The sequence below is a fragment of the Chondromyces crocatus genome (genome assembly GCF_001189295.1).
Classification (GTDB): Bacteria; Myxococcota_A; Polyangia; order Polyangiales; family Polyangiaceae; genus Chondromyces; species Chondromyces crocatus.
Window position 1 is genome coordinate 5,988,545 of sequence record NZ_CP012159.1, and the last position, 115,343, is coordinate 6,103,887.

A 115,343-nucleotide genomic window follows, 5' to 3' on the forward strand; every position below is an offset into this window, starting at 1 on the left:
CGAGGGCGAGCCCCGCGAGTTCGTCGGGGGCCACGCGACGGCCTCGATTCCACCAGGTCGGCTCGTAGCCCGCACGCCGAAGCCGCTCGACGATCTGGGCGCCGAGCTCTTGGTCATCCTCGATGAGCAACACGCGCTCTGCCATGCAGTCCTTCGGCGATAGCCTGCCACGGAAGGTCCTACGAAGATCTTAAGGGGAGGTCCTTCGAGGCCGCCGGGCCCCTCCTTCCCAGAGGGGGGGGCTTTCTAGACCCCCGCACGGCCGATCTTCTGCGCACTGCGTCGTAGCGTGGTAGCGTCCCGCCTCCAGCCGAACGCCACCTCGTCACCGTCGCGCCGCTCGCATCTCGGCGACCCCCTCCCGATGTCGACTGGACGCTCGCCACCGGGGGGAGCGTTCGGGTGACATTTCGAGCAACCGGGACGGCAGCTCACAAACGGTATCGTGAACGCGGGGCGCCGTATCCTTGCAGGGGCTGCGTCACTGGGCTAGGAAGAGGCGTCTCACGAACGTCACTCGGCCCTCGACACGATGCTTTCTATCTCTCCTCGGACAGGGAGAGAGACCCTGGCTCGCTCGGATGTCTGGACGACGCAACGTGTGTCCTCGTGGAATCGTCTACGCAGGACGTCGGCCCTTCGAGCCACAGCGGCTTCATCGGATGGCAGGCTGATAGCGCAACAGTGCGCAATAGAAGCTGCGAAAGCAACGTGTCATGGCAAATCGTCTTTACGTCGGCAATCTCTCGTACTCGACCCGTCAGGAGACCCTCGAAGCGGCCTTCGCCGCCGTGGGTGAGGTGCGTGAGGTGGCGATGCCGACCGACCGTGAGACCGGGCAACCGCGTGGTTTTGCGTTCGTCACCATGGGCTCGGCCCAGGCCGCTGCGACCGCCATCGAGCAGCTCAACGGGATGATGCTCGACGGGCGCTCGCTCCGCGTGAATGAGGCGCAGGAGCGGCAGCCCGGCGGTGGTGGCGGTGGTGGCGGCCGTAGCTTCGGCGGTGGTGGCGGTGGTGGCGGCCGTGGCTTCGGCGGCGGTGGCGGTGGCGGCGGCCGTGGCTTCGGCGGCGGTGGCGGTGGTGGCGGCCGTGGCCGCGACCGCTACTGATTCCACGTTGTCTGGATAGTCGCGGCACGGCGAGCCTCGCGCTCGCCGTGCTATTTCTTCCCCCCTCAAGCCCAGCGCGAAACTGCGCGGAAGCCGGTGCTCAGCATGCAGCGACAAGGTGCATCCAAGCGGCAGAAAGAGCGTGCGCGCCAGGAAAAGCAGCGCGAGAAAGACGCCGCTCGCAATGAACGACGCAAGGACAAGACGTTGAAATCTGTTCCAGGTGAGCCTGGCGAAGATCCGGATATTGCCGGGATCGTCCCGGGACCTCAGCCTCCGGCGGTCGAGTGAGCAACGGAGAGCGGCGAGACGTCGAGCCGAGCGTTCCGCCTCCACCAGCGGGAGAGAAGGTCGAGTCCCCGCGAGACGCCGAGCGACGTAAGTTCATCGAGGAACGCTCGCAGGCGCTCGGTCAGAGCTGGGCTCAGGGCTTTCGTCGTGAATTGCAGCAGCAGGGGCGGGCGGTCGCTGGTGGCTGGCCGGGAACGTTGCGTGAGGCGCGAACCTACGTGGAGCGCGCTCTGATGACCGAGCTGCGCAGCCGCAAGATGGCGATGATCAGCGGCGCTGAGCGCGAGACGGCCGCGAAGGTGGCCTACGCGAGCGCCAGGAGCGAGTGGCGCAAGCACGTCGAGCCCGAGCCCCCCTGAGGGCGCGGCGTCGTCACCAGGGGGTGCCGTCCTTGTGCACGTAAGCGAACCCGCCACCGGGTTGAGGCCGACACTCCATGTCGATGTCGCTGTAGACAGCATGGTCCTGCTCCTCGTCGGTCCCGACCTCGAGGTAGACAGCAGGACGATCCGAGCGGTTGACGAGCTGGTGCCCGTCGGGGCGACCCGCCGGGAATCCGGCCGCCATGCCTGCGCGCAGCACCTGCTCGCCTGCGTCGGTGACGAGGACCAGCTCGCCTTCCACGACGTAGACGAACTCCTCGTCGTGGGAATGCCAATGGCGCTGCGACGACGCCGCGCCAGGCGCGAGCTGGGTGAGGTTGACGCCGAACCGGGTGAGGCCGAGGGCTTTGCCGATGCGGCGTCTGGCGCGGCCAGCGACGGCCAGACGGAAGGGCTCGGGGTAGCCGGTGTTCGTCAGGGGTTCGACGGTGGCAGGGTCGAGGGCAGGCGGCCGGGGATCGGACATGGGTGGAGTTAAGTTCGATCATGAGGCTGACGGCAAGGGCGGGCGGAGCGGGGCGGGCTGATGGACAAGCGCGGACGGAGCTTTGCCATGGAGCACGGGCATCCTCTTGCGGCCCCCAGCAGGCCCTGGTGAGGGCGCCTCGGGACTTGACAGGGAGGGCGAGGTACAAGCGAATCGCGTCGTGCTCGTCGGTCTCCGTGTCTCCTTCGCCGCCGTCGTGCTCGTCGCGACCTTCGCCAACGCGCCCTTCCAGTGCGCCAGTGAGCCGGATCTGCGGCGTCGGCGCGTGGAGGACCCGAGCGAGGTGTTGTTCGCGCTCGCCGAGCGCTTCGAAGCGAAGGGCGAGCGCGACGCCCAGGTGGCGACGCTGCGCTACCTGATCGAGCGGTATCCATCGAGTCGGTTCGCAGGAATGGCGCGTCAGGATCTGGAGTCCCTGGGGGTGCCCCCGACCGAGACGAACACCACCGGCGAGAGGCCGCCCGAGTGATGCGGGCACCGCTCGTCACCCAGATCACTGCGACCTCGGTGGTCCCGGAGGTCGAGCTCGTCACACGTCTCCGGGCGCTCGGGGGGTGGTCGGAGGCGTGGCGTGCGCGGGTGGCGGTGCAGCTCCGAGATCCAGAGCTATCAGCAGCCGCACTGCTGGCCATGGGGCGACGGCTGCGAGCGATCACGGCGGAGCTGGGCATGGCGCTCCTGGTCAACGATCGGCTGGACGTGGCCCAGCTCCTCGGAGCCGAGGGTGTCCATCTGGGTCGGCGCTCGGTCGGCGTGGAGGAAGCACGACGATTCCTGGGTGGGAGCGCGTGGATCTCGGTGGCCTGTCACGATCTTGACGACATCTGGCGTGCGCTGGTTGAAGGCGCCGATGCCGTGACGCTCTCGCCAGTCTTCGCATCCCCAGGGAAAGGCGTGCCCCTCGGCCTCGAGGTACTCGGCGTGGCGCGGAGCACCATCGAGCAGGGACCGGTCAGCCCGGATGGCCTCAATGGCCTCGGTGGGCTCGACTCCACGCAAGCTCACGGGCAGCAGAGGCCTCGGACGGTGGCGTTGATCGCCCTGGGAGGCATCGAGGCGCGGAACGCTGCGTCGTGCCTCGCCGCAGGAGCCGACGGGGTTGCTGCCATCCGCGAGGCGCCAGCCAGGTTGCTTGCGGCGCTGGCCGAGGGAGAAGTCGGCGCGTGCCTGGCCGATGCCGGAGAAGCTCCAGGAGCACTGCGCCACGGGGTTGCCTCGCGGCGCAAGGAGTCGAAGGGACGATGAAGACCAACGCCGCGCGCCTGCTGGATGCGCTGGGCATCCGCTACGAGCTGCGCGAGTACGAGGTGGAGCCGGAGGACCTGCGCGCCGAGACGGTGGCGGCGAAGATCGGCATGCCGCCGGAGCAGGTCTGGAAGACGCTGGTGGCGCGCGGAGACCGGAACGGTGTCTGCTTCGCGGTCGTCCCGGCGACGGCGGCGCTGGATCTGAAGGGCCTGGCGAAGCTGAGCGGCGACCGGAAGGTGGACACGGTACCGCTCAAGGAGGTGCAACCCCTGACGGGCTATGTCCGTGGAGGGGTGACGGTACTGGGGGCGAAAAAGGCCTACCCGGTCTATGCCGACGAGACGATCGAGCTGTTCGACGTGGTCTCGATATCTGCAGGGGTGCGGGGGACTCAGATCCTTATCGCGCCAGGGGACTATCTGCGCGCCGTGAAGGCTCAAGTGGGATCCATCGCTGCGCTGCGATGAGCGCGGCGTCGCGCCGTGGAAGCCGAGGGGGATGCCTCAGCGAGAGCGGGATCGATGACGGCGGCGGAGCGCGGCGGTCGCCAGCGCCGCAGCAAGGATGGCGGGCGCGGGGTTCCCGATGCGCCTGCCGAGTGGCTCGGAGCCTGGCGGCTCGACGGAGTAGTCGCCGCAGGGGACATTCTCCACCTTGGCGGCGACGAGGTTGCTGGAGATGGGGGCCTGACTCGAAGCAGGTTCGAGGCGGAGGTCGTCCTCGAGGGCGCTTGGCGGGAGATCCGCCTCCAAGCGTGTGAGGACGAGATCGCCGGGACGGAGACCGATGAGAGCTCGGCCTACGTCCGAGAGATCGCCGCACGTGAAGGTGGCAGCGGTGACACTCCTCCCGTCCGAACAAGGGCCAGCCTCGCGCGTGCCATCGGGGCAGGTCTCGACCACGGTGAGGTTGGGGTAGGTCACGAGGCGCATGCCGAGATCGCAGTACCCGTACGGATCGCCGGTGTTGTTTTCGTGCTGGAGGACATAAGCCTCGGCGATGGTGGTGGCCGAGCTGGAGGTGTGATCGAACGTGACTCGGATCATTTCCCCGTGAGGGTCATGGTGCGGGGAGACGAGTGGAAACTGGGAGACATGACTCGTGAGGAAGCCACGCCTGTCTTCCCGGGAGAGCTCCTCCCGACGGAGGGTCTCGTAGTTCGAACTCTCTTCGGCGAAGTCCCACCTCAGCGCGTTCCCGTCCAGCGTCACCGAGGGGAAATTCTCCGGCGCGTAGCGTCCCTCCCCGAGGACGTAGAGCGTGAGCGGCACGGTCTCGCCGGCGCCGGCGGCCATCATGCCCAGCGGGACCAGGGGAGAGCCACCGGGGGCCACGACCCGGACCGGGGTCATCTGCGAGACGGATGCGCCAGGGCGCAGGCGCATGGCGATGAAGTCGAGGCCCTGAGCCGCGTAGGCGTCGAGTACGGGAATCACCGCGGAGGGGATCGCGTAGCCGTTGGTCGTGAGCCATGTCTGGATGGCCTCACCGCTGCCCGAACTCAGCGTGACCGTCTGGTAGTTCCCCACGGATCCTTCGTGGAGCACGGTGACGTCCGGCGTCCCTTGACCGAAGTTGCCACGACCGGAGAGGGCCCCACCATCGAGCGCGGCCGAGCCACAGCAGCCGCCGGACGAGGACCCTGAGCCGCTGTCGTCGTGACAGGTGACGAGCGGCGCAAGCACGCGGGGGGCCGTGAACGCCTCGAGGGCTTCGAACCAGGCATCGGTGGACGCCTCCAGGACCGCGCCAGGGCCCACGGGAAGCACCCAGGCGAAGTCGCTGGGGTCCCCCTCGTAGGCGATCTGACTCCAGAGCACGCTCTGCTCGGTGGAGAGCGAGAGCGCGATGCGCTGGGAGGTGACGGTGATGATCTCGGGGGGCTGCCCGGGGACTTCCCGAGGGAAGACGCCACCGCAGGCCTCCGCCACACGAGGGGCAGCCACGGCCATCGACGCGGCGGTCAGGGCACAAGCAAGGTGAAGGTATCGCATGAACCAGTGCTCCTTCGTGAACGGGGAGAATACCCTGCAAACTCCGATCCTCCACTGTCGTTCGTGGTCCGGATCGCTCCATCCAGGGCGTGCGTTCCAGGATGTGCCAGGGGAGGGGACACCCGTGCGACCGCGCTGTCATGGCGGGCGCCCCCTCGCTCGTTGCTGCCCCCTCCCTCGCTCGTTTCTCGACGCTAGGGGCGCCCCTTGCTACTAGCGCCCCATGTCCGGTGATCCTTCGACCCCTACCTCTGAGAGCGCCTCGGGCCTTTTCGACAAAGTCCCCACCGAGATCAACTTCCCGGCCGAGGAGTCGACGATTCTCGCCTTCTGGAAGCAAGAGAGGGTCTTCGAAAAGACGCTGAGCGCAGAGACCCGAGCGACCGGGCCGTCGCGCGGCACCTTCGTGTTCTACGAGGGGCCACCGACTGCGAACGGCATGCCTCACAACGGGCACGTGCTCACCCGGGCGGTGAAGGACGTCTTCCCCCGCTACAAGACCATGTGCGGCTACGACGTGCCGCGAAAAGCCGGGTGGGACACGCATGGGCTCCCCGTAGAAGTGGAGGTCGAGAAGGAGCTGCGCATCCACGGCAAGGCGGACATCGAGGCCTACGGGGTCAAGCCGTTCATCTCGCGCTGCATCGCCTCCGTGTTTCGTTACACCGAGGCCTGGGAGTCACTGACCGACAAGGTTGGCTTCTGGGTCGACCTCGACAAGGCCTACGTGACCTACCACAAGAGCTACGTCGAGAGCGTGTGGTGGGCCCTCGCGGAGCTGCACCGGAAGGGTCTCCTCTACCAGGGCGAGAAGGTGGTGTGGTGGTGGGCCCAGGGGGGCACGGCGCTTTCCAGCGCCGAGGTCGGCCAGGGGTACAAGACGGTCGACGACCCGAGCGTGTACGTGGCATTCCCGCTCGTGGACGAGCCTGGGACGGCGCTCGCCGTGTGGACCACGACGCCCTGGACCCTGTCGTCCAACATGTATGCAGCGGTGCGCGCCGACTTCACCTACGCGGTGGTGGATGCTGGCGAGGCCCTGCCGGGGGTGAAGCAGCTCATCGTGGCGTCCGGGCTGCGTGAGGCGCTGGAGAAGAAGCTCGGCCGGCCCTTGCCAGTACTGCGTGAGACGAGCGGAGCCGAGCTGATCGGGAAGAAATACAAGGCTCCCTTCGATCTGTTCGCTGCGAGTGCCGCGCCGTTCCCGGTCGTCCACAGCGTCATCGGCGCGGACTTCGTGACCCTCGATGCCGGAACCGGCATCGTCCACGTCGCGCCCGCCTTCGGTGAAGACGATCATTCTGCGCACCGGGCCCAGCTCAAGAAGGACCACACCCTGCCGCTTTTCAACGCGGTGAAGCCCGATGGCACGTTCATCGACGCGATGGGCAAGTATGCCGGCCGGTGGGTCAAGGCGTGCGACAAGGAGCTCTCCGCTGACCTCAAGGAGCGTGGTCTGCTCGTTCATGCCGAGACCTACCGGCACGAGTACCCCTTCTGCTGGCGCGCGGACGACGACCCACTCATCCAGTACGCGCGCCCCGCCTGGTACATCCGCACGACGGCGCTCATCGACCGCGCCATCGAGAACAACCAGACCGTCCAGTGGCTCCCGGAGCACATCAAGACAGGCCGCTTCGGTGATTTCCTCGCCAACAATGTGGACTGGGCGCTCAGCCGCGAGCGCTACTGGGGGACACCGCTCAACATCTGGATCTGCACGAAGGACCGCGAGCACCGCCACGCGCCCGCCTCGGTCTCGGAGATCGAGCAGCTCAACCCCCAGGCCTTCGCCCACTTCCATGCGGCGAAGCAGGCCGACCCTTCGCTGAACGACAACCTCATCGTCCACAAACCCTGGATCGACGAGGTGACCTTCCCGTGCCCAACCTGTGGCGCCGAGATGCGCCGCGTCCCCGACGTGATCGACGCCTGGTTCGACAGCGGCGCCATGCCCTTCGCCCAGTGGGGCTTCCCGCACGTCCAAGGCTCCAAGGAGCTGTTCGATCGCGCCTTCCCGGCGGACTTCATCAGCGAGGCGATCGATCAGACCCGCGGCTGGTTCTACTCGCTCCTCATGATCTCCACGCTCGTCTTCGACGAGGAGACGCAGGCCCGCCTCGGCCTCTCGCGCGTGCGGAGCTACCCCCATCCGTACCAGACCTGCGTCGTGCTCGGCCACGTGGGCGATCGCGAGGGCAAGAAAGAGAGCAAGTCCAAAGGCAACTACACGCCACCCGAGGTGATCCTCGACCGGGTGCGCATGGAGTTCGCGGCCGCGCGCGTGGGCGAGGTGAAGGGCGCACAGCCCAGAGATGGCGTGGCACTCATCGCCCGGGAAGACTTCGAGGGCCTGGATCTCGCCGGCGAATCTGCGCGGGTGGTGCTCTACCGGGCCGATCGCACCGGTGAGCCTGTCACGATGGAGCTGCGGCCTCAGAAGGGCATGCCCCGACGCATCGTCGCTCTTGCAGACGCCGATCTCACCCGGCTCGGCCTCACCCCCAGGGAGAACCCGCTATCGGTGATGCCGAACGACGTCCTCCGCCTCGCGTCCGAGCAGCGTGTCTTCATCGAAGACCCCTCGACCCCTGCGCCGGGGGCCGATGCTTTCCGCTGGTTCTTCTATGCCGCCTCGCCGTCGTGGACCAACACGCGTCACTCGCTGACCAACGTGCGCGGCTACCAGAAGGAGTTCGCGATCAAGCTCCGGAACGTCTACTCCTTCTTCACCATCTACGCGAACATCGACGGCTTCTCGCCGGCGGAGGGTAACCCCGACGCGAAGGGGACCACGCCGACCGACCTGGCGAAGAGCGCTGGCTACCGCCCCGCGAAGGAGCGCTCTCTGCTCGATCGCTGGATGCTCAGCGAACTCTCGCTCGCCACGCGCGAGGTGACGGGACACCTCGATGCCTACCACCTCTACGAAGCGGCGCAGCGCCTCGTGGATCTCGTGGACGCGCTCTCCAACTGGTACGTCCGGAGGAGCCGTTCTCGCTTCTGGGCCGCCGAAGGCATGGAAAGCGCCGCGGGAGCTGCCTCCCAGGCCACCGCGGAGCAGGACAAGCGCGACGCCTACTTCACCTTGTACGAGGTGCTCGTTGCCCTCGCCAAGCTGTCTGCCCCCTTCACCCCCTTCCAGGCCGAGGCGCTCTACCAGAACCTGGTACGCCGCCCCTGGCCGACCTCGCAGCCTGGGAGCGTGCACCTCTGCGCCTTCCCCCAGGCCGACGAGGCCGCCATCGATGAAGGGCTCGCCCAGGAGGTGCGCACCGTGCGTGACCTCGTCTCCCTGGGGCTCCAGGTCCGAACGGCCCACAAGCTCAAGGTGCGCCAGCCGCTGGGCAGGGCCGACATCGTCCTCAGCGACCAGAGCCTCACCGCGGCGCTGCAGAGGGAAGAGAACGCCTGGCTCATTCGTGACGAGCTGAACATGAAAGAGCTGCGGTTCCTCAAACCGGGAGAAGAAGGAGCGGAGGTTCGCTACGTGCTGAAGCCCAACTTCCGCGCGCTCGGCCCGAAGCTCGGCAAGAAGGTGCAGCTCGCCAAGCAGGCGCTGGCCAAAGCTGACGCCTCCGCGCTCCGGACGCAGCTCGCCCTGGAGGGCAAGGTGCCGCTCGATCTGGAAGGCGAGCGGATCGAGCTCGGACCCGAAGAAATCGAAGTCGCCGTGGAGGCCTCGGAGGGCTTCGCCGCCGCCGGCGGACGCGTGGGGGTGGTCGTCCTCCACACCGCGCTCACCGACGCACTGCGGGACGAGGGGCTGGGGCGTGAGCTTCTGTCGCGCGTACAAGGGCTCCGCAAGGAGCTGGACCTCGGGTTCACCGAGCGTATCCGGCTCGCGATCGATGGCAGCGAGCGCGTGAAGCGCGTGGCAGACGCCTGGCGCGAGACGCTCCAACAGGAGGCGCTCGCGATCGCTGTCGAGCTGAAGGCCGACGCGGTCATCGGCGAGCGGCGTGAGTTGACCGTCGACGGTGAGGCACTCATCCTGGTGCTTGGGCGGGTGTCGAACCCCTGACGAGCCTCGCTCCCGCGGGTCGGCCATGGTCAGCAAAGGACTGAACTCGGAAAAGCCCAAGGCCAGGAGCTTCCTGGCCCTCCCGGCCGACTACGCCGGCCTCCTCCGTGAGCTGAAGGGACGAATCCGGTCCACACAGGCGAAGGCCGCGGTCCTCGTCAACCGGGCCTTGATCGATCTCTATCTACACATCGGTCGCCGCCTGGCAGAGCAAGAGAGCAAAAAGGGCTGGGGTGAGAAGGTCGTCGAGAAGCTGGCCAGCGATCTTCGCGCTGCTTTCCCTTCCATCCGCGGGTTCTCTCGGAGCAACCTGTTCCACATGCGCCAGGTCTACCTGGCATGGGCAGACGCCGACGAGTCAGTCCAACAGCTTGTTGGACTGATCCCCTGGGGTCACCATCTGCTCCTCGTCGCTCGGGTGCAGAAGCCCGCAATCCGCATCTGGTATCTCCAGCAAGCCGTCGTCCATGGCTGGAGTCGAGCGGTGCTCACCTTCCAGATCGAGTCACGCCTCCACAAGCGACAGGGAAAGGCGCTGTCGAACTTCGAGCAAACCCTGCTCTCCCCTCAGTCCGAGCTTGCACAGCAGACGCTGAAGGACCCATACATCTTCGACTTCCTCTCGCTGGGACCAGACATCCAGGAGCGTCAGCTCGAGCAAGCGCTGGTCGTCCACGTCCAGCGTTTCCTCCTGGAACTCGGCGTCGGCTTCGCGTTCGTCGGGAGGCAGGTTCATCTCGCCGTGGGCGAGGAAGACTTCTACCTCGACCTCCTCTTCTACCACCTGAAGCTGCGCTGCTTCGTCGTCATCGAGCTGAAAGCCGTGCCTTTCAAGCCGGAGTTCGCGGGCAAGATGAACTTCTATCTCTCGGCAGTGGACGCGAAGCTGCGCCACGCTGACGATCGTCCGAGCATCGGGCTCCTCCTGTGCAAATCCAAGGAGAGGCTGGTGGTCGAGTACGCGCTCCGTGGCCTCGCCAAGCCCATTGGCGTTGCCGAGTGGGAGACGCGCATCGTCGAGTCTCTTCCGGATGAGCTGAAGGGGAGCCTCCCGACTGTGGAAGAGTTGGTCGAGGAGCTGGAGAGCCACGGCCCCCAGTCCAACACGCACACCCGCCCTGCATCTGCCACGAAGCTGGAGAAGGACAGCGCCCGCTCAGCCACGCGCTCCCGCCCTGCATCTACCGCGAAGCGCAAGGGGTGACCCTGATACCCCAAAAGACCCCTCCGTGACGTCCTGTCAGCGTGATGGTGCCCCCTCGTGCACGTCAGGAGGCCTTGTGCTCGGGCCACCTCGTGACCGTCACGATGCCTTCCTGAGCTGGGCCTCCGCTCGCTGAGTCCATTCATCATGGTGCGCCAGCAGGTCTTTCAGGTCGCCATAGACGGCCACACAGCCCGCCTCGAGGAGCCTCTCCTCGGACCAGCCTCCTGTCCGCACCCCGATCGCCGAGAGTCCCAGCTTGCCCGCCGCCTCGGCGTCGTAGGGCGTGTCGCCGACGACCATCACCTCGCGCAGATCCACGCTCCCCAGCTTGTCGAGCGCTGCCTCGAAGATGTCCGGGTGAGGCTTGCTTCGATCGGCGTCGTCGCTCGAGGTGGACGCCTCGATGAGATCCTCTACACCCGTCAGCTCGACGAGCGCGTCCAGCTCCCTCTCGTTCGCCGAAGACGCAAGCACGACCCTCCGCCCCTCGCTCGCCATCCGCTCGAACAGCGCGCGCACCCCCGGAAAGGGACGGACCCGAGGAAAGTACTTCTCCATGTACAGCTCGGAGCGCTGCTCTTCCAGCTCCTCCCCGAAGCGCTTCAGCTCCTCGGCGCTGAAGTAAGAGGGCAGGAGCTGATCCGCTCCCTTGCCGATGTCCCATCGGAGCCGCTCCGCGGGGACATCACGGCCGAAGCGAAGCATGGCCTCCCGCCAAGCCTCGGCATGGAGGTCCACAGAATCCACCAGGGTACCATCAATGTCGAACAGGACGGCGCTCACCATGTAGAATCACGTGCATCGCGATGAGTCCTCTCGCCATCGGGGAAAGCCCTGATCCAGGGCTCAGGATCACGTCCTCGGGCCAGGGCTCGCATTCGCCTCCCGAGGCGCAATACGGGAGACCCGTCCGACAGAACCCGCGCATGCTCGGCCGTGCCCGCTTCACCTGCACCCTCCTCGCCTCCCTGGTGCTCACCGCCCCCACCCGGGCCGAGCCCATGGCTGCCGCGCTCATCGCCGTCGACCGAGACGACGACGACGGCGATCGCAGACCCGACGCCGAGCAGCAGCTCGTACCCACCGCCCCGGAGCTCCTGGGGCTGAAGGTGCCAGCCGCTGCGCGCTCGACCCCCGTGGAGCTTCCTCCCAGCCTGCGCCTCCTGGTCGATGGGCGAGCCCTCACGCCTGGCGCGCGGGTGCCTCCTGGGGCCCAGCGGATCGAGCTGCAAGCCCTCCGGCCGGGGAGCCATGACCTGCGCCTCTTCGGCCAGTCCCTTCGCGTGAGCGCCGTGGAGGTCCGCGCCCTCGATGGCGCCGGAAAGGCCATCGACCTGGCGCGCTCGCACGCCTCCCTCCAGCGGACCCCCCCGGATCGACTCGGTGACGATCCCCTCGCCGATCTCGACGATCCGGACGCGCTGCGGTTCCTCGTCATCGGGACCGCCGACGACCTCCCCACCACGGTGGACGTCCTGTCCCTCGCGCCCTCGGGCGAGGTCATGGACCGCCTCGCCGACGTCGCGCTCGGCCACGTCTCCTGCCCCACGGACATCGTACCCACCCTGGTGTGTGGCTCCACGCGTCCAATCCGAGCGGTGGTCGACGACATCGACAGAAGCCACCCCGTCATCGCGGATCGTTCCCTCAAGACCCGGCTCGGGGGCGCACTGGTCGTCGCCGCACCAGGAGGGGGCAAGCTGCAGATGATCCGCGTCGGGGGCCCTCGCGCCTCGGCCGTCGGCCCCATCGAGCGTTACCGGGCGCGCCTGCGGGTCCACCTGGTGAGAGCGAGGGCGGGCGGACGACCCCCGGTCGGCGCCGACGACGCCGACGCCGCGAACCTCATCCGTGGCGAAGTGGAGCGGGCCAACATGCTGTGGGGGGCGTGCGGGATCAGCTTCGGATCCCCCGACGATCTCGACATCCGGGTGGTCGACCCTCCACGCGCCCACCTCCTCGCCCTCGGCTGTGACCACGGCCTCCCGGCCAGCGGCGGTGAGATTCGCTTCCGGGTCGACGGCCGTGAGATCTCCGTGCGCGTGAACGCAGGAATGAAGCCGGCCGCTGCTGCGCGGGTCGTGGCGGCCGCCGTGAACGCTGCCGGTTTCTCGGCGCGCGTCTCCGACAACGCGACCATCGCCGCGGCGGCCCATGGCGCGAGCGACGTCTTGATCCGCCGCGCTGGTGGCGCCCTCTCGCTCCTGGAACCCCCGGCGACCGGCCGCGTCTCCACCGATCGCACCCTGACCGCCTGCCTCGGCGCGGTCGACCTCGAGGACGGCCTGCAGCATTTCGGTGACATCGACGCCATCGCGGGGACCGTCGAAGAGCGTGCACTGATCAAGGCTCATGACGATGGCGATCCCTCGACGATCGACGTCTTCATCGTCCCGAGCTTCGCTGGCGGTGGTCGCATCGGCGAGTCCTTCATCCACGCCGACGGCGGAGCGATCCGGAACACCATCATCGAGGATCGCGCCGGCCTGCGCGCCGACCGCGCCTCCTTCACGCTGGCCCACGAGCTCGGGCACGTGCTCCTCGACGACCCCGGCCACCCGGACGATTTCGGCGCCGACACACCGACGCGGCTGATGGACGCCGATGCGGCGAACCCCTCCGCTTACGGTCCGCGCCGGCTCCTCATCTCCGAGTGCGAGCGCGCGGTGCGTCAAAGTGGCCCGTCCGCTCCCGTCCCGCTGCTCTTGCCCTGGCCGCTCGCGCCCCTCGGCCGCGAGCCCTGACCGAGCCAGGGGCTCGCTTCCTCGGTCAGCGAGTGCGTTCCCTGTGGTAGAGGGAGCCCCCCATGCAGATCTCCCAGAAGAGCGGCCTCTTCGGCGGCGTGGCCCTGACGGCAGGCGCCACCGTGCTGCTCGAGATCGTGCTGACCCGCCTCTATTCCGCGATCTACGGCCACCACCTCGCCTTCCTCGCCATCTCCCTGTCGCTCTTCGGCGTCGGCCTGGGTGGGGTCCTGCTTTACATCTTCCCGAGCCTCGCGCGCCCCCCGCGCCTGTTCGCGCGTCTCGCCGCGCTTGCGGCGCTCGCCTCGGCGGGCACCGTCGGCTCGCTGATCCTGCTCCTCTACCTCAAGCCCATCCAGGATCTCGAACCGCGGGCCCTCCTCCAGGTCGCGGTGATCTACCTCGCGACGTCGATCCCCTTCGTGCTCAGCGGGATCGTCATCGCCGCCGCCATTCGGCATGCCGCGCGCGACATGGCGCGTCTCTACCTCGTCGATCTGGTCGCGGCGGCCCTGGGCGGCGTGGCCGCGATCGCCGCCCTCCGCGTCGGCGCCCCCCGGGCTGCCCTCATCGTGGCCATCGTTTTCGCGCTCGGCAGCATCCTCTTCTGGCTGGGCACCCGCGCGCCTGCGGGAGCGATCTCGCCGACCGAGCGCCGCGGCTCGGGCTCGCTCGTGGCCACCTTCGCCCTCGGGAGCGTCGTCCTGCTCCTCGGCGATCTCGGCGCCCCCTGGCTCAAGCTGCCGAACCTCCGCTGGGTCTCGCTGGACCGCGTCGAACTCCAGGCCTGGAACGAACTCTCCCTCATCACGGTGGACCGCCCCCGCAAGGGCATGGCTTGGATGCGCCTCGACGGCAGCGCAGCCACCGCCATCCTCGACGCCAAGACCACACCGCAGCTCCACCCCGACGAGCTGGGCTACGTGCTCCACAAGGGCCAAGGCCCCTCGCTCATCATCGGCGCCGGCGGCGGACGGGACATCCGCGCCGCCCTCAGGGCTGGCCAGACGGACATCCACGCCGCCGAGATCAACCCCGCCATCGTCGACAAGGTGATGCGCGGCCGCTACGCCGAGTTCAGCGGAAACCTCTTCGACAAACCTGAGGTCCACGTCGTGGTGGCCGACGGCCGCAGCTATGCGCGACGCGCCCCGGTCCAGTTCCGCAACATCGTCATCTCCCTCGTGGACACCTGGGCCGCCTCCTCCGTCGGCGCGCTCTCGCTCTCCGAGAACAGCCTCTACACCGTCGAGGCCTTCCGTGACTTCCTCGACCACCTCACGCCCGAGGGCACGCTGGTCGTCAACCGCTGGGACGGGGAGTTCGATCGCCTCCTCAACCTCGGCCGAGCTGCCCTCCAGAGCGCCGGCATCGCCGAGCCCAAGGACCACCTCTTCGCCTGCAGCCACGATCGCTCGACCGCGCTTCTGATCAAGCGCACTCCGCTCACCCGGACCGAGATCCATGCGCTCCGCACCCACTGCCGCAAGAACAAGTTCCCCGAAGCCTTCGCGCCCGATCGTCCCGGCTCCGATCAGCGGCGCCTCCTCGCCACCCCGACCGAAGCGCGCAGCGTCGAGCGCGACGCCACCACCGACCTGACGCCTCCCACCGACGACCGCCCGTTCTTCTTCTACACCGTCCCGCTGCGAAAGCTCCCCGAGGTGCTGCGCGACGTGAAGCTGCTCAAGTCCGAGCAGAACGGCCTCCTCACCCTCGTCTCGCTCTTCGTCGTGAGCGCGCTCCTCGCTCTCCTGTTCCTCGTCGCCCCGCTCCTGGCCCGCCGCACCCCGGTCGTGCGTACCCCGGACCGCGGCCCCCGCCTGCGGGCCCTCCTCTTCTTCCTCAGCCTGGGTGCGGGCTTCGTCCTCGTCGAGATCGCCCTCGTGCAGCACTTCGTGCTGCTCCTCGGCCACCCCGTGTACGCCCTCTCCGCCGTCCTGGTGATCCTGCTTCTCTCGGCGGGCATCGGCAGCCTCCTCACCGCGCGCGTGCATGCCTTCCACGCGGCCTTCGCCGCCTCGTGGCGAGCCCAGCTCCTCGTCGTCCTGCTCACCGCGGCGGCCTTCGGCCTCGGACCCTTGCTGGGCTGGGGCCTCGATCTCTCGTTCGCCGCGCGCCTGGGCCTGACGGCGCTGGTCCTCACCCCCCTCGGCCTGCTGATGGGCTCCCAGGCTCCCCTCGGCGTGAAGCTGGTGCTCACCCGGGCGCCGGCCCTCTTGCCGTGGTGCTGGGGGCTCAACGGCGTCGCCAGCGTCGTCGGCATCGCGGCGGGCACGCTCATCGCCATGAATCTCGGCTACAGCGCCGTGCTCCTCCTGGGCGGGCTGACCTACCTCATCGCCTCCGCCGTCGTGCCTCCCCCGGGAGACGAACCGGAAGCCCAGGAAGCGTGAGCGCCGCGCTCAGTGGCCTTGGTGCACCTGGGAGAGGAAGCTCCGGACCGCCTCGATGTACTCCTCCGGCCTGGTCAGGAGCAGCGAGTGGCCTCCGGTGGGGAACGAGCGCAGCTCACACCCTGGATGCAGATCGACGAGATGCTGCGTGTGCGCCTCCGTGATGAGCGGATCATCGCTCGCCTTGAGCACCAGGAGGGGGCCTTGCCAGGCGGGTTGCCGCTGGAGATCCGGCAGCCGCCGCGCCAGGTCGATCATGGCCGCGAACATGTTCAGAGCGCCTTCGCGTCCCGTCCCGTCGCGCAACGTCGCCTCGATCTGCGCGATCCAGAACTCCCCATCGGCGCTGTCTTTCCACGTCGTCCGGAGAGACCCCAGCGTCGCCTCGCGGAACTGCTCCTCGTTCATCCCTTCGATCGACGCCCGCCGCTCCTCGAGCCGCGACATGTCCTCGGGGCTGTAGAGGCCGCTGCCCGAGACGACCATCGACTTCGTTCGCTGGGGATCACGCCGCGACAGGATCTCGGCGAGCATCCCTCCCGCGGACTGCCCGACCACGTTGACCCAGGAGATGCGCTCGGCGTTGAGGATTGCGAGCACCCCCTCGGCGAGCACGTCGAACGAGCCGACGGTATGGGGATAATCGACGACGATGGTCCGGTGGTCGGGCGCCAGCGCCGTCGCCAGATCGAGCCAGCCGAGGCCCAGGCGGGTCCCCCCGGTCAAGAGCAGCACAGCGTCCCCCGACCCCTTCCCGACGAAGTAGCGCCACCTGTGCGACCCCACAGCGCACTCCTTGCGCTCGTGGACACTCTCGAAGTGGCTTGCCCGCTCGTTGATCGGCTTCATGGAGTGGAGCCTACCCGGAGTTGATGGGGCTCACCTCGTCGTCGTCCGGGAGCCGACCGATTCCAGCAGGAGGCCCGGGTGAGCGCCCGCAGCGACACGTCCCGTCTGCGGCGAGCCAGCGCTGCGGACCCTATACGGGGAGACCCTTGCGCGCTGCGCCGAGCGTCGCGCCGAGCACGGCAGCGATGTTCCAGGCATCGTCGTGCCCCCGGTGATGGGTCCCCTCGAGCGGCAACCCGATCAGGCGCAGCGCCTCGTCGAGCCCCACCTCCCGCTGCAGACCGAGGCTCACTGCGAGCAGCGACTTCACGTTCAGGTGGCTCGGCCCGAACGGATAGCGGAGCCCGCGGGCGCTGCACTGCCGCTCGACCATGCGCCGATCGTAGTCCCCGTAGCTCGCCCAAAGCCGGTCCTCGCTCTTCAGCTCCTTGCGCAGGACAGCGCACGCCTCGGCGAACGAGCACCCGGTGTCGACCTGCGCCTGGGTGAGGGTGGTCAGCGACGTACAGAAGTCGCTCACCCTGGAACGCTCCGGCCGGACCAGGATCGAGCGCTTGTCACGGCGCTCCCATGTCGTCACGTCGACGAGACAGACGCCGATCTCGATGATCTCGCCCTCTTCGCCTCGGGGTGGTGCTCCCTGCCAGCACGTGGACTCGAGATCGACGACGAGGATGTGATCGAGACGCTTCGCCATCCGCAGCGCTCCTTCAGAGGCTACAGGCCGGACACTGAGACTGCACCCGATCGGTCGCGTTCTTCACCCGGGTGCGCGCGCCGAGGCAGCGGCCATCGACCTCACCGGCCAGACCGCACAGGTTGTTGGCAGCCCGGCTCATCGACGCCAGCGCATGACACGCGGACGTGCAAGCGTTGGCCTCGTGCCTCTCGTCGGCGCGCCGCTCGGAGAGCGGCTCGGGTCGATCCTCGCGGCTCTCTCCTGTCGTCTTGGGGGGCGGAGCAGGCGCTTGCTGCGGCGTCGGGAGCGCGGGGGCCTCGGCCGGGGCGGCGCCCGCCCCGGGTGGCGTGGCGAAGGCTCGATCCGCATTTCCGCCGATGATCTGGGCGAGCTGCCACTCCGCGCGATCGAGCTCGTTCAGCGCTTCTTCCGGACTGGAGGGGGTCACGGGGGCGGCGACCTCGGCGGCGGCGTACTTGGACGATGGGGCCCCGGCGTGCGGCCCGGCGCTGCTGCACCCGGAGAGCGCCGCCGTCACGCCGACGCCGGTCAGCGCCATCACCGCCAGGGTCCGCCCGGGGGCGCGAAGGGGAGATTTGCTCATGGGGCCTCTTGCTCCTGACTCCTGACGCGCGGGAAGGGGGATATGGCTCATCGGACGGACCTCGCGCACGATAACGGCGCGCTCCCCTCCGACCTTGCACTTTTCTGCCGCCGGCCATCGCCTCTGGCTGCCCAGGACCACGAGGCCGCCACAGGCGCGGTTCTGATTCCGCCGTCATGCCCTCCCGAGGACCCCGAGGCGGCCCGGCGCGGTGGGCGCCCGAGGCGGTCATCCAGGCAGGGATCGTGCTGGTCGATACGTGGTGAAGGGCCAGCCGGCGGCGGTGCGCTATGCTCGGGGAAATGATCTCGCTGAGAGCGTTGGGTGCTCTGACCCTGACCCTGGTGTTCGCGGCTGGCTGCCAGGAGCAGAGGTCGAGCCGATCGCAGTACCCCGGCTATTACGGGGGCCAGCAAGGCTACCCGCAGCAGGGTTACCCGCAGCAAGGCTACCCGCAGCAAGGCTACCCGCAGCAAGGGGGCCCGCAGCAACCTCAAGCAGGCTGGCCTGCCCCGCAGCCGTCCTCGGGGCCGCCGCCCACGGTGCCGCAGGTTCCTCCTGCGGGCTTGCCGGTCTCCAACGACCCGCTCAACGACATCAACTTCGACTGGATGCGCAACGAGGCCGGGTCGGTGATGGGCCACCTCGTCGGCGCGCTCTCCTCGGCCAACCAGGCCAAGGTGAATGGCATCCCCTTCTTCTCCGACGCAACCCCGGGCGAGGTGAACGCCTTCGCCGGCTGCGACGATCAGGGCCTGCCCTTCATGGCGGTCACCGACGGCCTGCTGGAGATGCAGGCGCAGATGGCCCAGCTCAAGGCCACCGACGAGGTGTTCGGTACCCGCAAGCTCGACGAGTACATGCGTCTGCTCGCGCAGAACCAGCGCCAGGGTCAGCCGCTGGTCAGACCCCCGGCGGGCTTCATCGATCCCACCCAGCACACCGACAGCCGCAAGGTGACGCGGCAGCACCAGATCTACGACGAGCAGCTCGCCTTCGTCCTCGGCCACGAACTGGCGCACCACTACCTCGGCCACACCGGCTGCGCCAACGGACAGGGCGGCAGCCGCGGCGTGAACCCCGCCGATCTCGGGCGCATGCTCCGCCGCGTGGCCCCCGTCTTCAACCAGCCCAACGAGATCGCTTGCGACGTGGCCGGCGTGAACAACCTGCTGTCCGCCGGCGCGAAGCAGCAGTCCTACCGCTGGACCGAGGGTGGCGCGCTGCTCACCCTCCAGTTCTTCGCCTCCCTCGACCAGCTGACCCCGGCGCACGTGGTGTTCGCCTTCGAACTGAGCCACCCGCACCCCTCCTTGCGGCTGCCCATCGTCCAGCAGACGGCGAACACCTGGAGACTGACGGGTGGCGCCTCGGGCGGCGGCTTCTCCTTCCCCAACATCTTCGGTCAGTAGCCGCGCCGCTGGCGGTCCGTCCGCGAAGCCCGTCAGCGATCGCGGCGCCGACGGTGATCGGTCACGGCACCGATCACAGCTCGTGCGGCATCAGATCGCGCGGGCTGCGGAACGTCTGGAGCGGCGAGTAGGCGAGCAGGTTGGAGACCCGTGACGTGTAGATGCAGGCGTACTCCTCCACCTGATCGCCAAAGCTCGACACCTCGTTGGCCTCCTTGAGCAGCGATCCCCAGTAGGGGTGGAAGTGCCGATCGATCTCCCGCTCGATGCGGCCGATGTCCACGTCGAGCGCGCGGAGCTGGCCTCGGATCCGCTCGACGGTACGCTTTGCTCGGGCGCGCTCTGCCTCCAGGAACGAGATGGCGTAGTCCACGCGCGGCGGTGAAGAGGCGCCGTTCGTCACGCGTGGCGACTCCTCGATCTGGCGGCTCAGATCCTTGATGCGCTGCTGGTAGAAGCGGAGCTGATCCTCCAGCTCTTCTCGGCGATTCTCCAGGAGCCCGCACTGCGCATGGTGATCACGGCACGCCTCGTGCGCGATCACCTCCGCCTCCATCTCCTGGATGATCATCGCCGTGCGCCAGGCGCTCTCCTTCTTCGAGCGGAGGATGTCGCCGTAGATGTGGTCGCCCACGTAGAGCACCCGATCGCCCGACACGTTGAGGAAACGCTCCACGTCGAGCAGGTTCCCCCCTTCGTAGATGGCCCCGCGCTCGAGCGGCGGAGCGGCGGGGCGGACGCTGTCGCCGTCGCGCACCATCAGCGGACGGCGCTCCTGGAAGAACGCCGGCTTCTGCGCTGCGACGATGATCACGTCGAAGTAGTGGCGGAAGCTCGGGTACTCGGGCATCGCGTCGCCGAGCAGGTACGTCATCATCCGCTCGGTGTATTCCCAGCGCGAGTTGGTCAGGAGAAACAGCTTCTTGCCCGCCGAGCGGAGCTTGTGGAGCGTCGACGCCAGGTTCGGATCGCGCTCGATGAAGCGCGGAAGATCGTTCATCACCGCGTCGACGATGGTCCCGTCGCGGTGCGCCTCGTCGATGCACTCGCGGATGTCGGCGAACAGCCGCGCATAGTCCACCTCGTCGCCGCGCGCTTCCAGTGCGTCGACGATGGCCGCGTACAGCGTCGCCTCGCTCAGCGCGTAGAGCGTGTCGATCCAGTGGTACCGGCCGGTGTTGGTCCGGATCTTCCGGTGCTGGTACAGGCTGCGGATCTCCTCCTTCGAGAGCTCGCGCAGGCCGTGGTAGCCCTTCTGCACCACCTTGAAGCGGTCCATCTTGAGGATGTGACCGTGGCGCTTGTCGATCAGCAGCCCGCGCATGGGGAAATGCATCGGGTAGCTGATGTGATGCAGCACGCTCTCCGGGTAGCCGCGCGCGACGAGCTTGCCCATGGTGCCCTGGATGGAGAGCGCGTCCATCTCGGTCTGGTTGTAGATCGCCAGGGTGTAGTCCATGTCGAACCCCACCCAGTCGATCTGACCGAGCCTCAGGTGGCGATTCACGAAGACCCGACGTGTCCGGGGAATCCGGGTGGGCTCAGCGGGTGGAGACACTCCCCCGAGCGGCAGGACCAGTTGCTCGAACGCCACGCTCACCTGCAGGCTACTGTAACCGACGCGGCATGGAAAGGTCCGCGGGCTGAAGCGGACTGTTCGAGGCAGGAAGTCGGTTGTCGGAGGGAGCCCCCGACGGTAACAGGGGAGCACTGTGTCCCTGGACTGTACTGTCGCCTCCTCTCCGAAGGAGCACGCCCCCGCGAACACGTCGACTTCCCGGAATCCGCACAGCCCGCGACCCGGCCTGGACGAGGCCGCTGGTCGTCGACCTCACGAGCGCCCCACGTCGTGGTGGCTCGCCATGCTGCGACGCCGTGCCGAGAGGATGTACGAGGAGAAGCTCGACCTGTCGACGCCGATCCCTTGGACCAGCGAGGAAGAGCGGAGCGCGGCCATCGCCTTCTTCAACGCGGCCTACCGCGCCGAAGAGTCGGGGCTGACCCAGGCCCACGCGCTCGCCGACGAGATCCGCGGCTGGGATCCCGAGCTGGCCGAGTGCCTTCGCCTCTACGGCAACGAGGAAGGATGGCACCGCGAGCTGCTCACCGAGTTCATCGCCTGGCTCGGGGGTGAGATCCGCCCCATGGGGCGCGTCACGGGCACCTTCTACGGCCTCTATGGGCGCGCCAAGCGCGTGGAGACCATCGTTCTCACCAACCTCATGTTCGAGACCATCGGCTCGACGACCTACCGCCTGGCGCTCCGGCGCGCGCGCCACCCGGCGATCCGTCAGATCCTCACCATCCTGACCCGTGACGAGTCGTTCCACGTCCCCTTGAACGTGCATTTCCTCCGTCACGCGCTGCGTCGCAGCCCCTGGTGGATGCGCCCCCGCCTGAAGGTCGTCTACAACACTCTCTTCGCGGCGCTGCTCGCCTCGGCCGCGGCGAGCCGAAGGCGCGCGCTCGCCTTCGACCAGATCCCCTTCCGCGAGCTGGCCGGCGCCTACGCCGAGCACCTCGGCCGCCTCTTCGTCCACGAGAAGGACCTCGACTTCCAGCCACCAGAGTCCCTCCTGCGCCTCTTCGGGCTGAGCCGCCGCGAGCTCGCCTCGTCCGAGCACCCCTCGGCGGTGAGCTTGCGCGCCGCCGAGGAGGCCGTCGATCGTGCTCGGGTCGAGGTGACGGCGCTGCCCGAGCGGAAGCGGTCGGCGAAGGCCCTCTGAGCATGGCCATCGTCCGCACCGAGGGCCTCCGCCGCACCTACGGCGATCTCCAGTCGGCGCGCCACGCCCTCGACGGCGTGACCTTGTCCATCGACGAGGGCGAGCTGGTGGCCGTCCTCGGGCCCAGCGGTTCGGGCAAGAGCACCCTGCTCGGCATCCTGGGCGGCCTCGATCGCGGCTACGAGGGCCGCGTCGAGCTGTTCGACCGGAACCTCGCCAAGCTCCGCGACGCCGACCTCTCGCACCTCCGCTGCCGCAAGATCGGCTTCGTCTTCCAGGCGTTTCACCTGCTCCCGCACCTCTCGGTGCTCGACAACGTGCTCACCCCCGCGCTCTTCGACCCCGAAGGCCCCGATCTCCGCGGACGCGCCCTCTCGCTCCTCGATCGCCTCGGCCTCGCCGATCGCGCGAGCGATCACCCGGGTCAGCTCTCCGGCGGGCAGCGGCAGCGCGTGGCCATCGCCCGCGCCTTGCTCCAGCGCCCGGCGCTCCTCCTCTGCGACGAGCCCACCGGCAACCTCGACGCCGAGACCGGCGCGCGCGCCATCGCCCTCTTCCGCGAGCTGCACGCGGAAGGCGGGCTGACCGTGCTCGCCGTCACCCACGAAGAGCGGCTGGCCCAGGTCGCCACCCGCGTCATCCGGCTGCGCGACGGCCGCATCGACGAGGCGGCACCATGAGCCGCGCCGCCTTCACCCCCGACGAGGCCATGGCATGAAGCTCGGCGCCCTCACCACCCTCGTCCGACGCGATCTCCGGCGCACCCGGGGGGCCCTCGCCACGAGCGGCTTCGGCATCGCCGCAGGCACGGCCGCGATGATCTTCTTCCTGGCCCTCGGCCTGGGCGTCCGCGCCGTGCTGCTCGGCCGCGTCTTTCCCATCGACCAGATCGAGCTGGAGCCACCCAAAGCGCAGGATCCCGGCCTGCTCGGCTTCATCCTCAAGGGGGGAGACCCGCCGGGCATCGACGCCGACCAGGTGAAGCGCCTCGGCGCCGTGCCTGGCGTCGTCGGCATCTACCCCAAGCTCAAGCTCGCATTTCCGTCGAGCGCACGCGGGGGCAAGGAGCTGCTCGGCCGCGAGGTCGGCACCAGCGAGCTGATCGGCGACGGCATCGACCCCGCGCTCCTCGCAGGCGACGGCGATCTCGAGAACCCCGCCGCCTTCGCCGATCCCCTAGCGCGCCCTGGCCGAGCTTGCGTCGACGACGCCGGCTGCACCGCGCCCCAGTACTGCGAGCTGGGGGCGGGCGCTGCGGCGGGCAGCGGTGCAGCGCCTGGAGGGGTCGCGGCAGGGGAGGGGACGGCCGGAGCTGCCGAGCCAGGAGCCGCGCCGCGCGGCCGGTGCAGCGATCCCGTCCCTGTGCTGGTGAGCCAGTACCTGCTCGAGATCTTCGACAAGACCCTCGCGCCTGCGCACAACCTGCCCCCCGTGGGCTCCACCATCGTGCGGCGCGCCGAGGGCGTCGTCTTCGACATGCGCCTCGGCGACTCCCTGCTCGGCCGCGCGCGTCAGGGGAACCCGCGGAACGTGAAGGTGAAGCTGGTCGGCGTCTCCCGACGCGCCATCGACCTCGGGGTGACTTTCCCCATCGAGGTCGTGCGCCGCTGGAACGCCGAGTTCGCTGGCGCAAAGGCCGCCGCCCGCTACTCCAGCGTCATCGTCCAGGTGGGAACGGGCGCCGACACCAGCGCGGTGATCGACGCCGGCGCGGCCATGCGCCTCCAGCCCCGCGACACCCGCGCCCGCGACGTGAGCGTGCTGATCAACGGCATCATCGCCCTCCTCTCGCTCGTCGCCGGGGTGATCCTCGTCGTTTCGGCCTCGAACATCGCCTACACCTTCCGCGTCCTGGTCACCGAGCGCCGCGCCGAGATCGCCCTCTACCGCGCGGTCGGCGCCACCGGCCTGGACATGCGGCTCTGGATGATGACCCTCGCCCTCGCCGTGGGCGTCGTCGGCGGCGCTGCTGGGCTCGTCGCCGCGCGGATCACGGCGTTCTTCGTCGACTGGGCAGCGGCCCACAAACTGCCGGACTTCCCCTTCAAGCCCTCCACCTTCTTCGACTTCCCCTGGTGGCTCGCGCTGGGAGGCGTCGCCTTCGGCGCGCTGTTCGCAGCGCTCGGCGCGTGGGGCCCAGCACGCCGAGCGGCGCGCGTGGAGCCGGCCTCGGCGCTCGCCGGCAGTTGAAGCGGTGATGGCAGACGTGGCGAGCACGAAGCGCATCCTCGGCCGTCTGCGTCACGTCCAGCGGGGTCGCTCAGGCCGTGCATGCTCCCTGGAACCCTTCAGTCTGATGACTTTTCCGTGATCCTTCGTTCGTGACTCGTCGGTCAGCTCACCGCACGGTTCGACCCTCTGGTAGCATCGCGTGCCGCAGGCGGGCGAGGGCGAGGTAGCCGTGGGCAGCGCACGCGACGAAGCTGGAGACGTGGCGGACGAGACAGGCCGGGCGACGGGTGAGGCATTCGGCGCCAACCCCCTCGAACCACGACGGGGTGGAGCCATCTACGCGCCGAGTCAGCGGCCTGCGGCGCCAGAGCCGCTCGGGGGCGTCGACCACGACCTGCGCACCCTGGCGGGCGGCGTCCTCCGGCTCGCAGAAGACCTGCTCGACACCCCCCTCGATGGCGCGCAGCGCGAGCTCGCCCAGCGCATCCAGGCGAGCGGCGACGCCATGATCGAGATGCTGGAGGACATCCGCGCCCTGAGCGAGCTGTCGCCCGGCGTGGCTTCGCCGACGCGCTTCGACTTCGACCTGCGCCGCGCCGTGGAAGAGGCGGGTGAAACGCTCGCAGCCGACGCCGAGCGCCGCGGCGTGGAGCTGGTGTTCGTCCTTCCGCCCGAGATTCCTGGTGGCGTCCGCGGCGACGCCGCTCGCCTGCGTCAGCTCCTCGCCAGGCTCGGCGTGTTCGCGGTGGCCTCGGCGGGCGCGACCAGGCGCCGCGACGGCGGGGAGGTCTCGCTGCGCGTCGAGCTCATCGGCGAGACGGCCGGCGGTGTCTCGACCCGCTTCACCATGAGCTATGTGCCAGGTCGCGATCGCGCGCGAGAGACTCCCGAGCGCCGCGGCGTGCGGACCCTCGACCCGTTCTCTCCCACGCTCGGCGGCGCTGGCCTCGGCCTCGCGCTGGTGAAGCGCCTCGTCGAGATCCTGGGCGGCGAGCTGCAGAGCGCGACCGACCCCGAGGGCCGCGGCGTGCTCTGGTTCGAGCTGGCCTTCGAGCGCCGCGGCCGCTCCACGACCCGCGGGCTCGTGCCTCGCGTGGACCTCGGTGGCAAGCGCGTGCTCCTCGTCGAGGACAGCGCCCCGGCGCGTGCCGCCGTGCGTGCGATGGTCGAGCTGCTCGCCACGGACCTCGAGGTTGCCGAGTCCGAGAGCGAAGCGACGCACGCCATGCGGGTCGCCTCCACGATGGGCACCCCCTTCGACGTGGTGCTGCTCGACGCCACCTTGCCGGGGGGCGGCACGGCCCGCGTCCGTTCCCTGGCCGCAGCGACCCGGACCCACGTCGTCTTGCTCGCCTATCCGGCCGCGGCTGCCAGCGCCGGAGAGACGGTCGTCGTCTCCAAGCCCGTGCGTGTGAGCCAGCTCCACACCGCCCTGCGCGCGATCTTGCTCCCCGCCGCGGAGGAGCGCGCCGCACCGCAGCGCTCCTCGCGCCCCCGTCCTCCCATGGGCTCCGCGCCGGACTCCTTCCATCCGCCGCCGCACCGCTCGGGCGCCTACGAGGCGGTGCGGCGCGACGAGCCCCGCACGCCCTCGGCGGGCCCGGCCGCCCCCTCGCACCCCCCGATCCCTGCGGAGTCGTCGCCACCCCCGCCGTCGGCGCTCCAGCGGCCCACCGGGCAGCCCGCGGCGGCACGCGCCCGGACCCTGGAGTCCGGCGCCGTGCCGCCCGCTGCAGCCAGCGATCGCGACGTGCTCGATCAGGTGATCGGGCTGGTCGTGCGGCGCGCCCCGTCCCTGGTTGCTCGCATGCATGCGGCCGCCAGCGAGGGGCGCATGGACACCCTCGGCGCCCTCGCGCAGGAGCTGCACGACGCCGCCTCGCGCCTCGCGCTGCTCCGGCTGATGGACCTCTGCACGCGCGTGGTCCGTCAGGCGCGTGCCGGGACGCCCGAGAGCGCGAGCGCCGCGGTGCGGGCCGTGGAGGACGAGGTCGAGCGCAGCCGAGCCTCCGTCGCTGGTGGGAGCGGCCCGCGCCGGGGCTGACGGTCTCCGGAGCCGCCAGCGGAGAACCTCGGCGAACGCGACGTCACGTGTCGACGACCCTCCGTCGCCCGCCTGCGGTCCGCGCGTCTCTCGGCTCGGCTCGGTCCGGGTCGGTGCTCTACTCTCTCCTCGTGGATGGCACCCGATGACCAAGGGGAGAAGATCGCCGCACGTCGCGAAGGTTCGTCTCGCGCTGGCTGCTGCCGCCCTCGTGGGGATCGCGGCGCTCTTGCGCACGTGCGCCTCTGCGCCACTTCCAGCGGGCCCGGCGCTCGCCGTCCAGCTCCCGCCCGCGACCCCTCCAGCCGGGATGACCCTCCACCGCCTGCCCACGGGCTTCGTTCATCGACGCGCGGCCTCTGCCTACCGTGGTGGCTCGTTCTTCGAAGAGCGCAACTCGGCGGTCATCGCGGCGCTCATCGCGCATCCGCGAGGCGACCTCCTGATCGACACCGGCTTCGGCCGCGACATCGACGCGCAGTTTCAGCGGCTGCCGCTCGCATTTCGTCTGGTGACCACCTACGAACGCGCGCTGCCCGCCGTCGAGCAGCTTCGCGCCGCTGGTTACGAACCCAACGAGCTCCGCATCCTCCTCACGCACGCGCACTGGGATCACACGAGCGGGCTCGCCGACTTTCCGACGACTCCGGTGCTCATCACGCGCGAAGAGCGACGCTTCGTCGACGAAGGAGGCGTGCGTACGGTGGTCGCGCGCAGCACCAGCGCGGTCCACTACGAGGAGTACGATTTCGAGGGCGGTCCGTACCTCGGCTACCCGAAGAGCCACGACCTGTACGGCGATGGAGCGATCGTCGTCGTGCCCGCTCCGGGTCATACGCCCGGCTCGGTGATCGTGTTCGTGTCGCTCCCTGCCGGCAAGCGCTACGCTTTCATCGGGGATCTCGCGTGGCAGCGCGAGGGCGTGGTCGAGCGGGAGGAGCGGCCGTGGATCTGGCGGCTCGCGGTCGACTCCGACGAGGCGAAAGTGCGAGATGGCCTCGTCCATCTCTCCGCCCTCAGCGCGCAGTTCCAGGAGATCACGATCGTCCCGGCGCACGACGCGCGCGGTTTCGCTGACCTTCCGCTGCTGCAGCCGTGACGGCGCGCGCCTGACGGGTCGCCGTCAGCTGCCCGCGGGGTCATCGCGGCCTCGATGGGGTCGCCGTCAGCTGCCCGCGGGGTCATCGCGGCCTCGATGGGGTCGCCGTCAGCTGCTCGCCGGGTCATCGCGGCCTCGATGAGGTCGCCGTCAGCTGCCCGCGGGGTCATCGCGGCCTCGATGAGGTCGCCGTCAGCTGCCCGCGGGGTCATCGCGGCCTCGATGAGGTCGCCGTCAGCTGCCCGCGGGGTCATCCAGGCCTCGATGAGGCCGCCGTCAGCTGCCCGCCGGGTCATCGCGGCCTCGATGAGGCCGCCGTCAGCTGCCCGCGGGGTCATCCAGGCCTCGATGACGCCTCCTGCTCCCGTCGGCGTGGCCCCCGGCGGCCCGACATGCCCCAGCGCACCTTCCCATGCCCTCGAGCTGGCGCTGCTGGCCCCCGTGCTGGCATGCCCCGAGGCTCTCGGACCCGCTCCAGGACAGCGCGCCTGCCCGGCCACGCCTCCGCCCTCCGAGCGTGGACCCCGGCGAGCTGCGCTCCCTCTCGTCCACCCTCACCGGAACTGCTTGCCAGTCGACGGGGAGTTCCCGGCATCCTGTCGCCCGTGAATCCGGGGGACGTCCTCGCAGAACGCTTCGTCATCGAGCGCCTCGCTGGCGCGGGCGGCATGGGCGCGGTCTACCGGGCGCGGGATCGGCTCGGAGACGGCCTCGTGGCCCTCAAGGTTCTCCTCGATCCCACCCGAGGGCCTGCGGCGCGCTTCTCCGCGGAGGCGCAGATCCTCGCCGGCCTTCGCCATCCGGGCATCGTGGGCTACGTGGCGCACGGGATCACGGCCGCGGGGCAGCCCTGGCTGGCGATGGAGTGGATCGAGGGCGAGGATCTGGCCGAGCGCCTCGAGCGCGCGCCGCTGTCGGTGCACGAGACCATCGCGCTCGGGCTCATGGCCACGGAGGCCCTGGAGACCGCGCACGCCCGGGGGGTCGTCCACCGTGACATCAAGCCCTCGAACTTCATCCTCGAGGGGGGTGATCCGCGGCGGCCCAGGCTCCTCGACTTCGGCATCGCGCGCATCGACGCAGGCCAGCGGGCGCTGACGCGCACGGGGGTCCTGATGGGCACGCCGGGATACCTGGCGCCCGAGCTCGCGCGGGGCGAGCTGGCCGACGCGCGCTCGGACCTGTTCTCGCTCGGCGCCGTGCTCTACGAGTGCCTCGCCGGTCGCGCCGCGTTCACGGGATCGCACGTGATGGCGTTGCTCGCGCGGCTTCTGTTCGAGGAGGTCCCGCCTCTGCGGGAGCTTCGCCGAGACGTGCCGCCCGCCCTCGAGGCGCTGGTGACGCAGCTCTTGATCAAGGACCGGGCCCAGCGGCCCGAGAGCGCGTCGCGGGTGCTGGAAGCGTTGCGGGGTCTGGTGGAGGCAGACGAGCTGCCGACACGCGCGATGGGTGAGCGCGCGAGCGGGGAGGCGTCCCGGCCTTCGCAGCGCGACGTCGACGCCCGGGTTTCGTCGGTGCCGTCCGTGCCCGGGGAGGGGCGCGCCCTCACCACCGGGGAGCGGCGGGTCCTGTCGGTGGTCGTCGCGTCGCCGGAGGCCGTGGCGTTCACGCTCGGCGAGACGCTGCCCGCGGAGGCGTTCGCGGCGCGTCGTCAGGCGCTGGAGCGCTCGGTCGCGCCCCTCGGCGCACGGGTGGAGGTGATCGCGAGCGGCGCGGCGGTGGTGATGCTCGAAGGCGAGGCCGGGCTGGAGGCGTCGGATCAAGCGGCGCGTGCAGCGCGGTGCGCGCTCGGCCTCCAGCCGGTGCTCGCGGAGTGGGGAGGTGGAGGGCGCATCGCGCTCGTGACGGGGCTCTCCGAGGTGGCCGGGCGCTTGCCGGTGGGGCCTCTCCTCGATCGGGCCGCGGCGCTGCTCTTGGTGGCAGGCCCGCGGGGCGCGGTGGTGCTGATCGACGAGACGACGAAGGGCCTGCTCGACGCGCGGTTCGAGGCGAGCCCCGCGCGTGCGTCGCTCCCGGCGTGGGAGCTGATGGGCGAGCGTGAAGGCCCGCGTGGGCCGCGCAAGCTCCTGGGCAGGCCGTCGCCGTGTGTGGGGCGTGATCGGGAGCTGCAAGGGATCACCGAGCAGTTCGAGGTGTGCGCGCGTGAGGGCGCGGCGCGGGCGGTGGTGGTGCTCGGGCCGCCAGGCATCGGCAAGTCCCGCTTGCGTGACGAGGTGATCCGGCGCGCCCGCGCAGCGCATCCCGAGGTGGAGGTGTGGATCGGGCGCGGGGTGGCGCTCGGTCGGGCCGCCGCGTTCGGCGTGGTCGGGTCGGCGCTCCGCAGCGCCACGGGCATGACGGGCGCGGAGCCGCTGTCGGCCCGTCAAGAGTGGCTGCGGGCGTGGGTGGAGCGGCACACCGGGGCGCCGGAGCCCGCTCGGGTCGCCGCGTTTCTGGGCGAGATCGCGGGTATCCCGTTCGCCGACGACGGGAACCCGGCGCTCCACGCGGCGCGCCAGAGCCCGCAGGCGATGGCCGAGCAGATCCGCCGCGCCTGGGAGGACGTGCTCGGCGCCGTGCTGTCGTCGCACCCGCTCTTGCTGGTGCTGGAGGATCTCCACTGGGGTGACGCGCCTTCGGTGCGACTGCTCGCGCAGGCGCTGAGCAAGCACCGTCGGCGGCCGCTGTTCGTGCTGGCGCTTTCGCGGCCCGAGCTTCACGAGCGCTTCCCGCGGCCGTTCGAGGAGGCGGAGGCACAGGTGATCGCGCTCGGCCCGCTGCCGCGACGGGCGGCGGAGGCGCTGTGCCGCGGCGCGCTCGGGGAGGGGGTGGCGAGCGAGAAGGTCTCGGAGATCGTGGAGCGTGCGGCCGGCAATGCCTTCTACCTGGAGGAGCTGATCCGGGCGGTGGCGGAGGGCCGCGGTGAGGCGCTGCCGGAGACGGTGCTGGCGATGGTGGACGCGCGCCTCGGCGCCCTCGACGTCGAGGAGCGGCGGGTCCTGCGCGCCGCGAGCGTGCTCGGACAGGTGTTCTGGGAGGGCGGGGTGAGGCGGCTGCTCGGCGAGGAGTTCTCGTCGGGGGGGGTGCTCGACGCGCTCTCGTCCCTCTGCCGCAAGGAGGTGATCGAGCGGCGGGACTGGAGTCGCTTGCCCGGGGAGCAAGAGCTGTCGTTCCGGCATGCGCTGCTGCGGGAGGGGGCGTACGCGAGCTTGACCGCAGAGGATCGCGCGCTCGGTCACCGGCTGGCCGCCGCGTGGCTGGAGGAGGTGGGCGAGGGGAACGCGGCGGTGCTCGCGGAGCACCTGGAGCGCGGTGGGGAGCTGGGGAGGGCGGCGCTGTATGCCCTGCGTGCGGGCGAGGCGTTGCTGCAAGGTGGTGACCTCGTGGGGGCTTCGGCAGCGGCGGAGCGAGGGGTCGCGTGCGGGGCGCAAGGGGAGCTTCTGGCCGAGCTGCGGCGGGTGCTGGCGGAGGTGGAGGGGTGGCGTGGTGACCCCGCTGCGTCGGATGTCCACGTCGACGAGGTGCTGCGGCTCGCGACGCCAGGATCGCGGGCGCACTGCGTCGCCCTCGCGGGCAAGGTGGCGAACGCACTGTTGCTGGGGCAGCCGGGCGCGATGTGGCCCTTGCTGTCCGGTCAGCTCCTGAAGGTGGAGCCTGCGGCGACCGCGATCGGGGCCTTTGCCTGGACGCTGGCCATCGCTTCGGAGGTGCTGTCCGTGCTGACGCAGCGGCAGCTCGCGGCGGCGCACCGGACGCGGCTCGACCGGCTCGCCGAGGCGCTCGGGGGCAGAAACCCGCTGGTGACGGGGTGGCAGCGCGCGGCGCATGGCAACGAGGCGCGCCTCTCCGTCCGTGATCCCTGGGCGGCGTTGCGGTTGCATCGGGAGGCTGCGGAGGCGTTCGCGACGGCCGGTGAGCGCCGCTACGAGGACCTGATGCGCGTGCGCATGGCCACGGATCTCGTCCACCTGGGCGCGCCGCACCAGGCCGAGGCGCTGCTGCGGCCGGTGCTCTTCGCGAACGGGGGCGGGTCGATCCAGGCGAAGATCGGTCGTCTCCACCTGGCGTTTGCGCTGGCCGAGCAGGGCCGGCTCGACGAGGGGGTGGAGGAAGCGCGGGCGCTGGCTGGGTCGCTGTCGGCGCGCAGTGACTGGCTCGTCCAGGGGAACGCCTGGCTCCTGGCGGCGCAGCTCTCGACGCGGCGCGGCGACGTGACGGCGGCCGAGGAGGCGGCGATGAAGGGGAGGGAGCTGACGCGGGCGAGCCCCATCGACGCGGCGTGGGCGGACGCGGTGCTGGCCGGGGTGCGGCTCGCGCAAGGGAGGGCAGAGGAGGCGGTGGCCCTCGCGCGGGCGGCGCTGCAGGGGTCGGAGACGCTGGAGGTGACGCACGTGCTGCTGCTCGGCGAGCGCGGGCTTCTGGCCGAGGCGCTCGCGGCCGCCGGGGATGTCGAGGGGGCGCGGGCGGTGATCGCCGAGGCGCGCGACGAGCTGCTGCGGCGGGCAGCGAGGATCGAGGATCCCGCGCTGCGTCGGAGCTTCGTCGAGGGAGTGAGCGCGCACGCAAGGATCGTGGCGCGCGCGCGGGCGTGGCTTGGCTGACGTGGCGGGCGATGGCGCGGGTGCCGCTCGCATCTCGACGTGCGCTGCTATGCTCCTTCACGATGAGGGTTGCCTTCGTGATCCTGGGCGTGCTCCTCGGCTGCGGCCCGCACCAGGGGGAGATCACGCCGCCGGACGTGCCGGACACCGATCATTGCCAGGCGGCGGAGCGTCGTCTCGAGGCGTTGCAATGCATGAATCCACGCGGTGAGCCGATGTGGGTGAACCGTCTGGGGGAGCGGTTCGCCGAGACGTGTCGGGTGACGCAGGACGAAGGGGGCGTGTTTCTCAACCCGCGGTGCATCGCCGGCGTGTCGGCGTGCTCGGAGGTGGACGCATGTGCGCAGCAGCCATGAGGGTCGGCGGTTGGCTCAAGGAGGAGCCGGACGCGCGTGATCGCAGCCTGGCCTCGGTGGAGGGGGTCCTGAAGCAGCGCTCGGGCTGGAGCGGCGTCTCGGCGGCGGGGCGGCACCAGATTCAGGAGCACACGCCCGTGTCGAGCCAGGGGTCGCTGAGCGCGTGCGTGGCGAACTCCTGGTGTGACGCGATGGAGATCCTGCGCGGGCTGGAGCGCCCGGACACGGTGAGGCAGCTCTCGCGGCTCTTTCTGTACTGGAATGCGCGCGCGCTGCACGAGGCGACCGGCATCGACAAGGGGACGTTCATCCGGGCGGCGGCGCAGCAGCTCCGGAAGCTGGGGATCTGCGAGGAGCAGTTCTGGCCCTACGAGGTGAGCCAGGTGCTGAAGGCGCCGCCGGCGAGCCTGTACTCGATGGCCGCCGAGAACCGGCTGACGGGCTTCTACCGGATCACCGCGGGGGGCGCGGAGCGGCTGCGCCAGATCGAGCTGGCCCTCCGGTCGAACCACCCCGTGATCTTCGGGACGATGGTGAGCAAGACCTTCCAGGCGTACCGAGGCGGGGGGCACGTGCAGTTCATCCCACCGAAAGAGGACTGGCTCGGCGCGCACGCCATGGTGCTCACCGGTGTGGACGTGGGCTACGGGCGTCGCTTCCTCGTGCGCAACTCGTGGGGGACGGTGTGGGGGGACGAGGGGCACGCGTGGCTCGACGACAGCTACCTCGCGTGGGAGCAGACGCAGGATCTCTGGGTGGGGACGCGGATGCCGGAGCTGGCGTGAGCCGTGGTCAGCGAACGCTGATGACTTCGTAGACCTTGGTCCCTTGCGGGGTGCGGACCTCGACGTCGTCACCTTCGGCGAGGCCGATGAGCGCAGCGCCGAGGGGGCTCGTGGGCGTGACGGCTTGCACCTCCACGCCATCGATCGTCACGCGCTCGCCACCTGCGGTCGGCACGATGAGACAGCGGATGAGGCTCCCGCGGCTCTTGAGCTCCACCAGCGCCGACAGCTCGATGCCATCGCCGGGCTTGAACTCGCGCAGCATGAGCGCGCCGAGCAGGCCGTGCGAGCGCTCGAGATCGCGTGCGCGGGTCGCCTGGCCGCGCGCGATGTACGACGCCTCGGTGGAGCGCATGTCTTTGTCGTTCTCGGGCTTGTTCTCCTCGTGCGACGCGGCCTCGGCGGCCTCGACCGCGAGGCGCGTCATGGTGGCGATCTCTTCTGCGATGCGCGCTCGGAGCGCGGCGATGACGGCGTGTTTGTCCAAGGTCTCCCCGCCTCCTCAACGAACGGGCGCTCGGTGAACCGAGCGCGAGGCTAATCACGAGCCGGGGACGGACGCCAGCTCGGCTCGGCCATGGCGGAAATGCGCTGTGGAAGAGCCTGGTCGGGTTTGTGCCTGTGAGCCCAGACGACCGGATCGGCTGCTTCGCCGCGACACGCCGCGATGCCTGGTCTGGCACGAACGGGGAGAAACGACATGAACCATCCGTGGATGCGCTCAGCGAGCGCGGGGGCCGTCGTGGCCGCCGCAGCGATCACCAACGCCGCATGTGTCACGTCCCACGTGCAGGCGGACCGCGCGCCGGAGACGGCGAGCAAGGCGAGCGCACACCGCGCACATGCCGAGGCGATCTCGGTGCCGGCCGGCTACCAGGTCGAGGCAGTGGCGACCGGGTTGACGGCGCCGGTGGCCGTGGCGTTCGACGACGCCGGACACGTCTATGTGCTGGAGGCGGGCGGTACGTACGAAGGAGCGAGTCCTCCTCGCTTGCTGGAGATCGGTGAGGCCGGCGCGCTGAAGGCGGTGGCGACGGGGACCCCGGTCTCGAAGAGCGGTCGAGGCGCGCCGGTGCGCGGGGGCGGGGGGGCTCCCTGGACTGGTGTCACCTGGTACGAGGGGGCGTTTTACGTCGCAGCGAGCGGCGCGCGAGAGGGCGGGGGACAGATCCTGCGCGTCACGCCCGAGGGGTCGATCACCCCGATCGTCGCCGAGCTGCCGACGCTCGGTGATCATCGCGCGAGCGGGCCGGTGATCGGTCCGGACGGGTTGCTCTACTTCGGGATCGGCTCGGCGACGAACGCCGGCGTGGTGGGCGCGGACAACGTGGAGCGCGGCTGGGTGCGCAGGTTCCCGTCGTTCCACGACGTGGCCTGCAAGAACCTGGTGCTGATGGGGGACAATTACCGGACGCCCAACACGCTCACGAGGAAGCCTGGCTCGGAGTCGATCACGGGGGGGCTGGTGGCGTTCGGGGAGCGCGTGGACTCTGGCGAGAAGATCGAGGGCAAGCTGCCCTGCACGGGCGCGATCCTGCGTGTGCCGCCGACGGGGGGGAGGCCGGAGCTGGTGGCGTGGGGGTTTCGCGATCCCTTCGGTCTGGCGTTCACGCCGGAAGGGAGGCTGGTCGCGACGGACACGGGGATGGAGCCGCGTGGGAGCCGGCCGGTGCAGAACGCGCCCGACGTGCTGTGGATGATCGAGGAGGGGCGCTGGTACGGCTTCCCCGATTTCGCTGCGGGTGAGCCGGTGTGGCATCCAGCCGGTGGCGCGCTGGATCGGCCACCCAGGCTGCTGGCGACGCACCCGGACACGCCCCCCATGCCGGCGGTGCGCTTCGGGCTGCGTTCCTCGCCGGGGCGCCTCGACTTCTCGCGCAGTGAGTCGTTTGGCTATGTGGGCGAGGCGTTCGTCGCACAGGCCGGTGATCCCGAGCTGAAGGCCGGCGTGCAGGTGGTGCGCGTGGCGCTGGATACCGGGGTGGTGACGCCGTTCGCGGTGAACCGGGCGGGGCCGTTGCCGGCATCCCAGGGGGAAGGCGGAGGGCTGGAGCGGCCGGTGGATGCGCGCTTCGATCCTCGAGGGGAGGCGCTCTACGTCGTCGACGTGGGCCTGCTGGAGGGCGCCGAGCACAAGCCGGTCAAGGGATCCGGGGTGCTCTGGCGCGTGACGCACACGAAGCCAGCGCGCGCGGCGCATGACAAGACGCCTGCGGTCCACGAGGCGCGGCGGCGCTGAGGCGGCGCTGGCGGCCCACGAGGTACAACGCCAGCTTCACGAGGTCGTCGAGCGCGTCGGTTACGCCCGACTAGCCGAGCAGCGTGCGGGCTGGGCGACCCGTCTCCAGCTTCACGAGGGTGGCGACCAGCTCCAGGGACTTCGGTAGCGAGTCCTGCACCTGAGGGAGCACCTGCTCCAGCACCTGGCGCGCCTCTTCCTGGCTCACACCCACCATCGATACGGCGAATCGGAGGGGGCCCGTCCGCCCCGCGGTGAGCGGGATGAGGCTGAGGAGCTGTGCTTCGATCTTCTCCACGGCCCCTTGAGCCGCCCTGCGCAGCGCCAGCATCTCGAGGATGGTGGGCCGCTCGTTCACCTGACGGTTGGCCCCGCGGAGCTGGAAGATGGCCACCTGCATGGGGGCCTCGGCCCAGTCGGCGTAGAGGCCGTCCTCGTCGATGGCCTTCATCAGGTGCTCACGCACGAACAGCTCGGTCAGACCGTCGCGCTTGGCGAGGTAGCGCTTCGCGCGCTGGTGGTGCGGTGAGTCGGGCTTGAACGAGACGAGCTTCAGGCGGCACTCGCCCACCTGGACGTCGCTCGCGTGGCGGATCGAGAGCTGCCGCCGCCGCTCGAAGGGGTAGTCGGCGTAGGTGCCGTTCGTGCTGCCCTGGTCCTCGATCACCCACGAGCCGGCTTGCCACCGGAGGATCGCGTGTACGGAGGACACGGTGGGCTCACCGAGGCGCAGTTCCTGATCACTCCGTCGGCCCATCGTGAGCTCCGGCCTCTCGAGCGGGATGAGGGCGCCGACGATCTCGGGGGCGTTCGTGGCGTACGTGATGAGCAGGGACTGGGCGCCCGGCGTGAAGTGCTGGCTGGAGGCGATACCCGGCGTGGGGCCCGGGTTCAGGTGCTCGCGGTAGAGGTTGAGCGGGATCGTCGACTGCTGCGGCGGGCTGAAGAACCGCATGTGACGCGCCTGGGGGCGCATCGCCGGGTCCTCGTTCATCGCGCGGAAGATCTGGCGGATCTCGTCGTGCGTGAGCATCGCCGGCACGTCGAACACGATCTGCTGGCGCATGCTGCGCACGCGCGGCTTGGAGCCAGGCTCGGGGACCCGGCAGGTCCACATCTCCCAGAGCGTGAGGGCGAGGGCGTAGACGTCGTCGTCCGGGCTCGAGCCGCCGTCGCGCAGGCGCTCGGGCGACATGTAGTGCGGCGTGCCGCCGTCAGGGGGAGAGCCAGGGCGCCGGGCCGCGGTACGGGCGCGCTCCTGGGCGAAGCCGAAGTCGAGGATGACGGCGCGGTCGTCGGAGACCATGACGTTGCCGGGCTTGAGATCGCCGTGGACCAGGTCTTCCCGGTGGATGGCGGCGAGGCCCGCGCAGATGTCGGTCGCGATCTTGCGGAACTCCTCGGCGTTGAACCCCGAGGACTGCTTCCTGCGCCGGATGACGTGGTGCAGCGTCTGCCCCGGGATGTACTCCATCACGATGATGGGGCCCCACAGGCTCGGCGCGAGGTCGAAGACGCGGCAGACGTTGGGGTGGCGCGCCTTCTGGGCGAGGATCACTTCCTGCCTCAGGGCCTCGTCGTCGCCTGGCATGCGCTGCGGCTCGGGGACGAGCTTGAGGGCCACCGGCTGCTGCGTGGAGCGATCGTAGGCGAGGAACACCTCGCCCATGCCTCCCTTGCCGATGTGCTTCTGGACCTCGTAGCGGTCATTGATGACCGTTCCGACGGCGATGGGGGGCAAAGGCTCCTTGGTCACGGGACACGCAGGGGAAGAGGGAATCTTCAGTGTACGGTCGCACTGTCAGCGTCGTCCATGTCCGAGCCGAGCGCAACGCTTCGTTCACGCCATGGTGACTTCTGTCCGGGATCGCTTGGGATCCACCCGGGAAATTCGAAGGTTTCGGGGCGAGGCGAGGTCCGAGCGGCGTCCAACGTCGTGCGCGCGCGGTGCGGAACGCAGTGCGGCGCCCGATGAAGTGCGGTGGGCAGCCGAGGCGTCACGGTGTGGCGCCTGATGAGGCGCGGTGGCGTCCCTGATGCGCCACCGTGCGGCACCTGATGGGTCACGGTGTGGCGGCGCTGGCGAGGTCGACTCGGACTGCGTCGAGGGCGATCACGTCACGCGCATCACCTCTTCGAGCGACGTGCTGCCCGCCTTCACCTTTGCGATGCCAGCGTCACGCAGCGGGGAGAGCCCCATGCGGTTCACCACCTCCCGCAGCTCGCGCTTGCCGGCGCGGGCCTTCACCAGCTCGCGCAGATCGTCGTTGGCCTCCAGCACCTCGAAGATGCCGATGCGTCCCCGGTAGCCGGTGCTGTGGCAGGCCGGGCATCCCTTGGCGCGGCGCAGCCTCGTGCCTTCCTCGATCAGCACCAGGCCGTCCTCGTCGATGAGATCCTCCTCCAGCGGGTACTCCTCTGCGCACTCGTTGCAGAGCACGCGCACCAGGCGCTGCGCGACCACCGCGAGGAGCGCGTTGGCGACGATCCACGACTCCGCGCCGAGATCGATGAGGCGCGCCACGGTCTCCACGGCGTCGGAGGTGTGCAGGGTCGAGAGCACGAGGTGACCAGTCAAGCTCGCCTGGAGGGCGATCTGCGCCGTCTCCGGGTCGCGCATCTCGCCCACCAGGATGACGTCCGGGTCTTGTCGGAGGATGGCGCGGAGGCCCGCAGCGAAGGTGAAGCCCTGGCGCGGGTTGGCCTGCCCTTGCGTGATCTCGGGCATCTCCACCTCGATGGGATCTTCGAGCGTGACCACGCTGAGCTCGGTGGTGTTCATGACCTTGAGCATCGCGTAGAGCGTCGACGTCTTTCCGGAGCCGGTCGGTCCGCAGACGAGGATCAAGCCCGAGGGCCGGTCCGCCAGCCGCTGGAGGCGCTCGAAGTCACCGTCGCCGAGGCCCAGCTTCTCCAGGGTGATGAGCTTCTGGCTGAGCAGCACGCGCAGCACGAGCTTCTCGCCGTGGACGCTCGGAAACGTGGAAGCGCGCAGGTGGATGGGCGGGTGCCCGGCGAGATCGAGGGAGAATTGCCCGTCCTGGGGGAGTCTCCGCTCGGTCATGTCCATGCGGGCGAGCACCTTGGCGCGGCTCACCAGCGCGGGGGCCAGCTCGATGGGGAGCGAGCCCTGCGCCGTCATCACACCGTCGATGCGGTAGCGCACCCGCACGCCTTCGCGCTTGGGTTCGAGGTGGATGTCGCTGGCGCCGATCGAGACGGCCCGGCGCACGAGGTGATCCAGGACGGCGACCGCATCGTAGTCCTCGGGCGCGGCGGACCCCATCGACATCACTTCTTCTCCACGGTGATCGTGCGGAGGGAGATCATGACCAGCTCCTTCGAGCCCGGGAACGTGGCCCAGACGCTCACTCCATATCGCCCTGCGCGGCCCTTGTCGTCCAGCGGGAGCTGGATCTCGAAGCGGTTGCCCGTGACCTCGACGGGCTTCGGGGTCTTGAAGCCGCGAGGAAAATACGTCGCGTAAGGGGCGGGGATGGGGTAGCCGCCCATCGCGAGCAGCTCCTTGGGGGTGCGGGGTTTGCCGGGGTCGACGCGCGACAGCCCGACGCCAGCGAACGTCGCGGGGGCGCGGACCTCGCCCGCGATGCGGATCGTGTCGCCGATCTTGGCGCGGGCGGGGAGGGGATCGTACCGGCCGTAGTCGTCGACGAACTCCTGCGCCATGCACGCAACCTCGTCGATGCCCTTCACCTTGGCGAGCCCGACGCCGAACGCGGTGTGCCGGGGCATGAGGATGTTGCGTCGGTGGCCGTCCGCGGGCGGGACTTCGTCCATGAACTGCTTCTGCACGCGCTCCAGGCTCTCGGGCGTGAAGCGCGGATCCGGATCCAGCTCGCGCGCCGTGGCGTCGCCGAAGCAGCCGGCGTTCTCCATGACGAGCCCCTGGCCGCCCGCGTCGGTGTAGCGGGTCTCGGGGACCGAGGCGTCGGAGCCGGTGTGCCCCGTGAAGCCGAGCTTCGCCATGTCGTTCGCGTGACGCTGGCCGGCCTTGGCGGCGGTCGGATCCCAGCGCACCGGCGGCAAGCCCTGCGCTGCGCGATCGCGGTTGACGATCTTCAGCACGTACTGCTCCGCATCGGCACGCCCGAGGAGCCCCTTGGGGCGTGCGGCTGCTTCTTTGCCCGCCGCGCCGTCGCGCTGCGGCGCGCTGACGGATCGATCGGGAGAGGAGGGGCCCTCCGGTCCGGCCACCTCGATCGCTGGGACGGTGGCTTCGTCGGGAGTGTTCGTGGGTCCCTGCCCTACCTCCGCATTCACAGGTCCCGATGAAGGCGCGCCACCACAGCCGAGCGCCGTCGAGAGCCCGAAGACGCCGGAGAGAAGCCAGAGCGTGCGGGGAAAAGCCATGGAGGAGACGGTAGCGCTTCGCTGCCCGGGGCGCACTGCGGGGCATCTCGGTGCGTCTTCGAGGCATCTCGGTGCGTTTTCGAAGGGTGAAGAAGATCAATGAGGACGATCCCTTCTCGAAGCACGCGGGCTGGGCTAGCCTGGGAAGCTGGAGATGGGTGACATCTTCGGCATCGTGGGCACCACGCAAGGGCCCTTTTCGGTGGAACAGGTAGTCGCCGAGGGCGGTTTCGGGGTTGTTTACCGGGCCTACCACGGCGCTTTCCGTGCCCCCGTGGCGCTCAAGTGCTTGAAGATCCCGGGAGAAATTCCTGGCGATCTGCGCGAGCGTTTTCTCGAACAGTTCCGCGAAGAAGGCGAAATGCTCTTCCGGCTGTCTGCTGCCATCCCGGCGGTGGTTCGGCCGTTGCACCAGGATGTGATCGCCACTTCCCCGGGTGTGTTCATCCCCTTCATCGCGCTGGAGTGGCTGGACGGGGAGACGCTGGACATGTTCATCGCGCGGCGCGCTCGTCACAAGGAGCGGCCGCTCGGTCCCGTGGAGGCCGCGACGTTGCTGACGCCGGTGGCGCGTGCGCTGGAAGCGGCGCACTCGTTCCCTGGGCCTGCGGGGCCCATCTGCGTGACGCACCGTGATCTGAAGCCGGCGAACATCTTTCTCGCCGACGTGCACGGCACCCAGGTCGTCAAGATCCTCGACTTCGGCATCGCTCGCGCGCGCGACGTCGCGTCGGTGATCGCGGGAGCGACGACCACGGGGGGGGCCTCGATGGCATTTTCTCCGCGCTACGGCTCGCCAGAGCAGTGGGCGCCGAAGCGGTTCGGCGCCACCGGTCCCTGGACCGACGTCTGGGGTCTGGCGCTGACGTACGTGGAGATGCTGGCAGGCCGGCCGATCCTCGAGGGCGATCCCATGGCGATCATGGGCACCGCACTCGACGAGCGCCGTCGCCCCACGCCGCGCAACGAGGGCATCGACGTGCCCGACGCGCTGGAGTTCGCCTTCCAGCGGGCGCTGGCCCTGGATCCGCGCGACCGTCAGAAAGACGCCGGCGCGTTCTGGGACGACGTGGAGCGTGCGCTTGGGTTGCCGCCGAGCCAGTCGCCCATCGGCAAGGGCACGGGCCGTTACCCGACGGTGCGCGCGTCCGGTCCAGGGGGCCCGGTCCCCTCCGGGCGGGGTCCGCGCTCGGGGGGCCCGGCGTCGATGGCATCAGCGGCCACCCCGCCGGGCTCGCGCTCCTATTCGGCCTCTCTCTCGCGGGAAGAGGCCGATCCGATGGAGCTCGATCTGCCGACCTCCATCGGTGACACGCTCGCCTCCGGGGCGCCGTCACGGCCACCGGAGCGACGGGGGCCGCCCTCGCCGAGGACCCCACCCGCGCCGGAGCGTCCGGCGCCGTCGGGACCGCAGCTTCGCCGGCCGATCGGATCGATGCCGGACCGGCCGCTCCCTGCGCCGGCCATCCCGGTGCCGATGTCGCTCGACATCAGCGGGGATGCAGGTCGCCCTCGCGCGCGCCCGCACCTCAGCACCACGACGATGGCGCCGCTGAACCGCGCGAGCACGAACGAAGATCTCAAGGAGATGTTCGCGTTGCCGCTGCGCATCGCCGGTGCCGGGATCGCGCTCAGCATCATCGACATCGCCGTGTCCAGCCTGCTGCTCGGCGGCGAGCGCATCGGTCTCGGACCGGTGAAGCTGCTCTGGGTCGCCGCCCTGATGATCGTGGTGGCGATCGGCATGGCTGGCTTCCGGCTGATGTCGTCGAGCCGGTAGCTCGGGCGAGGGGGGCCGCGCCGACATCCGACGCTGGTGACCCGACGGTCGCCGGGGTCGAGGCGGCGGGGGCGCGTGCCCCTGCCGTGTGAATGAGGGCCGAGAATTCCTCCTCGACGCATTCATCGTCTGTCGCATGTCACAACCGCGCCTGCTGCCTCGTCTCCTTCATGAAGCCCCCCTGGGGCCGGAGAGCCCCGCGGGGGCCGGAGGAGATTCGCCATGGCTGCAAGGACGCATGAAGGAAATCGGGCGCAAGCACAGCACGTCAGCCACTGCGTGGTGCTCGGAGGGGGGTACGCGGGCGTACTGGCTGCCATCCGGCTCGCGGGCAAGGCCAGGCGACGGCGGCTTCCGATCAAGGTGACGCTCGTCAACGCCTCCCCTCACTTCGTCGAGCGAGTCCGCCTCCACGAGGTCGCGGCAGGTCGGCAGCATGCGCCGCTCTCGATCGCGAAGTCGCTGGAGGGTACGGGCGTCGCGCTGCGCGTGGGCTGGGTTCGCCACGTCGATGCGGCGGCGAAGCGCCTGGAGATCGCTCACGCAGGCGGCGAGCAGAGCCAGCTCTCCTACGACGCCTTGCTGTTCGCGCCGGGGAGCGTCGCCGCGCCGAGCCGTGTGGCCGGGAGTGACGAGCATGCCTTCAATCCCGCCAACGCCGAGGGCGCAGAGCGGCTGCGGCAGCGGCTTTCAGCGGCGCGCTCCGGGGAGCGGGTGGTGGTGGTGGGTGGTGGGCTCACCGCGCTGGAGATCGCCACCGAGATCGCCGAGGCGCGCCCGGAGCTCTCCGTCTCGCTCGCCACGCGCGGCGAGTTCGGAGGTGACCTGTCGCCGCGGGGTCGCGCCTACCTCCAGAAGACCTTCGAGGAGCTTCGCATCGACGTGCACGCCAGGGTCAGCGCGCGCGAGGTGCTGGCGGATCGGCTCGTGCTCGCCCCCGAAGCGTCGAGCGCTCCGCTCACCTCGCTTCCTGCCGACATCGTCATCCTCGCCACCGGCTTCCGTCCTTCGGCGCTGGCGGAGATCTCCGGTCTGGAGATCTGCCCGGACGGGCGTCTCGTGGTGGACGACACGCTGCGGTCTCCGGCGCATCCCGCGATCTGGGGCGCTGGCGATGCCGTGGCGGTGGTCGGGGAGGACGGCTCCTTCCTCCGCATGAGCTGCGCGACGGCCATGCCGCAAGGCGTCCACGCCGCCGACGCGATGATCGCCACGCTCGCCGGGGAGCCTGCGCCGCAGTTCGGATTCTCGTACGTCGTCCGGTGCATGAGCCTGGGGCGTCGGCGCGGGCTCATCCAGGTCGTCGACCGACACGACCGCCCGCAGGATCGCGTCTTCACGGGAGGTTTCGCGGCGTGGATCAAGGAGCAGGTCTGCGCCTACACCCTCCTTTCCCTGCGCGCCGAGCGGGCCTTGAGCGGCGTCTACCGCTGGCCAGGCCAGCAGCGCGCGTCGAGCGCGTCCGCGCCCTCCGTAGGGCGAGGCAAGCGCGGTGTCGGCGGGCTCGACGCGGTCGCCGTGCGATGATGGGCGCGATGGGCATGGAGGTCGAACGCTTCACCGAGCACCGGCGCACCCTCTTCGGCATCGCGTACCGCATGCTCGGCAGCGCCACCGAGGCCGACGACATCGTGCAGGAGGCTTACCTTCGTGCCCGATCGGCGCACGAGATTCCGGCTGCGCCCGGCCCGTGGCTCGCGACCATCGTCACCCGCCTCTGTCTCGACGTCCTCAAGTCCGCGCGCGCCCGGCGGGAGACCTACGTCGGGACATGGCTGCCCGAGCCCGTGCTCACCGGGGAGGTCGTCGATCTCGGCGCCCGCGTCTCACCTCTCCTCGGAGGCGCGGACGTGGACGCCCTGGAACCCGGTGCCCGCCTCGACGCCGCCGAGTCCGTCTCCATGGCCTTGCTGGTGCTGCTCGAGACACTGTCTCCGCTGGAGCGCGCGGCGTTCGTCCTCCGGGACGTGTTCGACTGGGAGTTCGATGCGATCGCGGCGGCACTGGAGCGTACGCCCTCCACCTGCCGGCAGCTCGTCCACCGCGCGCGGCAGCACATCGCCAGCGGACAACCACGCTTCCGCGCCACGGAGGCCGAGCGTCAGCGGCTGCTCGGTGCCTTCGTGCAGGCGCTCTCGGAAGGCGACGCGTCGAAGCTCGCCTCGCTCTTCGCGGACGACGTGGTGGCTTCCTCCGATGGCGGAGGCAAGGTGAAGGCCGCGCGGCGTGACGTCATCGGTCCGGATCGCGTGAGCCGTCTCCTCATCGGCCTCGGCCGACTGGGGGCGCAGGCCGGCATGCTCTTCGAGTTCTGCTCGGTCAACGGTGGCCCGGCATTGCTCCTGCGCGAACACGGCCGCCTGGTCGCGGTCCTCGGCATCGAGGTCTCTCCGGCGGGGGCCTCGCTGATCTGGATGCTGCGCAACCCCGACAAGCTCGGGCGCCTCGAAGCGACGCTCGCTGCAGAAGCGGGAGCCACACTGGACGGCAGCAGGGAGGTCGAGCGGGTGGGCCGCGGTGGCGAGCTACTGAACTGAAGGGAAGAGCTGCTCCGTCGAAGGGAGCTGTTCGACCGAAGTGATCTGCTCAGAACCCGGTGCCCAGACCGACGCCGTGAGGCCCAGGCAACCCGAGCTGCGCGCGCGCCTTCTCGTTCGGAGGGGGGCCCTCGGGCGCATCTGCAGGCGTCTCCATGGCGAGCAGGTCGAGGACGGAAGCGCGACCAGGGACCCAGCGCAGCAGGTCCGCAGCGCGCTCGGGGACGAGGTCGCGAGGAGCGACCCCTCTGGCGGCACTCGCCCGCGCGATCCGCAGGGCGAGGCCCGCCATCAGCCCTTCGAGCGCGTCCCGTGGCACGAACGGGTGGCCGAACGTACGCCAGGCGCTCGCCCCGAATGCCGTCTCCTCGACCTCGATCGGATGAGACTCCCGGAGTTTCGGCACCGCTCGCGACGCGTCGCCGAAGAGCGCCGCGATCGTCTCGACGGCCTCGCCCAGCGAAAGCGACGAGAGCATCCCCGCCGCCCGCCGGGCGTTGCTCGGCCCGCTCGTGGTCGGGGAGGTACTTGCGATGGGCCCGATCGCGCGCGCGACGGCGCGGATCCGGTCGAGCATGGGTGCCGTGCGCAGCTCGTCCCAGAACGCACGACCGCGCGCCACCGCCTCCTCGTACACGTCCCGCGTACGAACGCCCTTCAGATCCTGGAGCGGAAGCCACAGCGTGGTGCCCTCATCGAGATCGACGCGAGCGTACCGATCCCCGAGGCAGGAGAGGAACGAGTCCTCGGGGAGCGGCACCTGCCGGATCTCTCGCACCACCCCACGCGCTCCCTCCGCGTGGTACTGCGTCTCGACCCGCCCTCCGGACACGATTGCCACGGGAGCGACGGGCTCCGCGAGCGCTCGCGCGATCCAGACCGGCACCTCTCCGCTCGGGGCTTGCCACCAGAGAACGAGCGCGTGTTCGATCGCTTGCGTTACGTAGTCCGCGAGGGAGCGAGCCACCTGGCGCCCGTCATCGAGCGCGGCCGTCGTCGAGAACCAGAGCACGGCCGCATCGGCAGCGGCGCCCTCCGGCACGACGTACCAGGTTGCGCACTCGGGCACGGGCGCGTCGAGCAGCAGCGCGCGCATGCCAGCACCGAAGGCGGTCCCTCCGGCCTCGTCGTCGGCGAAGCGCGTGGCGGCACCGAGCGGCGGGATCTGGAGGCACCCCTCGCCAGGCGGCTCGATGAAGCGCCAGGCGATGTGAGCCCCGTTCATGGAGGCATAGAACGAGAGCAGCTCGCTCGGGATCTGCCCCTGCGCGGCGCGCAGCGCATCCTCGGGAGCCGGAGGCCGCAGCTCCGACACGACGACACGCACGTCGGTCCGGGCGGAGAAGGCCGCGAGGAACGTCTGGAGCTTCTCCGCCGTCGGATCCACGGCCCGCAGCCTACGTTGGCGGTCCCCGGCCGGACAACCCGGCCGGCATCAGAACCCCAGCAGCACCCCGATCCCGAACAGGGCGAAGAGGCATGCGGCGAAGATGCGCACCCACTTCATCGGAATGCGCTGCGTCAGGCGCTCTCCGAAGACGACCGCGAGCCCGTCGGCGAACAGCATGCCGAGCGTCGTCCCGATCGTCACCAGCACCGGCGCCTGGAAGCGCGCACCGAGCGCCACCGTCGCAAGCTGCGTCTTGTCACCCATCTCGGCGAGGAAGAACGCGACGAGCGTCGTCAGGAACGGGCCGAACCGATCGTTCTGCGGACCGTCCTCGTCCTTGTCCGGGATCAGGATCCAGATCGCGAATGCCCCGAAGATCGCAGCGAGCGCGTAGCGCAGCACATCGGCGGGCACCCGCGCCGACACCGCCCCGCCGACCCACGACGCCAGCCCGTGGTTCAGGATCGTGGCGACGAGGATCCCCGCCATGATCGTCCAGGGCCGCTTGTACCGGAGCGCCAGCACCAGCGCGAGGAGCTGGGTCTTGTCCCCCATCTCGGAGACAGCGACGAGCGCGAACGATTGAAGAAGTGCTTCCATGACGATCCCTCGAGATGTCGCGCAGCGGGGGATCGGACGGGAGAGACGAGACCCCACGGCGCAACGAGTGCGCGGTGATAGTCTCGTCGACACGGTCGCGACGCCCTGAGAGGGCCTCGTTGACCTTGCCGCGGCGCCGGGAACGGTGGTTCCAGCATGTCGACGCCGCGACCAGCAGAGGCTGGTTGACTACTCCCTAACGAACCCCTCTTACCACGCTCTCCATCGGCTGACCACCAGCCTCCCGGCCACCACCCGCCGCGCGGCGCTCTCCCTGATGCGCCTCCTGGGCCGCCAGCGCGCTCACGTTCACGATGCCGCGCGTGCTCACGCTGGGGACGAGCACGTGGAGCGGCCGCGCCGTACCCAGCAAGAGCGGCCCCACCGGCAACCCATCGGCGGCGACCTTGAGCAGGTTGAACGCGATGTTCGCGGCGTCGAGCGTGGGCATCACCAGCAGGTTCGCGGTCCCCGAGATCCGGCTGTCGGGCACGGCGCGCTTGCGGATCATCTCCGACAGGGCCGCGTCGGCGTGCATCTCGCCGTCGACCTCCAGCTCGGGCGCGCGCTCGCGCACCAGCGAGAGCGCCTGCCGCATCTTGCGCGGCTGCGGCGCGCTGCTCGCGCCGAACGACGAGTGGGACAGCAGTGCCGCCTTGGGGGGGATGCCGAACTCGCGTACGGCTTCCGCCGCGAGCAGCGTCATCTCGGCGATTTGCTCGGCGGTGGGGTCGATGTTCACGTGCGTGTCGCAGAAGAACAGCGTCCCCGCCTGGGTGATCAGCGCCGACAGCGCGTAGATGCGCTCCACGCCCGGGCGCAGCCGGATGATGGGCAGCACGTAGGACATGTGCTTGCTCCACTCGCCGCTACCCCCGCAGATCGCCGCGTCCACCAACCCCTCGTGCAGCATCATCGCTGCAGCCACGTTCGGCCGCAGGTAGATGCGCCGCTCCGCCAGATCGGGAGGCGCGCCCCGCCGCCCCACGAGGAGCTGGTACGCCCCCACCAGCGGCTTGAACGCCTCCCGGTCCTTGAACGGATCGAGGATCTGCACCCGCTGAAGGAGATCCCGCCGCAGCCCGAGCGCGCGCGACCGCTCCTCGATCACCTCGCGCCGCCCGATGAGCAGGGGCTCCGCGATGTGATCGTCGAGCACGATGCTCACCGCGCGCAGCACCCGCTCGTCCTCGCCCTCGGCGTAGACCAGCTTCTTCGGCGCCGACTTCCGAGCCGCCTCGAACACCGGACGCATGAGCTGACCCGAGCGGAACACGAACCGCTCCAGCTCCCGCCGGTAAGCGACGAAGTCTTCGATCGGCCGCTCGGCCACGCCGCTATCCATGGCCGCGCGCGCCACCGCGGGCGCGATCTGCAGGATCAGCCGCGGATCGAACGGCTTCGGGATGATGTAGTCCGGCCCGAACACCGGCGCCGCACCACCGTACGCCGCCGCCACCACCTCGCTCGCCTCGGCCCGCGCCAGGTCCGCGATCGCCTCCACGGCGGCGAGCTCCATCGCCTGGTTGATCGTCGTCGCCCCCACGTCCAGCGCCCCGCGGAAGATGAACGGGAAGCACAGCACGTTGTTCACCTGGTTCGGGAAATCGCTGCGCCCCGTGGCCACGATCGCGTCCGGCCGCGCCGCGGTGACCAGCGCAGGCAGGATCTCCGGCTCCGGATTCGCCAGCGCCAGCACCAGCGGCTTCTCTGCGAGCTGCGCGAGCCACTCCGGCTTCAGCACCCGCGGCGCCGACAGCCCGAGGAACACGTCGGCCCCTGCGAGCACCTCCGCCAGCGTCCGCGCCTCCGTCTCGCGCGCGTACGCTGCCATGTTCGGCAGCATGTCCGCGTCCCGCCCCGCGTACACCACCCCCTTGATGTCGGTCAGCGTCACGTTCTTCGGATCGAGCCCTAGCGCCACCAGCAGATCCACGCACGCGAGCGCCGCGGCTCCCGCACCCGACGTCACGAGCTTCACGTCCTTCAGCTCCTTCCCCTGGAGCGTCAGCCCGTTGCGCACCGCGGCCGCGACGATGATCGCCGTCCCGTGTTGATCGTCGTGGAACACCGGGATGCGCATCCGCTCCCGCAGCTTCTTCTCCACGTAGAAGCAGTCGGGCGCCTTCACGTCCTCCAGGTTGATCGCCCCGAAGGTCGGCTCCAGCGCCGCCACCACCTCGCAGAACCGATCCGGATCCTGCGCATCCACCTCGATGTCGAACACATCGATGCCCGCGAACTTCTTGAAGAGGACCGCCTTGCCCTCCATCACCGGCTTGCCCGCCAGTGCCCCGATGTTGCCGAGCCCCAGCACCGCCGTCCCGTTGGAGATGACCGCCACCAGGTTGCCGCGCGCCGTGTAATCCCGCGCAAGCTTCGGGTCTTCCTTGATCGCCTCGCACGCCGCGGCCACCCCGGGCGAGTACGCGAGCGCGAGATCGCGCTGCGTCGCCATGCGCTTGGTGGGCTCGACCTGGAGCTTCCCCGGCCTGGGCGAGCGGTGATACTCCAGCGCTGCTTTCCGGAAATCGTCGTCCATGACGGCGCACCCTAACAGACCCGCGATCGCTGTCTCGGGTGTGCTGCACCTTCCTCGGTGCTGCCCGCATGGCGCGTCGCGTCGCAGGCTGAATTGTGCCTGGTTTGGGGACAGGTGTGAGGTGGGCGTGAGCTGCGTGACGCGAAGAAGCGTCGGGCCTCAGGGCCGAGGCGCGCGACAGGAGCCTACTGGGGCGGCGGGACCGCGCAGTGGTTGTTGATGCAGAGCGCTCCGGCGTCGCAGCAGTCGGCCGCCGTCTCGCACGTCTCCTCGATGCGCGCGCACTCCCCGGACTGCGGCGGGACGCACGCCGTGATCGGCTCGCCGTCGATGTTCACTTCGCCGGTCTGCCGGCAGAACAGCCCGTTGCAGCAGTCCGCGCCCGACTCGCAGAGGTCGCCTTGCGGCTTGCAAGGATCGAGTGCCATGAACCCGCGCATGTTGCCTGCCAGAAGCTCCTGCTCTCCCAGATAGAACGCTGGGTGGCTCGCATCCGCCTGGCCCTGGTGGTTGATGTCGATCGCGGCGATCCACAGCTTCTTCCGGAGGCTCGGCTCCTCGTTGCCGTTCACGATCCCGCCCCACTTGTTGCCGCTGCCCGCCACCGTACCGCCTGGCGCGAGCGTGTGCCCGTACGCGCGGCGGCTGGTGAACACCACCCAGTAGTACCCTCCGACCGCGACTGGCAGCACCGTGGGCTCGTAGCTCAGGTTCCCTTCCTCCTGCTCCCCGTAGGGCAGGGTCGAGCTGCCGCCTGCGTCACGCCCGTTGAGCTGGTTCAGCGTTGCCACCGTCCGCGTCGCCACATCGACCAGCCGCAGCTCCGCGTAGCGCGGCCCCCCGCCGTGCGTCGCCGTGTCGAAGGCGTCGCCATCGTGGTACACGAGCGCCGTCGCGTCGGGCAGGAAGCTCGGCCACCCCGCGATCGCCCGCGTCGCCGTCGCCACCGTCTGCAGGTTGGAGAACGCCGGCGGCGACGCCGAACCGTCGAAATCCATCACCGCGATCGTCTTCCCGTTCGCGCCGCCGTCGTACTGCGCGAACGACAGGAGGCGCCCGTCCGGCGAGAACGCGGGCGTCAGCGCGTAGGTCACCGCGCCCGTGAGGCTCGGCGCCAGCACCTCTTCCCCCGTCGACGTATCGTACAGCCGCGAGGGCGCCGGCCCCTCCAGCCCGCGCACCGGCGAGCCCTGCGGGACGCCGTTGCTCACCATCCACTCCCCGTTCGGCGTCAGCCCCCCGAACGACATCTTGCGCCCGTCGTCGGCGAGATGCCGCTGCGTCACGCTGCCGTCGGTGCCGATCTCGAAGCTCGCGCTGTCGAGCGGGTTGTTGATCGTCCAGTCCACCCCCGACACCAGCACATTGCCGTTCGCGCTGACCGAGTGGCACACCGTGCAGCCCGAGATGAAGATCTGCGCATCCACGTTCGGCCGCACCCGCAGGATCGCCGCCCCGTTCGTCTGCGCCGAGCGGTAGGTGTTGTAGTAGATCGACCCCTTGAAATCGCCGGGCGCGATCCGCCACGTCTCGCTCACCGGCCCGGTCACCTGGCCGCCGGCGAGCGTGGTCACCTCCACCCGCACGTCGTCGGTCCCCGACGCGCTCAGCGTCAGCGCGCGCCAGACGTCCTGCGGCAGCACCACCTGCGTCGGATTCGACGCCCCGAAGAACCCCTCGTACGTGAACCCTGGCACCGTGAGGCGTACGTACGTCGCGTCCGCGGACCACCCCGCGAGCTGCAGATCCGGCGCCCGCAGCCCGCGCGGGAACACCGTCTTGTCGTACGGGTAGAGGAAGCGCAGGTTCGGATCCGCGCTGCCCCCGTTCTGCAGATCCACCTGATCCTCCGGAGACACGTTCCCCGGGTTGTCCACGATCTGCACCCGCACCGTGACCGTCGTCGACGCCGTGAGCGCCCCGCTCCGCGCCGTCACCGTCGCCACCCCGGCGACCAGACCCTTGGAGGTCAGCTCTCCTTGCGTGTCGATCGTCCCGACGACGATGTCGCTGACCTCCCAGGTCACGCTCCCCGGCGCCGACCCATCCGCGAGCGCCGCCGTGAACTGCAGGCTCCTCGGCGTCCCGTCGACGTCGAGCACCGCGTTCTGCGGGCTGATGGTGAGCGACGACGGCGCCCCGGGTCCGGTGGTGTCCAGCAGCTCGCCGCCCGCGCCACCGTTGCCCGACGGACCACCCGCGTCACCGCTGGACGAGGTGTCCCCCGAGCTGCCGTTGCCGCTGCTACCGCATGCAGCCGCGAGCGCTGCTGCGGAGATCGACGTGCCGAGAAGCAAAGTCCACGTCTTCGAGCGTGCCATGCCAGAGAGCTCCTTGGAGGAAGGGGAACGGGAGCGGCCCGACCGTCAGCAACGGGCGGGAATCACGCGCCAGAATAACGCACCCTCATCGTCCGCGGACACAGGGATGGACGGCGACACACCTCTCCAGCGCGTCGAGCGACGTCCCTCTGTGCTGGCGCGTCGACGCTTTCGCGCCTCGCTACCTCGCCTCTTCTCGTCTCGCCCCCGTCCCCCCGTGCAGGGGACTACGGGTCACCCGGCCCAAACCTTTAGCCCCCTCGGCGAGATTTGTCGGCGAGGGGGCCTCGGCTCACTTCAGGCCGTGGTTTCCGCTGGTTTGCGTGCGATCGCGTACACCACGTTGGTCTGTGCGGCGCGCACACCCTGCGCTTCGAGCGCAGCGTGCAGGTCCTCTCGCACCGCTTCTCGCGTGGCAGCGTCGAGCTGATCCAGCGTCCCCCGGTAGCCCGAACCCAGCGCGATCGTCCACCAGTCCTCGGCCGTGCGGAGCGGTTGCGCCGACGTCTCGGCCTCGACCGAGCTCGCCTCCACGCCCACGCCGGCGAGCATCGCCCGCAACGTCTCCGGCGTCTCGATCCGCGCCCACGGCTTCACCTTCTTCACCAGCTCCGGCCGCCGCGCGCCGATGACTTCCCAGAACAACCCGTCCCCTGGTGCCATCACATCTGGCCCCCAGGTGGTGATCGCCAGCGTCCCCGACGGCTTCACCCAGCGCCACAGCCTGCGCACCGTCTCCTCCATGTCCGGGAAGAAGAAGATCCCGAACACACACACAACCGCATCGAAGTGCCCTCCCGGCACGTCCAGCGCCTCCACGTCCGCACAGCGGAACTCCACGTTCGAGAGCCCGGCTGCGTCCGCCTTGGCGCGGCCGAGCTGGAGCAGGGGCTCGGCCAGATCGACCGCGAGCACCGATCCCGAAGCTCCTACCTTCTGTGCCGCCGGTAGCGCCGAGGCGCCCGACCCACAGCAGACGTCGAGCACCCGCTGCCCCTCGGTGAGTGCGAGCCGGTCCACCGTGTTCTCACCGATGCGCGCCCAGAAGGCGAGCGGCGGCGCATCGAAGTGATCGGCCGCGGCGCTGAAGATCGCCGCCATCTGTGCCTTGATGGGATGAAGTGTCTGCATGCGTGTGCCTCGCTGACGCAGGGACCTGGCCGGTATTACACCGCCTGCGCCTCGTACCCTGCGTCCTGGACCGCCGCGAGCATTTCACCCAGCGTTGCCCCGCCGGCCGCGAGCGTGACCCGCGCGTCTCCCTCCGCGAGCCGCACCTCCACCTCGCGCACCCCTTCGAGCTTGCGCAGTGCCGTGCTCACGTGGCGAACGCAGTTCTGGCACGTCATGCCGCCGACCTTCAGCGTGATCTCCTGATCCATCCGGTTCTCCTCCTTCCGATACTGGCATGCCCCCCGCTCTGGTGTAAGGGACCCGGGCTGTGTGCGTCTGCAGGGACAGACCGGGACCCGACGCAGCCACGCGCCCTGTCAGCGCGGAACACCACGGCGCCGTGGCCACGGACGAGCCAAGGGAGCGACCATGACGACGACGAGCGGCCCAGCGCCGACCCAGACCCCGCCCGCACGTGCCGAGCGCCGTGATCTGCCCATCCGCGGCATGACCTGCGCGAGCTGTGTGCGTCATGTGGAGCGGGCCCTGCGTCGTGTCGACGGTGTGCAGGAGGCGAACGTCAACCTGGTCACCCAGCGCGCCACCGTCCTCTTCGACCCGGGCGCCACGTCCGTTCGTGCGCTCGCCGAGGCCGTGGAAGAGGCCGGCTACGAGGTCCCGGGTGCGCTCGCGCCCGACGAGACCGACAGCGCTGGACCGGCGAGCAGCCCCACGGCTGCGGAGGCCGAGGCCTCGTCAGAGGCGTCGCTGTCCTTGAAGAGCGACGCATCGACGGGTGAGGCGTCGACGGGTGAGGCGTCGACGGGTGAGGCGTCGACGGGTGAGGGATCGAAGAGCGAAGGGTCGGCGAGTCAGGCGTCATCGCGCGGAGCGTCGTCGAAGGACGGAGCATCGCAGCGCGAAGCGTCGTCACCATCCGCGGTGGCCTCCACCCCCCGGCGTGTGAACCGCGCGAAGGCGACCTCATCGGCTCGCTCCACGGCCGAGACCTTGCGAGAGGCCGAAGCGCGCGAGCAGCGAACCCTCCGCCGCGACCTCCTCCTCGCCGCCGCCTTCACCGCGCCGCTCCTGGTCATCGCCATGTCGCACGGGGCGATCCCCTTCCTCGATGGCGCCCTGGGTCGCTGGCTCCAGCTCGGCCTCGCCACCCCGGTGGTGTTCGGCCCTGGCCGCCGCTTCTTCCACCTCGCCTGGCTCGCGCTGCGCCGCCGCAGCGCCGACATGAACGTCCTCATCGCCCTCGGCGCGGGCGCCGCCTACCTCTACTCTGCGCTCGGCGTCCTCGCCCCGAGTCTCTTCCCCCACGCCGAGCACGGCCACACCCCGCACCTCTACTTCGAGGCCGCGGCGGCCATCCTCACCTTCGTCCTCCTCGGCCGCCTCCTCGAAGGCCGCTCCCGCGCCCACCTCGGCGATGCCGTCCGCGGCCTCGTCGCCCTCCAGCCCCGGACCGCGCGCCGCCTCCGCGGCGACACCGAGGAGGCCGTCCCCGTCGAGGCCCTCGTCCCGGGTGATCTCGTCCTCGTGCGCCCTGGCGAGCGCCTTCCCGCCGACGGCCAGATCGTGCGCGGCAGCTCCGGCATCGACGAGTCGATGCTCACCGGCGAGAGCCTCCCCGTCGACAAGGCCGAAGGCGACCCCGTCTCCGCGGGCACCCTCAACACGAGCGGCGCCATCACCCTCCGCGTCACCACCACCGGCGAGGGCACCGCGCTCGCGCGCATCGCCCGCGCCGTCGAAGATGCCCAGGGATCCAAGGCTCCCATCGCGCGCCTCGCCGATGTCGTGAGCGGCTACTTCGTGCCCACCGTCGTCGGCATCGCCCTCCTCAGCTTCGGCGCCTGGCTCTGGCTCACCCCTGGACCCGACGCGCTCGCCACCGCCATCGAGCGCGCCGTCGCCGTGCTCGTCATCGCGTGCCCTTGCGCCCTCGGCCTCGCCACCCCCGCCGCCGTCGCCGTCGGTACGGGCCGCGGCGCCGAGCTCGGCGTTCTCGTCAAGGGCGGCGCCGCTCTCGAAGCCCTGAGCCGCGTCGACCTCGTCCTCGTCGACAAGACCGGCACCCTCACCACCGGCAAGCCCGCGCTCACCCACGTCATCGACCGCTCCGGCCTCGGCGAAGACGCCCTCCTCGCCCTCGTCGGCAGCGCCGAGCGTGGCAGCGAGCACCCCATCGCCCACGCCCTCGTCGAGGGCGCCCGCGCCCGTGGCGCCACGCTCGACACCCCCGACGTCCTTCGCGCCGAGGCCGGCCATGGCGTCGAAGCCCGCATCGGCGATCGCACCCTCCGCGTCGGCACCCGCGCCTTCCTCGCTGCTGCTGGCATCGACCCCGAGCCCCTCGAACCCGACGCAAGCCGTCTCGCCGAGCAGGGCAGCACCCCCTCCTTCGTCGCCATCGACGGCCGCCTCGCCGGCCTCGTCGCCGTCGCCGACCGCCCCGCTGACGGCGCCCGCGAAGCCATCGCCGAGCTGACCCACCTCGGCGTCGACCTCGCCGTCCTCACCGGCGACCGTCAGGCCACCGCCCGCGCCATCGCCCGCGAGCTGGGCGTCACCGAGGTCCACGCCGAGCTGCGCCCCGAGGACAAAGCCCGCATCATCACCGACGCCCGCCGTGACGGCCGCCGCGTCGCCATGGTCGGCGACGGCGTGAACGACGCCCCGGCCCTCGCCTCCGCCGACGTCGGCATCGCCATCGGCACCGGCGCCGACATCGCCCTCGACGCCGCCGATGTCGCCCTCCTCCACGGCGGCATCCGCGGCGTCCCCACCAGCGTGCGCCTCGCCCGCAAGACCCTCGGCACCATCCGGCAGAACCTCTTCTTCGCCTTCGTGTACAACGTGATCGGCATCCCCATCGCCGCAGGCGTCTTCTTCCCCTGGACGGGCTGGCTCCTGTCCCCCGTGATCGCCAGCGCCGCCATGTCCCTGTCGAGCGTCTCCGTGCTCCTCAGTTCCCTGCGCCTCCGCCGCTTCCAGGGGTGAGCCGCGACGACGGCCGTTCTCGATCTGCAGCGTGATGCGACGCATGGTCTGCGATCGCCTCACGCGCTACGACCTGCGACATCCTTCGCCGTGATGCGACGCATGATCTCCGATCGCTTCCATCACACGCAGTAGCCTGCACACGCAGTAGCCTGCACACGCAGCAGCCTGCGACATCGGACGAATCTGCTGCACGCGGATCACGTTGACATCACGGGTACGCATCCCTTCGATCACGCATGCGCAAATCACGCTGGATGCTGTGCGTCGCTCCCTTGCTCGTCTCGGCATGTGCCGTCGAGATGCCGCTGGATACGGACGACACCGACGCGCTGGACGACCTCACCACCGAGCGCGCCGAGCAGCCCGACGACGAACTCGTCGGCTCTGCAGAACAGCCCCTTTACGCGGGCGTGAACGGTGACGCCTGCACGGCCAGCCCGTACAACTGCAAGCTGCGTGTCACGGGCGGCAACCGCGTCGCCACCAACGATCCGGACGACGACAACTCCTGGGGCCTCGTCCTCGGCGTCCCCATCCGTGATGGCCACGGCAACGTCGTCGGCACCTCCTCCCGCACCCGCTCCACCTTCAACCACGGCCAGACGCGCACCTTCGCGGGCGAGACGCACGCCTTCGCCGTCTCCACCTCGAACAGCAGCGCGGGCTGGATGCCGCTCTCCAGCATCCTCGGCGCCAGCTCGTTCGCCAGCAAGGTCGGCCACGTCTCGGCCAAGGGCGTGGGCTTGAGCAAGATGGCCTGCTACGCCGTGCGCAACTGGCACGACACCAACCTCGAATTCAAGAAGGTCGTCCACGACAGCACCGCCACCCACGAGCGCGCGGGTGACTACCTCCCCCTCGTCCGCGCGAACGGCGGTCGCTCGGCCAACCTCGCGTTCAACGTCCCCGGCTTCGGCCTCGGTGGCCCTGCCGTCGATCACTTCCCCGCGGGCACGAAGTTCCAGCGCCTCGACGTCCCCACCGACCACGGCGCGCCCTCCATCGACGTGCCGCTCTGGGTGCAAGACAGCGCAGGCCGCTACCGCACCCAGTCGGGCACGATGAAGTTCCTCTACGGCTACGTCATCGCCGCCACCGGCACCAAGCGCAACGGCTGGATGGCCTACGACGCCCTCGAAGTGAGCAGCGGCTGTCCCTGACCCGTGCGCGACGCCGGACCGCGCGCGACGCCGGACCGCGCGCGACGCCACACTGGCAACGGATGGAGGCGAGCCATGTCGTGGTGTCAGGACGGAAGGAACCTCGGCAGGGACGTCCGGAGCGGGTCCCTCGACAGGACAGGTCGTCGGGAACGGTAGGTAACTCACAAAGAAGAGGGGTAGGAACGGTCCGAGGGACCTTTGCTGGTGCAGTAAGGGCAGGGGGGGAACGATCCGAGGGACCTTTACTGGTGCAGTGAAGGCAGGGGGGAACGGTCCGAGGGACCTTTACTGGTGCAGGAAGGGCGGGGGGGAACGGTCCGAGGGCTCTTTACTGGTGCAGGAAGGGCAGGGGGGAACGGTCCGAGGGCTCTTTACTGGTGCAGGAAGGGCGGGGGGGAACGGTCCGAGGGCTCTTTACTGGTGCAGGAAGGGCAGGGGGGAACGGTCCGAGGGCTCTTTACTGGTGCAGTAAGGGCAGGGGGGAACGGTCCGAGGTGTCTTGGGTGGTGCGGGAGGCGGAGCGGACTGCGCCGGGGTGTCTCCTCGGGTGGGCTGCTCCGAGGGCGCTTCGCGGGGGGCGGCGCTGGTCAGCGGTGATGGCGCCGGTCTGCGGTGACGGCGCCGGTCGGCTTGCTCTCACGGGCAGAAGGTCACCTCGAAGCTCGTCTGGCTCGAGCAGGCGTGCAGGCCTTCCGCGTCGTCGTAGGCGTAGCTGTAGGCCGTGGGGCACATCTGCCGCATCGTCTGCACGTAGCTCGTCCGCACCACGCTCAGCGGGTCCGCGGCGTTGCTGCACGAGTCGGGGGTCATGCAGGAGTTGGCGACCGTGCACTGGCCCGTCGCAGGGTCGATCGGCGTCGGGCAGCACAGGTGGAGGCCCGGGTCCTGGTGCTCGGGTCGGCCCATGCCCCAGGGGGCCGGGTAGTTCCACTTCTTGCAAGGCGCCATGCAGCCGATCACGTTGCCGGCACCGTCGCGCACGCGCAGGTCTTGCGAACCGTAGCCCGGGATGTTCTCGGCGCCAGGGCAGCGGTCGAGCCGCAGGCCGGAGCAGTCGGAGGTGATGCAGCTCCCTTGCTCGGCGCCCTGGCCCTTGGGGACCACCTTGAAGGGCAGGGTGTAGCCGTCCACCTGGCTCAGGTTGTACCAGGTCTGCGCGGCGGCGCCCTTGGCGGCGAAGGTCGCCTCGAACTTCGACTCGATCGGAGGCTGGCATCCGCCCTGCGGACACGGCGCGACGCTGTCGCCGATGGTGCAGTTCAAGCCGTTCGCGTTGCAGCCCGTCTTCGGCCAGAAGCGCGTGGCGTTGATGCCGCCGTCGGGCACGTTGTACACGAACGAGGCGCCCTTGTTCAGGCGCACGTTCTGGGTCGCTTGCACGTTGTGCGCGATCCAGATCGGCTGCGAGCAGTTGTTGATGATGGTCAGGGTGCGGGGGCCGTTGGGGTTCGGGTTCGGGTTCGAGCCGCCGCCGACCTTGTCGAGGGTCCACCGCTGGTTGTTCCCGTTGATGTAGGGGTACTGCACGATCGGCGTCCCGTTGGCGGCGTTGCCCCAGTACAGGTCGAGGGTCATGTCGGTGTGCCGCGCGTGGATGCTGAACTCGCTGTTGCCGCGTGCGACGAACCGGAACTGCTGGTTGTTCCCGCCGCCGTAGCCCCACTGCTGGAGGCGCGCGTTCTCCGCGGTGCTGGCGTCGCGGATGTCGAGGGCCTTGTTGCTGTTGACGTTCTCGATCTTGTAATAGCCGCCGCTGGTCGCCGTCAGGCGGAACCGCTGGGCGTTGGTGCCGTTGCACGACCAGGACTGGATGCCGGCGCCGTCGGCCATGCTCGACGACGGGACGTCGAGGCAGTTGCCGGTCGCGACCGAGCGCAGCACGTACTCGCCTTCCGTGATCGTCGACACGATGACGGCGTCCGCTTCCTGCTCGCTCTCCTCGTACGGCGCGACGTCCTCCTCGACGGCACACCCGGCCAGCAGCAGCGACAGCCCAGTCCACGCGATCTGACGGATCATGATCCACTCCTCGCGGAGACGGCGCGCTGCCCGCGCAGCGCTCGACCTCTCCGTACGCGCCGGGCCCATTGCAGGGGGTGTACCAGCCAGGTCGGCGCGACCGAACAGGCCAGGTTCCCAGGGGAAACGAGCGATCGGGGGATGATCCGTGCGGACACGGGGGCGATCTCATGGATCACCCCCCGCAGGGCATCGGCGAGGGGGGCCGCGCGAAGGGCGTCACCGGGCGGAGGCCCGCGTCCTCGCGAGGAACAGCGGGAAACGACGAACGGCGCTGGCGCTGCCGAGGTGGTGGGAGGGCCTCACCAGGGATGATCCGGAAGATCGCCCCCTTCCTTTCAGCGTTCCCAGGGGATCGGACGGATCGCCCTGGGCCCCAGCACGGAGGGGGCGCCGCGCGGGGGTCTCCGCGGCATGGGCGCGACTTGACCCGGCACGTTGCGCAATCCCACCATGCAGGTGTGGCGTTTGCGTGTCCCAGGTGCAGCCTCCCCATCGCCGACGCGGACCTCCGTCGTGGGCCGCAGGGGGCGCCTTGCCCGCGGTGTGGCGTGGGGGTGAGGGGGCTGGTGCGCATGCCCGGCAGCCCTCCTGCGCAAGGGCCGCTCCGGGCGCCGAGGCCCGTGGAGATCCAGATCCACCACGAGCAGCCCACGTTCCAGGGCCATGACACGTACCGGAGCGTGCAGACGCAGATCGGGACGTCGATCGCGCTGACCCGTCGCTGGTTCGAGCCACGCTTCTCGATCTTGCTCCTCTTCACCACGATGTGGGCGGCGGCGATGATGCGCGTGCTGATGCACCTGCTCGCAGGGGCGCCGACCTTGCTCGTGCTGCTGCCGATCCTGCACCTGGGGGCGGGGAGCGGGATGATCTACTACGCGCTCGCGAACCTCCTGAACCGCTCCCGGATCACGCTCGCCTCGGGGCTGTTGACCATCTCCCACGGCCCGCTGCCCTGGGCTCCTGGCTGCGTGGTCGCCGCCCGACGGATCCGGGATCTGCGGCTGGTGCAGGTCGAGGGCCGCCACGGTCGCAGCGCCTACGCGCTCGAGGCCACGCTCGACGATGGCAAGGCCGTGCGCGTGCTGAAGGGCCTCCCCAGCCGGGAGCAGGGGGCGTTCCTGGAGCAGACGCTCCAGGACGCGCTGGGGCTGTCGGAGCAGGCGTTGCTGCCGCCCGTCGGCGCGCGCTGCTTTGCATGACGTGCGGTGTGGGGCTGGTCGGTGTGTAGCGCGGCATGGTGAGCGCATGCTCCGGGTGAAGCGCGCGCGCGGCCTGGCCTGTGCGGAGAGCGCGTTGCGGTGATCTTTCGGGTTTTGCGCGGTGAGCGGTCGCGGTAGACCAGCCCGCCGTCGCCCGAGGAGTCCGTCATGCCCAGCACCGTCTCGACCTTGTTCGCGCGCTTCGTGGCTCCCGCCGCGCTGGCCGTCGTCGGTCTCACCACCGGCTGCTCGTCGTGGCGGCTCTCGGAGCCGGCGCAGGCGCCGATCGCGCCGATGGCGGCGCCTCCCGAGGGGATGGCGAAGATCTGCGTCGTGCGTGCAGACGAGGCGGCCCACGAGGTCACGTTCCCCGTGCACGACAACGGGGTGCTCGTCGGCGCCACGCGGGGGCCGGGGCATTTCTGCTACCTGGCGGAGCCCGGGCACCATGTCGTGGAGAGCGCGGCGGACGAGGTCGCGACGGCGACGATCGATGCGGCACCCGGGGGGCGCTACACCCTGCTCCAGGAGGTCGAAGACCGGCTCGGCCACGTGACGTGCAGGGCCTCCTGGGTCGGCGAGAAGGAGGCGCGCGAGCACGTGACGGCGACGCCGTATGCACAGCTCGTGGGGGTGCCTTCGGAGGAGAAGCTGCCCGAGGCGGTGCCGCGTGCGGCGGCGATCCGGCGCTGAGGTCGCGTGGCTGCAGCGTGATGCAGGACGCCGGTCGTGGGCCGGCCGACGTTGTCACGATGCTGGCGAAGGAGTAGGAGTGCCGGCCTGCGTCGGCAGCCTTCGGGACGAGCGAAGGCGCTCCGCGTCCTCTCTTCGGTGCTCATGAAACAGGAAATGCGAGGCGCTGCGGCGTGGGCCGACCTGCTCGCCGAGGGCCGTCTGCCACGGTTCGCGCTGATCTGCCTCGGGGTCTGGCTCAACGCGGCGGACAGCCTGGTCACCGCCACGATCATGCCGACGGTCGGCCTCGATCTGGGGGGCTATTCGCTCTTCAGCTGGGCGGTGGCGGGCTTCCTCGTGGGTGCGATCCTGGCGGGGGCCTCCGCGGGCCGCCTGTCGGAGATGATGGGGCTCAGGCGGGCGACGGTGGTCTCGGGGCTGGTGCTCGCGGCCGGGTGTGTCGTGAGCGCGGCGGCGCCAGGGATCTGGGTGTTCCTGTTCGGTCGGTTCCTGCAAGGAGTCGGCAGCGGGTGGATGTCGGGGCTGTCGATGGTGGCCATCGCGTTCCTGTTTCCCGACCGGCACCAGGGGCGCGTCTTCGCGGCCGCCGCGGCGGTGTGGGGCGTCGCGACGGTGCTGGGTCCGCTGATCGGTGGGCTGCTCGCCGAGGCGGGATCGTGGCGGACGGTGTTCTGGCTGTTCGCGGTGCAGGCCGTGCTGTTCTCGCTGGCGGCGCGCCTCCTGCTCAAGGCCGGCGTGGTGCCCGGGCGGCCGTCGCGCGTGCCGTGGCGGCAGCTCGGTGTGCTGTGCCTCGCGATCGCAGCGATCGCTGGCGCAGACGTGAGCAAGTCGCCGGGGGTCACGTTCGCGTTCGTCATGGTGACCCTCGTCCTGCTGTACTGGTTGCTGCGCATCGATCGCGGGGCCGAGACGCGCCTCTTGCCGCGCGTGGCTTCGGACCTCGGCACGATCTGTGGCTCGGGGTATGCCGCGATGTTCGCGCTGACCGCCACGTCGGTGGGGTTTCTGATCTACGGCCCGGCGCTCTTGCAGAAGCTCCACGGGCTCTCGCCGCTCGGGGCGGGGTACGCGGTGGCCGTGCACGCGATGGCGTGGACGCTCGCAGCATTCGCAGCTGCTGGCGCGTCCGGGCGCGCTGCAGACCGCTGGATCCGACTCGGGGTGTCGTGCGTGCTGGCGGGGCCGGTGCTGCTGGCGATCGTGATGCGGGACGCCTCGGTGCCGTGGGTGGTCGCGGCTGCGGCGATCATGGGCGCCGGGTTCGGGTTCTCGTCGGCGCTGATGAACCGGCGGGTGCTCACGGCGCTGCCGGATGAGGATCGGGCGGTGGGCAGCTCCGCGCTGATGGCGGTGCGGTTGACGGGGGAGGCGATCGGCGCCGCCGTCACCGGGGCGGTGGCGAACCTGGCCGGGTTCGGTGCGGGCCTCACGACGGGGAGCGCGCGCTCGGTGGCGGTGTGGATCTTCGTGGCGGCGATCCCGCCGGCCGCTGCTGGTGCGCTGGCGGCGTGGCGGATGACGGGGCTCGTGCCGCCAGTCCGGCTGGGGGAGCCGTCGCCGACGGCGTGAGCGAGCGCCGGGCGTTGCAGGGCAGCGCGGTGCCTGTGCGACTTCGTTCGGGTCGGCACGCATCGCGCGATGACTCCAGCATCCACGTCGATCGAGGCTCGATAGAATGCAGAAACAGCGCATCCGCTGACTGCACTACGGACTGGTCGATCCGTCATCGACGAGGCGCGACTTTCGGGACGCAACGAGCCGGTCAGCGGCTGGGCAACAAAGCCTCCTCGTACGCAATTCTGCGTAGTGCCGAGTGTGATCACCGTCGTCAAGCTGACCATCGAACTGCGCCGCACTGAAGGGTCGTGGCTGCTGACGGTGCCATGCGCCGCGCAGGAGTCATGCGTCCCGGTGCGTGGACAGGGAGGGGAATGATGAATCAATTTTCGATGAAATGGTCGATGGTGATCGTGATTGGTCTCTTCACTTCGTCGGGGTGTCTCGTGGATACCGACCCGGGTAGTGAAGGCGAGATGGAGGATGCAGACGCAGCCAGTGAGGTGATCGCAGAAGTGGGTGAGGAGCAATGTACGCCTTCGATCGGGGGCGTCAGCGCGTCCTCGACACCCCGGCTGAACTCGACGATCACCTACACGATCAACGGCTCGTGCCTACCGTCGACGATCGCCATGTGGATCGGCGACTGCGATGGGATCTACAAGCAGTCAGGAAATGCCTCGCAGGCGCGATTCTCCTGCACACACCGCTGGACGGCAGGAATCAAAGAAGTGCACATCAAGGATCGGCCCGGGGGATATCACCTCTACCCATCCCCGTTCACGATCAATGTCTTCCCGTAGCCGCTCGCATCATCGAGGTGCGTCGGCATGGGGTGATGGCCTTACTTCCGACGCAGATGCATCCTCGAGTGTGACGTGCGCGACACTTTGGCCATTCCCGTGGCACACGGCTTCCACGGGGATCCGATGCTCTGGTGGCGGTACGACCTGACCAATTGCATCAGCGCAACGGGCACCCGAGCCTTCCGCGTCAGTTCAGCGTTCACGCGGTTGCCGTAGCCTGAGGACCAGCTCGGCACGGGAGTGAACGTCGAGCGTTCGATAGATGCGCTCGACGTGCTTGCGAACGGTTCCTTCGCTCAGCTTCAGCACAGCAGCGATCTCCTTGTACGAACGGCCAGTGCCAATGAGTTGCATTGCGATCGTGCGCTGACGAGGAGACAGGATGCTCTGCCATTCAGGGTCGAGCGCCATTGCCTCATCGTCCGATCCCACTTCCCGCATGACGACGAGAACTCGGTGCGCCGGTAGGTCGTAGGTCTCCGCATGTAGTTGGTGCATCGTAACCTCCAGGCGCCGAGTTGCTGCCCCATGGCGCAGGCATCGGTGTCCGAGTCCAGGGTCGACGCTACAGTTCCAGATGGCCTGGATGAGGGCCGTCAGAGCATCTCTGGAACGTCGTTTGCTACCGAGGGGAACGTAGCGGCGTGCAAACTCGTAGGCAACGCGGTTCGATTCCTGTGGCGCTCCATCGAGTGAACAGCACACGAGCCCCAGCGATTGCTCGCTGACGAGCTGATCGAGAATGGGATGCTGGCAGAGCAGCGGCATGGCCATGCGGCCGAGCGCATCACTGACGGTTGGTCCGAGGTGCTCCATGTACCGGCATTCGGCACTGCTCATCCGCGGAGCATCTGCAGCGCGAACAAGGGCCATGTAACCGTGAGTTCGCTCGGCACCGCCGCCGCGCGTGAACAGCTTCAGCGCGGCAGGCTGCCCGTAGCCGAATTCTCTGAGGGCTCGATATCCATCGATGCGGGACCAATCAGCGTCCGACATGGTATCGCGGTCGCATACGAAGGAGCCGGGCGGCAGACGGGAAACGACCTCGAGGACACGAACGTCGTGGTGCTTCCTGCTCATGATGAACTCGGTGAACTCCGGCGGCATGTTGACCCGGAGATGCGTCGCCTCCGCAGGTCGCGTCCCGCAAAAGGTCTCGATGAATGTACCCATGAATGACACGCCTGCATTGATTGCGGCGAACAGGTCGTCGAGTGTTGCTCCCACGCCGAGTCGTCGAATCGCCTCGATGCTTCGCGTCAACGTTTGTGATTCATCTCTCATGGTGAAAGCCCCCATTGATCGGGTCGACCGTGGCGTGGCCCAACCATCGGTGATTCGAGCTTTATCTGCGCATCTTGATCGTGAGTTCGGCTCGGGAATGCACCTCCAGCTTTCGGTAGATGTTCTCCGTGTGCGCCCGCATCGTTCCTGTGCGTATAGTCAATGAGTCGGCGATCTGTTTGTAGGAGAGGCCGCTCTCGACGAGCAGGGTGGCGATCTCTTTCTCTCGTGTCGTCAGTCTTGCCGGCTGGACCGCTCGAGATTGCCGCGGCGCTATCTGGGGAAGGGAAATGTCACGCATCATGATGAGGATGATGTCCTCGGGAAGAACGTGAGTTTCCTTTGCAAGGAAGTGGGTATGGAGGTCGAGGAATGACGACACTCGGCCATCCACGATCATCGAGACGTTGCCGCCGATTCCTGGCTGGCTTGCGCGTCGCAGCAGAGCAGGAAGGGGGCGGCTGCTACGCGGAACGTTCATGGCTGCCCGGTAGCGGTCTGCCAACACATACGCCTTGCGATTTGCTTCGAGCAGAGCGCCCGTGCGTGCCGAAATGCAAGCATACCCGAGCGCCTGCTCCGCCAGCACCTGTTCGAGGATGGGTTGTGAACTCACGAAGGGAAGGCGTATGCGAGCGAGAGCTGCCCGGATGGGTCCGTTCAGTGATGCGAGCGTGGCGCGGCTCTCCGGGGGAAAGGCGACGCCCCGCGGCGTCAGCATGGCCATGAAGAGGTGCGTCGCTCCACATCCTGGAGCGTCGAGGGTGGCCACCTTGTAGCCAGCACCCTCTCCGAGACCATGGGCTTCCAGCGCAGTGAGCGCCTGGAGTTCGTTGCGTAAACTGCCTCGGACTGTGTCTCTCGACAAAAGGAGTTCACCAGGCCGAGCCCTGAGGAGCGGAGCCAGTGCGCCTTCGAGATGAGCCTCAGGACTCCTCATCCAGATATCGAAGAGTTCTTCCGGCAAATTGAATGGGTGGATCGACAAGCTCGGTGGTGCGGCTGGACGTAGAACGCCCAGAAAACCCGCGACCATGGGAACGCTCGACGTGAGTGTCTCCAGGAGAGCGTCAGAGTTGGACTGGACCGGCAGACGTGCGAGCGCCCGAGCAACGGCGCGCTTTGAGGAAGCGGAAGGAGAGGCCGTCCCTGAGCGTGTCCGCGTTCGGGTCACCATGTTCCCCCTCCCCTCGGGCGTGACGCTTCAACGTATCACCGGAAGAAGGTCGAGAGGACACCGTGAGTGAACCTTCGGTCGATCAGGATGCGAACGCCGGTCGAGCCTTTCCGATGCATATCGTCTTTTCCTGGTACGTATCCTATCGAGTGTTCGACCTGCGCCGGTCGTGAGGCGACAAGAGCCGGCTGGAGCTCGGGGCGTAAAAGGCCACATCGCTCCACCCGTCGACGGCGTTCCTGTCCTGGAGATCATAGAGTCTGTAAGAAAATCGTGACTGCAACGTCAGCGACACAGGATGTTCGCGCGGCTCGGCTCGACAGCATTGCCCCCATCGCCTATCCTCCGGCGAGAGATGGGAGGCTGGGACGGTGTCGGCAAGCTGAGCGGGCGGGGCAGGGCGATGGCCCGGGCCGTGCTTCATGCTGGGCTCGCCGTGCTGGTCATGGCCTCGGTCCTGTTCGCCGGGCGTGCGTACTGGTGGTGCGCCCCCATGCAGCAGGCGATGCAGCAGTGCTGCTGCGTCTCCACGCCCGATGCCTCGGTGGTCGTGGAGCCAGGGGAGCAGACGATCCGCTTCGCTTGCTGTGACAGCAAGGCGATCGACACGTTGCCTCAGGCGCACGGGGCGGCTCCATCGCTGGAGGTACCGCCTGCGGCCGTGTTCGCGGTCCTGCCAGCGACGGTGAGCCTGACGCCTCCGGTGCGGTTCACCGAGGCGCTCCGAGATCCCCTGTCGATCGCGACGCGGAAGGATCCGATCCGCGCCGGGCCCGGGCGTCCTTCGGAAAGCTGCGCGCTGCTTCAAGTCTATCGCTGCTGATCCGCTCGCCGTGACGCTGGCGGGTGCGAGCTGCCCGCGGTGTCACGCCCGATCTCGGGGTGCGCGCGATGACGTCGTGCGGTGTCCCGGGCTCGCCGATCCCTCGGTGGCGTATGCGGATGCTCCGCGCTGCGTACCCTGGATCGTCGCGTCCGTGGACCACGACGAACGGCTCCGCGCCGTGCCCCTCGACCCGTGTGCGTTGCGGCGAGGTGGACGATGGCGAGCGACAGGTGCGTTAAGGCGACAGTGATGGTGGCGGCAGGGCTCTTGCTCGCCGCGAGCGGGTGCTTGCCGGGCGCGACCCGGAACACGCTGGAGGCGGCGGAGCGCGCAGCATCGCCAGAAGCGGTGGCGAGCTCGTTGCTGAGCAACGAGGAGAGCGCGGGGGCTCGCAGGGGGCGCGGCGCGGCCGATGGATCGGCAGGCGGCGAGGCGAGGCGCGCGGGAGACGGTGGCGCGCGCGATGGAGAGGCGGCCGGAGGTCGCGGCACGAGGCCGACCGAGGGCAGGGAGCGTGCGGCGAGCGGGGGCCGTACGGCGAGTGGCGAGCGCACGGTGAGCAGCGAGCGTGCAGGTGAGGGAGGACGACCTCGGGAGGCGCACATCCCGGACGATGCGGCGCTCGAGCGCGAGGTGGATCTCGCCTCGCTCCAGGCAGCGGCGATCGCGCGGCACCCTCAGGTGGCGGCGGCAGCGCAGCGGGTGCGGGCGACGGCGATGGATGCGCGCGCGGAGGGGAGCCTGCCTTCGCCGGAGTTGATGGCGGAGCTGTGGCAGGTGCCGCTCGCGCGGCCCTGGGCGGTCCCGGATGCGGGAATGCTGATGTTCTCGGTGCGGCAGGAGATCCCGGCTGCGGGATCGCTCGATCGGGCCGCGCAGGCGATGGCGCTGGAGGCGCAGGCCGGGGCGGCGATGGTGACGGGAGCGGCGCTGGAGATCGCGCGTGATGTGGGCCGCGCGTTCGCCATGTACGTGGAGGCGACGGCGCGGCACCGGGCACACGGGGAGCACGTGGGGATCTTCGAGCAGATGTCGGCGGCGGCGCGGGCCCGGTACACGGCGGGAGGGCCGGTGTCGGATCTGGTGAAGGCCGACCTGGAACGGGCGCGGCTGCTCTCGTCGGTGGCGCGGGAACAAGGGCGGCTGGAGGAAGCGCGGGCGACGCTGAACGTGCTGCTGTCGCGGGCGGTGGACGCGCCGCTCGGGCCTCCGCGCGAGGGGGAGCCGATGGGAACGAAGCTGACGCCGGCAGAGGCGGCGGAGCGGGCGATGGCGCGGAGCCCGGCAGTGGCCGCCGCGGAGGCGATGAAGGGCGCCGCAGCGCAGCGCGCCGAGGCCGCAGGGCGAGAGGCGAGCTACCCGTCGTTCCTGGTGGGGCTGAGCTACTTCCACCCGGTCGGGGGGATGCACGCGGGCTGGGGGGCGACGGTGGGGATGTCGTTGCCCTGGGTGTGGGGGCCCGGGTCGAAGAGGGCGGAGGGGGCGACGGCGCGGGCGCGCGGGGAGGCGTCGGCGGCGCAGGCGGTGCGTCTCCAAGCGCGGGGAGGGGCGGCGACGGCGGTGATCGCGGTGCAGGAGGCAGGGCGGCGGCTCCTTGCGCTCCGCAACGAGGCGCTGCCGGTGGCGCAGCGGGCGCTGGAGGTGACGCGGGCGGGCTACGCAGCGGGCGGTTCCGACTTCCTGATGTGGCTGGATGCTGCGCACGCGACGCTGGAGGTGGAGCTGGAGATCACCGAGGCGCAGGGGGATCTGGAGCGCGCACTCGTGGAGCTGGACTTCGCGGTGGGAGGGCGTGCGGCGCGGTCGCCGTTGCCGCTGGTCGCGCTGGCCCCGGCGCACGGGGCGGCAGGAGGTGCGCGATGAGCGCCGAGCAGGATCGCGAGAAGGCGGAGGCGCTTCCGGTGGAGCAGGGCGATCGGGGGCGTGAGGACGGCGTGGAGCGCGAGGATGGTGTGGAGCGTGAGGGAGACGTGATGCGTGAAGGCGAGGCGACGCGCATCGAGGGAGCGCATGCGCCGCAGCGAGGGGAGGAGACGCGCGACTTGGAGAAGGCGTCGGTCCACGGGGAGGAGCTGGCGCCTGGAGGGGAACCGCACGCGCGCAGAGAGGGAGGACGAGAGCCCGACGAAGAGGAGGACTTCGTCCCTCACGGGGAGGGGCACTTCCACGAGGGCGAAGAGGCGCCGCCGCCCGGGATGAGGGTCATGGCGGTCGTGCGCTGGGCGCTGCTCGCCGTGATGACGGTCGTGGCGGCGGTGTCGATCGTTGCCTACGTGGCGCCCTCGTTGCTGCGGGGGGAGGCCGCGGAGGTGACGCAGTACTACTGCCCGATGCACCCGCAGATCACGTCGGATCGGCCCGGGGAGTGCCCGATCTGCCACATGGCGCTGGAGCCCGTGCCGGAGGGGCGGCAGCGAGGTGCGCGCGGCAACACGCAAGGTGGTGGACAGGGGAGCGCGCACGGTGGGGCGCAGGAGAGCGCGCACGGAGCGCACGGGGACCACGGAGCGCACGTGGACCACGGGGCGCATGGGTCCCACGGATCGCACGGCGCGACGGGGATGACCGAGATGCACGGCGCGCACGGCAAGGCCGAGGTGCCGGCGGTAGAGCCTCCGGAGACGGGCTACTGGTGCCCGATGCATCCGGAGGTGCACAGCGAGACCCCCGGCGCGATCTGCGAGAAGTGCGGGGGAATGGTGCTGATCCCCGTGCCCACGCCGGAGGAGCGGCGCAAGAAGCCGCAGGGGACGACGGAGGTCGCGATCTCGCTGGACCGCGCGCAAGCGGTCGGGGTGCGCACGGCGAAGGTCGAGCGCGGTCTCCGCGGAGAGCGGGTGCGGGTGACGGCCTCGGTCGAGGCGCCGGAGCAGGGGCGGGCCGAGGTCCACGTGCGGGCCGAGGGCTTCGTCGAGGCGATCCGGGTGAAGCAGACCGGGGTGAAGGTGAAGGCGGGGGAGCTGCTCGCGTCGGTGTACAGCCCGCAGATCTTCCAGGCGCAGCAGGAGCTGCTGGCGATGCGGAGCTGGCCCGGTGCCGGGGAGATGCACGGGACCTCGACACCTGCCCCCGTGGCGGCGGCGCGGAAGCGGCTGGAGCTGCTCGGGCTCGGCGCAGGGACGGTGGCGAAGGTGCTGGAGAAGGGGGAGCCCGTGCGGGCGGTGGGGGTGTCGTCGCCAATCAGCGGCTACGTGGTGCGGAAGAACGTGGTGCTGGGGTCGCGGGTGACGCCGGAGATGCCGCTGTTCGAGGTGGTGGATCTGGGGCAGGTGTACATCATCGCCAGCCTCCACCCGCAGCAGCTCGCGGGGGTGCGGGTGGGGGACGCGGCGAGCTTCACCACGCCAGCGCTGCCCGGGAAGGTGTTCGAGGCGCGGGTGGATCTGGTCTACCCGGACGTGGATCTGGCGACGCGATCGGCGCGGGTCCGGTTCCAGGTAGAGAACCGGGATTTGACGCTGCGGCCCGGGCAGTTCGGGACGGCGGAGCTGTCCGCGGGCGTTGGGGAAGAGCTGACGGTGCCGCTCGATGCGGTCATCGACACGGGGCGGTCGGTCTACGTGTTCGTGGTGACCGAGGGGAGCCGGTACGCGCCGCGCTCGGTGGAGCTGGGGCCCGAGCTGGGGGATCGGGTGGTGGTGCGCGCCGGGCTGCGTGAAGGCGAGGAGGTGGTGTCGCGGGCGACGTTCCTCGTGGACGCGGAGAGCCGGCTGTCGGCGTCGCTGACCGGGGAGCCGGACCGATGATGGGGCGAGTCATCGCGTGGTGCGCGACGCACCGGGCATTCGTGATCTTCGCCTTCGTGCTGGCGGCGTTCGGCGCGGACGCGGCGCGGAGGCGGATCCCGCTCGACGCGATCCCGGATCTGTCGGATCCGCAGGTGATCGTCTTCACGGAGTGGATGGGGCGGTCGCCGACGCTGGTGGAGGATCAGGTGACGTACCCGATCGCCTCGGCGCTCCTGGCGGCGCCGAAGGTGACCGACGTGCGCGGCTTCTCCATGCAGGGGATGTCGTTCGTGTACGTGCTGTTCGAGGAGGGGACGGACGTCTACTGGGCACGGTCGCGGGTGCTGGAGTACCTGAGTTCGATCCAGCAGCGGCTGCCCGAGGGGGTCTCGCCGTCGCTGGGGCCGGACGCGACGGGGGTGGGGTGGATCTACCAGTACGCGGTGGTGGATCGGTCGGGGCGGCAGGACGCGGCGGATCTGCGGGCGCTCCAGGACTTCACGCTGCGGTACGCGCTGGAGAGCGTGCCCGGTGTGGCGCAGGTGGCCGCGATCGGCGGGTTCGAGCGGCAGTACCAGGTGACGCTGGATCCGGAGCGGTTGCGGTCGTTCGGGGTGACGTTCGATGAGGTGGCGGGGGCGGTCCGGCGGTCCAGCTCGGAGGTGGGCGGGCGCGTGATCGAGCTTGCGGGGCGCGAGTACGCGGTGCGAGGGCGGGGGTACGTGGGGAGCGTGGAGGACCTGGGCGCGATCGTGATCCGGTCGAACGCCGACGGGGCCAGCGTGCGGGTGCGGGACGTGGGCTCGGCACGGCTGGGGCCCGACGCGCGGCGAGGGGCCGCGGACCTGGACGGCGAGGGGGAGGTGGCCGGCGGGATCGTGGTGATGCGCTACGGGGAGAACGCGCTGGAGGTGATCCAGCGGGTGGAAGCAAAGCTCGGGGAGCTGCGGAAGACGCTGCCCGAGGGGGTGGAGATCGTCACCACCTACGATCGCTCGGGGCTGATCGAGCGGGCAGTGGACACGCTGAAGCGAGCGCTGATCGAGGAGATCGCGGTGGTCAGCGTGGTGATCGTGCTGTTCCTGCTGCACTTCCGGAGCGCGCTCTTGCCGATCATCAGCTTGCCGCTGGCGGTGCTGCTGGCGTTCGTGCCGATGTGGTGGCTGGGGGTTCCGTCGACGATCATGAGCCTCGGGGGGATCGCGATCGCGATCGGGGCGACCGTGGACGCGGAGATCGTGATGGTGGAGGCATGCCACAAGGCGCTGGAGCACGCGCCGCCAGGGATGTCGCTGAAGGCGCGGGCGAGGCTCCTGGCCAAGGCGGCGGAGGAGGTGACGCCCGCGATCTTCTCGTCGCTGCTCATCATCGCGGTGTCGTTCATCCCGGTCTTCGGGCTGACCGGGCAGGCAGGGCGGATGTTCCGGCCGCTGGCGTACACGAAGACGTTCGTGATGATCGCGGCGGCGATCCTGTCGGTGACGCTGGCGCCAGCGCTCCGGGATCTGCTTCTCCGGGGGAAGATCCGGCCGGAGTCGAAGCACCCGATCTCGCGGGCGGTGATCGCGGTGTACCAGCCGTTCGTGTACGTGGCGCTGCGGCGGCCGATCACCACGGTGCTGATCGGGGTCCTGGCGGTGGTGTCGGCGATCCCGGTGGGGATGAAGCTCGGGAGCGAGTTCATGCCCAGCCTGAACGAGGGGGATTTGCTGTACATGCCGACGACGCTGCCCGGGATCTCCATCGAGGAGGCGAAGCGGCAGCTCCAGCGGCAAGACGCGATCCTGAAGAGCTTCCCGGAAGTGAAGACGGTGCACGGGAAGATCGGGCGCGCGGAGACGGCGACCGATCCCGCGCCGCTGTCGATGGCGGAGACGGTGATCCAGCTCCACCCGCGAGCGGCGTGGCCGAAGGTGCCTGTGACGCGGTGGTACTCGTCGTGGGCGCCAGAGGGGGTGAAGCCCGCGCTGCGCTGGGCGTGGCCCGAGGAGCGCGAGGAGACCTGGGACGAGCTGGTGGCGAAGCTGAACGGGGCGATGCAGCTCCCGGGGTTCACGAACGCCTGGACGATGCCCATCCGGGCGCGGATCGACATGCTGACCACGGGGGTGCGGACCCCGGTGGGGGTGAAGGTGTTCGGGCACGATCTGCACGCGATCGAGCGGGTCGGCCGGCAAGTGGAGGCGATCGTCGGGCGGGTCGCCGGGACGCGGAGCGTGCTGTACGAGCGGTCGCTCGGAGGGTCGTACGTGGACGTGGTGCCCGATCGGGCGGCGCTGTCGCGCTATGGCCTCCAGGTCGAGGACGTGCAGGCGGTGATCGAGGGCGCCGTGGGGGGCGAGGTGATCGCGGCGACGGTAGAAGGGCGCGGTCGGTTCACGATCAACGTGCGGTACAAGGAGGATTTCCGGTCGTCGCCACAGCGGATCCGCGAGGTGCTGGTGCCCTTGCCGGTGCGCGCCGAGCGCGGAGCGGTGGTGTCGGCCGGAGGGAGCGCTGGCGCGGAGGCGGGGCGAGGCGGAGACGGGATGGGCGCTGCACGGGGCGGGGCGCAGGCAATCCCGCTCGGGGAAGTGGCGCGGGTGGAGGTGGTGGAAGGGCCGCCGATGATCCGCAACGAGGCGGGGCAGCTCGTGGGCTACGTGTACATCGACGTGGATCCGTCACGGGACATCGGCGGCTACGTGAGCGACGCGCGGGCGGCAGTGACGGGAGCGATGGATCGCGGGGAGCTCGCGCTCGATGGCGGGATGTACCTGTCATGGACGGGGCAGTACGAGCTGCTCGAGGAGATGCGGGAACGGATGCAGATCCTGGTGCCGCTCGCGCTGGCGATCGTGGTGGTGCTGCTCTGGCTGCAGTTCCGCAACGTGACCGAGGTGCTGATCGTGCTCCTGTCGATCCCGTTCGCGCTGGTGGGGAGCGTGTGGCTGCTCCACCTGCTCGACTACCGCCTCTCGACGGCGGTGTGGGTGGGGATCATCGCCCTGCTCGGGCTGGCGGCGCAGACGGGGATCGTGATGATCGTGTACATCGATCAGGCGTTTTTCCGTCGGCTGCGGGCGGGGAGGATCCGCGATCTGAACGACATCATCTGGGCCCACATGGAAGGGACGGTGATGCGGGTGCGGCCGAAGCTGATGACGGTGGCGACCATGCTGATCGGGCTGACGCCGCTCCTGTGGGCCGAAGGGAGCGGCGCCGATGTGATGAAGCGCATCGCCGCGCCGATGGTGGGGGGGTTGCTCACGAGCGCATTCCTGACGCTGGAGATCATCCCCGTGGTGTATACGTGGTGGCGTTATGCTCAGCTCAAGAAGGCCCGACGGACGGGGCGGCCGCTCGAGGAGATCGTGGGCATCCAGCCATCTGCATGACGAGGTGCCGCAGCGCGTGATCCGGCGCATGCCACAGCGCTGGATTCCATGCGTGATGCAGCACCGGACTGCGCCCGGCGACGCCGGATTGCGCGGTTCCATGCGATTGCTACGCGCACATCAATCCTGTAGAGTGGCGCACATATAACGTGATTGGCACCACCCTCGACGGTAAGTACCAGATTCGCAAGCTCCTCGGTGAGGGCGCGATGGGGTCGGTGTACGAGGCCGAGCACACGGCCACGGGCCGGCGCGTCGCGGTCAAGGTCATCAGCTCCGCGGACCTGACGAAGGATCCCAAGGTCGTCAGCCGGTTCCAGCGCGAGGCGCGGGCGGCTGGCGCCATCGAGACGCAGCACATCACCCAGGTGCTCGACGCGGGCGTCGATCGCGAGAGCAACCTGCCGTTCCTGGTGATGGAGTACATGGTCGGCGACGACCTGATGGCGCTGATCAAGCGCGTCGGGGTGCTGTCGCCAGACCTGGTGCTGCGCATCGGGGCACAGGCGTGCCTCGGGCTGCAGAAGGCGCACACGGCGAGCGTGGTGCACCGCGACATCAAGCCACACAACCTGTTCCTCGCGCGGCGCGAGGCGGGGGAGGTGGTGGTCAAGCTGCTCGACTTCGGGATCGCCAAGGTCAAGATGGACCAGGCGCACGACACCGAGGGCGCGGAGCTGACCCGCACCGGAAACCTGCTCGGGTCACCGCTCTACATGTCGCCGGAGCAAGCGCGCGGGGCGAAGGAGATCGACTGGCGGACGGACATCTGGTCGCTCGGCGCGGTGATGTACCAGGCCCTCACGGGGCGGACGCCGTACCACCACATCAACGCGCTGGGAGAGCTGATCATCTCGATCTGCTCGGTGCCGCCGCCGCCCGTGCAGGACTTCGCGCCCTGGGTGGCGCCCGAAGTCGCCGCCATCGTGCACAACTGCCTGCAGCAGGATCCCGGCCGCCGCTACCAGAGCGCCGAACAGCTCCTCGCGGCGATCAAACAGCTCTTGCCCTACGGGTGGACGATCCAGGAAGACATGCTGATCTCGCTGGAAGACAGCATGCGGCAGCACGCGGCGCCGCGGCTCCCCTTGAGCATGCCGCCGCCGAGGCCAGAGATGGGCTCGCACCCCGCGATGGGCTCGAACCCCAGCTTGAGCTCCTCGCCAGGGCTGGCCTCTTCCCCTGCGCTGGGCGTCGCGCCCGGGATGGGGTCGTCGCCGTCCCTTGGCTATGCGCACTCGGGGGCGGGGACGAACGGGGCGCTCACGCAGTCTCATGGGCACGGCGCTCCCTCTGCCAGCTCGAAGGCGCCGCTGGTGATCAGCGCGCTGGCGCTGGCCGCAGCCCTCGGGGTGGGCATCGTGATTCTCGGGCGAACGCAAGAGACGCCGCCTGCACCACCCCCCGCGGCGCCCGTGCAGACGGAGGCCGCGCCGACCCCACCGAAGCCCGATCCTGCGCCGACGCCAGTGCCCGTCGTCGAGGCCAAGCCGCGGCGCGTGCGGCTGACGGTGGAGCCCAAGGACGTGAGCGTCGAGGTGGACAGCAACGGGGTCCCGGTGACGGACGCCCAGGTCCGCAACGGGGTGCTCGAGTTCAACGGGGTGCTGGGCGGGGAGTACCGGGTGCGCCTCTCCAAGGGGAAGAACGAGACCGTGGAGACGGTGGTGATGGGCGAGTCGGGGCCGAACCCGCCGCGGCTGGAGCTGCGGCCGCCGGGGGCACCGAAGCCCGCGTCCACAGCGACGCCTGGCGCGGTGGCAGCGCCGACGCCGACGCCGACCCCCCAGCGAGGCGTCATCGAGGACACGGGCGAGTTCGGTAACTGAAAGCAGGGCTTGGAACCGTGCGTGACGCGAGACGCCGTGGGCGCGAGGTGATGGTCCACTCCAAGAGCATCGTCGTCGGTGTGCTGATCATGGCGCTGACTGCCGAGACGGCGCTCGCACAGCCGGCACCGGCGCCGACCACGGCCTCGGGCGCCGCGCAGGGCGCTGACACGACCCCAGGGGGCGCGTCTGGCGCGCAGCCAGGAGCGGAGACGCAAGCGCCTCCCACGGCACAACCCGGAGCGACCGATGGTGGGTCCTCCGATGGTGGGCCGATCATCTCCGAGGAAATTCGTCAGCAGGCGCGCTCGCATTTTCAGCGAGGTCTGTCGTTGCTGCGCGAGGAGGCATGGGCGCCTGCGCTGGCAGAGTTCCTGCTGTCGCGGAAGCTCTTCCCCACCCGCGCGGCCACGAACAACGCGGCCATCGCGATGCGCAAGCTGCAGCGCTACGACGAGGCGCTCGACATGTTCGAGACGCTGCTCCGCGACTTCCAGGTGCCGGACGCAGAGCGGGCGGCAGCGCAGCGTGAGCTGGCGGAGCTGCGATCGCTGGTGGGGACCATCGACGTGGCAGGCGCCGAGCCTGGCGCTTCCATCGTGGTGAGCGGCGAGGATCGGGGGGAGTACCCACCCGTGAAGCCGCTTCGCGTGGCAGCCGGCACGCACCTGGTGCGGGTGGTCAAGGAGGGGTACGAGCCCTTCGAGGGGCGCGTGACGGTGGCCGGCGGGCAGGTCGCGTCGATCACGGCGAAGCTCCGCAAGCTGACCGCCTCGGGGCGGCTGCGCATCACGGAGCGCACGGGCAAGTCGGTCGAGGTGCTGGTCGACAACGTGGTCGTCGGTCGAACGCCCTGGGAAGGCCGGCTGGGCGTCGGCGATCACATGGTGGTGCTGCGGGGCGAGGGGAAGCTGGGGACGCAGCCCACGCCCGCCCAGGTGAAGTCGCAGGAGCTGACCAGCCTGGCGCTGCTCGCCGAGGATCTGGACGCCTCTTTGCGCGTGGATCCGACGCCGCCTGGCGCCAGCGTGTGGATCAACGCGGTCAACGTCGGGAACGGGGTGTGGCTGGGACGGCTCAAGGCCGGTCAGCACCGGGTGGAGGTGAAGTCCGAGGGCTTCACGCCGGTGGTGCGCACGGTGACGCTCGCCAAGGGCCAGCGCGAGACGGTGGCGGTGGCGCTGGAGCGCGACGAGGACGCGGCGCTCTGGCGGAAGCCGGCGCGGGTGATGTTCGATGTGAGCACGTCGCTGCTGCTGGCGCCGTCGTTCGGCGGTGAGGTGGCCGGTGGGTGCAGCGGGGATTGCTCTCGCTCGATGGGGCTGGGGGCGTTGAACCTCGTGCACGGAGGCTACGAGCTGGGCTCCGGGCTGGGCTTCGGGCTCGAAGCGGGGTTCCTGGTGGTGACGCAGCAGGTGACGGGGCGCGCCACGAATTTCACGCCGAACGGCTTCGCCTCGCCGAGCGTGGGTACGGCGGACGACGCGCTGAGGCTGACGGGTTTCCTCGGTGGAGCCACCATCGGCTACCACCTGGGGGAGCGGTTCCCTGCGCTGTTCCGGCTCGGCGTGGGGGTGATGGCCGGGCAGGTCCGCGATGAGCGGCGGGGTCGGTTCAGGACCTCTTCCGGGGGGGCATTCGATGCTTCACCGGTCGCAGACTTCCAGTCGGCGACGTACGTGTACGTCGATCCCGAGGTGCGCATCGGCGCGCGCTTCGCACAGCACTTCGAGGTGAGTGCCGGGGTACAGGCGCTGTTGCTCATCGCGGCGAGCCAGCCTCGGTGGAACTCGTCGATCGAGCTCGCGGCATCGACGGACGGGATCGGGAGGTACGGCGACGAGTCCTTGATGGGGGACATCGTGCTGATGCTCGCTCCTGGTGTGAGCCTTCGTTACGACTTCTGACGGTCCTGGGCGTGACCGACGACGGACGCACCGTCGAGCCAGAGCGTGACCGATGACGGACGCTCTGCCTTGACGTGAGTGCTCGTCACGACACGGTCGCCGAGGGATCCTCGGCGAGGCCTCGACGGGCCCGGTAAGGAAGCCGCGCCCCGTCTCGTGATGATGCTGGGGAGGCTACGGAGATTCAGCGTTCAGCGCGCTGGACGATGACGAACTGCACGCGTCGGTTCTTCTGACGGCCCGTGCGGATGCGGTTGTCGGCGAGCGGTTTCTCCATGCCGTATCCCTTCGCCACCAGCTTGTTCGCGGGGACGCCCGCCTGGATGAGCCATTGCCGGACGGCATCGGCACGCTGCTGGGAGAGGTCGAGGTTGTACTTCTCGTCGCCCTCGTCATCGGTGTGGCCCTGCACCTCGACCAGCTGGATGGTCGGATCTTGCACGATGGCGTCGCGGACTTCGTAGAGGAGATCGTCGGAGATGCGATCCACCGTCTGCCAGCGCTCCTTCCCATTCATGACGAACTGGATGGGCTTGGAGGTGACGATCTCGGACGTCGTGACCCGAACGAAGCGCTTGCAGCCGTTGCGCTTGGGATCCGGATCGGGCACGCCCTTTTCGTTGGGGCAGGCGTCATCTCCGAACTTGATGCCGTCACCGTCGGGGTCGTCCGGGCAGCCGTTGTACTTGGGATCGGGGGCGCGGACGCCAGCGACCTTCGGGCATGCGTCGCTCGTATCGGGGATGCCGTCATCGTCGCTGTCGAGCGGGCAGCCGTTCTTCCTGGGGTCGTCGCTGATGATGCCTGGGAGGGTCTTGCAGGCGTCGATGCCGTCGTGGATCCCGTCGCCGTCCGTGTCGCCAGGGCAGCCGTTTCGGGTGATGTCACCGCTGCGCTCTCCGGGGGTGGTGGGGCAGGCGTCGTCGACGTCGAGCACGCCATCCCCGTCCCGGTCCGAGGGGGGGCAACCGTCCTTGGCAGGGTCGGGCGAGGGCTGGCCCTTGACGTCCGGGCACGCATCGATGCCATCTGGGATGCCATCGTCGTCGGTGTCTCTGGGGCCGGTCGGGGTGGTCTGCGCCTTTGCGGGGGCGCGATCGGGGAGCGGGGTCCAGCCGATCAGGCCGATGGCGCGGAGGCTGGGGGTGCCGACGGTGCGGGTGAGCCCAGGGCCGGCCGCGCCGCCGAAGGTGAGGCCGCGGAGGACGCGCAGCTTGGCGCCGAAGAGCAGCTCGGCGGTGAGGTCCGCGCTGGTGCGGGTGTCCGGCTCGGCGGAGAGGCGGAGGGTGCCGTTCGTGAGCGGGATGGTGCCGTAGATCTCCGGCCCGAGCTGGAGGACGTCGTTCGCGAGGAGGAGGCCGATGCCCGCGCCGAAGTTGGCCGTGTGGGGGCTGTCGGAGCCGTTGAGCTGCACGCCGCCGGAGGCGTTCCAGATGAAGCCCACGCCGGAGCCGAGCCTGCCGCCGAGGCTGATGTGGGGTGCGCCGCGGATGGCGCCTTCGCCGGTGTACTGCTCGCGGTTGCCGGTGGGGGTGAAGACGTAGCCGCCGATGCCGAGCTGAAAGGGGCCGGTGTCGTCGCCGAGGAGGCGGACGCGCAGGCCGAGTCGGAGATCGCCGGCCTGGGGAGCTTCCAGGGGCGTGAAGGTGATGCCCTGCAAGCCCGGGTCGTTGCCGGACTGGATGACGGCGACGGGCATGTCGACGGAGAGGAGCACGCGATCCCAGAGGGCCAGCGAGGCATCGATGCGCGCGAAGGCTTGCGCGGCGACGACGTCCACGTCCTGGGCCCGGAGGTGGATGGGCTGAGCGCCGTAGTCGAAGGCGAGGTACGCGCGCGGCTCCAGGTGTCCTGGCGTCGCAGGGGAGGGGACGCCGAAGAAGGGGTCACCCGCAGGCGCAGGGTTCAGCTGGTTGAGGGCGAAGCCCTGGGCCAGCGCGCCGGCCGTCGTCGCCAGCATCGCGGCGGCGAGGCTGGTCGCCGCGAGGAAAGAGGGCCTCATGGAAGCGTTACCTTAGCGAGGGCGCGCGACGCAGGGCAACTAGGTGATGCGTCGCACGCCGGAGGGATCACGCCGCGTCGCGGCGGTTGGTGGGAGCGCCCGTGGAAGGCTCGCGCGCGCACTCGTCCACGCGGCGGCCGTTGCGGCGGCTCCTGCGGCGGAGCAAGGCGGCCGCGACGAGCGCGATGCCCCAGAGGGCGCGGGTGCTCGGCCCGTCCGAGAAGGAGCAGTTGCAGCCCCCTTCGAACTCGGGGGGCTCGGCGCCGCCCGAGGACGTGGTGGTGGTCGTGGGATCGACGCCACCAGCGCCGCCCGTGCCTTGAGGCGTGCAGGCGTCGCCTACGCCGTCGTCGTCCGCGTCGATCTGGTCGGGGTTGTCGACGGTCGGGCAGTTGTCGCAAGCGTCACCGATGGCATCGCCGTCGGTGTCCATCTGGGTGCCGCTGTCCTCGTCCGCAGGATTGGCGACGGCCGGGCAGTTGTCGCAAACGTCACCGACACCGTCCTGATCGAGGTCCTCCTGGTTGGGGTTCGCGATGGTCGGGCAGTTGTCGCTGGCGTCGACGAGGCCGTCTTCGTCGGTGTCGATGTAGTCGGGGTCGCAGACGTCGCCGTACTCGTCGCCATCGTCGTTGGCCTGGTCCGGGTTGGGGACGAGGGGGCAGTTGTCGTCGACGTCGAGGATCCCGTCGTTGTCGTCATCGGGATCGCATGCGTCTCCGAGGCCGTCGCCGTCCGTGTCGCGCTGGTCGTCCTCGTTGGGGCCGTTGGCGACGAGGGGGCAGTTGTCGACCGTGTCGGGGACGCCGTCGTTGTCGTCGTCGGGATCGCAGACGTCACCGATGCCATCGCCGTCGTTGTCCGCCTGGTCGGGGTTGAAGTCGTCCGGGCAGTTGTCGTCGATGTTCTCCCAGCCGTCGCCATCGTCGTCGACGCCGCTCTCGCAAGCGTTGCCAATGCCGTCGCCATCGGTGTCGGTCTGGGTCGGGTTGACGATGGTGCGGCAGTTGTCGGTCGCGTCGGGGACGCCGTCGTTGTCGCTGTCGAGGTCGCGGAAATCGGGGATGCCATCGCCGTCGGTGTCGACCGGCTCGGTGTCGAGATCGTCGTCACCGGCCTCCTCGATGTCAGGGATGCCGTCGTTGTCGCTGTCGGGATCGAGCGCGTCGATCAGCGCGTCGCCGTCGGTGTTGTTCGCGGGGTCGCTCGGGTTCGCGACGTTGACCACCTCGTCGGTGTCGAGGATGTTGTCGCCATCGGTGTCCACGCTGAGTGGATCGGTGCCCAGCGCGGCTTCCTCGGCATCGGTGAGCCCGTCACCGTCGTCGTCGAGGTCGCAGACGTCGCCGATGCCGTCACCGTCCTGGTCCGCCTGATCGGTGTTGATCGTGAACTGGCAGTTGTCGAACGGATCGTAGGGCGTGGTGTACGGCGGGACGACCTGGAAATCGAGGATGCCGTCGTTGTCGTCGTCGGGATCGCAGACGTCTCCCATCCCGTCGCCGTCGTTGTCGGACTGGTTGTCGTTCGGAAGCACCGAGGCGCTCGGGCCATTGGCGATGAACTGGCAGTTGTCGAACGCGCTCGGGTTGGCTGGCGCGTTGTAGGGCGCCGTGATCTGGAAATCGAGGACGCCGTCGTTGTCGTCGTCGAGGTCGCAGACGTCGCCGAGGCCATCCTGGTCGTTGTCGAGCTGGTTGTCGCCGGGATGAACCGCGGAACTCGGCCCGTTGGCGATGAACTGGCAGTTGTCGGCCCCATCGAGGACACCATCGTTGTCGTCGTCGGGATCGCAAGCGTCGCCCATCGCGTCGCCGTCGTTGTTCGCCTGGTTGGGATTGGCGACGAACTGGCAGTTGTCGAACGGCGTGTGCGGCCCGTAAGGCGGGGTGATCTGGAAGTCGAGGATGCCGTCGTTGTCGTCGTCGGGATCGCAGACGTCACCCATGCCGTCGTCGTCGTTGTCGAGCTGATTGTCGCCCGGATTCACCGAAGCCGCGGGACCGTTGGCGATGAGCTGGCAGTTGTCGGCGCCATCGAGGACGCCGTCGTTGTCGTCATCGGGATCGCAGGCGTCGCCCATCGCGTCGCCATCGGTGTTGAGCTGGTTGGGGTTGAACTCGAACTGGCAGTTGTCGAACGGCGCGTAGGGCGCGAAGGGGGGGGTGATGCGGAAGTCGAGGACGCCGTCGTTGTCGTCGTCGGGGTCGCAGACGTCACCCATGCCGTCGTTGTCGTTGTCGCGCTGGTTGTCGCCCGGGTTCACCGAGAGACTCGGGCCATTGGCGAGGAACTGGCAGTTGTCGAAGATGTCATTGACGCCATCGTTGTCGTCGTCGTCGTCACAGACATCGCCGATGCCGTCGTTGTCGTTGTCGGCCTGGTTGATCTGCGGCACGTCAGGACAGTTGTCGTTGACGTTGAGGAATCCGTCGCCATCCCGATCGGGGTCGCAGAGATCGCCGATGCCGTCGCCATCCAGGTCGGTCTGGCTCTGGTTCGACACCAGGGGGCAGTTGTCGCAAGCGTCCCCGAGCGTGTCGCCATCGCTGTTCTGCTGGCTGGAGTTCACGACGAAGACACAGTTGTCGCAGGAGTCCCCAACGCCGTCGCCGTCCGTGTCCGTCTGGTTCACGTTGGAGATGAGCCGACAGTTGTCACAGACGTCTCCGAGTCCGTCGCCATCGCTGTCGAGCTGGTTCGTGTTGCTGGTGTTCGGGCAGTTGTCGCAGACGTTGCCTACCTGATCGTTGTCGTCGTCGGCCTGGGTCGGGTTGCTGATGCTGGGGCAGTTGTCACAGGCGTCGCCGCGGCCATCGCCGTCCGTATCGTTCTGATTCGGGTTGGATGTGCTCGGACAGTTGTCGCAGAAGTCCCCGCGACCATCGCCGTCCACATCCTCCTGGCCTGGATTCGTGACGTTGGGGCAGTTGTCGCAGACGTTGCCGAAATTATCGGCGTCGTTGTTCAGCTGATCAGGGTTCGCGATGGAGACGCAGTTGTCACAGACGTTCCCGACGCCATCTCCATCCGTGTCTAGCTGGTTGGCGTTGCTGGTCGTGGGGCAGTTGTCACAAGCGTTGCCGACGCCGTCGCCATCCGTGTCGAGCTGGTTGTCGTTGGCGACGCTCGGACAGTTGTCACAGGCGTTGCCGAAGTCGTCGCCGTCGTCGTTGAGCTGGTTCGGGTTGTTGATGGTGGGGCAGTTGTCGCAAGCGTTGCCGATCCCATCACCATCGCTGTCGTTCTGGCTCTGGTTGGTGACGAAAGGACAGTTGTCGCAAGCGTCACCGTGCGTGTCGTTGTCGGTATTGAGCTGATCCGGGTTGGGGGTCAGGGGGCAGTTGTCCGACCCATCAGGGACGCCATCGTTGTCGTCGTCGGGATCGCAGGCGTCACCCATGCCGTCTTCGTCGCTGTCCGTCTGGCTCGCGTTGGCGACGAACGGGCAGTTGTCGCAGGCGTCCCCGATGCCATCCCCATCCGTGTCGTCGTTGTTCGGGCTGGCGAGGGTCGGGCACCGGTCGCACGCGTCGCCGTAGGCGTCGCCGTCCGCGTTGGCCTGCGTGGGGTTGGCAACGAACGGGCAGTTGTCGGTCGCGTCGGGGATCCCATCGCCGTCGAAATCCTGGGCCCAGGCCATGCTCGGCACGGAGGTCAGGAAGAAGGCGCAGCACGCGAGGAACAGAACCAGAAGCCTGCGGGGCGCGCGCCCCGAGGGAAACAGACCCTTCAAGTTCGAGCGTGTCATCGCAGTTTCTCCGGATCTCTCGTCGCTGTCATGCTGGGCTGGTGCGTGGAGCGTTCCCGCCGAGGCCTCGCGCCGATCGCGCAGGGGGCGCGTCGATGGCTAGGGGAGCGCGCAGGTGTTCAAGTACGTGTTCGTGCACTGGCTGCTGTCTTCGCAGATGCACGCCGTCCCGGCCTCATTGCAGATGCCGTAGCCGTTGCAGGCCGCGTCGTCGTTGCACGAGAAGGCTGGGACCTCGGCCCTGCAGAGCTTCGTCCCGTCGTCGGCGGTGCCGGTGCAACTCAGGGGGGCGGCGCAGTCCGCGTCGGTGACGCAGGGCTCGGCGCACTGGTTCAGGCCATTGATGACGAGGCAGTCGTAGTCGGGGAGCTGACCGCTGGCCGTGCAGTCGCTCTTGACCGCGCACCTGGGGGGGCCGCAGATGCCCTCATCGCATGTGTAGTTGGTCGGGTACTGGTCGCTGGGGCAGTTCGGCTGTCCAGGGACGCAGCAATCGGCGGGGATGGTACACCCGCGCACGCAGCGACCCTCCGAGGACGCGGCCCCTTGTCCGCCCTGTCCGCCATTTCCTCCGGCTCCGCCGGTGGCGCCGGACCCGCCATCTCCGCCCGTTCCAGGTCCTCCAGCGCCGCTCGCGGTGGTCGCCGAAGTCCCGGCGCCGCTCCCTCCAGCGCCGTCACTGCCGCTGTCTCCACACCCCGCGCCAGCGAGGCACAGGGACGCCGTCATCAGCCCGAGCGTCATCAAGCAAGCCCACGTCGTGCGCATCGTCCCAAGCTCCCTTTTCACGCGATACCCCGCCCGCCAATACACATCGTCTGCGACGCGACCGCAAGGCCGCGGCGGGGGCGTGTACGCTCATCCGGGGGTGTTCGCCCTCGAATGTCCCTTCACGACATGACCATCTGATATCGTTCCAGGCTCTGCCTTCCCTCCCGGAACAACCCAGCACTCGCTCTCTGCCTGCGCACCCGGCAGCGAGCAGGAGGAGCCGCGTGCGCCGCCTGCATCGAACATCACTCCAGCATCCGCATTTCGCGGGTCTCTTCGCTGTTGCAGCCGCCTTGCTGGTGGTCGGCTGTGCCGAGCAGTCCCCATCGTCGTCGGAGCGAGGCTCCCATCAGGGCCGCACATTGCCACGTGCGAGCGCGGTGTCCCGACTCCACGCGCTGCGGGCTGCGTTCTCCTCGGCTCTCGACGACATTCCGGGAGGGCACCTGAGCCGAACCTCGGCAGGGACCTACGTCGCGGGGGGTAGGGACAGGGCATCGGCAATCGTCGAGCTTCCAGCGGTCGCGGCGGGAGAGGCCGTGCTGACGGACGTCGACTCCGGCGTGGCCATTCGCTTTTCGCTCCAGGGGGCGCTGTCGACACCGATCTCCGTCGCGGAGGGGGGCTTCGCGCTCTACCAGGCGGCGCTCCCGGTCGACTCCGGCGTGGCACTCGACGTCGTGCATCGCGTTCACGCTGGCGGGACGGAGGATTTCGTGGTCCTCGAGCGGGCGCTGCCCCAGCGGGAGATCCGCTACCGGGTCGACGTCGCTCGTGTCGGTGGCCTGCGCCTCGTCGAGCGAACGCTGGAGTTCCTCGATGACCTGGGCACGCCGCGGCTCCGCGTGGCGCCCCCCGAACTCGTGGGGCGGGATGGCGCTCGTCATCCGGCGGGGCTCGCCCTGGAGGGCTGCGCCGCAGATACGGATCCGAGGGCGCCCTGGGGTCGCCCTGTGACGCCTCCTGGAGGCGCCTTCTGCACGGTGGTGGTGACCTGGGACGACGCGCGGGTGGCGTACCCTGCGCTGCTCGATCCGAGCTGGGTCTCGACGAAGAACAACATGGTCGTCGGTCGGACGCGCCATGCCATCGCGGAACTGGAGCCGGGGGCCGCCGCGAGCCGGGTGTTGCTGACGGGAGGTTTCAACGCTTCGGGGAATGCGGTCTCCTCCGCGGAGATCTACGAGCCACTCAGCCGGACCTTCGCGGCGACTGGCCCGATGGCGACGGCGCGTGGTGCCCATACGGCGACCTCCCTCGTGACGCTGCCCGTGTCTCTGCCGGCGGAGGCGAGGCCGGTCCTGGTCGCCGGCGGAGGCTCGTCGAGCAACCTCGGCTCGGCGACGCCGCTGGCATCGCTCGAGGTGTACAGCCCTGCGTCGGGCACGTTCATCACGGACGACGACGTGATGGCGCTGCCTCGCTTCAACCACACCGCGACGCTGCTCGATGGGGCGCGGGTGCTTCTCGCCGGTGGCATCTCGTCACCGCTGAACCAGCCGACGAACAGCGCCTACGTGTACCAGTTCACCAGCCTGAACGGCGTGAACCTGATCAGCACGCTCACGGCCACGGGAAACACGCTCGGCTCGTCACGCCACGCCCACGCCGCGGTCCGCCTCCTCACGGGCAATGTGCTGATCACGGGCGGCTTCGTCCTCTCCGGCACGGCGCTTCCTGCCGCGGAGATCTACCAGGCGCTGCCGCCGCCCGGTTCGTTCACGCCCGTCACGTCGATCGCGCCCTCCACGAATCAGATGACGTCGCTGCGGGGTCACCACACGGCGACGCTGCTCGCGACCGGCGAGGTGCTCATCGCAGGGGGGACCACCCAGGTCTCGGGGGGGCTCTACACGAACACCATCGACATCTACAACGATGGCGTTCAGAACCCGACCCGGCGCGGGTTCGAGTTCCAGCCGACCCCCATCGCGATGGGGGCCGCGCGCGCCAACCATACCGCGACGCTGTTGCCGACGGGCCAGGTGGTCATCGCAGGAGGTTTCAACGGCACCGCGAACATCACCAGCCAGTCGGCCACCGAGATCTTCAGTCCGACGGCAAGGGCGTTCTCGCCGCTCGGTGGCGCTGCGAGCTTCGGCCCTCGACGGGATCACGCCGCCATCCTCGTCAACGCGGGAGACAAGCTGACCGCGGGCCGATCCGTGCTGATCTCGGGGGGATCGGGGCCCGGGGTACCCGGTGGGCCGCTCAGCTCGGCGCAGCTGTTGATCAAGGCGCTCGGAGAGACGTGTGACATCGGACAGGAGTGCGCTTCAGGGCACTGCACGGACGGTGTGTGCTGCGATGAAGCTTGCAACCAGCAGTGCTACTCGTGCGCCGCGACGCTGAAGCAGGACAGCGCGGCCGCGAACAACGGCGTGTGCGGACCCACGCGGGCCGACACGCCCCTCCCCATCCAGTGCCTCAACGAGATCGAGGTCCACAACGAGTGCGATGGCAACGGGAACTCTCGCCAGGACGGGGCCACCCGTGACTGCAAGCCCGGCACCTGTGGGCCGAGCGGGGTCTGCATTCTCGGCTGTAACTCGGACGCTGACTGCTCACTCACCGGCTGGTGCGATCTCTCGACGCCCCCCGAGCCCGGAGGGACGGGTGGCATGGGGGGGCACGGTGGAGGCGCTCCCGGCGTCGGCGGGACAGGCGGGACCGGCGGGACGGGCGGAGGAGGGGGCGCAGGGGGAATGGGCGGCTCTGCGGGCGCTGGCGGGGCCGGCGGCGAGGCAGGGGCGGGAGGTGCTGCCGGCGCTGGAGGAAGCGGCGCGACCGGGGGCGGAGGGGCCGGTGCGGCAGGTGGCAGCGGAGGCGGTGGGGGCGCGCTGCCCGAATACATCGGGTCGTGCAAGCCTCGCTTCCCGGACAGCACCGTGTGCGAGCGCGGACGGCAGTGCGTCTCCGGCAACTGCGTCGACGGCTACTGCTGCAACATCCCTTGCGAGGGCCAGTGCCAGGCGTGTGACGTCATCAACAACATCGGCGTCTGCACCGCCGTGGGATCCCCGCAGCAACCCGAGGCGCCTCATCCGAACCTGCAGATGGGGGCCGCCCAGCGCGAGCCTTGCCCAGGGCTCGGAGACTGCGCGGGTCGCTGCATCGGCAACGCGGATGCGCTCTGCGTGTTCCCCGATGCAAACCAGATCTACAAGGCGCCGGAGTGCGGCTGCACCGACGACGAGTGCTCGACGCCGGCGATCCTCTCCCGCTTCTACTGCGATGGGGATGGGAGCTTCGTCACGCAGACCGAGCGTTGCGGCGGGGACGATCTCGGGTTCCGCTGCGCGGACGCCTCGGCGTGCAAGGCCTCGTGCACGACCGATGCGGACTGTGTCGTCGACTTCATCTGCGCGGATGGTGGGCGATGCATCGATCTCCGGACGAACGGGCCCTCGTGTGATGGTGAGTTCACGCTGCGCATCGCCGAGGCACCGGATCAGGATTGCTCGCCCTACCGATGTCCTGCAGGTGGCAATGCCTGTCCTGCGTCCTGCCAGTCGATCGCCGACTGCGTGGGCGGCAAGGCCTGCAATGCCGCGGGGGAGTGCGTCGACGCACCTGAAGCGCCAGAGCTGCTGAGTTGCTCCTGTCGCGCCGCTGGGGCGACATCGACCCGCGAGCCATGGTCGGTTGCGTTTGCTGGGCTGGCCTTCGCAGTGACGATGATGCGGAGGCGTCGCCGGGGATGAGTGGTCGTCGCGGGTGATGGGCAGGCGTCGTCGGTCTCGCAAAGGGATCTCGCCTGCTCGTGCGCGTCGGTTGTCGGCTTCACTCCTCGCGTAGCCGCTGCCACGCACGCACCCGCCTGGCCTCTCGCGCCTTTCCGGCGACCGCGAGCAGCGCGCGGTCGCGCACCCAGCGCGCTCGCTCGTCCTCCCCGACGCGCTCCCAGAGCAGCTCCGTCTCGTGCAGGAACACGTCGGCCATGCCGAGCAGCCCAGCCACGGCGAGGTGGGTCTCTGCCCTGTCGACAGGGCTCGCCGCGAGGGCCCTCACGGTGACCAGGAGGGCGCTCAGTTGCTCCAGCGTGGCGTCGGGCCACCGATACCTGCGGCCGACGCCGACGAGGTAGCCGAGGAGGGCTGCGTGGACGTGCAGGTCCTCCAGCGTCCTGAAGGGTTTCAGGTAGGCCTCGTAGCCATCGCCTGGGAGCACGTCGTCCTCACGCACGGACACCGACTGGAGGACGATTTCTGCGTGAGGGATCTCCGGGGCGAAGGGGGGCGGGGGCATGGGGGTGATGACGACACCAGAGGCTCTCGCAGCGACCCGCACCAGCCGGAGACGGTTCCTTCCGGTGTCGTCTGCACCCATCGAGGTGACCACGAGCAGCTCGTCGGCGTCGGTGGCCAGCGTGGACCAGCGCTTTCGACCGTCGATACGCAGCTCTCCGCTGGCGTCCCTGGAAAGGGTCGTCCGGATGGCGCGAGGGTGTGCTCCTCCCTCCTCGGTGGCGCAGAGCACCCGGATCTCCCTGCGTGGCACCTGGGCCGACGTGGGCTGCGGTCCCGCCGAAGGCGGCGTCTCTGTCCGTTTCGTGATCTGAGCAGCTGCGCGCCACAGCGCATCCAGCGCTGCGCCGTAGCCTGCGGCGAAGGCGTAACCGAGCCGGTCCGAGGCGAAGCCTCCGAGCACGGCGCGGTCGATTGAAACGTCGAACTCGGCTGTGCGCGCTGCATGCGCCGCAAGGAAGGTCTGGAGGGAGCCGAGTGCCGGGACGTCGAGGGCAGCAGCGTCGCCGAAAAGGTGATGGAGCAGGGGAATCATGCGTCTCCGGAGCCAGGACAGTCCGTGGGGAGAGAGCGTCGTGTGAGCGGGGCGGGGAGGATCATCCCGCCACGGGGGCAGGGGCGTCGAGCATGGACAGGGCCTCTGCGCGTGGATCTCCGAGATCGAGGGGCATGAACGTTCGAACCGGCGTGGACTTGCCCTTCACCGTCACCGGGGGCGTCTCCTTCCAGCCGAACCTCGACCGGCAGCGTGCTCGGGTCGACTCCGATACCAGCACGTCCGCGTCGTGGACCTTGGTCAGCCCCTCGATGCGCGAGGCGAGGTTCACCGCGTCGCCGATGGCCGTGTACTCCAGCCGCCGGGTGGGCGATCCGATGTCCCCGACCACCACCTCGCCGGTGTGGACGCCGATCCCGACCCGGAGCGGTGGCTCGCCGCGCGCCGCACGGTCCCGGTTGACGCCATCCAGTGCCCTCACCATGTCGAGCGCGCACCGCACCGCATGCTCGGGGTGATCGGCGTCGTCGAGCGGCGCACCGAAGTACGCCATCAGGCCGTCGCCGATGAATTTGTCGAGGGTACCGCCGTTCTTGAACACCGCGTCGACCATGTGGGTGTGGTACTCGTTGAGCATCGCGACGACCTGCACCGGATCGAGCTTCTCGCTGAGCGCCGTGAAGTCACGGATGTCCGAGAACAGCAGGGTGACCTGGCGGGTGGTGGGATGCGACGCGGCCTCTGCTTCCGAGACCCGAGCGGCGACGGTGGGGGAGAAGTAGCGGCCCAGGCGTGCCCGCTTCAACTCTTCACGGGCGACGCTGCCCACCAGGTGACGGATGCGGCGCAGCAGGTGCGACGCCGTCGCTGCCGCGATGCCCAGTACGATCACGGCCGCGATCTGCGCGCCGACCCGGATGTTCGCTTCTTGCTGCTGGACGACGACCGAGAGTGCGCCCGCCGTCGCCACGGCCACGCAGAGGCGTGTGTCGAGGTAGAGCGAGGAGAACAGGAGCAAGACGCAGTAGATGCCGAGCGAGAACGCCGCGACGCCACCCGGGGAAGGGGAGACGGGGAGCGACTGCAGCTGCGCCCAGTGGATGAGCGGCAGGTCCATGAAGGCGACGGCCCAACCGGACCAGCGCGCGCTCTCCGGTGAGCGCCGGGTGACCGCGACCAGGGCGACGCTGAGGGCCGCGTGGAACGCGAAGACCTGAGCGTAAGGTCGCCAGTCCTCGAGGCCGCCGCCGAAGGTGAGCCCCAGGGCCAGGGCGAGGGCAAGGCTGGAACCGGCGGCCCGGAACTGGACCACACGCCGGGCGTTGTGGATGCGCTCGACGTCGACCGCCTTCTCCGCAGCGGAACCGCTGGTGTCGTGGGATGAAGCACGCATCCGAGGCCCCCAGGGGCAATCCTGCGTTAGATCGCTGGAGAGGGCCAACGAAGCGCGCAACCCGGGAGCGACCGTGACGCGTCACGTGGAGGGCTTCTCGACGTCGCGTCGTTTTCCATCAGGTTACCGCCTTCCAGCGGACCATTCCTGAACTACTTCTGTAGGTGGATCGGCGCGATTGCCCCGGTCTTCTGGTGGCTTCGGACTCCCCGGGAGCAGGACATGCACTTGTGTCCTCTCGAGGCACGGAATCATTGTGACTTCCCGGGGAGCAACGTGCCGAGAAGGTGCCGAGCGGCCCACCTCGGGAGGCGGGCGAGTCCTCGGGTTTTACACCCGTGTCGTACCCGTGGCAGAATCGCCCCCGAAACCACATGACCCGACCAACAACGAGGTACGCATGACCCGGCCCCTCCGTATCGAGGCCGCCGGAGCAACGGACGTAGGACGCCAGCGAGAACACAACGAGGACAGCTTCGTCGTGGATCTCGAACTCGGACTGTTCATCGTCGCCGATGGCATCGGTGGCGCTGCGAGCGGGGAGGTCGCCTCGCGGATGGCTGTCGAGGTGGTGCGGAGCTGCTGCGCAGAGGAGCGGGATCTGGAGATCACGCAGCCGTCGGACCTCGACGACACGCAGAGCCCGGTCGAGTTGCGCCTGCTCTCGTGCCTCTGGCAGGCCAACAAGCAAATCTTCGACACAGGCATGCGCGACCCGAGGCACCGCGGGATGGCCACCACCTTCGCTGGCATGCATGTGGCCGATGGCGTCGCGTACATCGCCCACGTGGGGGACAGCCGCGTTTATCGCTTCCGCGGAGGGCAGATCACCCGGTTGACCGAGGACCACTCGCTGCACAACGAGTTCGCGCGGCGGGGTGAGGTGCTGCCCGAGGGGATCGATCCCTTCATTGCTCGCAGCGTGGTGACGCGCGCCCTGGGCATGGAGCGGCACGTCGAGGTCGAGACGCGGACGGAGCGGCCCGAAGCGGGAGACGTGTTCCTGGTGTGCTCCGACGGCCTGACGGGCCCGGTCCCCGACGAAGATCTCGTGGACGTGCTCGCGGCAGCGCCGGACATGGCGTCGGCCATCGATCTGCTGATCGATCTCGCGAACCAGCGGGGAGGTCCGGACAACGTGACCTGCGTGGCGGTTCGCTTCCACGGCGACCCGTGAGCGTGTACCTGCGCACCGAGGGCCGCGCACTGCGCCGGCTGCGTGCCTCGCTTGCGAGCCTCGCAGCAGGACTCGCGGCCCTCGCGCTGGTGCTGTCTCCGGCTCCAGCGGACGGCGCTGGCGGTGCGGGAGGGGTAGGCGGCGCGGGAGGGGTGGGCGGTGAGGGCGGTGAGGCTGGCCATGCCGGCGCAGGGGCGCCCCCAGGTGACGGCGATGAGGGCGGGGATGCCGGAGAAGGGGGCGACGACCGCGCGATCCTCGATCCTTCGGCCCGTGACGCTTGTAGCTGTGGGGTGAGCGCGGTCCCGTCGTCGTCCCGGCTGGTCCTGCTCACGGTGGCCGGCGCGCTGTGGGCACGCCGGCTCACCGGGCGAAGACATCGTCAGGGCACGTAGCAGAGCTCGAGCCGCGGGAGCCGGCCAGGGTTGCCGACGGTCTCGCTGCTGTAGAACGAGGTGCGGTCCGACGAGGCGGGCTCCGAGAGCGCGAAGCCATCGTTGGGGAAGAGGCCGTCCACCCAGTCCTGGACCAGCGGGCTCACGTCGACGGCACGGTCACCCGTTCCGGTCGCGGCCAGGAACGTCCCGATGGGGGTCGTATCCCAGGCCCTGTTCATGCTGTTCCACGTCACCGACGACTCCATCCACGGGACCAGCACCTCATGGACGCGCATCGTGGTCGGCGTGTTGCGCCACCCCTGCGTCAGCTTGAGAACCGCGGAGCAGACGGGAGCGCCGCGTCGGACGAACGCGAGATCGAACCAGAGCAGGGAGATGCGATCGCCGCCCTGGCTCGCCATGCCCGTGTAGATCGAAGCGCTCGCGCCGTCGTTGTAGCCGGGCGAGGACTGCCAGAGCGTCGCGTCGCGCACGGTCCCGAAGGTGCCTCGCTTGATCACGAGGCAGGTCGGGATGGACTCCAGGCAGGGATCGCTGCCACCTCCTCCCGAGGAAGACGACGAGGTCGAGGACGAGCTGGAGGTGACGCTGGTGGAGCTGGCCACCGTCGAGCTGGCGACGCTGGTGGAGCTGGCCACCGTCGAGCTGGCGCTGGTGGAGCTGGCGACGCTGGTGGAGCTGGCGCTGGTGGAGCTGGCGCTGGTGGAGCTCGTCACGCTCGTCGTGCTGGCCACCGTCGAGCTGACGTTGCTCGCACCCCCGCCACCTCCAGCGCCGCCGCCCCCTGTCCCGGTGCCTGGGCTCCCGCTGGAGGCGCTCATGGTGAGCGAGAGTTCGAAGTCGAACGAGAGATCGTCCGACGATCCCGACACCTGCTTCACCATGACCGTGATCACGTTGGTGCCCACGCGGAACGGGTTCGACGCGAGGGAGATGTTGCTCGTGCTGAGTTCGTTGTCCGGGCCTCCGGAGATGGCGTAGGCGGCGTAGCTCGTGTTGTTGACGTACTTCGAGAACACCTGCACGCCGTTGATCCAGACGACCACGCCATCGTCGTGGATGACCTTCAGGGTCGCCAGGTCGACGGCGCCATCCAGCTGGATGAGCTTCCGGAAGTAGGCAGAGGGGTACGATGGCGTCGCGCGGTACAGCACCGTCTCTTCGTCGCCATCGCCATAACCCAGCTCGGCGTAGCCCGCTTTCCAGGAGGAGTCGTCGAAGGAGGCACTCAGCCAGGCCGTCCCGTGATCGATGCCCCGGTCGTCGTACGTCCAGTAATCCCCGAACGAGATCGGCACATTGACCGGCGGCTGCAAGGTGAAGCCGGTGTTGCTCTCGTCGAACACCGTGCCATTGGACGCGTCGGAGACCCTCACCAGCGCGCGGCTCGTGTTCACGACGGGCGGCGTCCACACGTACTGGCCGGTGTTGCTCACGTTCTGCGCGATCCACGTCCAGTTGGCGCCGTCGTCGATCGAGTACGCCAGGTTCACCGAAGGGATGTTCCCGGCGCTGGACCAGCGGATGGTGTAAGGGACGCCGTGGCCCACCTTGTCGCCGCCCTCCGGCGCGGCGAGGACGAAGCCTGAACCCTTGAGGATCGTGAACCGATCGCTCACCCGATCGTCGAGTCGCACATTGGTCAGGCTGAGCCGGTTGCCTTGTACGTCGAGCACGCAGGAGCCGGTGATCGGGTCGGACTTGTACATCAAGGGGTGGTTCCCCAGCGAGCCGACGTACCCGCCGTGCCCCGCGACGACGTACACCGCGCCCTCGTTCGCGACCTGACCCGTCGACTTGAAGTAGGGGCCATTCCCCAGCGGGCGACCATCGCCATGATCGACGATGTGTCCTGCGGCGACGGTCGGTGTCTCGTACGCGCCGTCGATCAGGTAGGAGCGCTCGTAGACGTGCGAGTGTCCTGCGAGCACCAGGTCGACGCCCCGCTCCTCCAGCAGGTGCATGACGTTCTCGCGCATCTCCGTCATGATCGAGTCGTTGTCGGAGTTGTACGTACCCCTCGTGTGAGCCGGGTAGTGCGAGTAGGCGACGATCCAGTCCTGGTCCGTGGAAGCCAGATCCAGCTGCAGCCAGTTGAGCATCGCGCTCCCGTGGTTGCGGGGGACGTCGTACGCGTTGAGCACCACGAAGTGGACGTTGGCGTAGTCGTACGAGTAGTACGCCTCGGTGCCTGAAGGGACGCCCCCTGCCTGACCAGCGGCCGGGAGGACGAACGCCGTGTAGTAGGGCCCGCTCTGGGATGCCGAGGAGGAGCTGAGGCCCTCGTGGTTGCCGAAGGTCGGCCAGGTGATGGTGTTGCGCAGCGTGGCCTGGAGGACCCCGAAGAAGTTGTTCGTGAACTCCGTGGCGGTGCCGCTGTTGTACGCCATGTCCCCCATGTGGAGGAGGAGCTGAGGCCTGTACGTGCCGAAGTGGCGCGTCATGGCGTCGCGCATGTTCCAGACCGGCTGGATGTTGTACCCGGAGTCGCCGATGACCCAGGCGCGGAACTTCTTCTCCGTGCCCGCCACGGGCGACGTCTCGAAGTAGTGCTCGTTGTCCCCCCCGGCGAGCGTGGTCGTGGTGGTCCCGACGCTGTAGTAGTAGCGCGTGTCCGGCTCCAGGTTCTGCACCGTCACTTCGTGTTGCGTCACGGAGGCCGGGAGCGTGATCGACTCGGTGAGGTTCTGCGGGCTCCTGCCGTAGCGGATCCTTGTGTTGGATGCGGTGTCGGTCGTCCACACGACGGTGACTGCACTCGGCGTCCCGAGCTGCAGGTAAGGTCGCCGTACCAGCGACTGCGCCGACGCGGGCGCAGCGGCCGCCGCGATGGCCAGCAGAGGGCCGATGAGGAACAGCGAGCGGAGAGGCTTCATGAACTGGGCGCTCCTCTGGTTTCGAAGCGGTGTGCGCTGCACTTCACCTACCGCGACCGGGGGACTGTCGCGGTCCAGGCGGCGCGCAGGACACACCGCAGCATAACCAGGCAGTATGCCAGGCATCGATGGCGTCCGTGTGACGCGATCGTTCATTCACTTGCGGTTTTCGAGGCGTTCTGACGAGCGCGGGCGTTCGCTGGTGGGCAAACCATCAGCCGCCTGGAGCGGTCGACGCCGGAGCGTTCCGCGTGTGCAGGGGTCAGAGCGGGCCTTCGGTCAAGCCGTGAACGAACTGACGCACATGGGGATCGACGCTCGCCTTGGCCTCTTCGGTGGTCCCGTCGAAAAGGAGACGTCCCCGATACAGCATGCCCACCCTGTCGGTGACTGTCAGGAGCCTGTCCAGGTCGCTGGAGACCATGACGACCGTGGCATTCGCTGCGCGCTGCTCTTTCCGGAGCAGATCGAAGATGCGCTGCGAGGTGACCGGATCGAGCCCCGCCGCTGGCTCGTCATAGAGGACGATTTCACCGCGGGTGATGGTGGCCCGTGCGACACCGACCCGCTTCTTCTGGCCTCCCGAGAGGCCGGCAGGGAAGCGATCCTCGAAGCCGGGCAAGGACACCACCTTGAGCCGATCCAGAACACGCGCTGCGACCTCGTCTTCGGGCACCTCGCCGAGGCGGCGTAGAGGAAAGGCGATGTTGTCGCCCACGGTCATGTAGTCGAACAGGGCGTTGTTCTGGAACAGCATGCCGAACTTCAGCCGGAACTTCTGCAGCTCCAGCTCGCTTTGCGCATGAACATCCGTGCCATCGACGACGACCCGGCCGTGATCGGGCCGCAACAGGCCGGTGATCATCTTGAGCAGCACGCTCTTGCCCGAGGCCCCGGGCCCGATGAGACCGTAGAGGCATCCGCGGGGCACGTGGAGATCGACGCCGCGGAGCACGGCCATGCCCCCGAAGTTCTTGGTGAGTCCTTCGATGCGGATCATCGGCTCGGCTGACATCGTGGACGACCCAGGGCTCGCGTATGCCGCCGAGCTGGAGGGGCAGGGGAGAGAGAGGCCTCAGTTCGCGGCGAAGGTGGTGCGTGTCACGTCGAGGCGCGGGTGCGACGGGAAACTGAGCCCACGGATCTGGCCCGAGACGCAGGACGAGATCCCCGGGTTCGACGGGCTGGTCGAGACGCTGACGCCGACCGCCCGACCATTCTGCACTGCCGCGCAGATGTTCACCGTCATGTTCGACGGCACGCCGCAGGCGTTGAGGTAGCTTCCCTTGTTCAGGACTGCACCGAAGGCGCCCGCGGTGAGGTCTGCGGGCGTGCCGCTGCCGCCGATCTTGTACTCCTCGACGTACCTCGCCTGCGCGGCCTCGCAGCTCATGCCGCCGCCCAGCACCGGGTAGTTCCCGCCGCCGGCCGGGCGCGGACCGCCTGCGCCGGGAGCGCCGCCGCCTTGCTTGGGGCCCGAGAGGCCGCTCTTCACGTCGACCTCGATGGTCCCGCTGCGGTCCTGAACGGCGAGTTCCGCTTGCTTGTTCGCCCGCTTCCGCAGCCAGAAGCCACCACCGGCAGCCAGGATGACGCCCATCAGCGCGATGCCGATGAGGGCCTTGTACTGCATGCCCTGGCGCTCCTTCTGAACGACCTCGTCCAGCGCCTTCTTCTCCTGGACGATGTCCCGGTTCAGCTTGGCCTGCTCGGCGAACGGGGCGAACTCCTCCCAGTCCTGGATCGCTCGCTCCTCGCGCAGGAAGCTGTCGCGCAGCACGTCCGTGCCCAGGAACTGACCCGAGGCGATCTGCTGGAGCAGCTCCACGGCGGAGAACGGACCGTGATCCATGCCCGCCTTCACCACCACGTAGCGAGGTCGAGGATCGGACTCGAGGTTCCCCTTGAGATCCGCCAGTTTCTGGGTGGGATCGTTCGCGTTCCGCACCGCCTGCGGGGCGGTGGGGATGGCCACGGCGAAGGGACCGTCGCCGCTCACCGCCTGGAACCGAGGCATCGCCGGAGCTGCGGGGATCGCCGGTGCCACCGCGCCACCCTGGGGGGCGACGGAAGGCGGGATCATCGACATCGACACGTTCACCTCGATGCCGTCCTCGTCGAGGAGCACATCGCTCGCCATCGGAGGCCGCATGGAAGCGGCGGGTGCCACGTTGTGGAGGGCCTGTGCCAGTGCGCCGAGATCGGCCGGGCGAAGCTTGGGATCGGCGACCAGCGCCTTCCCCAGCACCCCCTCGAGCGCCGCCGGCAGATCGGGGATGACCTCGGCGGGGCGCCGCATCCCAGGGCCCACGCTGGCGCCGGTGAGGAGCTCGTACAGGATGGCGCCCACCGCGAACACGCTCCCGCGCGCGTCTCCTGGTGTGCCCTGGCGCTCCTCCGGGGCGAGGCAGGCGCGGTCGCGCGGCAGGGACGGCGCCACCCCGGCGAGGTGCTCGATCACCTGAAGCCCACGCTCCGGTGCGTACCCCAGCGAGGAGGGGTTGACGAAGAGCCTCGCCCCTTGCGCGTGCAGATCCGCGAGCCGCGTGCACAGCGGAACGATGAGACGGAGCGCCTCGCGGATGTCGAAGCCACGTCCGGACGCGCGGCGAGCATCCATCTCGGCGCGCAGCGTCCCGGGGATGAGTGCTGTCCCGACCGGGAGAGGGGTGAGGAGGGCCTGAGCCTGGTTCATCGGGCCGAGCACGTTACGACGAAGGCCATTCTGGCTCAATGGCCGGTCTCGACGCCGGCGCGCTTCCACCGGGTGCACACGAGTCCTGAGGGGGAGAGGCCGGTGGGGGCCGCCTCGATCAGCGCTGTACGGCGAGGGCGTGGCTCGCGAAGAAGCGCAGGATGTCTTGCTCGCGTCCCTTGGGCCAGCGGTTATGGTGGATCATTCCTTTCTGCTCGGAGCATCGCTTCCGCAGCGCGCAGTGCGGCTCCTCCTTTCGATCCTCTCCCAGCCGCAGCGCCGGGGTCTCGGCGCTCTGCGACTCCCTCGTCCGGATCCAGCGCTCCACGGACTCGCAGGGAACGGCCGTATCGCACGCCCGGTAGAGGACCATCGCGGGGGGCGGTGGACCCGGACAGGCCCAGGTGGCGGGGGGGGCGTCGGCCGCGAACGTGGCGAAGGCGGCCACGCGATCGGCGCGCATCATCGCGTAGGTCGCTGCCATGTGACCTCCAGCGGACATCCCCAGCGTGTAGACACGGCGCGGATCGATGAGGCCACGCGCGCTGATCTGCTCCAGGAAGTGATCCACCACGGCCAGATCGACGTTGTCGGGCCCCAGGGCTCCCGTGTCGAAGTGCGAGCCCGTCTTGCTTTTGAGGGCGCGCCCCTGAGGGGCGATCACGATGAACCCGGTGTGGGCAGGATCTCCCGTGAGGTTGGTCTGGGAGGCGAGCTTGCGGAGACCCGTGCGCTTGTCGAACCCGGTCGGGTTGTCGTCCTCGGCGTGAAAGAAGAGGACCACGGGCAAGGGCTTGCGCGTCTCCACGCCGGGCGGCGTAAAGATACAGGCATACCGCGGTGAGCCCTCCGCGTCCTGATGCTCCAGGATCTGCGCGCCACGGCAGGGAGGCCGCCCCAGGGTGCGACGCAGCTCCCGTTGAGGCTCCCCCTCCGGGGCGACGCAGCTCCCTTCGGGTGGGGTGCGGACGACGGCAGGCGCTCGCGCCCCAGCATCAGGGCCACCCGAGCGGGATGCCGTCCGGCCCGCGTCCGCTTCCGTCCGACCCCCGGCGACCGAGGCGTCGGGTTGTTGCCCTGGGCCCCCGTCCCGACCGAAGACACCCAGCAGCTCGTCTCCCTCGATCTCCGATGACGGGGGCGAGCAGGATTGTGGTGCGCACGCCGCCACCCCGGCGAGCAGAGCCGCAAAACGTAGCTTGCGGGCACCGAGGGCATGGTTAGTCTTGCGCTGTTCCATGGGATCGTTCGAAATCACCATCGGCGCAGCCATCCTCGTGATGGTCGCATTCCAGGTCTACCTCACGGTGCGCGTCTTCCGCAGCGGCATGTACGAGCGGAAGCAGAAGGTCTGGCAAGCGCAGCTGATCTGGCTGGTCCCGATCATCGGCGCTGGGCTCGTCTTTACCATCCTCCAGGAGGACGAGCGCTCCGAGAAGGAAGCGCGGCGTCTGGAGCGAGACGCTTCCGACTACACCAACAGCTAGCCGCGCGCCGAGACCGACACGAGCGGCAGGAAAGCCTCCTGCCTCGTTCCCTTCACACTGCGCATCCAGCGTCGCACCTGGCCGAGGAACGGCGAGTTCACCTCGTCTGCACCCGGGGGCTCTCTACACCATCGTAGTGCCTCGCCTGACGACGCGACCGCGTGGTGACCATCATCGCGTGTTCGTGGTCACCAACTCGTCGGTTGGTCTTCCGATTTGCCTGTGCTCTGCGCTATTGCAGGTCTGCTGGCATGGCAGACGACGTCTTCGGCATCGTCGGAACCACGCAGGCGGGCAACTTCCATATCGAGAAGGTGGTCGCTGAAGGGGGTTTTGGCGTCGTGTACCGTGCACTGCACGGCGGGTTTCGCGCGCCTGTCGCGCTGAAGTGTCTCAAGGTCTCCGAGGCGCGCACGGCGAAGGAGCGGAACCTCTTCCTGGAGAAATTCCGGGACGAGGCGCAGCTCCTCTTCCGCCTCTCGGCCTCCATCCCCGAGGTGGTGCGGCCCCTCCACATCGACGTGCTTCACCTGAAGAACGGGCAGTTCGTGCCGTTCCTCGCGATGGAGTGGCTCGAGGGAGAGGCGCTCGACAGGGCGATCGATCGGCGCCGCCTGCAAGGCGAGCCACCCATGGCGCTCCAGAAGGTGATGAAGCTGTTCAAGCCCATCGCCCACGCCATCGCCCGAGCCCACCGCTTCACGGCACCGGACGGCACGATCATCTCCGTCATCCACCGTGATCTCAAGCCGGAGAACATCTTCATCATCACCCAGGAGGGCGTGGAACGCGCGCGCATCCTGGACTTCGGCATCGCGCAGGCGCGCAACCTCGCCGAGCAAGCGGTGGGCAAGGTCACCGGCACCGACCAGCTCAACGCATTCTCTCCCGCGTACGCCGCGCCCGAACAGTGGGTCCCCAAGCGCTATGGTCAAGCTGGGCCCTGGACCGACGTCTGGGGTCTCGCCATCACCATGGCCGAGACGTTGGTCGGCCATCAGATCATCGAAGGCGAGACCCAGGCGATGATGGGCACGGCCCTCGATCCGGCGCGCAGGCCCACGCCTCGATCCGAAGGCTGCAACCTCTCGGCCGAGGTCGACGCCGTCTTCGAGCGCGCGCTCGCCGTCAACCCGCGGGATCGAACCAAGGACGTCGAGACCTTCTGGACCGAGCTGGAGCAGGCGCTCGGCTTCTCCCCGTCCTTCGGCGCGCGCCCATCGGATGACTACAGCCCCGCGTCGGTCCCCCCGGCCTCGGCCCCGGCCTCGGCGCGACCGCAGATCAAGCAGCGCACCGACGTCTGGCTGGAGATGCCCGACGAGCCCATCGGCCTCGAGCTGGACGTCGAGCCCGCTTCGCTGCGCGCCCGCGCACCCCTCAGCCATCGGCCCCCCGCGCCCGAGTTCGATCTTCCTGGCGCCGAGCTGGAGCTGCCGCAGAGCGACCCCGCCCCGAGGAGCTACCGCGTCGACGCGGCGGGCGCCTCCCTCGGCTCGCGCAGCCGCGAGCTGAGCACCCCGCCCCCCCTCGACGCCGAGCTCGACCTCGGGCCGCGCTCACGCAGGCCTTCGCTGCCGCCGCCCCCGTCGAGTCGCGCCTCGATCCCGCCCCCTTCCACCCGGCAGGGAGCCCCCTCCATCCCTCCAGGCGCGCTCCCTTCCGCCTCCGGCACCGGGGGCGCCCCGCTGGTCCCCTCGGCGAGCGCGCTCCGCCCGCCCCGAGCGCCGGTCATCCCCCAGCGCCCGCCGCCGCCGGAAGCGCCGCCCGCTCCGAGCCAGCTCCGCCGGGTCGGGGTCGGCGTCGCGTGCATCGTTCTCGCCACCGTGCTGCTCGGGATCGATCTCGTGATGCGTATCTCTGGCGACGGCCTCATGATCGGCCCGATGCGCAGCTTCTGGGTGGCCGGCGTGCTCTTCGTGGTGGGCGCAGGCATCTTCTTCTGGCGCTTGCTCGGAGATCAGGGCGATGGCTGACGTCGCCACCACCGAGACGCCCGAGCAGCGGGCCGATCAGAGCGTCGCCACGCGCTTCACCCGGCCCATGAACGCGGCCACCTCGCCCCTCGGGGTGCTGACCGATCCCCCCTTCATCGCCATCGGCACGGGCCTCGGCATCTGTGTCCTGCTCGGCGTCATCAGCTCGGGCGTGCGGGGCGTGGTGATCCCGGTCCTCATCGTCCTCTCGCTCCTTCCCATCGTCTGCGCCGTGGTGGTCAGCGTGATCCTCGCTGGAGCGCGACGCAGCGTCGTCTCCTGGCTCGCCCGCCAGCCGTTCCCGGTCGAGAACATGAACGCCGTGCTGAACGGCCTCGGCGACGAACTCGAGGTGACCTTCGCCGACACGATCCCCACCGCGGAGGCGCTGAACCTCGAGCTGGACAAGGTCCACCCCGACTCGTTCGTCACCGGCACCGTCGAGGAGACGCGCACCATCGAGATCCGCATCGGCGTGGTCGACTCGAAGCGCAACCCCTCGGCCTCGAACCACCAGCGCTACCAGCGCGTCATCGCGCTCGTGGAGCAGGTGCTCGTGCCGACCGCCGAGCGCCACCCGATCCGCTCGGTCCGCGTTCGCTGAGAGAGGCACGACGGCGAGACGCGTCGGGCGAACCTGAGCGACCCCGGCGCACCACTGCGCTCCTGGCGAACATCGCGCGCCGGGAGCGCAGACGCCGCGTGCTGCTTCAATCCGGGATCTGCCGCAGCTCCACGGTGAGCACGATCGGCCCGGCCCCGCTCTCCGCCGTCACCAGCCGATCCCACGGGAAGTACCCCGGCTTCTCCACCGTCACCCGGTGCTGACCCGGTGGCAACGCGACCCCGCGCTTCGCCACGAACCCGAGCGCCCCCAGGTACTGATCATCCACCGTCACCGACGCGTCCTGCTGCGCACCTTGCATCCGCAGCGACACCGTGTCCGGCGTGTGTGCCATGCACCCCGTGACGCCCGGCAGCAGCAGCGCTGCCACCACCCCGAAGGCGTGCCCTCTTCTCGTCCTCACCATCGACCCCATCACTCCCACTCGATCGTCGACGGCGGCTTCGACGACACATCGAGCACCACCCGGTTCACCCCGCGCACCTCGTTGATGATCCGCGCGCTGGCTCGCCCCACCAGATCGTACGGCAGCCGCGCCCAGTCCGCGGTCATCCCATCGGTCGAGTGCACCGCCCGCAGCACGATCACCTCGTCGTACGTCCGCTCGTCGCCCATCACCCCCACCGTCCGCACCGGCAGCAGCACACAGAAGCTCTGCCACAGCTCCTCGTAGAGCCCCGCCGCGCGCACCTCTTCCTCGAAGATCGCGTCCGCCTCCCGCAGCACCCGGAGCTTCTCCACCGACACCGCCCCGATGCAGCGCACCGCCATCCCTGGCCCCGGGAACGGCTGCCGGTACAGCACCTCGCGCGGCATCTTCAGCGCCTCACCTGCCGCGCGCACCTCGTCCTTGAACAGCTCGCGCAGCGGCTCCACGAGCCCGAGCTGCATCCGCTCCGGCAGCCCCCCCACGTTGTGGTGGCTCTTGATCACCGCGCTGGGCCCCTTGAAGGACACGCTCTCGATCACGTCCGGGTACAGCGTCCCCTGCACCAGCCACTTCACGCCCGGGATCTTCCGCGCCTCCTCCTCGAACACCTCGATGAACACCCGCCCGATGATCTTCCGCTTCTGCTCGGGATCGCTCACGCCGGCGAGCGCATCGAGGAAACGATCGGCCGCCTTCACGTGGATCAGGTTCAGGTGGAAGTGCTGCCGGAACATCCGCTCCACGGCGTCGCCCTCCCCCTCGCGGAGCAGCCCGTTGTCGACGAAGATGCACGTCAGCCGATCGCCCAGCGCCTCGTGGCAGAGCACCGCCGCCACCGACGAGTCCACCCCGCCGGACAGCCCCAGGATCACCCGATCCTCCGGCCCCACCTTCTCCCGCACCGCCGTCACCGCCTGCTCCACGATCGACGCTGGCGTCCAGATCGCGTGCAGCCCTGCCACATCGAACAGAAAGGCCTCGAGGATCTCCTTGCCGAACTTCGTGTGCACCACTTCGGGGTGGAACTGCAGCCCGTAGACCTTGGTCTCCTCGTTCCCGATGGCGCAGAACGCACAGTCCGGACTCGACCCCAGCGCCGTGAACCCCGGCGGGAGCGCGACGAGCTGATCCCCGTGGCTCATCCACACGCCGAGCGTGTCCCCCTCCGCGAGCCGCGCGAAGACGCCGACCGGCTTCGTCACGTGGACCGTCGCCGGCCCGTACTCGCCGCCCTCCGCGCGCTCCACCTTGCCGCCGAGCAGGTGCGCCATGAACTGCAGCCCGTAGCAGATCCCCAGCGTCGGCAGCCCCAGCTCCAGCACCTCGCGTGACGCATGGGGCGCCCCGGCCCCGTACACGCTCGCTGGCCCCCCGCTCAAGATCAGCGCACTGGGCGCGACCTCGCGGAGCTGCTCGATCGACACGTCGTAGCGGAAGATCTCGCAGTAGACCCCTGCCTCCCGCACCCGCCGGGCGATGAGCTGCGTGTACTGGGAACCGAAATCGAGGATGGCCACCATCTCCCGGTGATGGCTCGCGTCGGCGCGGCTCTCTGCGCGCGGATCCTGAGGGGCGCTGGGCATGCGTGCCGCTACCACGACCATCCGGGCCGCGCTAGGGGCGCTCGTTGATGCGGAGGGCGCAGACGCCGCAGTCCCCACCAGGGCGACAGGCAGGGCGGTCGCTCCTGTCCCCGCGGTGAACGACGCGCGCTCAGGAACCGTCGGGGCGCGCGCTCAGGAACCGTCGGGGGTCGAGGGCGCAGCGGGTGCAGCGTCGGGAGCGGGGCCTGGCTCGGGCTCCTGGCTCGGTGCTGCGGGGAGAGGAGCTGCTGGCGGAGGAGGCGCATCTCCCAGGTCGCCATCGTAGGACCTCGGCCGCTCGTACTCGGGCGGCAGCCCCCCGGGCAGCGGCTTCGGTGGCGGTGGCGGACCACAGCCCACCGCGCTCGCCGCGACGACCACCATCAGCCAGAGCCTCCACAAGCCCGTCACCGTCCGCTTCACAGCGCTGTTCCTCCCGTGGTGGGGCTCTCGATGGGCACGGGGACTGGCGACGGGGAGGGGGCCTTGGGAGACGGAGGCGGCCAGCCAGGCGCCAAGGTTCCCTCTTCCTCGACGACTTCCGCCGGCGCGGTTTCCGACCCCACACGCGACGGAATCTCGGCCCCTTGCGCACCGGGAGCCGCTTTCGGGATCGAGGTCGCGACCATCGCCTCGGCCTCTTCGATCGCCCCCTCGCCACCACACCCCGTGACCGCGAGCGAAGCGAGCACGGCGGCGATTCCCATTACCCCGAGCGTCCCCCGGCCAGGCCGTCGCCGTCCCGGCACCTCACACCGCGACAGGTTCGTCCAGCTCCGAGCGCGCTCCACCACCGCCGCACCCTACCACACGGAGTTGGCTGCCGGAGAAAGCCGAGCTAGTTTCCGCGCCGTGGAGACACCGACCTCGCAGCAACCGCTGCACCCTGCCGGGTCCGCAGCGAGCACTGCGACGACCCCTGCGGCCCAGCCTTCGAGCCCTGCCGACCTCGGCACCGAGCTGCGCGCCCTCGGCCTCCGCGCCCGCGCCGCCGCGCGTGCCCTCGTCCCCGTCGGCCGCGCCGACAAGGACCGCGCGCTCCACGCCGTGGTGCGGCGCCTCCGTGCTGCCGCTGCCGAGGGAGAGCAGGGATCCCTGCTCTCTGCCAACGCAGAGGACGTCGCCGCCGCCCGCGCGGCCGGCCTCTCCGAAGCCCTCGTCGACCGCCTCGTCCTCACGCCGGCCCGCCTCGAAGCGCTCGCGGGCGCCGTCCTCGAGATCGCCGCCCTCGAAGATCCCGTGGGCGAGATCATCGGCATGCGCCGCCGCCCGAACGGCCTGCTCATCGGCCAGGTGCGCATCCCCCTGGGCGTCATCGCGATGATCTACGAGTCACGCCCGAACGTCACCGTCGACGCCGCCGCGCTGTGCTTGAAGAGCGGCAACGCCGTCATTCTTCGCGGTGGCAAGGAAGCCGCTCGCTCCAACGCCGCCCTCGGCGACCTGGTGCGCGCCGCCGTGACCGAGGCCGGCCTCCCTGCGGACGCCGTGCAGATCCTGCCCTCCCTCGACCGCGAAGCCACCCGCCTCCTCGTCGGCATGAACGGCCTCATCGACCTCGCCATCCCCCGCGGCGGCGAAGGCCTCATCCGCTTCGTCACCGAGCACGCCCGCGTCCCCGTCATCCAGCACTACAAGGGCGTCTGCCACCTCTTCGTCGACGAAGGCGCCGACCTCGACCTCGCCCACCGCCTCGTCGAGAACGGCAAGCTCTCCCGCCCTGGCGTCTGCAACGCCCTCGAATGCCTGCTCGTCCACGAGCGCCTCGCCGCCACCCTCCTGCCGCGCCTCGCCTCCCTCGTGTCCACGCGCGGCCTGGAGATCCGCGGCGACGAGGCCACCTGCAAGCTCGTCCCTGCCGCCCGCCCCGCCACCCCGGACGACTTCGGCGCCGAGTTCCTGGCCCCCATCCTCGCCGTCCGCGTCGTCCGCGACCTCGACGACGCCCTCGACCACATCGCCCGCTACGGCTCCAACCACACCGAGGCCATCTGCACCCCCAGCTACGACCGCGCCCAGCGCTTCCTGCGCGAGGTGGACGCGAGCTGCGTCCTGGTGAACGCCTCCACCCGCTTCAACGACGGCGGAGAGCTGGGCCTCGGCGCCGAGATCGGCATTTCCACCACCAAGCTTCACGCCTATGGCCCCATGGGCCTGGAGAGCCTCACCACCCTCAAATGGATCGCGCACGGCGACGGCCAGATCCGTTGACGAACCCCGCCCATCGGCGAAGGGTTTGAACTAAGAGACGACAAGCTTCCTGCGACGGAGAGGCCCCGAGGGGCCGAGAGAAAGCGAGAGCACGTGGCGACGACGAAGAAACGGACTGGCGCGGCTGCCGGCAAGCCCGAGCGGACGACGAAGAAGGCGGGCCCCTCGGCAGGGCCGACCCGCACCGGCCCGAAGGCTGGATCCTCCCGCTCCGGCACGGGCGCTGGCTCGAAGGCCGGCTCCTCCCGGACCGGCAGCGGCGCGAGGACCGGCACCAAGAGCGCGACCAGAACGGGGACCCGCTCCACCACCGGCTCGAAGACCGGGACGACCCGCACCGAGCGCCCCAAGGCCGCTCCGGCGCGCGCTGGCGCCACGAAGGCTGGCAGGACCACCACCACCGGCGCCAAGGGGACCTCACCCGCGAAGGGCGCAGCGAAGCGCCCCTCGGCCTCCAAGGCCTCCACCCCCCGGCTGAAATCCTCGCACGCGGGCCGGACGCGATCCGAGGAGAGCCCCCGCGCCTCGGCCGCCGAACGCCGCCCGGCGTCGGGCCGCAGCACCTCCGCTTCCCGCGCCCCTGCACGGCGTGGTGCTGCCGAGGAGCGCGCCGAGACCCCCCCCGTTCGCATCCGCCGGAGCGCCGAGAAGCCGCTCTCGCCCAGCGAACAGATCCCGCTCGCGAACTTCGAGAACGAGGGCGGACCGCCGGCACCCCAGCCCGAGCGCGCTGCCTCCCTGGAAGGCGCCGTCTCCGCCCCCGACTTCTCGGCCCCCCCGCCCTCCAGGGGCAAGTCGGGCCGAACGCCGCTGGCGGCGCCGAAGCGCGCTGGCAAGCGCGTCTCGGCCGCTCCTCCTGCGGCGCAAGCCTCCAGCGAGGCCCGCGAGCTCGCCCTCGCCCTCGCCGCCGCCGGCCTCGACAAGAAGGCCATCGGCGTCGAGATCCTCGAGGTCGCCGGTCGCGTCGACTACGCCGACTTCCTGGTGATCATGACCGGCCGCTCGGACCGCCACGTCCACGCCATCGCCGTCGGCCTCGAAGCCGCCCTGCGCGAGACCAAGCAGATGGCGCCCCTCTCCATGGAGGGCCTCACCGCCGCCACCTGGGTGCTCATCGACTTCGGCGACGTCGTCGTCCACGTCTTCCAGGAAGACACCCGCCGCGTCTACGACATCGAAGGCCTCTGGATGGACGCCAGCCGCGTCCCCGTCCCTGGCGGCGACGCCGAGGGCTCGGCCCACCGCCCCTTCTGACCCACCCGTGCGTCTCGTCATCGTCGCCGTCGGCCGCGTGAAGGATCGCCCCCTTCGCGCGGCCCTCGACGAGTACTTCGGCCGCGTCCGCCGCTACGTTGCCTGCGACGAAGTGGAGATCCCCGACGGCCCCCTCCCCAAGGTCGCCCAGGCCATGACCCGGGCCACCGCTGGCGCCAACGTCATCGCCCTCGAAGTCGGCGGCCGCGCCCTCCCCAGCGAAGCCTTCGCCAGCTCCATCGAGCGCTGGGGCTCCCGCGGCAAAGGCGTCGTCGCCTTCCTCATCGGCGGCGCCGACGGCCTCCCGCCCGAGGTGAGTGCCGCCGCCGACGACCGCTGGAGCCTCTCCACGCTCACCTTCCCGCACCGGCTCGCGCGCCTGGTGCTCGTCGAGCAGCTCTACCGCGCCATGACCATCCTTCGGGGCGAGCCGTACGGCCATTGAATCGCGCGCTCACGGATCAGCACAATCGCTCCCCAGCCCGCTTGCGCCATCGCCCTCCCGACTCAACACCGGAGAGGTGAACGCCACGCCCGCGGGCGCCCCGCTCCCTGCCGTCCCCACCGCCCTGGCTGGCGCGACCGAGCCGACCACGACCCTGGACGTCCTGGCTGCCCCCGAGCCGACCCCTGAGCCCGGGACGAGCGAAGCGCCCCTCCCAGCGCCTCGCCCCTCGAAACAAGCCGCCGCCCGACGGCTCCTCTTCGCCGCCCTCCTCCTGGTCGCCCTCAGCGCCCTCTTCTGGCTGACCCCCCTCTCGACCTGGCTGGAGCCTGCGCGCTTGCTGGAGGCCGGAAACCGCTTCCGCGAGAGCCCGCTGACCCCCGTCGTCCTCGTCGCAGCGTTCGCCGTGCTCTCCTCCGTCCTGTTCCCGATCAACGGCTTGATCGCCGTGACCGGCCTGGCATTCGGCCCCTGGGTCGGCGCGACCTACGCCCTCATCGCGACCCTGACCGCAGCGACGGTGCAGTTCGTCGCAGGCTCCCGCCTCGGCGCCGATGCCGTCGCGCGCCTTGCTGGACCGCGTGCCGCGCGGGTGCGCAGCCACCTCATGCGACGCGGCATCTGGGCCGTGGCCCTGGGACACGTGCTGCCCGTGGCTCCCTTTGGCATGATGAACTTGTTGTGCGGGGCCTCCGGCATCCGCTTCCGCGACTTCATGCTGGGCACCCTGCTGACGATGGTCCCCACCGCGGTGATGGTGGCAGGACTCAGCGGACAGATCGTGCGGTGGCTGCAGGGATAGCCCTGGCTACACGGGCGCCGCTGGAAGCGAAGGGAAGAGGCCGCGTTGAAAGCGCAGCGGCGTATCGAGCCCTGAAGAGGGCAGGGGAGAGACGACGCTGAACCCAAAGACGAGGCGTGCTCTGGAATCGCAGTGACAGGCTGAATTCCGAAAAGGATAGGGACGAGGCGACCCTGCAATCGTAGCGACGGGGAGCACTCTGAAAGGGCAGGGGAGAGACGACGCTGAACCCAAAGACGAGGCGTGCTCTGGAATCGCAGTGACAGGCTGAATTCCGAAAAGGATAGGGACGAGGCGACCCTGCAATCGTAGCGACGGGGAGCACTCTGAAAGGGCAGGGGAGAGACGAAGAAAGCAAAGACGAGGTGTGCTCTGGAATCGCAGTGACAGGCTGAATTCCAAAAAGGGCAATGACGATGCGACCCTGCAATCGCCGCGACGGGGAGCGTTCTGAAAAGGGCAGGGGAGAGACGGCGCGCAATGCGCAGGGACCGGCGCTGGAAGGCCTCTGGCGCGAGCCACTGGAAGGGCCGTGACGAGAACTCTCGTTGATGCCCAGTGACGAACGCAGTGCTGGACCTTCTGTGGCCAGGTTCGGGCGGTGACGAGGGCAGAGATGTGAATCAGGGAAGGAAGCCTCTCCCCCTGTTCCAGTCCTCGACCCCGTGAACGCCTCGTCCAGGATCGTGGCGCTGCCTTCCTGGGGTGCGGCAAAGGTGTTAGCGCTGGGAGGAAGCCGTGCAGCATGTGGGCACGGCAAGGACCCGACCGCCACATGATGCGCGGACGCACCCTCTCGCTGCTGTTCCTGGCTTTCGCTGGCTGCCTCCCTGCGCTTCCAGGCTGCCTCCACGACGAAGGTTCACGAGAAGGCCCGCCTCCACCGTCAGCGCCGGCGCCCCCCGCGACCCTCGAGCCTCTTGCGACCCTCGCCCCTCTTGCGCCCTTGCCGGCTGGGTACGAGTTCGCCTCCGAGCCCGCCTCTCCTGCGCATGCACACCCGCCGTCGACGCCCTCGATGCCTCGCCCCTACCGCAAGCGCCTCGACGCCGCCGTCGCGCTGAACGCCGAGTGCGTCCTCTGCCACGAGGACGAAGCCGCTGCCTGGCGCGGCTCCCACCACCAGCGCGCCACGACCAACCCCGCCTTTCGCCACGCCTTCGCCATCGAACCCACCGCCTTTTGCCGAGGCTGCCACGCCCCCGAGGCCGATCCCGACCAGGAGCCCATCGGCGCCCTCCGCGACCTCGGCGTCGCCTGCGTCACCTGCCACGTCACCGACGACGGCCAGGTCCTCGCCGCGGCCCCGCTCACCCCCCATGCTCCTCGCCCCGGTGCTCCCGGCGGTCCCGGCGCTCCCGGCGGTCCCGGCGGTCCCGGCGGTCCCGGCGGTCCCGGCGGTCCCGGCGGTCCCGGCGGTCCCGGCGGTCCCGGCGGTCCCGGTGCTCTCGGCGTTCTCAGTGCTCTCGGCGCTTCCGGTGCCTCCGACTCCCTCGGCGCCTCCGGCCCCTCCGCCCCCACCGAGCCCCCCACCCAGGCCCCCCATCCCCTCCGCCGCTCCACCGAGTTCGCCCGCACCGGCGCCTGCGTCGGCTGCCACGAGTTCCGCTTCCCCACCGCCCGCGGCCACGGCGACGAGGACCACATGCAGACCACCGGCCGTGAGCACGCCCGCTCCAGAGCCGCCTCCACCCCGTGCGCCACCTGCCACATGCCCCTCGTCGACGGCCGCCGCTCCCACGCCTTTGCCGACGTCCGCGACCCCCGCTGGCTGCGCGACCAGCTCCACGCCACCGCCACCCGCCCGGACGACGACACCCTCCGCATCACCCTCACCCAGCGCGCGCCCGGCCACGCCTTCCCCACCGGCGACCTCTTCCGCCGCCTCGAAGTCCACGCCGAGCTACGCACCCCCGACGGCCGCGTCCTCCGCCGCGACGTCCGCTACCTCGCCCGCCACCTCGACATCCTCCCTGGCCGCGTCGAACGCCAGCTCGTCCGCGACGACCGCGTGTTCGACGAACCTCGCCTCATCGACCTCGACCTCGCCCCCGCCGAACCGCCGCCGCCTGCCTCCCTCGTCGCCTGGCGCGTGACCTACCAGCGCGTCGCCACCGCCGGCTCCGGCAGAGACCCGACCGCCGCCCCCATCGAGTCCCAGCTCCAGCTCCACGCCGGCACCTTCCCCTGGCCTCCCCGACCGACCCCCTCCCACCCCTGAACCAGGCCCGACCATGCGCACCCTCCTTCCTTCGCTTTCGTCGCTCTCCTCGCTCTCGCGCCTCCCGTCGAACGCCCTCCTCCTCGCCCTCCTCCTCGCGAGCAGCCCCGCCTGCAAGCCGAAGAGCCCTCCCACGGACGCCACCCCCATCGCCCAGGACCCGGCCCCCACCGAGCCCTCTGCAGCCCCGAGCGCCTCCAGCGCCTCCGCTGCCCTGAAGCTCCCGCCGACGCCCCCGAAGGTCCCCACCATGGCCCTCGAACCGTTCGCTCCCGAGGGCACCAAGCTGGACGGCCTCTTCCCCATCCAGGGCGCGATCATGGTCAACAAGGAGATGCGCATCGGCCGCCTCGTCGACGACGCCATCGAGTGGGTCGGCTACGTCCCCGAGACCAACCAGAGCTTCGGCGGCAGCTACGTCTACGCCGTCCAGGGAACCTGGCCCGACAACGTCGACGTCCTCTACTCCTCCGTCCAAGGCCGCGCACCACAGCCCTCCGTCTATCCCCTCACCGGCAAAGGCACCCTCCGCGTCTTCGGTGAAGGTGGCAGCCCCGCCAGGATCATCGGCGTCGCCAGGAGCGACACCTTCACCATCGCGCTGAACTGGTCCATGATCTCGTCCACCGAGAGCGCCTCCGTGCGCGGACCCGCGCGTCGCCTCAAGTTCCAGACCCCCGCGCAAGCTGGCTGCAAGCCCGGCGAGATCGAGCGCTACGAGCACTTCCCGGAGCCCCCGGCCATCGTCCCCAGCTCCTTCGGCGCCACCCCCAGCGGGACGATCCTCTCGCTCGGCAACCTCTGCGAAAAGCGCGGCCTCGCCGCCGAAGTCTGGAGCCCATCCGACGAGAAATCGCGCATCGTCGACCTCAGCCACCTCGCGGAGCCGGGCACGTACAGCGTCTCCATCCTCCCCGGGCAGGGCGACGAAGCCTGGTTCTTGCCGTCCTCCAAGAGCCCCGTCCTCCACTACCGCGACGGCACCTTCGAAGCGCTGCCCAGGCTCGATCCCCCGGCCACCGAGGCCTTCCTCTCGCAGACCGGCAAGCTCCACACCTACGACGGCCAGACCCTCCACCGCTTCGACGAAGGCGCCTGGCACCCGGTCGCCCGCCTCGCCTGGCCCAAGCATTTCCACTCCATCGCCATCGACGCGCGCGGCGGAATCTGGGCGTCCACCTGGGGCGCCGTGTTGAAGCTCCGCGAGACCGAGAGCCTCGAGTTCACCGACGCCTGCACCACCCCCTACCTCCACCTCTACGACGTCAACCCCGACAACCCGAAGAAGTTCGACTACCCCACCACCCGCAAGGCCCTCGCCTCGTTCCCCGACGTCGCAGCGCTCACCCTCGTCGAGGCCCACGAGGATGGCACCCGCCGCCTCGGCCTCCAGGTCGCCGACAAGGCCCAGGCCGAAGCCGTCATCGCCCACCTCGCCACGACCATGAAGGACGAGCAACCGAAGCTCATTTGCTACGCCCCGAAGGTGTCCCGCACCATCGAGATGAAGAAGCCCAAGGGCAAGTGAACCCCGAAGACCCCTTCACCTTGCGTACACGGTGGAGGTGCCCGTCGCGTGCTGCCAACCCGTCAGTTGTCGGTGGATCCGAGCGCAGGGTCGGATGGGGATGCATCCAGGGCGCTGCGGGCGCGCTCCAGATGTGTTGCCGCCTGTTCGAGGTCCTGAGGGAGCCGCTCGGCCACCGCGCGGCGCAGATCCGGCGGGAGATGATGACCAATCCGGCCGAGCATGGGGAGGAGCGTCCAGATGTCGGTGTCCGGGTCGCGGAGCATGGCCTCGATGGTCTGCAAGAGGGCTGCCTGATCAGGCGCGGCGATGCGGGTCCACGCTCGTTCGGCCTGGAGTGACGTGAGCACTTCGAGCGGCGGGTCGAGCGTCGAGCCGGTGTAACTGGGCAACCGGAAGCCGAAGAACGGCGGTCGCATGTAGAGGGTTCCGGGAGTTTCGAGGACCGGGGGCACGATGTCCTCGAAGTCCAGGTCGGCACAGACGAGCCAGAAGGTGATGCTGCGTTCGGTCTGGAGGTGGCGAGCGATGCGCCACGCCTCGATGAGGTTGTGCGTGGGAAGGACGGAGCGGTCGCGGACGAGGTTGTCGGCATCCATGGCGATGCGGATGATGTGGACGACCTGAGCGTCAGGTAGGCCAACGAGCGTGCTGGGAGGGGCTGAGAACTCGCCGAACAGGCGGAAGGTCGAGCCGGTGGTTTGCGTCAGGCGGACGCAGAGCGCACCGAGGAGCGCCTCGGCGAAGGGGAGATCCGTTTCGAGATGGATCGGGCCTGGCGATTGGAGGAAGCGTGCGAGTCGATCCTGTTTCTGCAAGGCATCGGCGGGCAGCGCCAGGCTGGGCGCTGACGCGTGACCCGCGAGCCGGAGCGCCGGCTGGACGACCGGGAGCTGGGAAAGCACGGCGCTGGGGCTTGGAGAGCGTGGTCGAAGCGTCGCGACCGCGACCGCGCGGACGTAGCGGTCCTCGTCGCGGAGAGCGTCTGTGAGGAGGCGACGCGCCTCCGGGTGGTTGGCGAGAGCCCTGACCGCGGCTGCGCGCACGTCGCGGTCCTCGTCGCGGAGAGCGTCTGTGAGGAGGAGACGCGCCTCCGGGTGGTTGGCGAGGGCCGTGACCGCGGCCGCGCGCACGTCCCAGTCCTCGTCGCGGAGAGCGTCTGTGAGGAGGAGGCGCGCCTCCGGGTGGTTGGCGAGGGCCGTGACCGCGGCCGCGCGCACGTCCCAGTGCTCGTCGCGGAGAGTGTCTGTGAGGAGGAGGCGCGCCTCCGGGTGGTCGGCGAGGGCCGTGACCGCGGCCGCGCGCACGTAGCGGTCCTCGTCGCGGAGAGCGTCTGTGAGGAGGAGGCGCGCCTCCGGGTGGTTGGCGAGGGCCGTGACCGCGGTTGCGCGCACGTCACTGTTCTCGTCGCGGAGAGCGTCTGTGAGGAGGAGGCGCGCCTCCGGGTAGTTGGCGAGGGCCGTGACCGCGGCTGCGCGCACGTCACTGTTCTCGTCGCGGAGAGCGTCTGTGAGGAGGAGGCGCGCCTCCGGGTAGTTGGCGAGGGCCGTGACCGCGGCTGCGCGCACGTCACTGTTCTCGTCGCGGAGAGCGTCTGTGAGGAGGAGGCGCGCCTCCGGGTAGTTGGCGAGGGCCGTGACCGCGGCTGCGCGCACGTCACTGTTCTCGTCGCGGAGAGCGTCTGTGAGGAGGAGGCGCGCCTCCGGGTGGTTGGCGAGGGCCGTGACCGCGGTTGCGCGCACGTAGCTTTTCTCGTCGCGGAGAGCGTCTGTGAGGAGGAGGCGCGCCTCCGGATGGTCGGCGAGGGCCGTGACCGCGGCCGCGCGCACGTCACTGTTCTCGTCGCGGAGAGCGTCTGTGAGGAGGAGGCGCACCTCCGGGTGGTTGGCGAGGGCCGTGACCGCGGCCGCGCGCACGTTTGGAAAGTCGATGCGGAGAGCGTCTGCGAGGAGGAGGCGCGCCTCCGGGTAGTTGGCGAGGGCCGTGACCGCGGCCGCGCGCACGTCACTGTTCTCGTCGCGGAGAGCGTCTGTGAGGAGGAGGCGCGCCTCCGGATGGTTGGCGAGGGCCGTGACCGCGGCCGCGCGCACGTCACTGTTCTCGTCGCGGAGAGCGTCTGTGAGGAGGAGGCGCGCCTCCGGATGGTTGGCGAGGGCCGTGACCGCGGCCGCGCGCACGTCCCAGTGCTCGTCGCGGAGAGCGTCTGTGAGGAGGAGGCGCGCCTCCGGGTGGTTGGCGAGGGCCGTGACCGCGGCCGCGCGCACGTAGCGGTTCTCGTCGCGGAGAGCGTCTGTGAGGAGGAGGCGCGCCTCCGGGTGGTTGGCGAGGGCCGTGACCGCGGCCGCGCGGACGTAGCGGTCCTCGTCGCGGAGAGCGTCTGTGAGGAGGAGGCGCGCCTCCGGGTGGTTGGCGAGGGCCGTGACCGCGGCCGCGCGGACGTAGCGGTCCTCGTCGCGGAGAGCGTCTGTGAGGAGGAGGCGCGCCTCCGGGTGGTTGGCGAGGGCCGTGACCGCGGCCGCGCGCACGTCCCAGTGCTCGTCGCGGAGAGCGTCTGTGAGGAGGAGGCGCGCCTCCGGGTGGTTGGCGAGGGCCGTGACCGCGGCCGCGCGGACGTAGCTGTCCTCGTCGCGGAGAGCGTCTGTGAGGAGGAGGCGCGCCTCCGGGTGGTTGGCGAGGGCCGTGACCGCGGCCGCGCGCACGTAGCGGTTCTCGTCGCGGAGAGCGTCTGTGAGGAGGAGGCGCGCCTCCGGGTGGTTGGCAAGGGCCGTGACCGCGGCCGCGCGCACGTAGCCGACCCTATCGCAGAGAGCGTCTGTGAGGAGGAGGCGCGCCTCCGGGTGGTTGGCAAGGGCCGTGACCGCGGCCGCGCGCACATCCCAGTGCTCGTCGCGGAGAGCGTCTGTGAGGAGGGGGCGCGCCTCCGAGTCGGTTGCGAGGGCAGCGACGGCCGCTGCGCGCACATTCCTGGCTTCACCTCTCGTCAACGCTGACAGGTCCGCAGGCGTTGGACCCCTGGCGGCGAGTGCCGAGCCCACGCGTCCAACCTGTTCTCGGTCGGAGAGGGGCCTCCGGATCTCTTCCAGGGTGGCTGCCCAGACCATGAGCAGCGCCTCCGTTCCAAGCGCGCCCTTCGCCTCCAGCAGCGGGGTGACCAGCGCCCGATCCTCTGGCGCGAGCACGGTCCCGAGCACCCGGAGCCCTCGCTCCGCATGGACGGCGAGCTGTCGCTCCGCCTCCCCGAAGCGCCCCGAAGGAGACATCAGGCGTTCGACCACCGCCTTCACCACCCGCTGTGCAAGCGCCCGGTCGTAGGTTGCTCCCTGCTCTCCCCCCAGCGCGAGCGCACGCAGAACCAGGCCGAGCATCCGGTGGTCCCAGGTGTCGTCTTCCTCTGCCGCGCGCAGCGCCAGCTCCAGACCCGCGCGCCCTTGCAGCGCCACGGCCATGGGGACCACATCCAGCGAGATCCTCGTGGTGCGTCGGAACCACGCCAGCGCCTCCCCGAGATCCAGCGGCGGTTGCGCGGCCAGGTACTCCCCCAGGGACAGGTGGGCGAACCGCAACCACTCGGCCCCCGTGAACAGCCCCGAGGCAGCCAGAAACTCACCTGCCTCGTCGCGCCGCGCTGCGATTCGTGGTTCTCCATGGGTCGGGAGCAACATGGCCCGCGCCAGGGCCGCCAGCTTCGAACGAGCCTCTGCGACGTAGTTGCTATCCGGCTTGAGGCCCCAGCGCTGCGCCTTGCGACCAAACAACTCATCGACCACATCCCGGTACAGCTCCAGCGTGGCGTGCGGCAGAGCCCGATCTCGCTGGTACAACGAAGCGACCAGCGACAGCAGCACGGGCGTCCTGGACCACTCCGCCCCGGCATGAAGGGTGTGCAGTTCCCGCAACAAGGGCGCAATCCAGTCCGCTACCCCGAAATACCGCTCCAGGAACAGCCGCGGAGAGGCCCCTTGCAGGCCGGTCAAGCTCACGGGCACGAAGCCCGTCCCATCGAGTACCCATCGCGTGTCGACCTGCGGTCGCGAAGCGATCACCGCCTGTACGCCCGCGCCGAGCTCCGCCACCCGGCCTGGCAAGGTTGTCTGGACGGGCGTCTCGGCCTCGTCGAGGCCATCGAGCAAGAGCAGTGCCTTCCCCCCCTGGATGGCTTCACGAAGCTGCTGCTGGGCCACTCGCGCGCTTTCGGGCAAGCGCACCGAGCGGAGCGCCTCGCGCGCCAGTTGCTCGGGCAGCGCGCCCGCAGCCGGCGCCAGCCGATCAATCCACACGGGCGTTCGCGCCGACCCGACACTTTG

Annotated in this window: 81 protein-coding genes and 1 pseudogene (2 of these 82 running past the window's edge); 47 read left to right on the plus strand and 35 right to left on the minus strand. The window is 69.7% G+C overall.

The features are described 5' to 3' along the window. Positions 1-145, minus strand: the 5' end (the start) of a protein-coding gene (locus tag CMC5_RS21910; RefSeq protein ID WP_050432243.1) for a response regulator transcription factor. Its footprint begins 524 nt before the window's first position; 145 of the gene's 669 nt are visible here — the first part of the coding sequence; its start codon is at positions 143-145; its stop codon lies beyond the left edge, outside the window. A gap of 571 nt (positions 146-716) precedes the next feature. Here CMC5_RS21910 and CMC5_RS21915 point away from each other — a divergent pair. The 3 genes from CMC5_RS21915 to CMC5_RS21920 all read left to right on the plus strand — a co-directional run bounded on the left by CMC5_RS21915 (position 717) and on the right by CMC5_RS21920 (position 1,762). After that, complete coding sequence (locus CMC5_RS21915; protein WP_050432244.1) at positions 717-1,112, plus strand: RNA recognition motif domain-containing protein; 396 nt, start codon at positions 717-719, stop codon at positions 1,110-1,112. A gap of 105 nt (positions 1,113-1,217) precedes the next feature. Next, a complete protein-coding gene (locus tag CMC5_RS42815) occupies positions 1,218-1,403 on the plus strand; it encodes a hypothetical protein (protein ID WP_082363496.1) in 186 nt (61 codons plus the stop codon). Continuing rightward, positions 1,400-1,762, plus strand: a complete 363-nt coding sequence (locus tag CMC5_RS21920; protein ID WP_050432245.1) for a hypothetical protein — start codon at positions 1,400-1,402, stop codon at positions 1,760-1,762. The genes CMC5_RS42815 and CMC5_RS21920 overlap by 4 nt, the downstream gene beginning before the upstream one ends. Before the next feature lie 13 nt (positions 1,763-1,775). Here the strand turns inward: CMC5_RS21920 and CMC5_RS21925 are convergent, their stop codons facing one another. Continuing rightward, positions 1,776-2,252, minus strand: a complete 477-nt coding sequence (locus CMC5_RS21925; RefSeq protein WP_050432246.1) for a cupin domain-containing protein — start codon at positions 2,250-2,252, stop codon at positions 1,776-1,778. A 181-nt stretch (positions 2,253-2,433) separates the two neighbouring features. Between CMC5_RS21925 and CMC5_RS21930 the strand changes: the two genes are divergently transcribed. Genes CMC5_RS21930 through ybaK form a run of 3 tightly spaced genes read left to right on the plus strand, consistent with a single transcriptional unit; the run spans position 2,434 to position 3,988 of the window. Continuing rightward, positions 2,434-2,742 carry a tetratricopeptide repeat protein gene (locus CMC5_RS21930; protein ID WP_050432247.1) on the plus strand — a complete coding sequence of 103 codons (309 nt, stop codon included), beginning with the start codon at positions 2,434-2,436 and terminating at the stop codon, positions 2,740-2,742. Next, positions 2,742-3,518, plus strand: a complete 777-nt coding sequence (locus CMC5_RS21935; protein WP_063796327.1) for a thiamine phosphate synthase — start codon at positions 2,742-2,744, stop codon at positions 3,516-3,518. Before CMC5_RS21930 ends, CMC5_RS21935 begins: the two co-directional genes overlap by 1 nt. Next, entirely contained in the window at positions 3,515-3,988 is a 474-nt protein-coding gene (ybaK, locus tag CMC5_RS21940; protein WP_050432248.1) for a Cys-tRNA(Pro) deacylase, read from the plus strand. The genes CMC5_RS21935 and ybaK overlap by 4 nt, the downstream gene beginning before the upstream one ends. 36 nt (positions 3,989-4,024) lie before the next feature. On the opposite strand, the gene CMC5_RS21945 is transcribed toward ybaK, so the two are convergent. Then, positions 4,025-5,515: a DUF2330 domain-containing protein gene (locus CMC5_RS21945; RefSeq protein WP_082362688.1), complete on the minus strand. Its 1,491-nt coding sequence runs from the start codon at positions 5,513-5,515 to the stop codon at positions 4,025-4,027. Between the two features lie 223 nt (positions 5,516-5,738). Here CMC5_RS21945 and ileS point away from each other — a divergent pair, with 223 nt between their 5' ends. Together ileS and CMC5_RS21955 are read left to right on the plus strand one after the other, a co-directional pair. Continuing rightward, the gene (ileS, locus tag CMC5_RS21950) at positions 5,739-9,539 is read left to right on the plus strand and encodes an isoleucine--tRNA ligase (RefSeq protein ID WP_050432250.1); all 3,801 of its coding nucleotides are present in this window, start codon (positions 5,739-5,741) and stop codon (positions 9,537-9,539) included. A gap of 25 nt (positions 9,540-9,564) precedes the next feature. After that, positions 9,565-10,743, plus strand: coding sequence for a PDDEXK nuclease domain-containing protein (locus tag CMC5_RS21955; protein ID WP_063796328.1), 1,179 nt, complete (start codon positions 9,565-9,567; stop codon positions 10,741-10,743). A 99-nt stretch (positions 10,744-10,842) separates the two neighbouring features. On the opposite strand, the gene CMC5_RS21960 is transcribed toward CMC5_RS21955, so the two are convergent. Next, positions 10,843-11,532, minus strand: coding sequence for an HAD family hydrolase (locus CMC5_RS21960; protein ID WP_050432252.1), 690 nt, complete (start codon positions 11,530-11,532; stop codon positions 10,843-10,845). 140 nt (positions 11,533-11,672) lie between these two features. Between CMC5_RS21960 and CMC5_RS21965 the strand changes: the two genes are divergently transcribed. Together CMC5_RS21965 and CMC5_RS21970 are read left to right on the plus strand one after the other, a co-directional pair. Next, a complete protein-coding gene (locus CMC5_RS21965) occupies positions 11,673-13,490 on the plus strand; it encodes an ImmA/IrrE family metallo-endopeptidase (protein ID WP_050432253.1) in 1,818 nt (605 codons plus the stop codon). A gap of 62 nt (positions 13,491-13,552) precedes the next feature. After that, entirely contained in the window at positions 13,553-15,886 is a 2,334-nt protein-coding gene (locus CMC5_RS21970; protein ID WP_050432254.1) for a spermidine synthase family protein, read from the plus strand. Between the two features lie 9 nt (positions 15,887-15,895). On the opposite strand, the gene CMC5_RS21975 is transcribed toward CMC5_RS21970, so the two are convergent. The 3 genes from CMC5_RS21975 to CMC5_RS21985 form a co-directional block, all read right to left on the minus strand. Further along, complete coding sequence (locus CMC5_RS21975; RefSeq protein ID WP_050432255.1) at positions 15,896-16,735, minus strand: alpha/beta fold hydrolase; 840 nt, start codon at positions 16,733-16,735, stop codon at positions 15,896-15,898. 130 nt (positions 16,736-16,865) lie between these two features. After that, the gene (locus CMC5_RS21980) at positions 16,866-17,432 is read right to left on the minus strand and encodes a 3'-5' exonuclease (protein ID WP_050432256.1); all 567 of its coding nucleotides are present in this window, start codon (positions 17,430-17,432) and stop codon (positions 16,866-16,868) included. A 13-nt stretch (positions 17,433-17,445) separates the two neighbouring features. Further along, positions 17,446-18,018: a hypothetical protein gene (locus CMC5_RS21985; protein WP_050432257.1), complete on the minus strand. Its 573-nt coding sequence runs from the start codon at positions 18,016-18,018 to the stop codon at positions 17,446-17,448. A 320-nt stretch (positions 18,019-18,338) separates the two neighbouring features. Here CMC5_RS21985 and CMC5_RS21990 point away from each other — a divergent pair, with 320 nt between their 5' ends. Further along, positions 18,339-19,430 (plus strand): M48 family metalloprotease, encoded by a 1,092-nt coding sequence (locus tag CMC5_RS21990; RefSeq protein ID WP_245677688.1) that lies wholly within the window; start codon positions 18,339-18,341, stop codon positions 19,428-19,430. Between the two features lie 73 nt (positions 19,431-19,503). Here the strand turns inward: CMC5_RS21990 and CMC5_RS21995 are convergent, their stop codons facing one another. Further along, positions 19,504-20,937, minus strand: a complete 1,434-nt coding sequence (locus tag CMC5_RS21995) for an HAD-IG family 5'-nucleotidase (protein WP_245677690.1) — start codon at positions 20,935-20,937, stop codon at positions 19,504-19,506. A gap of 355 nt (positions 20,938-21,292) precedes the next feature. Between CMC5_RS21995 and CMC5_RS22000 the strand changes: the two genes are divergently transcribed. The 8 genes from CMC5_RS22000 to CMC5_RS22035 all read left to right on the plus strand — a co-directional run bounded on the left by CMC5_RS22000 (position 21,293) and on the right by CMC5_RS22035 (position 33,192). Next, complete coding sequence (locus tag CMC5_RS22000) at positions 21,293-22,156, plus strand: ferritin-like domain-containing protein (protein ID WP_245677691.1); 864 nt, start codon at positions 21,293-21,295, stop codon at positions 22,154-22,156. A 2-nt stretch (positions 22,157-22,158) separates the two neighbouring features. Continuing rightward, positions 22,159-22,836 carry an ABC transporter ATP-binding protein gene (locus tag CMC5_RS22005; RefSeq protein ID WP_082362689.1) on the plus strand — a complete coding sequence of 226 codons (678 nt, stop codon included), beginning with the start codon at positions 22,159-22,161 and terminating at the stop codon, positions 22,834-22,836. Positions 22,837-22,870: 34 nt separating this feature from the next. After that, positions 22,871-24,346 (plus strand): ABC transporter permease, encoded by a 1,476-nt coding sequence (locus CMC5_RS22010; RefSeq protein ID WP_050432259.1) that lies wholly within the window; start codon positions 22,871-22,873, stop codon positions 24,344-24,346. A gap of 181 nt (positions 24,347-24,527) precedes the next feature. Further along, positions 24,528-26,372: a response regulator gene (locus CMC5_RS22015; protein WP_050432260.1), complete on the plus strand. Its 1,845-nt coding sequence runs from the start codon at positions 24,528-24,530 to the stop codon at positions 26,370-26,372. A 145-nt stretch (positions 26,373-26,517) separates the two neighbouring features. After that, positions 26,518-27,471 (plus strand): MBL fold metallo-hydrolase, encoded by a 954-nt coding sequence (locus tag CMC5_RS22020; protein WP_245677692.1) that lies wholly within the window; start codon positions 26,518-26,520, stop codon positions 27,469-27,471. Between the two features lie 605 nt (positions 27,472-28,076). Next, positions 28,077-32,051 (plus strand): serine/threonine-protein kinase, encoded by a 3,975-nt coding sequence (locus CMC5_RS22025; protein ID WP_050432261.1) that lies wholly within the window; start codon positions 28,077-28,079, stop codon positions 32,049-32,051. 62 nt (positions 32,052-32,113) lie between these two features. Then, positions 32,114-32,407, plus strand: coding sequence for a hypothetical protein (locus CMC5_RS22030; protein WP_156338786.1), 294 nt, complete (start codon positions 32,114-32,116; stop codon positions 32,405-32,407). Further along, positions 32,404-33,192, plus strand: a complete 789-nt coding sequence (locus CMC5_RS22035; RefSeq protein WP_050432263.1) for a C1 family peptidase — start codon at positions 32,404-32,406, stop codon at positions 33,190-33,192. Before CMC5_RS22030 ends, CMC5_RS22035 begins: the two co-directional genes overlap by 4 nt. Before the next feature lie 7 nt (positions 33,193-33,199). Here the strand turns inward: CMC5_RS22035 and CMC5_RS22040 are convergent, their stop codons facing one another. Beyond that, positions 33,200-33,679 (minus strand): GreA/GreB family elongation factor, encoded by a 480-nt coding sequence (locus tag CMC5_RS22040; RefSeq protein WP_050432264.1) that lies wholly within the window; start codon positions 33,677-33,679, stop codon positions 33,200-33,202. A 228-nt stretch (positions 33,680-33,907) separates the two neighbouring features. On the opposite strand from CMC5_RS22040, the gene CMC5_RS22045 reads away from it, so the two are divergent. Beyond that, complete coding sequence (locus CMC5_RS22045) at positions 33,908-35,431, plus strand: PQQ-dependent sugar dehydrogenase (protein ID WP_156338787.1); 1,524 nt, start codon at positions 33,908-33,910, stop codon at positions 35,429-35,431. A gap of 70 nt (positions 35,432-35,501) precedes the next feature. Here the strand turns inward: CMC5_RS22045 and CMC5_RS22050 are convergent, their stop codons facing one another. The 3 genes from CMC5_RS22050 to CMC5_RS22060 all read right to left on the minus strand — a co-directional run bounded on the left by CMC5_RS22050 (position 35,502) and on the right by CMC5_RS22060 (position 39,802). Then, a complete protein-coding gene (locus CMC5_RS22050) occupies positions 35,502-37,187 on the minus strand; it encodes an FHA domain-containing serine/threonine-protein kinase (protein ID WP_050432266.1) in 1,686 nt (561 codons plus the stop codon). 357 nt (positions 37,188-37,544) lie between these two features. Beyond that, positions 37,545-38,723, minus strand: a complete 1,179-nt coding sequence (locus CMC5_RS22055; RefSeq protein ID WP_050432267.1) for a GspE/PulE family protein — start codon at positions 38,721-38,723, stop codon at positions 37,545-37,547. Further along, on the minus strand, positions 38,723-39,802 hold the full coding sequence (locus tag CMC5_RS22060) for a CAP domain-containing protein (RefSeq protein ID WP_082362692.1): 1,080 nt from the start codon (positions 39,800-39,802) through the stop codon (positions 38,723-38,725). Before CMC5_RS22060 ends, CMC5_RS22055 begins: the two co-directional genes overlap by 1 nt. Positions 39,803-39,956: 154 nt before the next feature. On the opposite strand from CMC5_RS22060, the pseudogene CMC5_RS49210 reads away from it, so the two are divergent. The 3 genes and pseudogenes from CMC5_RS49210 to sigJ form a co-directional block, all read left to right on the plus strand. Continuing rightward, positions 39,957-40,823 (plus strand): annotated as a pseudogene (locus CMC5_RS49210) (serine/threonine-protein kinase); the annotation flags it as partial. Positions 40,824-41,804: 981 nt separating this feature from the next. After that, a complete protein-coding gene (locus CMC5_RS22070) occupies positions 41,805-43,109 on the plus strand; it encodes an NAD(P)/FAD-dependent oxidoreductase (RefSeq protein ID WP_082362693.1) in 1,305 nt (434 codons plus the stop codon). An 8-nt stretch (positions 43,110-43,117) separates the two neighbouring features. Continuing rightward, positions 43,118-44,119 (plus strand): RNA polymerase sigma factor SigJ, encoded by a 1,002-nt coding sequence (sigJ, locus tag CMC5_RS22075; RefSeq protein WP_063796620.1) that lies wholly within the window; start codon positions 43,118-43,120, stop codon positions 44,117-44,119. 49 nt (positions 44,120-44,168) lie between these two features. Here the strand turns inward: sigJ and CMC5_RS22080 are convergent, their stop codons facing one another. The 6 genes from CMC5_RS22080 to CMC5_RS22105 form a co-directional block, all read right to left on the minus strand. Continuing rightward, on the minus strand, positions 44,169-45,506 hold the full coding sequence (locus CMC5_RS22080) for a hypothetical protein (RefSeq protein ID WP_050432271.1): 1,338 nt from the start codon (positions 45,504-45,506) through the stop codon (positions 44,169-44,171). 48 nt (positions 45,507-45,554) lie between these two features. Then, positions 45,555-46,109 (minus strand): TMEM165/GDT1 family protein, encoded by a 555-nt coding sequence (locus CMC5_RS22085; RefSeq protein WP_050432272.1) that lies wholly within the window; start codon positions 46,107-46,109, stop codon positions 45,555-45,557. 196 nt (positions 46,110-46,305) lie between these two features. Next, positions 46,306-48,651 carry an NADP-dependent malic enzyme gene (locus CMC5_RS22090; RefSeq protein WP_050432273.1) on the minus strand — a complete coding sequence of 782 codons (2,346 nt, stop codon included), beginning with the start codon at positions 48,649-48,651 and terminating at the stop codon, positions 46,306-46,308. A gap of 185 nt (positions 48,652-48,836) precedes the next feature. Continuing rightward, positions 48,837-50,972, minus strand: a complete 2,136-nt coding sequence (locus CMC5_RS22095) for a hypothetical protein (protein ID WP_050432274.1) — start codon at positions 50,970-50,972, stop codon at positions 48,837-48,839. A gap of 297 nt (positions 50,973-51,269) precedes the next feature. Continuing rightward, on the minus strand, positions 51,270-52,103 hold the full coding sequence (locus CMC5_RS22100; protein WP_050432275.1) for a class I SAM-dependent methyltransferase: 834 nt from the start codon (positions 52,101-52,103) through the stop codon (positions 51,270-51,272). Positions 52,104-52,138: 35 nt separating this feature from the next. After that, complete coding sequence (locus tag CMC5_RS22105) at positions 52,139-52,354, minus strand: heavy-metal-associated domain-containing protein (protein ID WP_050432276.1); 216 nt, start codon at positions 52,352-52,354, stop codon at positions 52,139-52,141. 160 nt (positions 52,355-52,514) lie between these two features. On the opposite strand from CMC5_RS22105, the gene CMC5_RS22110 reads away from it, so the two are divergent. Next, complete coding sequence (locus CMC5_RS22110; protein ID WP_050432277.1) at positions 52,515-55,094, plus strand: heavy metal translocating P-type ATPase; 2,580 nt, start codon at positions 52,515-52,517, stop codon at positions 55,092-55,094. 239 nt (positions 55,095-55,333) lie between these two features. After that, complete coding sequence (locus CMC5_RS22115; protein WP_245677693.1) at positions 55,334-56,257, plus strand: hypothetical protein; 924 nt, start codon at positions 55,334-55,336, stop codon at positions 56,255-56,257. 639 nt (positions 56,258-56,896) lie between these two features. Here the strand turns inward: CMC5_RS22115 and CMC5_RS42820 are convergent. Beyond that, complete coding sequence (locus CMC5_RS42820) at positions 56,897-58,279, minus strand: RICIN domain-containing protein (protein WP_082362695.1); 1,383 nt, start codon at positions 58,277-58,279, stop codon at positions 56,897-56,899. Between the two features lie 575 nt (positions 58,280-58,854). Here CMC5_RS42820 and CMC5_RS22125 point away from each other — a divergent pair. From CMC5_RS22125 to CMC5_RS22140, 4 genes are all read left to right on the plus strand, one after another. After that, entirely contained in the window at positions 58,855-59,484 is a 630-nt protein-coding gene (locus CMC5_RS22125) for a hypothetical protein (protein WP_156338788.1), read from the plus strand. Between the two features lie 168 nt (positions 59,485-59,652). After that, positions 59,653-60,177 (plus strand): hypothetical protein, encoded by a 525-nt coding sequence (locus tag CMC5_RS22130; RefSeq protein ID WP_050432279.1) that lies wholly within the window; start codon positions 59,653-59,655, stop codon positions 60,175-60,177. Positions 60,178-60,321: 144 nt separating this feature from the next. Next, positions 60,322-61,749 carry an MFS transporter gene (locus CMC5_RS22135; protein ID WP_050432280.1) on the plus strand — a complete coding sequence of 476 codons (1,428 nt, stop codon included), beginning with the start codon at positions 60,322-60,324 and terminating at the stop codon, positions 61,747-61,749. 362 nt (positions 61,750-62,111) lie between these two features. After that, entirely contained in the window at positions 62,112-62,540 is a 429-nt protein-coding gene (locus CMC5_RS22140) for a hypothetical protein (RefSeq protein WP_156338789.1), read from the plus strand. A 195-nt stretch (positions 62,541-62,735) separates the two neighbouring features. Here CMC5_RS22140 and CMC5_RS22145 read toward each other — a convergent pair whose 3' ends face one another. Both CMC5_RS22145 and CMC5_RS46030 read right to left on the minus strand, forming a co-directional pair. Beyond that, a complete protein-coding gene (locus CMC5_RS22145) occupies positions 62,736-63,806 on the minus strand; it encodes a helix-turn-helix transcriptional regulator (RefSeq protein ID WP_050432282.1) in 1,071 nt (356 codons plus the stop codon). 82 nt (positions 63,807-63,888) lie between these two features. Beyond that, positions 63,889-64,554, minus strand: a complete 666-nt coding sequence (locus tag CMC5_RS46030) for a helix-turn-helix transcriptional regulator (protein ID WP_169796613.1) — start codon at positions 64,552-64,554, stop codon at positions 63,889-63,891. An 805-nt stretch (positions 64,555-65,359) separates the two neighbouring features. On the opposite strand from CMC5_RS46030, the gene CMC5_RS22155 reads away from it, so the two are divergent. From CMC5_RS22155 to CMC5_RS22180, 6 genes are all read left to right on the plus strand, one after another. After that, positions 65,360-65,827 carry a hypothetical protein gene (locus CMC5_RS22155; protein WP_050432284.1) on the plus strand — a complete coding sequence of 156 codons (468 nt, stop codon included), beginning with the start codon at positions 65,360-65,362 and terminating at the stop codon, positions 65,825-65,827. Between the two features lie 252 nt (positions 65,828-66,079). Next, positions 66,080-67,693, plus strand: a complete 1,614-nt coding sequence (locus CMC5_RS22160) for a TolC family protein (RefSeq protein ID WP_050432285.1) — start codon at positions 66,080-66,082, stop codon at positions 67,691-67,693. Next, complete coding sequence (locus CMC5_RS22165) at positions 67,690-69,576, plus strand: efflux RND transporter periplasmic adaptor subunit (protein WP_050432286.1); 1,887 nt, start codon at positions 67,690-67,692, stop codon at positions 69,574-69,576. Before CMC5_RS22160 ends, CMC5_RS22165 begins: the two co-directional genes overlap by 4 nt. Continuing rightward, positions 69,573-72,935 carry an efflux RND transporter permease subunit gene (locus CMC5_RS22170; protein WP_050432287.1) on the plus strand — a complete coding sequence of 1,121 codons (3,363 nt, stop codon included), beginning with the start codon at positions 69,573-69,575 and terminating at the stop codon, positions 72,933-72,935. Before CMC5_RS22165 ends, CMC5_RS22170 begins: the two co-directional genes overlap by 4 nt. 149 nt (positions 72,936-73,084) lie before the next feature. Then, entirely contained in the window at positions 73,085-74,764 is a 1,680-nt protein-coding gene (locus tag CMC5_RS22175) for a serine/threonine protein kinase (RefSeq protein ID WP_050432288.1), read from the plus strand. 17 nt (positions 74,765-74,781) lie between these two features. Continuing rightward, positions 74,782-76,671 carry a PEGA domain-containing protein gene (locus CMC5_RS22180; protein WP_245677694.1) on the plus strand — a complete coding sequence of 630 codons (1,890 nt, stop codon included), beginning with the start codon at positions 74,782-74,784 and terminating at the stop codon, positions 76,669-76,671. Between the two features lie 184 nt (positions 76,672-76,855). Here CMC5_RS22180 and CMC5_RS22185 read toward each other — a convergent pair whose 3' ends face one another. The 3 genes from CMC5_RS22185 to CMC5_RS46605 all read right to left on the minus strand — a co-directional run bounded on the left by CMC5_RS22185 (position 76,856) and on the right by CMC5_RS46605 (position 83,192). Further along, positions 76,856-78,673: an OmpA family protein gene (locus CMC5_RS22185; protein WP_050432290.1), complete on the minus strand. Its 1,818-nt coding sequence runs from the start codon at positions 78,671-78,673 to the stop codon at positions 76,856-76,858. 67 nt (positions 78,674-78,740) lie between these two features. Next, on the minus strand, positions 78,741-82,424 hold the full coding sequence (locus CMC5_RS22190) for a thrombospondin type 3 repeat-containing protein (protein ID WP_050432291.1): 3,684 nt from the start codon (positions 82,422-82,424) through the stop codon (positions 78,741-78,743). Between the two features lie 99 nt (positions 82,425-82,523). Next, positions 82,524-83,192 carry a hypothetical protein gene (locus CMC5_RS46605; RefSeq protein ID WP_179955476.1) on the minus strand — a complete coding sequence of 223 codons (669 nt, stop codon included), beginning with the start codon at positions 83,190-83,192 and terminating at the stop codon, positions 82,524-82,526. A gap of 383 nt (positions 83,193-83,575) precedes the next feature. On the opposite strand from CMC5_RS46605, the gene CMC5_RS22200 reads away from it, so the two are divergent. Further along, positions 83,576-86,899 (plus strand): Kelch repeat-containing protein, encoded by a 3,324-nt coding sequence (locus CMC5_RS22200; protein ID WP_156338791.1) that lies wholly within the window; start codon positions 83,576-83,578, stop codon positions 86,897-86,899. A gap of 79 nt (positions 86,900-86,978) precedes the next feature. Here the strand turns inward: CMC5_RS22200 and CMC5_RS22205 are convergent, their stop codons facing one another. Both CMC5_RS22205 and CMC5_RS22210 read right to left on the minus strand, forming a co-directional pair. Continuing rightward, positions 86,979-87,977, minus strand: a complete 999-nt coding sequence (locus CMC5_RS22205) for an acyl-CoA dehydrogenase family protein (protein WP_050432294.1) — start codon at positions 87,975-87,977, stop codon at positions 86,979-86,981. Between the two features lie 61 nt (positions 87,978-88,038). After that, a complete protein-coding gene (locus CMC5_RS22210) occupies positions 88,039-89,331 on the minus strand; it encodes an adenylate/guanylate cyclase domain-containing protein (RefSeq protein ID WP_063796330.1) in 1,293 nt (430 codons plus the stop codon). Positions 89,332-89,731: 400 nt separating this feature from the next. Between CMC5_RS22210 and CMC5_RS22215 the strand changes: the two genes are divergently transcribed. Together CMC5_RS22215 and CMC5_RS22220 are read left to right on the plus strand one after the other, a co-directional pair. Next, positions 89,732-90,508: a PP2C family protein-serine/threonine phosphatase gene (locus tag CMC5_RS22215; protein WP_050432295.1), complete on the plus strand. Its 777-nt coding sequence runs from the start codon at positions 89,732-89,734 to the stop codon at positions 90,506-90,508. Continuing rightward, on the plus strand, positions 90,505-90,903 hold the full coding sequence (locus tag CMC5_RS22220; protein WP_156338792.1) for a hypothetical protein: 399 nt from the start codon (positions 90,505-90,507) through the stop codon (positions 90,901-90,903). The genes CMC5_RS22215 and CMC5_RS22220 overlap by 4 nt, the downstream gene beginning before the upstream one ends. Here CMC5_RS22220 and CMC5_RS22225 read toward each other — a convergent pair. From CMC5_RS22225 to CMC5_RS44825, 4 genes are all read right to left on the minus strand, one after another. After that, positions 90,891-93,782, minus strand: coding sequence for a DNRLRE domain-containing protein (locus CMC5_RS22225; RefSeq protein WP_050432297.1), 2,892 nt, complete (start codon positions 93,780-93,782; stop codon positions 90,891-90,893). The genes CMC5_RS22220 and CMC5_RS22225 overlap by 13 nt on opposite strands. Positions 93,783-94,044: 262 nt before the next feature. After that, the gene (locus CMC5_RS22230) at positions 94,045-94,782 is read right to left on the minus strand and encodes an ABC transporter ATP-binding protein (RefSeq protein ID WP_050432298.1); all 738 of its coding nucleotides are present in this window, start codon (positions 94,780-94,782) and stop codon (positions 94,045-94,047) included. A 75-nt stretch (positions 94,783-94,857) separates the two neighbouring features. Next, entirely contained in the window at positions 94,858-96,477 is a 1,620-nt protein-coding gene (locus CMC5_RS22235; RefSeq protein WP_156338793.1) for a serine/threonine-protein kinase, read from the minus strand. Between the two features lie 118 nt (positions 96,478-96,595). Further along, positions 96,596-97,717 carry a CE1 family esterase gene (locus CMC5_RS44825; RefSeq protein WP_169796615.1) on the minus strand — a complete coding sequence of 374 codons (1,122 nt, stop codon included), beginning with the start codon at positions 97,715-97,717 and terminating at the stop codon, positions 96,596-96,598. Here CMC5_RS44825 and CMC5_RS22250 point away from each other — a divergent pair. The 3 genes from CMC5_RS22250 (at position 97,716) to CMC5_RS22260 (ending at position 100,544) form a co-directional block, all read left to right on the plus strand. Continuing rightward, on the plus strand, positions 97,716-97,964 hold the full coding sequence (locus tag CMC5_RS22250) for a hypothetical protein (protein ID WP_050432302.1): 249 nt from the start codon (positions 97,716-97,718) through the stop codon (positions 97,962-97,964). The genes CMC5_RS44825 and CMC5_RS22250 overlap by 2 nt on opposite strands. 251 nt (positions 97,965-98,215) lie before the next feature. Beyond that, complete coding sequence (locus CMC5_RS22255; RefSeq protein WP_050432303.1) at positions 98,216-99,940, plus strand: serine/threonine protein kinase; 1,725 nt, start codon at positions 98,216-98,218, stop codon at positions 99,938-99,940. Continuing rightward, positions 99,933-100,544, plus strand: coding sequence for a hypothetical protein (locus CMC5_RS22260; RefSeq protein WP_050432304.1), 612 nt, complete (start codon positions 99,933-99,935; stop codon positions 100,542-100,544). The genes CMC5_RS22255 and CMC5_RS22260 overlap by 8 nt, the downstream gene beginning before the upstream one ends. A gap of 106 nt (positions 100,545-100,650) precedes the next feature. Here the strand turns inward: CMC5_RS22260 and CMC5_RS22265 are convergent, their stop codons facing one another. The 4 genes from CMC5_RS22265 to CMC5_RS47740 all read right to left on the minus strand — a co-directional run bounded on the left by CMC5_RS22265 (position 100,651) and on the right by CMC5_RS47740 (position 103,285). Further along, positions 100,651-100,971: a PEGA domain-containing protein gene (locus tag CMC5_RS22265; protein WP_156338795.1), complete on the minus strand. Its 321-nt coding sequence runs from the start codon at positions 100,969-100,971 to the stop codon at positions 100,651-100,653. A gap of 8 nt (positions 100,972-100,979) precedes the next feature. Next, positions 100,980-102,578: a glutamine-hydrolyzing GMP synthase gene (gene guaA / locus CMC5_RS22270; RefSeq protein WP_050436059.1), complete on the minus strand. Its 1,599-nt coding sequence runs from the start codon at positions 102,576-102,578 to the stop codon at positions 100,980-100,982. A 153-nt stretch (positions 102,579-102,731) separates the two neighbouring features. Continuing rightward, positions 102,732-103,001 carry a hypothetical protein gene (locus CMC5_RS22275; RefSeq protein WP_050432306.1) on the minus strand — a complete coding sequence of 90 codons (270 nt, stop codon included), beginning with the start codon at positions 102,999-103,001 and terminating at the stop codon, positions 102,732-102,734. Then, positions 102,998-103,285, minus strand: a complete 288-nt coding sequence (locus tag CMC5_RS47740; protein WP_050432307.1) for a hypothetical protein — start codon at positions 103,283-103,285, stop codon at positions 102,998-103,000. The genes CMC5_RS22275 and CMC5_RS47740 overlap by 4 nt, the downstream gene beginning before the upstream one ends. Positions 103,286-103,538: 253 nt before the next feature. On the opposite strand from CMC5_RS47740, the gene CMC5_RS22285 reads away from it, so the two are divergent. The 6 genes from CMC5_RS22285 (at position 103,539) to CMC5_RS22315 (ending at position 111,039) form a co-directional block, all read left to right on the plus strand. Continuing rightward, positions 103,539-104,789: a glutamate-5-semialdehyde dehydrogenase gene (locus tag CMC5_RS22285; RefSeq protein ID WP_050436060.1), complete on the plus strand. Its 1,251-nt coding sequence runs from the start codon at positions 103,539-103,541 to the stop codon at positions 104,787-104,789. 93 nt (positions 104,790-104,882) lie between these two features. After that, positions 104,883-106,043, plus strand: a complete 1,161-nt coding sequence (rsfS, locus tag CMC5_RS42830) for a ribosome silencing factor (protein WP_050432308.1) — start codon at positions 104,883-104,885, stop codon at positions 106,041-106,043. Positions 106,044-106,050: 7 nt separating this feature from the next. After that, on the plus strand, positions 106,051-106,488 hold the full coding sequence (locus CMC5_RS22295; protein WP_050432309.1) for a 23S rRNA (pseudouridine(1915)-N(3))-methyltransferase RlmH: 438 nt from the start codon (positions 106,051-106,053) through the stop codon (positions 106,486-106,488). A 76-nt stretch (positions 106,489-106,564) separates the two neighbouring features. After that, positions 106,565-107,290 carry a TVP38/TMEM64 family protein gene (locus tag CMC5_RS22300; protein WP_050432310.1) on the plus strand — a complete coding sequence of 242 codons (726 nt, stop codon included), beginning with the start codon at positions 106,565-106,567 and terminating at the stop codon, positions 107,288-107,290. Positions 107,291-108,308: 1,018 nt separating this feature from the next. After that, positions 108,309-109,511, plus strand: coding sequence for a cytochrome c family protein (locus CMC5_RS48610; RefSeq protein ID WP_218920034.1), 1,203 nt, complete (start codon positions 108,309-108,311; stop codon positions 109,509-109,511). A gap of 13 nt (positions 109,512-109,524) precedes the next feature. Then, complete coding sequence (locus CMC5_RS22315) at positions 109,525-111,039, plus strand: hypothetical protein (RefSeq protein WP_050432313.1); 1,515 nt, start codon at positions 109,525-109,527, stop codon at positions 111,037-111,039. 62 nt (positions 111,040-111,101) lie between these two features. Here the strand turns inward: CMC5_RS22315 and CMC5_RS22320 are convergent, their stop codons facing one another. Continuing rightward, positions 111,102-115,343, minus strand: partial view of a HEAT repeat domain-containing protein gene (locus CMC5_RS22320; protein WP_050432314.1) — the 3' portion only. The gene runs 1,932 nt beyond the window's last position; the window shows 4,242 of its 6,174 coding nt (coding positions 1,933-6,174); its start codon lies off the right edge, out of view; its stop codon occupies positions 111,102-111,104.

What these genes read in the sequence shown, in the direction of transcription:
- CMC5_RS21915 (WP_050432244.1), top strand. Translation starts at nt 717, where the DNA reads ATGGCAAATCGTCTTTACGTCGGCAATCTCTCGTACTCGACCCGTCAG.
- CMC5_RS42815 (WP_082363496.1), top strand. Translation starts at nt 1,218, where the DNA reads ATGCAGCGACAAGGTGCATCCAAGCGGCAGAAAGAGCGTGCGCGCCAG.
- CMC5_RS21925 (WP_050432246.1), bottom strand. Translation starts at nt 2,252, where the DNA reads ATGTCCGATCCCCGGCCGCCTGCCCTCGACCCTGCCACCGTCGAACCC.
- CMC5_RS21935 (WP_063796327.1), top strand. Translation starts at nt 2,742, where the DNA reads ATGCGGGCACCGCTCGTCACCCAGATCACTGCGACCTCGGTGGTCCCG.
- ybaK (WP_050432248.1), top strand. Translation starts at nt 3,515, where the DNA reads ATGAAGACCAACGCCGCGCGCCTGCTGGATGCGCTGGGCATCCGCTAC.
- CMC5_RS21945 (WP_082362688.1), bottom strand. Translation starts at nt 5,515, where the DNA reads ATGCGATACCTTCACCTTGCTTGTGCCCTGACCGCCGCGTCGATGGCC.
- ileS (WP_050432250.1), top strand. Translation starts at nt 5,739, where the DNA reads ATGTCCGGTGATCCTTCGACCCCTACCTCTGAGAGCGCCTCGGGCCTT.
- CMC5_RS21955 (WP_063796328.1), top strand. Translation starts at nt 9,565, where the DNA reads ATGGTCAGCAAAGGACTGAACTCGGAAAAGCCCAAGGCCAGGAGCTTC.
- CMC5_RS21960 (WP_050432252.1), bottom strand. Translation starts at nt 11,532, where the DNA reads ATGGTGAGCGCCGTCCTGTTCGACATTGATGGTACCCTGGTGGATTCT.
- CMC5_RS21965 (WP_050432253.1), top strand. Translation starts at nt 11,673, where the DNA reads ATGCTCGGCCGTGCCCGCTTCACCTGCACCCTCCTCGCCTCCCTGGTG.
- CMC5_RS21970 (WP_050432254.1), top strand. Translation starts at nt 13,553, where the DNA reads ATGCAGATCTCCCAGAAGAGCGGCCTCTTCGGCGGCGTGGCCCTGACG.
- CMC5_RS21975 (WP_050432255.1), bottom strand. Translation starts at nt 16,735, where the DNA reads ATGAAGCCGATCAACGAGCGGGCAAGCCACTTCGAGAGTGTCCACGAG.
- CMC5_RS21980 (WP_050432256.1), bottom strand. Translation starts at nt 17,432, where the DNA reads ATGGCGAAGCGTCTCGATCACATCCTCGTCGTCGATCTCGAGTCCACG.
- CMC5_RS21985 (WP_050432257.1), bottom strand. Translation starts at nt 18,018, where the DNA reads ATGAGCAAATCTCCCCTTCGCGCCCCCGGGCGGACCCTGGCGGTGATG.
- CMC5_RS22000 (WP_245677691.1), top strand. Translation starts at nt 21,293, where the DNA reads ATGCTGCGACGCCGTGCCGAGAGGATGTACGAGGAGAAGCTCGACCTG.
- CMC5_RS22005 (WP_082362689.1), top strand. Translation starts at nt 22,159, where the DNA reads ATGGCCATCGTCCGCACCGAGGGCCTCCGCCGCACCTACGGCGATCTC.
- CMC5_RS22010 (WP_050432259.1), top strand. Translation starts at nt 22,871, where the DNA reads ATGAAGCTCGGCGCCCTCACCACCCTCGTCCGACGCGATCTCCGGCGC.
- CMC5_RS22020 (WP_245677692.1), top strand. Translation starts at nt 26,518, where the DNA reads ATGACCAAGGGGAGAAGATCGCCGCACGTCGCGAAGGTTCGTCTCGCG.
- CMC5_RS22030 (WP_156338786.1), top strand. Translation starts at nt 32,114, where the DNA reads ATGAGGGTTGCCTTCGTGATCCTGGGCGTGCTCCTCGGCTGCGGCCCG.
- CMC5_RS22035 (WP_050432263.1), top strand. Translation starts at nt 32,404, where the DNA reads ATGAGGGTCGGCGGTTGGCTCAAGGAGGAGCCGGACGCGCGTGATCGC.
- CMC5_RS22045 (WP_156338787.1), top strand. Translation starts at nt 33,908, where the DNA reads ATGCGCTCAGCGAGCGCGGGGGCCGTCGTGGCCGCCGCAGCGATCACC.
- CMC5_RS22055 (WP_050432267.1), bottom strand. Translation starts at nt 38,723, where the DNA reads ATGTCGATGGGGTCCGCCGCGCCCGAGGACTACGATGCGGTCGCCGTC.
- CMC5_RS22060 (WP_082362692.1), bottom strand. Translation starts at nt 39,802, where the DNA reads ATGGCTTTTCCCCGCACGCTCTGGCTTCTCTCCGGCGTCTTCGGGCTC.
- CMC5_RS22070 (WP_082362693.1), top strand. Translation starts at nt 41,805, where the DNA reads ATGGCTGCAAGGACGCATGAAGGAAATCGGGCGCAAGCACAGCACGTC.
- sigJ (WP_063796620.1), top strand. Translation starts at nt 43,118, where the DNA reads ATGGGCATGGAGGTCGAACGCTTCACCGAGCACCGGCGCACCCTCTTC.
- CMC5_RS22085 (WP_050432272.1), bottom strand. Translation starts at nt 46,109, where the DNA reads ATGGAAGCACTTCTTCAATCGTTCGCGCTCGTCGCTGTCTCCGAGATG.
- CMC5_RS22090 (WP_050432273.1), bottom strand. Translation starts at nt 48,651, where the DNA reads ATGGACGACGATTTCCGGAAAGCAGCGCTGGAGTATCACCGCTCGCCC.
- CMC5_RS22095 (WP_050432274.1), bottom strand. Translation starts at nt 50,972, where the DNA reads ATGGCACGCTCGAAGACGTGGACTTTGCTTCTCGGCACGTCGATCTCC.
- CMC5_RS22100 (WP_050432275.1), bottom strand. Translation starts at nt 52,103, where the DNA reads ATGCAGACACTTCATCCCATCAAGGCACAGATGGCGGCGATCTTCAGC.
- CMC5_RS22105 (WP_050432276.1), bottom strand. Translation starts at nt 52,354, where the DNA reads ATGGATCAGGAGATCACGCTGAAGGTCGGCGGCATGACGTGCCAGAAC.
- CMC5_RS22110 (WP_050432277.1), top strand. Translation starts at nt 52,515, where the DNA reads ATGACGACGACGAGCGGCCCAGCGCCGACCCAGACCCCGCCCGCACGT.
- CMC5_RS22115 (WP_245677693.1), top strand. Translation starts at nt 55,334, where the DNA reads ATGCGCAAATCACGCTGGATGCTGTGCGTCGCTCCCTTGCTCGTCTCG.
- CMC5_RS42820 (WP_082362695.1), bottom strand. Translation starts at nt 58,279, where the DNA reads ATGATCCGTCAGATCGCGTGGACTGGGCTGTCGCTGCTGCTGGCCGGG.
- CMC5_RS22125 (WP_156338788.1), top strand. Translation starts at nt 58,855, where the DNA reads ATGCCCGGCAGCCCTCCTGCGCAAGGGCCGCTCCGGGCGCCGAGGCCC.
- CMC5_RS22130 (WP_050432279.1), top strand. Translation starts at nt 59,653, where the DNA reads ATGCCCAGCACCGTCTCGACCTTGTTCGCGCGCTTCGTGGCTCCCGCC.
- CMC5_RS22135 (WP_050432280.1), top strand. Translation starts at nt 60,322, where the DNA reads ATGAAACAGGAAATGCGAGGCGCTGCGGCGTGGGCCGACCTGCTCGCC.
- CMC5_RS22140 (WP_156338789.1), top strand. Translation starts at nt 62,112, where the DNA reads ATGATGAATCAATTTTCGATGAAATGGTCGATGGTGATCGTGATTGGT.
- CMC5_RS46030 (WP_169796613.1), bottom strand. Translation starts at nt 64,554, where the DNA reads ATGGCCATGCTGACGCCGCGGGGCGTCGCCTTTCCCCCGGAGAGCCGC.
- CMC5_RS22155 (WP_050432284.1), top strand. Translation starts at nt 65,360, where the DNA reads ATGGGAGGCTGGGACGGTGTCGGCAAGCTGAGCGGGCGGGGCAGGGCG.
- CMC5_RS22160 (WP_050432285.1), top strand. Translation starts at nt 66,080, where the DNA reads ATGGTGGCGGCAGGGCTCTTGCTCGCCGCGAGCGGGTGCTTGCCGGGC.
- CMC5_RS22165 (WP_050432286.1), top strand. Translation starts at nt 67,690, where the DNA reads ATGAGCGCCGAGCAGGATCGCGAGAAGGCGGAGGCGCTTCCGGTGGAG.
- CMC5_RS22170 (WP_050432287.1), top strand. Translation starts at nt 69,573, where the DNA reads ATGATGGGGCGAGTCATCGCGTGGTGCGCGACGCACCGGGCATTCGTG.
- CMC5_RS22185 (WP_050432290.1), bottom strand. Translation starts at nt 78,673, where the DNA reads ATGAGGCCCTCTTTCCTCGCGGCGACCAGCCTCGCCGCCGCGATGCTG.
- CMC5_RS22190 (WP_050432291.1), bottom strand. Translation starts at nt 82,424, where the DNA reads ATGACACGCTCGAACTTGAAGGGTCTGTTTCCCTCGGGGCGCGCGCCC.
- CMC5_RS46605 (WP_179955476.1), bottom strand. Translation starts at nt 83,192, where the DNA reads ATGCGCACGACGTGGGCTTGCTTGATGACGCTCGGGCTGATGACGGCG.
- CMC5_RS22205 (WP_050432294.1), bottom strand. Translation starts at nt 87,977, where the DNA reads ATGATTCCCCTGCTCCATCACCTTTTCGGCGACGCTGCTGCCCTCGAC.
- CMC5_RS22210 (WP_063796330.1), bottom strand. Translation starts at nt 89,331, where the DNA reads ATGCGTGCTTCATCCCACGACACCAGCGGTTCCGCTGCGGAGAAGGCG.
- CMC5_RS22215 (WP_050432295.1), top strand. Translation starts at nt 89,732, where the DNA reads ATGACCCGGCCCCTCCGTATCGAGGCCGCCGGAGCAACGGACGTAGGA.
- CMC5_RS22225 (WP_050432297.1), bottom strand. Translation starts at nt 93,782, where the DNA reads ATGAAGCCTCTCCGCTCGCTGTTCCTCATCGGCCCTCTGCTGGCCATC.
- CMC5_RS22230 (WP_050432298.1), bottom strand. Translation starts at nt 94,782, where the DNA reads ATGATCCGCATCGAAGGACTCACCAAGAACTTCGGGGGCATGGCCGTG.
- CMC5_RS22235 (WP_156338793.1), bottom strand. Translation starts at nt 96,477, where the DNA reads ATGAACCAGGCTCAGGCCCTCCTCACCCCTCTCCCGGTCGGGACAGCA.
- CMC5_RS22250 (WP_050432302.1), top strand. Translation starts at nt 97,716, where the DNA reads ATGGGATCGTTCGAAATCACCATCGGCGCAGCCATCCTCGTGATGGTC.
- CMC5_RS44825 (WP_169796615.1), bottom strand. Translation starts at nt 97,717, where the DNA reads ATGGAACAGCGCAAGACTAACCATGCCCTCGGTGCCCGCAAGCTACGT.
- CMC5_RS22255 (WP_050432303.1), top strand. Translation starts at nt 98,216, where the DNA reads ATGGCAGACGACGTCTTCGGCATCGTCGGAACCACGCAGGCGGGCAAC.
- CMC5_RS22260 (WP_050432304.1), top strand. Translation starts at nt 99,933, where the DNA reads ATGGCTGACGTCGCCACCACCGAGACGCCCGAGCAGCGGGCCGATCAG.
- CMC5_RS22265 (WP_156338795.1), bottom strand. Translation starts at nt 100,971, where the DNA reads ATGGTGAGGACGAGAAGAGGGCACGCCTTCGGGGTGGTGGCAGCGCTG.
- guaA (WP_050436059.1), bottom strand. Translation starts at nt 102,578, where the DNA reads ATGCCCAGCGCCCCTCAGGATCCGCGCGCAGAGAGCCGCGCCGACGCG.
- CMC5_RS47740 (WP_050432307.1), bottom strand. Translation starts at nt 103,285, where the DNA reads ATGGGAATCGCCGCCGTGCTCGCTTCGCTCGCGGTCACGGGGTGTGGT.
- CMC5_RS48610 (WP_218920034.1), top strand. Translation starts at nt 108,309, where the DNA reads ATGCCTCGCCCCTACCGCAAGCGCCTCGACGCCGCCGTCGCGCTGAAC.
- CMC5_RS22315 (WP_050432313.1), top strand. Translation starts at nt 109,525, where the DNA reads ATGCGCACCCTCCTTCCTTCGCTTTCGTCGCTCTCCTCGCTCTCGCGC.